The organism is Paeniglutamicibacter terrestris, assembly GCF_012271785.1.
In the GTDB taxonomy this organism is placed as follows: domain Bacteria; phylum Actinomycetota; class Actinomycetes; order Actinomycetales; family Micrococcaceae; genus Paeniglutamicibacter; species Paeniglutamicibacter terrestris.
Map to the genome: position 1 here is coordinate 114,235 of NZ_JAAWVT010000007.1, position 115,343 is coordinate 229,577.

Sequence of the window (115,343 nt, forward strand, 5' to 3'; positions counted from 1 at the left end):
AGGTCAACCGACGCATGTGGCGATGGAATGCCGACCGGTTTTGACGACTGCCAAGCGTGGAGATGTCGTACGACGATTTGGTGGGGCACTCGCGCTCAGAGTGACGCCATGAAGATTCACCCAAACATCAAGGAAGGCCAATCATGTCCAACGACGCAGTCGTGGGATCCGCAGCGGTCCGCACCAATGAACTCGGCATCCAGGAAATCGTCCGCCGACTCAACTCTGGACTGGGACCGACCCTGGTTGCCGGGCTGGCCGGCAGCAAGGATCGTCGAATCTCTCACAAGTGGGCCAAGGAAGACGGCCCGGAGCCCAATCAGGCGGCAGTCCGACGCCTCATGGCAGCAATCCGCCTGTGGACCGAGCTGTCCGAGGCGCACGGGGAACACGTGGCCCGGCTATGGTTCATCGGCTCGAACCCCTGGTTGGAGGAGGACTCCCCCGTGGAGGCCATCATGGAAGATCGATACAAGGAGACTCGGGCAGCGGCCAACGCCATGCTCACTGGAGGATTCTCGGGGTAAGCACGCACATCATCCAAAAGACAGGCCTGCCCTCTTTGGCGGTCTTGTTCTCTGGTCCTGGTCCGCCAATGCCAGCAACGGGGCGTTGAGCCCGAGAGGCGTGATGTTCAAGGGTCCAAGGGGCGTATGCAGTCGCTGAACATCACGATGAGCGGTTGGTAGTTCTGCTCTTCGCGGGCGATCTGGCTGGCTTCGTTAAGTTGTTTTCCATGCACTTTGCCCCAGTCGATGTACCATCCGGCATCTTCGGCCACCCTGGTCCAGAATTCCCGCTGGGTCCGACCATTACCTTCCCGAAAGGGGTGGATGTAGTTGAAACTGTCGTAGTAGAAGGACAGTTTTTCCACGAATTCCCGTCGCTCCAGACCTTGGAGGTGGTTGTCCTCAGCGAGTTCGCGGGAAATAGTCGCCGCTGCCCGCTCGATCAGATTTACGGGGCAAAAAGGCTCGTTGTGGGGACGCGCCAAATCAATCGTCCGGAGGTGTCCGGCCCATGCAAAAATGTCGCCAAAAAGTTGCCGGTGGATTGCCTGGAACTCTTGAAGGTCCCGGCTCGGCTCGATATGCGCGCTGTCACGCAACTGGATCACACGAGCAGCCACGAGGTCAGCTTCTGCTGCCGCAAGCTCTTTACTAGTGGTCGCTCCGACGAGGTTCCTGAGAATACCTGTTGACGGATCTAGATAGGGATCGGGAGCTGAACTATCGAAATCAGTCGAGCCCAAACCGTGCACGTGCTTTTCTTACCAGTTCGTCTGATGTCACTTTTCCCGTGACATACTCTTCAGATTCCGCACGGTATTCGTCACTGACTTCAAGACCCTCGAGACTCATGCTGTGGGCGGCCTCGTTGACCCACTTGGATCGCTGCTCTGTCATGGTCATGCCGTTTCCTTCCCACGCCTCTTTGTCGCCACATCCACCAGAGGTTCCGCCGAACTCGTAAGTGCAGGAACAGCCGGAAACTACCTGATGGACTAGTGAATCAATTCTACTCGCGATCGGCCATGAAATTGTGTGCCACACAGAAGAGCCCAGCCACCTCGTGAGGCAATCACAAGCGCCACAGCCATCGTTGCAGTTCGTTGCCTGCTCCGGTGCCCTCGGAGACAGACCACCACGAGTCATTGCTCCGAACCCCGTGACGGGCCGGTTACCCCAAGCGCGGGCCTTCGGATTCCGGGCCGGTAACGGGGCCATCGTGCCGCCGGGCCCTGCGCGCCTTCGGTAGGTTCGGATCCTGCAGCCGTGCAAGCCGCTCCCGCAAAGTTCGGCGCCCATCCTCTTCGTCATCGGGCTGCGGACGCGCAGGCATGGCCTCTTTTCCCGCGTCCTGCTCCATGAACGTCACAGGATCCGGTTGCCTCTTCCCGGCGCGGCGTCGACGCAGTTCGGCAATGGCCTCCTCGGCCGCCGTCGGTGCGGTGCCGGGGGCCGCCAGTTCGGCCTCGAGGCGATCGATTGTCCGTTCCTCCTGGTTCAAGGGCGGCTTCGTGGTGAGGCTGCTGTGCTTGTGCAGGGAGGTTGCCCGGGCTTTGAGGTCTAGGGCGATCGGGTTGTTGCGGTGGTCTTTAGGGACCATTAGCGGTTCGCTGTCGGGGATGTTGTAGGTGTGGCGGTAGGCGAGAATTTCGGCCGCGAGATCACACCAGTCCCGGTGCCGGTCACCTCGGCGAGGCACCGGCCCCAGATCGGTGAGCCAGGCCGGCGGGTTCTCGGCCAGTTCGGCACCCACCCGAGTGAACTCGCGTTTCGCCACGGTGCGGTATTGCTGGATTTGCGTGGCCCAAACCTCCGGGGTTTCGGGTTTCCAGAGGTGTTCGGTGGGGGCAAACCATTCGGGCAGATCCCTCTGAGTTTCGTGTTCGCGCTCATCCAAGAGGGAACGCACTTCCAGTTCGTCGTTGAGTCGTTCCACGATGGTGTCGGCGCCGCGGATTCGGCTGGTGCGTGCACGTTCAAAGGTCTCAGCCCGGTACACGTCCTCAGACATAGTGCCCCGTAGTGCTCGTTCCTGGCGAAGTGCATCCACTTCCCAGGTCAGCTCTTGGGTCTTGTTCTGCGGGTCGGACGGGATCTGCCGGTCCCGTTCTTCCTCGCACCGCCCGATACGTGCGGTGAGTTCGTCATCTCCCAGATGACCGTAGAGGCGGCGGCGCCAGGGCTTGATTCCGCGTGTTTCGACGGCGATGGGTTCATCGATGATGCCGTGGTGACGTTCTCTGGCGAGGACGGACAGCCGCTGAAGGTGCTCGGTGGGGACGACCTTCAGGGGGCGGTGGGACTCGGATATTAGCTGTTCGAGGTTTGCCATGAGTCGCTCCACTCTCCAGGCCAGCACGGCCGATCGGTCCTGCGCCGAGTCAATTTCCCGCTCGTTCACGGCGTCCTGGACGAGCCGATGTATCTCGAGTCCCTGGTCTTCCGCGTTTCCTAGGTGGTGGACGAGGGCTCCCCAGGCCGGGGCACGGAAATACAGGTTGGCGGCCTCGTCGCCCACCTGAGCTGCCAGGATGGCTAGTAGGCGTTGTTCGCGGGCCTGTTCAACCAGGTCGCGGTGGATGGCGCCTAGGTGTTCGATGCCGCGGGAGAGGGCTCGTTCGGCCGTTGAGGTGTCGTGCGCGCTGAGGTTCCCCTCGGTATTTCCGGCAATCCGCGCCAACACCTCCGGGGCGTCCTCCCCCGTTTCTAGGGCCACATAGATCTTGTTGTCGTACCGTCCGCGGCTGGTGGCCACATAGGCCTGCGCCCGGTCCAACCCGGCGGCCAGTAAGGCGTGGGAACTGTCGTAGGTCATGCCTTGGGCGCGGTGGATGGTCGAGGCGTAGCCGAGCTCCACATGGGTCTGCACATATTCGGCGGGCAGGGTGGAGGTGCCGCGGTGGTCACGGTGCTGCACATCCAGCGCCCCATCGGCCCGGATGCCGGTGATAATCCAGACGTCGTTGTTTTTCACGAAGTCGTGCCCGCGGTTCACGACTAGGCGGCGGTCGTTGCGTCGGGTCACCACCACATCCCCTACATAGGCCCGGGCACCGGGTTGCAGAACCGCACTGGTATCTGTGGGCAGCTCGCCAAGTTCGATGCGGTAAGCCTGCGCACGGTCGTTCAGCGCACCGACCAGGGCGTTGTTGGGGGCGATCATCAGCGCGTGGTGCCCTGCATTTTGGTCTTTTTGCCATCCGGCAAAGACGTGGTGTTCCATCAATTCGGTGTCCCCGGCCATGATCCGGTGATGATCCCAGTAGAACGCCCACGGGTCATCGGTGCCGAGCAAGGGTGCTTGGCGCAGGACCAGGCTGGCGGCGGCTTCTTCCTCGTGTGGCGTTCCGTCCGGGTGGCGGAAGCGGTGCACGGTTTCCAGACGCACCGCTGGTTCGTCTTCATCGATCATCCGCAGGGCGCCCCCGCAGCCGATGGCTCCGAGTTGGCGGTCATCGCCGATGGCCCGAATGAGAGCCCCGTGCTTGGCTGCCAGGCTCACGGCTTGGGCGAAGAGCCCGGTGCCAACCATGCCCGCCTCATCGAGCAAGAGCATGTCCCCTGGTTTGAGGGGGACAAAGTGTTCGGAGGGTTCATTGGCGCCCAGGACAAAGGCGTCCAGGGTCATCGCTTCGGTGCCAATTTCTTGTCCCAGCAAGGTGGCAGCTGCTGCGGTCGGTGCCACGGCTAGAACCCTGCCGCCGGCAGCTTGGGTGGTGTCCGCGACGAGCCGCATGGCCGTGGTTTTACCGGTTCCGGCCGGGCCGATGCCGATTTTCAGCAGCCGGTCACTGCAGGTGAATTCTTCGGCCAGGCTCCGTTGTCCCTCATCAAGCCATCCTTCTACTTCGCCTAGGATGCGGGTGAAATGATCGTGGGTAGCCACGGGGATAACCACGCGCTGTGCGGCACCCAAAAGATCACTTTCGGCCGCCAGGACCGTGGGTGAGGTGTAGAGCTGACGCTTGGCTTTCTGGTATTTGTGCACCGCTGTCATCGCCCCAGCCACCGGCGCGGGGACCGGGAGATCCGCGGTTAGGCACAAGCAGTGATGTTCCAGAACGGTGTGGGTGAGGGCGAATACGAGAGCGTCGGGCAGTTTCCGGGGTCCGGCGATAGCACCGAGTTGGCGGGTGGCTTCGGCCTGCACGTGGTGTTCACCCCAGACGGCACGCTCGGATTCGAGCCGCTGCACCACGCTCACGGCGACGCTCTGCAACTCCAGCCCAGAGAGCTCGAAGGGGCTCGATGATGCACCAATTCCCAGAGCCTTTCGAGCCTTCTGGGCCCGTAGAAGTGCGGCTTCTCCGACTGGCAGGTGCAGGGAGCTGCCGAACTTCTGCTGCCACCCTTCCACCAATTCCGCCAGCGGTTTGCCGTGTTTCTTGTCCGCCCTGGTAGTGAGGGTTGCTTGCTGGCTCAGGTGGATCATTTGTTTGCGATTCGGTTCGTAGCCGTGCTCGGACCGGAACGTATCCACCAGTATCCTCAGTGCCGATTGGATCTGTCCGCGGCGGGAGGATGCGGCCTCGATGGCGGCCACATCGATGCCAGCGATCTCCGTGACTGGACGCTTCCCCGGCACCGGCCGCATCGTGGTGGCCACACCGAGGGATTCGCAGACGTTCTCCATGACGTGGCGGTTGTAGTGCTCACTGGCTGCCACATTGAACTGATACAGCAACGCACCATCCAGGGTCCCCCATCTCTCGTCGGTACCCAATACCTTGTTGGAGACCACGACATGGTCATGCAATTGTGGATCCCCGTCACGGGAATCGTAGTGACGGAAGCGCGTGTAGATGAGCCCGCCAGCGACGTCTTGCTGCCGCACCCCGTTCTTTCCCCGCCGCGTATAGACGGCGGTATCCTCGAGGTAGGCCATGGTCGATTCCACGGCCTGAAGGTGCGCCTGCTCGATGGCCACGCGCACTTTGTCGCCACCTACGCCCCACAGGTAAGACACGGATTTGGGTGGGGAAAAGACGAGGTCGAATCCGGCGACGGCCTGGGCTGCGGGGCGCATGTGCTGGGCAATGAAGCGGCCCAGTTCCTCCTTGGAGGCCGGGTTGCGGCCGTGTAGTTCGCGGAAGTACTGGGCGCCGACCTTTGACCTCAGGCGTCGACGTTCATCCACATCAGGGGCCCGGTGCTGCAGACGCTCAAAATCGCCCAGCACGGTTGTGATGCGCTTCTGCAGGACATTCTCTCTCTGGGAAAAGCGTTTGTAGCGTTGTCCCAGGTCCTTCTCGAACGGTTCCCCGCTGAGTTCGCTGCTCTCACCAAAGCGGGGGTGAAGACCTTCTCCATAGAGCAGTTGCATCTGTTTCTCGGTGACTGTTCCTGCGACTTCGAGGTTTTCGGCCCCTCGCCCACCCCACTGCCCCGGTGGGTAGCCGGAGAGGTGGTAGTACTCCCCTAGCTCGCGGTCTTTGGCCCGTAGTTCATCACCGCTAGCGACTTCACGGGTGTAGTACGTGTAGCCGTCGCCCGCACTGAGTTTGTGCACGGTCATCACACCCCCAGTGTGACCCCGCCCCCCTCATTTATCAAGGATGCATGAGGTGTGACAAAACATGGTGGTTTGACGAGTCCGACGAAGGAGCAGAAGTCTCGGCGAACCAGTAGCGATGCTGTTCATCCGAGGGACGAGAAATGCGTGAACAGCATCGTGCCAGGCTTGGCCATCAACGGTGTTGATGCGGTTGTGCACACGCGAATGCGCGGTGGGTAACACTCTTTTCGTTATCCACGGTGCGTTCAACTGTGTGCAACCGAGGCGCGGAGGCAGGATTTTCCACAGGCCACCGCTGGTTTTCCACGCGCGGACGGTGTACCGATCTGCAGGAACGGAGCACCGGACGGGATGCCGGTGCCAGGCATTTCGGCTGGCCCGGGTTGCCGGTGCCGCCTCGGGCGATCTGGGACCGGCTGCCCTGTTCCGCGGGCATCAACGGGTTTATTCTGTGGTGACCGTTAGGTTTCGATTCAGGAGTGCTCATGGCCAAGGAACGGAAATCGGCGGCGGCGTTGGCCGCCCGCCAGAAGGCGCGGACCAAGGCACAGGAAATGACCCAACGCCACGAGCTGTTGCTCGAGAAGGCGGCCGAATACTTCGTGCTGGAGGACCAATCCGCCGCACGCATGGAGTCGGCCCAAGAGCAGGCACGGCAGATCCTGGATCAGGCCAAAGAGTCGCTCGATGCCGATCGCATCCAGCGCGGACGCATCGTGGTGTCGATGGTGGCCACCGGGGAATCCAAGGTTTTGGTGGCCCAACGGTTGGGCATTTCCTCCGGAGAGCTGCGCTCCCTGCTCGAGGCAGCCAGCCCCACAGCAGAAGATCGACCGTGAAACCTGGTGTCGGGTCCATTTCGGGGCGGGTACTCGGTGTCCGATTCAGAATAGGGTGGGGTCATCGACGCGCGAGCCGGTGTTGATCGCATGGATGCGTTGGGCATCCCATCCGTGGGCCAACAGGTCTGCGCGCAGGGCGCGGGAGCGGGCGGCCATGGCCGCCCGCGGCAGTCCCCGGAAGCGCAAGCCCGACCCGTTGGCGGAGCGCAGCTTGCGTTGCCGATCGACCATATTGGACTGCCGGTCCCCCAGCCCCAGGTGCCGGGGATTCACACACAGGGGAACATCGCATTCGTGCATCAGCTCGGGCAGCTGATCGTGGGCCAGTCCCAGGTCCAGAGCGAGGCTGTAGCGGTGCGGGCGCACCGAGGTCCCGTCCAGGTAGAAGCGTCCGTAGCCGTCATCGGCGATGGCCCCGACCCAGATCCAGCACTGTTCCGGGCGCGGACCGCGGATGACCTTGGACCAAAAACGGTGCTCCTCGCTCCCTCTCGCCCTCTGTAGCCCGAGGTCTTTCGCTTCCCCCGTAATCTCGGTGATCCGGATTCGGGTTCCGTCCGGCCGCCACACGCGGGGACTCATGCGTGGGATCCTTGGCCGCGTGCATGGCGGGGAACCGTACCGAAGATCTGGGACTGAATGCACCGGCGCAAGGTTTGATTCCGCCTGTGTCGATTCCGCCTGCTGGTCGCGTGGTTGGCTGCCATCAGGCCACCTGGCGTGAGAGCTTGTTGGTGCACCACAGCAGGAACACCGCGGGCAGGATCCATCCGGCGGCTTCGAGGTAGTCATGGTTCCAGAACCGGCCCAGGGCGGTGAGCAGCAGGATGAGGCCGACCACCGTGCAGAGCATCCGACCGAGGGCCAGCATGCTCTGGAGGGGATGAAGCACCAGTTTCAGGAGCAGGGCGAGGCACAGGAGTCCCGCGGCGAGAAGGAGGGTCATCGTTTGCTCCGCCGTGTTCCTGCGGGGCTTGTGCCGCTTGTGTGTCGTGCCTGGCGGTGGGGTTGGTGCTGCACGCCGGGACTCGTCATGGTGCCTCCGCTCTAAACCGGGACGTGGGAGATGTCCCGTTGGTGCGAAGATAGCGGAAACCACCGACACTTGGGAAACGTCACACTTTGGAAAACGCCCGCCGTCCGCGGGGGTCTTGCGGGATCCGACCCTGTCGCCAGTCGAGCAGGTTGGAACTCGCATGGGTTCCGGTACCCGTGGATTTCTGCGCCGCGGTAGGTCGTTCTTCCGGCGTGCCGGTGTGCGGTTCGGGCCGTGCCGGCTTTCGTCCCCGGCATGGGTTCGCGTGGCGATTACCGGTCCCGGGGCGCGTCGGGGGAATCCCGGGGGTCCTGCGTCGCCGGTGGCGTGCGGTGGACGCATCGGCGCATGAATCCGAGCACCAGGTCCCGCTGGGTCTTGCCGTTCAGGGCGGCGTAGGCCTTGAACTCGCGGGCGAGGTCCTCGGGGACGTCGAAGTTCAACCGTTTCTGCGGGGTTCCGTCCGCCGTGGGTTTGGCGCTCATCCTGCCACATCCTGCCGGGCGAACGTGATGGCCCGGGCGATGTTGGCCGGATCCAGTCCCGACCAGTGGAACTGGTCATCCACGACGACGACCGGTGCCTGGGAGTATCCAAGCTCCTCGGTGACGTACTCGAGGGCGGCCGGCTCCATGGTGAGGTCGACCTCCGTGAAGGCCACGTGCGCCGCGGTGAATTTTTCGGTCGTCTTGCGGCATCCGAAGCATCCCGGCTTGGTGTAGATGGTGATGGACATTGCCCTTCCTCCCATCCTTTCGCTATGCACCAAATCTACCCTCATTTAAGGGTACAAGCCATTGCTTTATCCTGATTTTTCAAGGTTTTTGGACCCTACGGGTACGCAACATGTTCCGGGTGGTAGGGGTCAATGGGAGCGTGGTGAAGGCACCTCGGCTATGGAGCCTTCCACGGCACCGGGACGGGCCACGACCAAGGAACCGGCTCCCTGCGAATGCCGTGCCATGCCTTTTTTGGTCGTCTGTTGGACCCGATTCGGCAACTTCCATGATGGTGCACCTGAACGATTCGGTCCGTTCAGGACGGGGCTTCGGGCTCAAGGCCGGTGTCCTGGCAGGAATGTTGCGGCAGATGGTTCGTTTGCGGCAACGAGACACCCTTGGCTTCGGTCTCGCTGTGGTGGTGGGCGGACCGGTGCGGGTTCGCCCGTGCGTGCGGGGTGGGGCGCGCAGCGCCTTGGGTGCGGCGGCCGGGGGAGCTTGCGGAGGAGGCCGCCGCCGAAATCGGTGAGCCCGGGACGTTATGCGACCGAAGCGGTCCTGCGCGGTCACCGGGATGAAACAGCCACGCCGATACACTGACGCGGCCCGGTGGGCACTGTGCCGTGGACACAAGGAGCGGGATGGGGCGAGGTTTTCTCGCTCCATCCCGATCGGTTTGGTGGGTGCTCTTGGGTGCTTTCCTGCCGATGGCTCAGTGCTTGGTGGTTGCGGATTCGGGCAGTTGGCCGCTGGCAATCAGTCGGGTCAGCAGCTTGGTGAGACGGTGCCCGGGGTCGGCGGTGCGGGCAAGGTCCAAAAAGGCCATGGCTTCGCTTCCCTTTCCTTCGATCCAGCGCGTCCAGCCCAGCCCGGCCAGCAGGTCGGTGCGGTGCTCCGGGGGAATGTATTCCAGGGCCGTGTAGATGGCATCGGCTCCGTTCCTGAAGTGATCCCAGCTGTCCGGGGGAACTTCTCCCATGAGCGCGGCACCCATGATCTCCGGGTCCAACGTGGCAACGGCCAGCGAGGCGAAGACCAGATCACGGATGCCCTTGTTCGTGCAGGTTCCGGCCAGCCATGCCGCCTGCGCAGGGGTCACTGCTCCGGTCTCCCGGTACCCGGTCGTCATGCCGACCAAGGTGTAAAGCACCTTGATGCGGGTGGGCTGGTCCTGCTCATGGAGCGGGCGGGCTTCCTCTGCGAAGCGGCGCACGTGCGCCGCCGCATCCTTGGTGGTGCAGTGCGGGATGTCGGCGGCGAGCTTCGGGTAGCTCTCGGTGCCAAGCATGAGCGCCAGTGCCGCATTCGAGGTGGCGACCGTGTCGCAGGGAACCTTCTCCGGGTTCCGGTGCTCGTAGTCGGTGAGGTATCCGTCGCGAATCAGCAGGGCGTGGCGGATGGGGCGTCCGGTCCGGGCGAGGATGGTGTCCAGGGCCCGGTACTGTGCCGGGGTCATCGCCCGGTCATTTTCGAAGCTGAGCAGCAGCACCCCGGTGACCTTTGCGAGGCGGTCGACGTAGTGGGTGACTTCGGCGGCCCAGAATCCCGCGGGGGCTTCGGGGCGTGCGTCGAGGCGCAGGGTGGCTGCCACGGTGCGGTGTTCCAGCAGCATCAGCACCACCGAGGAGGTGGGGGTGAAGCCGAGGGAGTGGATGGCGACCGCGACGGTGTCGGCCATCGTGGTGGCGGTGATCTTGTCCATGATCTTGTCCTCGTTCCAAGGTTTCGGGGGCCGCGGTGCCAGCCCCGCGCTTTGGATCTCTCCCCCCATGTTTTTTGTTTGCTGGCGCAATGAAATGAGCAGGGCCGGGACCAGGCACAGCAACCCGAAGGGCGGGGGCGGGAAAAGTTTGTGGCCGAAATAAGCGACGCAGGAGCGCGGCCACCAAGTTTTCCCGTCACCGGCCCGGAGCGACGAAGGAGCGTAGTGGCTTGTGTGCTTGGGCCCGGCCCATATACTCCGAAGGTCAGCAAACAAAAAAGAAAAAGCGGCCTTTAGGCCGCAGCCTGATTCGCCGGAACGGTGAATCAGGCCAACAGTCGGCCGCGGAGCGGACGTCCGGTTTCTTGGGTGCGAGCGAGCGAGTACCCAAGAGGTCCTGAAACCGGCAGCCACATATGCACGATGAGTTGCACCTGCCGTGGTCGATGGGTCGACTTGTGGAGAAGCAGAAGGTGTTGGCCCAGGAAGTCAGCGACCTGCTGGCCGAGGCCAAGACCGTGGATGCCACCGAGGACGCGAAGTTCGGGCCGAGCAGGCTCGGGGACGGGTTGCCGGTGGAGCTGGCCGACCGGCGGGCGCGGGCCTCCCTTGAGGAGGAAGCCGCCGGGAAGGCGCGGGCCGAGGCCGAGGAGAAGGCCCGGGACCGCGGAGACGACGACATCACCGCCGCCGGGGACAAGGCCGCCAAGGCCGCGGTGCCGAAGCCCAAGGCGCAGCGGAACTTCACTGACCTCGATGCCTGGACCATGAAGCGGGCGGACGGCTCTTTTTCGTATTGCTACAAAGGGCAGGCCGTGGTGGACGAATACCGGCAGGTCATCGTGGCGGCGGAGTATGGCACCGAGTTCTTCATTTCCACCGGCCGGAAGAAGCACGCCACCCCGATCCCGAAGGCACCGAGGGGCCGGATCCCGGCCAATGCCACCGTGGGCGAGCGGATGGCCCGGAAGCTGAAGACCACGGCGGGGAAGGGGTCTGTTCCCGGCGCAAGGCCATCGTCGAGCCGGTGTTCGGCAGATCCACACCCGGCAGGGCAAGCACCTGTTGCTCCGCGGGTTGTGGAAGGCTGCCCTGGAGAGGAAGCTGCTGGCCTGCCTGCCACAACCAAGAAGCTCCACAGCTACCGGGAAGAATCGCCGGCATAGCGGGAGGTGCGGTGGGGGCCTGCCCTGCGCGCAGACCCCGTTGGGACCCGATCATGGGGCTTGGTGCGGCATCTGACAGGTTCCCATGGTGTCTGGCCGGCGGTATCGCCCGGTAAGTGGTTTTTGGTCCAGCTTCCCTGTAACTTGCTGCGGATCGTCAAACCTCTACTGACCCACGCACCCAGGCCGTGGCCTTGTTGATGAACGCCTCGAAGTCGATGGCATCGGCCTCGAGCCGCGAACCTCATTCGCGAGCATTAATTATGAGTCAACGCGACCTGGCGGTGGTGTGCACGCGGTCGGTGGGGTCCCGGCGTCCACATGTGTGCGGGAAAAGACCGAAGGAAACATCTTTTGCCGTGCCCATGTGGTCGCGGGGCTAGCCACGGACTTAAGGGACAGCCCCCACGGACGCACACCTTGGGGGAAAGCGCGGACGCGGGGGCTGGTTATCCCGCCCGGTGGCCTCTTGGGGGACGGCACTTCCGGGCGAACGCCCTACATTATGCACTCGCCCGAGCGAGTGCAAAAGTCGCGTTCGCGCAGGCCTGCATTCGGCGGTACGTCGTGGAGGTACGACTCCCGGGATTGGAAGCGGTCCCGCGCGCGGGGAACCGTCAGGGGGTTCGTAGGTCACTCGGTGGCGGAAGGCCCCTGGACGCGCCGCCTTGGTTCGGGAGCGGTGCCGGAGTGGAGGCGTTCCTCCAGTCCGGCCAGGAGGATGGTGATGCCTTGGTCGAGTTCCTCGGCGCCGTCGTAGTCGGCCAGGGCGGAGGTGAGGCTGCGCAGCTGGGGGAACTCTTCTGCCGGAAGCCGGTGCAGGCCCAGCCGCAGGATGGCCTCGTTCTCCTCCGGGTCGACAATGAGTTCCTGGAGTTCGTTCAGGATGTGGCCGTAGATGTAACGGAAGGCCCCTCTACGCCAGAGGGGCCTTCAACGAATGGGGTGGTCTGTCTCGGTTTGGGTTTAGCTTAACGGCGACGTATTCCTCCCCTCTTGGCTTGTGAAAGCCATCAACGGATTCAAGTAGAAATAGGCTAATAATGGGTGCCGCGCCCTGTCAAACCCAATCCTGGGCACTCGTTCCGTGGCTGAATATGGCGGGTGTCAAGAGGATCTTCCCTGGCGGAACCCTCGTGTACCGTGACCGAAGATTGATCCTTTCAAGACACCTCCGACGGCTCAGCAGGGACGGGCCGTCGGGTCCCAGAGCTGCGGATCACAGCGGATTGGCACCCTTGATGAACTCCGTGGCATGCTTGAGGGCCTTCTTGAAGGCGTCATTGCGCAGCCTGATGTCCTCCAGCTGTCCGGAGTCGAGATAGCCGGTGGGCCCGGGACGCAGCAACCAGATGTCCCCGGCCGGGGGCAGGTAGAACATGGCGAAGGTCCGGTGGGCCTCATCTTCCGTCCAGACCGGGACCACCGCCAGCGCGGCGCCGGTATCGATGTTGATCCACTGGGCCCGAGGCATGGGTTGCTCGAGGACTTCCGGGTCCAAAAACGGTGCGCTGCCCTTCCCCCAACGCTCCTCGAAGCGTTCGTGGAAGGTCGGCAGCAGCGGTGAATCGTAGCGTCGCCATGCATTCATTTAGATGCTCCTCCTAGTCGGGGGATCCCACCGCAGTGGGGAAACACTCAAGGATTCTCCGCCACCCGGCCTCGAACCCGGGGATGAGGCCGGACGGAAGGGGGCAGCGGAAGGCTGAGGGATCGGGGGAAGCACCGGGTGGGGGTGGTGTTCCCTGTCGTAGCGGGCACGCCGGATTGGATCGGCCAGGACCGCATGGGCCTCCATGGCTCGTTGAAGCAGAACGGCATGCTGGTTTGCGTCCTCCACCGATTCCGGTCGATAGCGGGTGTCGGGGTGGTGGCGGCGCAACAGGGACCGGTAAGCCCGAGCAATGGCCCCGGGGGAGGCTTGGGGATCCAGACCCAACCCCGAATAGTAATCAGGAAATCCGCCCACCGTACGTTGCACTTCCATTCCGGCACTTCAGGCTCCGGCGGTGCCGGGCACTGCCTTGGTGGCCACTAGTGAAAGCCGCTGGCCCGGGCGCCATGGCCCGGGACCAACGGTGCCGAAAACATTCTGTGAGGGCCGTCCTTGATCGCGCCTTCGGGCGCAATGGCGGGCCACAACGGCTCACGCCCATTTTCCCAACAGGTGGGCGGCCGCCGGACGCTTCCGGCGTTGCGGGGGACACCAAAGGCATCTCCCGCTTCCCGGTCGCCTAGGCGTCTAGCGCCTGGCGATCGGTGTCTGTGGAGGTGATTTCGATCTTGCGCGGCTTGGCCCTCTCGGCCACCGGAATCCGCAGGCGCAGCACCCCGGTGTCGTAGCTGGCCTCGATGTTCTCCGTATCCAGGTTCTCGCCCAGGACAAGCTGTCGGCTGAACACACCCCGGGGCCGCTCGGCGGCAAGCATCTCCAGGTCCTTGTCCAAGGCCGGACGCTCCGCCTTGACGGTGACCACGTTGCGTTCCACATCCAGATTGATCGAATCCGGGCTGATGCCGGGCAAATCGAATTCGACTTCAAAGGTATCGCCGTCGCGCCAGGCGTCCATGGTCATGGCCGCCGGACGGGTCGGGGTCCCAAAAACCTGCTGGGCGATCCGGTCGAGATCACGGAAAGGGTCGGTGCTCATCAACATGGCTGTTGCACTCCTTCGCAGTGTCATGAGTTGTCATCTTCGGTTGTGCATACCTGCCACGATCTATAGTGGCAGGTATAGCTTTTTTATAGCATGAGGCACACAAGGCGTGCAAGCAATATTTTTCTGAAGCGCCCAGGCAACGGAAAGGGTGGATGTGGGATCCAACGATCCACGGGAGCACGGGGTGTATGCGATCTCGGTCGCCGCCGAATTGGTGGGGATGGGCCAGCAAAATCTGCGGCTCTATGAGCGCAAAGGGCTTCTGCAGCCCCAACGCACCGAGAAAGGCACCCGACGCTACAGCGAGGCGGACCTGACCAGGTTGCGTCGGATCTCAGAACTCTTGGGGTTGGGGCTGAACCTGTCCGGAATCCGACTTGTCCTCCTATTGGAGGCCGACAACCAGGCCCTGCGCCATGAGCTCTCGGGGCGACGCCTCGCTTCAGGGTCCGGCCAGCAGAGACGAACACCGCTTCCCGGTGCCTGAGCCTTCGACCCGGGATGCGCACGCACCGCATTTGACCCGCCACGGAAACTGGATAGAAGTCATCCGGCCAGGTATGGGCACACCCCCCGGAAAGGCATGTCAGTGTCCATAAGCCGATCGGCGGATTCTGGCGGTCATTGCAACAGGAGGCTTCCGATCATCTCGATCGGCTTCCTGAACTCTAGCCGCTTGCGTGGCCGGTCGTTGAGTTCGGCGGCAACCCAGTCGAGGTCTTCGGCGCTGTGGATGCCCAGGTCCGTGCCCTTGGGGAAGTACTGTCGCAACAGCCCGTTGGTGTTCTCGTTGATGCCTCGCTGCCAAGGCGAATGCGGGTCGCAGAAGTAGATCTCCATGCCGGTGTCCATCTTGACGCTCTTCCAGGACTGCATTTCGATGCCCTGGTCCCAGGTCAGGGAATGGCGCAGCGATTCGGGCAGGGTCTTGATCTTTGCGGTCAGCGCCTGACGCATCTGTTCGGCCTTGTATCCCTGGGGCAGGTGGACGAGCATCGTGTAGTTGGTGTTGCGCTCCACCAGGGTCCCGATGGCGCTCTGGTTGCCCTTGCCGATGATGAGGTCGCCCTCCCAGTGCCCCGGGACGGCGCGGTCTTCCACTTCTGCGGGGCGTTCGGAAATGTTGATCATTCCCGGGATCCGGTTCTTGCGCTGGCCGGCCTTGCGGCACGGCTTGCGCACGGCCCTGCCGGTACGTAAACACGCGGCCAGATCGCGGTTCACGGCGCCGCGCGACTGGACGTAGAGGGACTGGTAGATCGTCTCCGGGGACACCCGCATCTCCTGTTGGTCGGGGAACCGCAGGCGCAACCGCCCCGCTATTTGTTCCGGTGAATACTTCTTGGCAAGGTCCTCCTCGACTATTCCACGCAACACCAGATTCGTGTGAAGCTTGGCGGGTTTGGGACGGGAGGCCCGCTCGTAGGCCAGCACGTGGGCCGAGGTCGCCCGATACTCATTCCCCGCTTTAGTGTTGCGGCGCAGCTCCCGGGACACCGTCGAGGCGGAGCATCCGATCGCTGCTCCGATCTTCCGCAGGGACTGGCCTTGGGCACGCAGGATGGCGATCTCCTCACGCTTTTCAAAGGTCAGGCAGCGGCCCTTGAGGTTCCTGCCTCGGCGGGGACGGACACCGCCGGCGGCGGCCAGGACGGTGCGCCCGGTGCGTCTGCTGGTGTTCAGGGGAATGACGGCGTCGGTGATGAAATCACCTGCCTGCATTCCTGCCCAAAAGACCTGCAGAAGATCTGGTCGGTAAAGGATTGAATATTTTCCCATGTCAACACTCATTCACTAAGTGTTGCAATCACCGCGCGAACCCAAGGAACGTCTTACGGGTCAGAATCAATCCTTCGTGCGCTAATATGAGTGCATAAGTTCGCACCTATGCACTTGATTGGTTGTTGTGATGCTGTCTGTTCTGAAAAATACGACGTATCGGCGGCTTTTTTCTGCCCAGGTGGTGGCCTTGTTGGGCACGGGAATGTTGACTGTGGCGCTGGGTCTGTTGGCCTTTGATCTGGCGGGCAAGGATGCGGGTGCGGTGATGGGTACGGCGTTGACGGTGAAGATGGCCGCCTACGTCGGGTTTGCCCCGGTCATTAATGCATTGGTGGCTAGGCTGCCGAAAAAACCGGTGTTGATCGGTGCGGATCTGCTGCGCGCTGGCATGGCATTGTGTCTGCCGTTCATTACCGAAACGTGGCAGATTTACGTGTTGATCTTCGTGTTGCAGTCGGCTTCGGCCACGTTTACTCCGGCGTTTCAGTCGTTGATTCCGCAGGTGTTGAAGGACGAGCGTGATTACACGCGGGCGTTGTCGCTGTCGCGGCTGGCTTATGACATGGAAGCGCTGGTCAGTCCGGCGCTGGCGGCCTTGCTGTTGACGGTGCTCAGCTACAGCAACCTGTTCCTGGGGACGGCGGTTGGGTTCTTGTTCTCGGCCCTGATGGTCATGTTCACCAGGCTGCCAAGCACGGAACAAACAACCGGGATCCAGGCCTCGCTGTGGCATCGAACCACGCTGGGGACGCGCATCTTCTGGCACAACCGGCGTCTGCGATCCCTACTGGCACTAAACCTCGTGGTTGCAGCCCCCACCGCCTTGGTGCTGGTCAACACGGTCGTCTACGTGCGTGAAGTCCTGCACCGTCCCGCGACCGATCTTGCCCTGGCACTGGCATGTTTCGGCATCGGCTCGATGATTGTCGCACTCTGCGCCCCCAAGTTCTTGGATAGCTTCGGAGACCGGGCGGTCATGCTCACTGGTGCCGCCGTGCTGCCGCTTGTCCTGGTCGGGGCAACCGTCATGACTTTCTTGCCCCCCGGACCGGAACAGTGGGGGTGGATACTGGGACTGTGGTTCCTGCTCGGTGCAGGTAACTCCACCATCCTGACGCCTTCCTCCCGGCTCTTGCGCAATGCCTCCACTGAGGAAACCGCCCCCTATGTTTTCACGGCCCAGTTTTCCCTGTCCCACGCCTGCTACATCATCACTTACCCGCTGGCCGGGTGGGTAGGCGCTGCGGCGGGATTGGGGCCGGCTGCGCTGGCACTGACATTTATTGCGATGATAGGTAGTGCAGGTGCATTCCTGTCCTGGCCCCGCCACTCCCTGACGGAGGTCCCAGCCGCAGAAACCGAGGAAGCGAACTTTGAGCAGTCAACCGGAGAGCATGTTGAGCGCGGCCACTGAACCGCCGTCGCTCGTCCATGAAGTCGAGCCCGGCCCCGAACTCCTGGACGCCGCTGCAGCAACATTGCGGATGCTGGCCGAACCCACCCGCCTGCATCTGCTCTGGCAGCTCGCCAACGGACCCAAGACAGTTTCCGAACTAACCGCTGCGGCCGGTGTTCCCCGGACTGTGGCCAGCCAGCACCTCGCCAAACTCCGCCACAGTGGCCTGGTCGATACCCGCAAAGACGGCCGCAACGTGATCTACTCCCTGCGTGATGGTCACTTGGTTCGGCTGATCCGCGAAACAATCAACCACGCCGACCACCAAATGACCGGCGAACCCACCCACAGCTAATACCCGCCGCCAACCGGCACAGGCGCATGGGTAGACGTGCCAGCGCGACTCCCCGGCTGTGCCGGCCAGTGAATAAGGGAACACACAGTTCTCGCGGTTTCAGGATAGCTGTTGTGACTGTTCCGTAAGACGGTCGACCAGCGGTGCTTGTGCAGAGGACCTTGGACGACTTCGAAATGTCAGTTTCCGAAGTCGTCAGCACTTCTGTCCACAGTCCGCCTCATTGCGCCGCACCGTCCGCAAGCGGAACCTCTACCGGGACTGCAAAGCGTGCAAGTACGGTCCCTCGGTGTCACTAAGCAGGATCTCACCGCGGGGTGATTCCTCCATGGCACCGAGAATTTCCAGAGACAGGTAGAAATCGTGGCTTGTACCGGCGCTGGTGTGAAGATCGGTGATCAGGAGACGCATCTTGGTCTCCAGCGTGGATTGCGTTGATTCGGTCCATTCCGGAATTACCCACGCCCCCCAAAGTAGCCCCCCACCAGAAGTAGCAACGACTTGCTGCAAACCATCAGCGGAGAAGACGAGGGTTTGCAGCTGCATGTTGTTGACATAGGTGCACAAGAGCTGGGGTTCTGACTGGCGGACTTCTGTTTCGGTCCAATCAGGCCAATCAAAATTGATCTCAGGCATTTTGTATCCCCCTAGATTGCGCATACGGATATGCTACTTGGCTGCCCACGTCCCGCCGTGCCTGCCATCGCAGCGCTAGTGGACCGCGCAACCTGCCCCCTTTGCCAAATAGGGAACGGTTTGCGGTTATGGCGTAATTGTTCCGTGGTGGGCGAATTTGTCGGGGCCGTCTTCATAATCACGGTTCGAGCATTGGGCTTGGCGGCAACGGCGTTTCCTCTCCGGTGGGCTCCTGCCCGTGCAGCCGGCACATTCCGATTACGCCTCCATAGTTGTATTCGACCCAGACCACTGCCTGGCGTCCATTCCTGTTGGCTTCCGCCCAGGCAAGGACGTCTTCCACGCACGCTGCGTTCTCGATCCGGTGCTCGCTGCTGTCGCAGTTTTCATTCCAGAAGTCCACGCGGTACACCGGAGTGAGGTCTTCTTCGCTGACATAGCGCGGATCAACGGGGGATATCTTCATGCTTTCCACACCCATGGTGACAATCTATCCCGATCGGGTGAATCATGCAGGAATCCTCTCACCGACCCGCAAGCCGGTCGTTCCATAGCGCAGGTGTCTTTCCTCAGAAGTCTCGGATGTGAAAGACAGATTTGAGGTTCAGCTGCCGCCGCGGCTGGCCCTCCTTAAGGTTGTCAATGAGAACCGACGCTCCGATCCACGTGGCTCCGGTTTCCTCCACAAGTCGTTGCAGAGCCAGAAGCTGCCCGCCGGTGTCAATCAGATCGTCCACCGCAAGAACCCGGTCCCCGGCACGGATAAGGCCTTTGGGCAGACCCAGCTCAAGGTGGCGGTCTTTGTAATCAGGCGGGCTGGTGACCTTGACCCACGGATCGCTGTCGAAGGACGGTTCCGGATCTTTACGGACGGGGCAAAAACCAACACCGAGACTGGCTGCCGCAAGAACCCCGGTCAGGTGTCCACTGGCCGAAGGACCGATAACAACGGTCGGAGAATCGAGGCGGAACGGCTCGCTAAGCAGGGCTCCGAGACCCGCCACAACGTCCGGTTCCCGCCACCAAGCAAAGAGATTGTAGTAGCGCCGGCCGGTCTCTGGACTGGTCTTCCACTCGAATAGTTCCGTCATACGGTGTCGGAGTTGTCTCGTATCAGCGGCGGTCATGAGTCGAAGTCTATTTCACTCGTCATTTTCCTCTAAGGCGGCTGCACTGACTGTCCAAACTCCTATGCGTTGCGATTATGCGTTCGCAGGAGGAACCAGGTAGAGCGCCTCTTTTACTACCGAATCAATGGCGTCGTCCCATTAGGGGTCTGTCCGGATTGACAATTTGAACCGTCCCGATAGGGGGTCCGCTATCGGAACGCACCTGGGCCTGACCTGAATGTTCGAGTCTTCTTGGATTCACAGGAAAGTCGAGTGTTCCGTAAGCCCCGTCCGGTGAAACGTCCGGTGATGGGGCCCTATGCGGGGCACGATTTGAATCATTCCGAAGCCCTTCTCCGGGGGGATAGTGTCGACTGGGTTTGAGCGGGAGCAATGTGTCGGATCTGGGGGTTCCGGATACTCCAGCGCGTTTCCATTCCAGTGACTGAGTGGCCGGAGGCGACCTGGGGTATCCAGCCGTCTGTGATTTTTTGGCCACCTTCACCAGGAACGTTTCTGGATGAGGGGAGGAGCCGATACGCCTCCAATTGAGAGTAAGCGATGGCGGAGGCGAGCATGACCATGGACGGATAGAGCACCGCAGCTAATTATGCTTGGACGTTTCCCTGTTGGGGGAGTGCCCGTGCTGGATGATGAGGCTCTTGAGGTGACGCGAGGCCGTGGTGATTTTCGGACAGTCACGGACGCTGAACTGATCACCTGAACCGGCTGTTCTCTCGCCCATCCAGAGTGCATATGCCGGGCCGAACAGGCGTTCGTGGGTTGTGTGGAAATCAACGTAGTTACCGGCGCCTTCGGCCAGCGTGCAGCGGTGACATGCCGGAGTGAGGGTGGTGCGTTTTGGGAGACCGAATAGTTTTCTCGAAACCCAGTCTCGGGGTGTCGGCCGGCCAATTGCGCCATCGCCAGCATGAGGACGTCTGGTTCCGTTTGTGTTCATTCGGAGAGGTTGCATGTCCATGGACGCGCCGGGAATACCTGAGAGCTATCATCAGTTCGCCGTGGCGAAGCAGGTTCGCGGCGCTGACACGGCAAACGAACGAACGCGTAGTTTCATTCTGGAAATGGCGCAGAGGAATCGGCAGCGGACGACAGACTCCACCCTGTGACATTGGCCCGGCGAACAAAGTAGTCCGGAACGTTCTACGCCTAGGGGAGCGGCACCGGAAGCTTGATCTTGAACGGCTGGGACGATATCCCCGTGACGGTGGCATAGAAGTGCCAGACGTTTCAGGTGGATTCTTTCTGACCAAGATTCAAAGCCGACACGCCGCCCGATGGAAGCGCGTCAAGAGAGGACTGCGATGTTTCGATGGTCCTTGTGGGCAGCAACGTGGCGAATCGGCTGTGAGTACTCGGAGTCTGTCGCCTATCAAAGTGCCATGAGGTCGTTGGTTGTGACGGAGGAAATCCGCTCGCTGAAGATCAGGGAGCCGACTGGCTACTTGGGCCCGGGCTCAACGTCGTGTGCCAACAACGCCCGCCCCATGGCAATCAGTGCCATGAGTAAACTCCCAGTTGTTTCGGGTGCATTTGTCTCATCGCACCCGAAACAACTGGGAGTAGAGAGATTTCCTCGTCTGTAATGAGGCAAGACAAATGGCGGGCAGCCTGGGGTTGGTTGAGGAGGGGTCCCAAAACGCTACTTGACATAATGTAGATTATCGGCGAACCGTATACATATCTAAAAGTGGTGATTTTCGGGTTTTTCCAGATTGATCCTAAGCTCAAGTTTTCATGTTCCAACGGATGGTTTTGCCGTGATTTCGGGGCGTTGCAGCTCTGGAGCTCGAGCGCACCCGAAATTTTCCGTCACGCGTCAGCTGGCCGACCGAGCAGCGAACGCTGGTTCTGGATTCTCGCGGCGCAGGAGATTGATGGGCTGGCACGATAGATAGGCTCGAAATTACGAAGTAACTCTGGGAAATCCTGTCTCCCACCCGGCTGGCCGCCAGATAAGAATGACCTGACATAACTACTTTGCACCAAGTTTTGGCACTTGCATAGTTATTCAGGGAAACTCGATGTATGTCATCACCCAAACCGTTCAACTGGAAATCAACTCTCCAGGCAACGAGCCGACAGCAAGGCGACGAAATGCTGTGCGCCATCTCGGCCCAAGCAGCATCCGATGCTCTGGATCTCGATGCTAGCCAGCTTGAAACGATTGACTTGCTGGTCGGTAGCGCTCTCGGTCATCTTGATCCCGTGCATGGCTCCCCAACCAAAAACAACGTTTATCTCTGGGGGCCGCCAGGGCGGGGTAAAACTTGGCTCCTTGGCGCATTTTTTGAGGCACTGCCGATCGAAAGCAAGCTGCGCGTTCACTTTCACGACTTCTTCAGAGACCTCCATGCCACAGCCCACAAGGCCACAGCAGACGCCATGAAAGAGATCGAAATCTCGGACACTGTGGGCGTAAAACGCGGAAATCCCGATCGTGTTGCTGCACGCACCAGCGCCATAGAACGATCCATCCACAGCATCCTGGGCAACGTGGAGGTACTGTGCTTCGACGAGTTCCATTGCAACGATCCCGGCGACGCCATGTTGCTAGCCCGCACGGTGAAGTACATTGTTGAGCGCGGCATTTTGCTGATTACCACCTCAAATTACCCACCGGAGGAACTGCTCGCCGACGAGTATTATCACCACCTGGTGATGCCGACGATTACCATGATCCGCAGCGAAATGACGGTTCATGAACTCGATGCACAACGCGACTACCGAACCCTTGATCGTGCCGAGGATGACCGTGTGGGTTTCAGCAGGGGAAACGTGCTGCATTCCTGGGATAAGGAGATTCTTGCAACCCGCGGCCTGGTGCAACCGGAGACCAACGATGCAACATTCCTGACACCAACAAGCCACCAGATCAGGGTGCTACGCATTACCGGCCGGCAAATCTGGTTCGACTTTTCGGATCTGTGCGAGGCGTTAACCTCAACGCTTGACTACCTGAAACTCGCTCAAGACTATGACCACTGGATCATCTCCGATGTACCGAGTGCGGAGCGCATGACACCCTTTGGGCTACGCCGGATGGCCAACGCCATTGACGTCCTTTACGACCAGCAGATCCGCCTCGATCTGATAACTGCGGAAAACTTCACCGATTCCTTTACCCAGCTGCCTGAACTCGAGGCCTCCCGGTTGCACAGCCGTATCAACGCCTTGAATCCCGCCGATGATCAAGCGCTCACCACCATCACCACCCTGGAAGGATCCGCAGTATGAACCAGCACCACGAAGCAGCCGTTTCCGAGGTCTACTCCCCCGAACTGATTCGTTCGGAGGTCATTCGACTGGTAGAGCTCCATGAATCGGGCGTGCTTCCGCCGATCGTTCAGCTGGGCCACCCCGTACTGCGCATGGCTGCTACACCCTTCACCGACCAACTGGAACCAGAATTACTGCGGATGCTGCTGGACATCATGCGGATGGTCATGATCGATGCCCCGGGTGTTGGCCTAGCCGCTCCTCAAATTGGCATCCCGCTGCGCCTGGCGGTGCTGGAAGATCTTTATGAGACCGACCCAGAGGTTGCTGCGGCCAGAGAGCGCGAGCCCTTGGAGTACCTCGAAATCATCAATCCACACTACGTTCAGCTCGGTGATCCCATGGCGGCGTTCTACGAAGGTTGCCTCTCCTTTAACGGCTACCAGGCCGTGGTAGAGCGTCCCGCGGAGATCGCCACCACCTTTACCGACGCCAACGGAATCGCACACACGCGAAACTTCTCCGGTTGGCAGGCACGAATCTTCCAGCACGAGACCGACCACCTCGACGGCACCGTATACATCGACAAGGCACTGACCAGGTCACTATGCGCTAATCACGAGTACCCACGTTGGGCGAACCCCAGCATCGACGAGGCACGCACGGGACTAAACTTCTAGGCTCACCGAGGTGGTTTCCGCAGCCGTGGAAACCGGCAGGAAACGAGCAAACCAGGCAAGAATTTCCTCAAAGCGCTGCCGCCGATGCCAGGGTGTACCAGCACGACTCAGTCCGTGGCTTTCCCCCGGGAATAGCACAAACTCCGTGGTGACCCCGAGCTGTTTCAATCCCACGTAGTAACGCTGCGCCTGTTCCAGCGGGCAACGGTAATCACCCTCTGAATGCATGATCAGGGTGGGAGTACGCACGTTTTTTAAGGCGGCCATCGGCGACTGAGCAGCGATGGCCGCCGGATCAGATCCGGTGTAGGCGTCGGCAAAGAACCAGCCAATGTCGCTGGTGCCGACAAAGGACGCCGGATCAAGGAAGCCACGCTCCACCATGGCCGCGGCGAAACGATGCTCATGGGCGATGGTGAACGCCGTCAGATAACCACCGTAGGAACCGCCCAAGATTCCCACACGATCCGCATCCAATGCCGGATCTGCGGCACACGCGCCATCAAGGAATGCCAGCACGTCGTCCTTGTCTAGCGTTCCCATGGCTTGCCGGATGGCCAGTCCGTGGTCACGTCCGTAGCTGGCGCTACCTCGGGGATTGCATTGCAGGACCGCATAGCCTGCCGCGGTGTAGACCTGTGTCTCATCAAAGTAGCTGGGGCCGTACTGCGAAAACGGCCCACCATGAATATTGAGCAGCACCGGATGCGGTCCGGGACCTTGCGGCAAGTGAATCCACCCGTGGACCGGATATCCGTCAGGTGCGTTGAATGTCGCCTCCTGCGGTGCGCTAAACGCCGTTTCACGGTTCAGCTCGGCCGCGAAGTCGGTTAGCTGTCGCAGGTGTTCACCCTCCACGATTGAGCACTCCCCCGGTGAGGAGACCAAAGAATGCGAGACCAGCACAACATCGGCTCGGGCTGCCGCCGCGTGGATGAAGATCTGCCCCTGCACCAGGACCGAGTTGTTGCCGGTTTTGGTAATGAGATGCAGTTCTCCGGTCCCGCGTACCCGGGCCAGCGCCAATACACCGGTGGGTCCGTGAGGCACCAACGCGTCACATTCCGTGTAGTCGACAGCTTCTATATTGGTGTGCACCAGAGCCTCGGATTGGGCAACGGCCTGGGCCGCAACGGAGCAGACCGCTGTCTGCTTGGCCAAGAAATCGACACCGGAGGACCCCACATGCTGACCGAGCACAAAAAGTGTGGATCCGTCGTTGCTGAAGCGCGGCGCACGGTAGGTCCACGTAGAGTCCGCGGTACCCAGCACACTTTCGGGTTCAGCGTCGGCTTCTCCATGGCTAGGCACCCGGTAAATCTGAGTTCTCAAATCTCCGTCTTGGCCGGGGTGAAGGGCTGCGGCAAAGTAGATCCAAGCGCCATCTGGGCTGAAGCACTGATCGTTGACGTCGTTTTGTGCTGTGGCGCGTTTGGTGAGCGTGGGTAACCCATCCGGCGCTGTTCCCTCTTTTTCTGCGGCTCGTCCACGCGGTGCGATAAAGGGCTCGCCACCGAGTTTCGGAACGCTCAACGTGAAGAGCTCCTGGATTTTGTCGTGGGTGAAACCCACCCCATCTCCGCGGTAATTCAGCGTGGAAATGTGTCGCGGTGCCTCGGCCCCGGGTCCAACTCCCTGGGTCGAACCGTAGCGCCCTGGCTCCGGTGTGCGGGAAATGAGGGCGATTTCCGTGCCATCTGGTGCCCAGCTGAAGGACCCTACGCCCAAGAGCCGATCGGTCAGGAGCATTGGTTCGCCGCCTGACGCCTCCACGATGGCCAGTTGAGAGACACCCTTGGCATCCGCTCGCAGGAAGGCGATGGTGCTTCCGTCGGGTGAATATTGCGGTTGGCTATCTGCCTCACCGCGCGTCAGTCGCCGCGGTGGCCGTGACTGGTCAAGTTCGACTTGCCACAGCTGTCCGGTGTAGGAATCGGTGCCGAAGTTCGGACGTGAGGCCGACACAACGGCACGTGTGCCGTCGGGCGAGATGCTTGGCGCCGATACAGTAGTCAGTAGTTCTAGTTGCTCTGGTTTCACAGCGCTAGCCTATCGAAGTCACCTGAGACAAAGGACACACGTGCAGCAGCAATCGACTCTCGACCAGGGACTTCGTTGCCCCATCTGCGTTCTGGCGCTGCACCTGCATTCCGAGCCGGGGGCTGGTGCACGACTGGCCTGTGCGAATGGCCATCGATTTGATGCGGCCAAACAGGGCTACTTCAACCTGTTAACCGGCAAGGGTACGAACTTTAAGGAAGACGGTGCGGACATGGTGGCGGCCAGAGCATCTTTCCTAGACGCCGGTCACTACGAATCCCTCGCCGAGGCGCTGGGACACAGAGTGCGTACCGCCCTGCGACATGAGGAGAACCCGCGGATCCTCGATGCTGGCGCCGGTACCGGCTACTACCTCAGGCAGGTGCTTGCCGCACTTCCGAGCACCCAAGAGGCCACGGCCGTCGCCCTCGACATCTCCCGCTACGCCATGCGGCGGGCGGCCAAGGTTCCTGACACTCTAGCTTTGGTCTGGGACTTATGGCGCGATCTGCCGATCGACGACGAGAGCTTTGACCTGCTTCTGAACATCTTCTCCCCACACAACGGCACCGAATTCGCCCGAGTACTCCGCCCCGGGGGTACCGCCCTCGTTGTCACGCCGCTTCCCGAGCACCTCGCCGAGGGGGCCGAACTTTTGGGACTGCTGGGCATCGCCGAAGACAAAGCAGCAGGCGTCGTGAGCTCCATGGGTGAAGGATTCACGCTTCGGGCCACCGAAGAGGTGCTCATCCCCCTAGTACTGGGTGAAACGCCAGCCTTCGAGCTGGCCATGATGGGTCCGGCCGGTCATCACCTCAATGCCCAAGTACTGCGTGACAAGCTGTCCGGTGAGAACACACCGGTGCTTCTTACCGCAGCCTTCCGGATCCAAGAATTCCGCCGGAACGACTAACGCTTCCCTGATCTCTAACAAGCAGTTCAAGGATGGAGGGAGGCGCTGATATCACCGACAATGTCCTCCAATGTGCTGACGCGTTTTCAACCACCCATCAGGCATGATGGAGTACACGAGGTTGGTGTGGATCCAACGCATCCGGACTTGAGGGGTAAAAATGTATGACTGGCTCATAACCAACGCTTGGGTGGTTTGGTTGGCGCTGTTCCTCTTGTTGGCCATCATCGAAATGATCTCCCTGGACCTGTACTTCATCATGTTGGGTGTCGGGGCATTAGGCGGTGTGACCGTCGCTTTGCTGGGTGGGGAATTCTGGTTGCAGGTAGTGGTCTTCTCCGTTGTGTCACTTCTGATGATCATGCTGGTGAGACCCATTGCCCTGCGGCACTTGCGCAAGGATCCCGAGGGGCTGCGCACCAACATGGACCGACTCATCGGCGAAGATGCTCTGGTGCTCGAGCCCACGTCAAGGATGAACGGACGAGCCAAGATTGGCGGCGAAACGTGGTCGGCTCGCACCGACGACGAGGTTGCCCTGCAGCCCGGGACCTACGGGTCCGTGATTCGTATTGATGGCGCAACTGCCTACATCACCCTGCGCACAACGATGCCCGAGCTGGACTAAAGCACTTCACCACAAGTTTTCGGCGTCGTCACAGATGGCGCCCCAACGAAAGAGAGAGAAGAGATGCAATCTTCGGGTCTTGGCCTAACGGTCGTCCTGGTGGTCCTGGCAATCTTCGTGATCATCGTGCTCTTGCGCTCCGTGCGCATCGTGCCACAGGCACGAGCAGGGATCGTGGAGCGTTTGGGTAAGTACAACCGCACGCTACTTCCGGGACTAACCATCCTGATTCCATTTGTTGATCGCCTGTTGCCCATGCTGGATCTGCGCGAACAAGTTGTGAGCTTCCCCCCGCAGCCGGTAATCACCGAGGACAACCTGGTGGTCTCCATTGACACCGTGGTCTACTTCCAGATCACCGAGCCGCGTGCGGCAACCTACGAAATCGCCAACTACATCATGGCGGTTGAGCAGCTGACCACCACCACGCTGCGTAACGTTGTTGGTGGGTTGAACCTCGAAGAGGCACTCACCAGCCGTGACCAGATCAATGGTCAGTTGCGTGGGGTTCTTGATGAGGCCACCGGCAAGTGGGGCATTCGTGTTTCCCGTGTTGAGCTCAAGGCCATCGATCCACCACTGTCGATCCAGGACTCCATGGAGAAGCAGATGCGTGCCGAGCGTGATCGCCGTGCAGCGATCCTGACGGCCGAGGGCACCAAGCAGTCGGCAATTCTTACCGCCGAGGGCCAGCGTCAGGCATCCATCCTGAATGCCGAGGGTGATGCCAAGGCGTCCATCCTTCGTGCCGACGGTGAAGCTCAAGCAATTCAAAAGGTCTTTGATGCAATCCACGCAGGTAAGCCGGACCAGAAGCTTCTCGCTTACCAGTACCTGCAGACCTTGCCGAAGATCGCCGAGGGGTCCGCTAACAAGCTCTGGATCATCCCGAGCGAAGTTGGCGAGGCGCTGAAGGGAATTGGCGGCGCATTGGGTAACCTCACCGAATCATCGGGTGAAGATAAGCCTGAAGGAACCAGCAATACGCTGATGTAACAACCGGCTTTGTGCGAAGCAAATCGGGCGGGTGACCTCTTTGGTGAGGCCACCCGCCCGAATTCGCGTCTAGGCCGTATAATAGAAACTTCGAGACTTGCGCCCCGCGGGAATTTTACGGTGAACCGGGACGTTGAAATCGGTAGCCGAACCCGTATGTAATCGCAGTAGGGAGACAACATGAGCGATCGCAGCCTGCGAGGAATGCGCCTTGGCGCACAAAGCATGGAAACTGAGGCTGGCGTAGAGCCAGCAGCGCGTCAGCGCGTTGAATATCGTTGCGAAGATGGCGAGCAGGTGTTCGTGATTTTTGCCGCTGAGGCAGACATCCCGGCCACTTGGATGTCCAAGACCGGCAAGATTGCCAAGTTGGTCAACGGTGACGTCGCGGAAGAAGAGAGCAACGAGAAGCCGGTGCGTACCCACTGGGACATGCTGCTCGAACGTCGTTCCATCGATGAATTGGAAACGATTCTCAAGGATCGCTTGGATAAGCTGCGTACCACCCGTGGTGCAGCCCAGGCAGCGCTCAAGGGTTAATACTCCCCCAGTAGCAAATAGTAGGGGCCCGAATGGAATATTCCATTCGGGCCCCTACTATTTGCGCAACGCCACTGCTGGGCAGCGAGAAGCTACTTGCGGTTGGTGAGCTTCTTCCAGCGGGCGCTCAGACCCCACTTGGTCACGTTGAGCATGGCTTCAATCACGATGTTCCCGCTCATCTTCGAAACGCCAAGTTCACGCTCGACGAAGGTGATCGGAACCTCAACGATGTTTTTGCCCAGCTGAGCCACGCGGAAGGTCATATCGACCTGGAAGCCGTAGCCCACCGAATCGATAGCGTCAAAGTCCATGGCTTCGAGGGTCTCGCGACGGAAGGCACGGAAGCCGGCGGTGATATCACGCAGGTTCACACCCAGCATGGTGCGTGAGTAGAAGCTACCCATACGCGAAATCATCTTGCGGTGCAGCGGCCAGTTCACCACAGATCCGCCCTTTACCCAGCGAGAACCAATGACGAGATCGGCACCCTTAGGGATTTCGGCTAGCAGCAGCGGAAGCTGTTCTGGCTTATGCGAACCGTCGGCGTCCATTTCCACCAGCACATCGTAACCGGCTTCTAGGGCCCAAGTGAATCCGGCGAGGTACGCTGCGCCTAGTCCGGCCTTGCCGGTACGGTGCAGTACGTGGATGGCCGAGTCTTCGGCGGCCATTTTGTCGGCCAATTCGCCGGTGCCATCGGGTGAGTTGTCATCAACGATCAAGACATCCGAATCGGGCACTGCAGCACGCAGGCGGCCCAGGGTGATGGGCAGTGATTCAAGCTCGTTGTAAGTCGGAATGATCGTGACTACGCGCACGCGGCAGTCCCTTTCTGCTGATGGATTGATCCGCGGAAGAGGGCCGCTTGAGGCCGATTACCAACGTGCCGCTGAGCAGTAACCCGCTGCGACTGGTTTCAGGGATCGGGTGGGTCAGTGCTCAATTATACGCAACCCGTGTTCAAATGCCCGGATGCTCGCCGTGTGATGCGTAAGACGATCGAGATGTGCCGCAGGGCACAAATCAACCCCGCAGGCTTCGGTCCGTCCCGTTGCGCCGCAGACCGACGCGCAGGGTGTTATCTAGTGCCTACGGGGTTAATTTGTTATCTTGCACTGTCGTGCCGATAAGCCAGATCAATCGATCCGGCATTGCCTCCAGCCTACCGTCCAGTTTTTAACTGTCAACCGTTTGCGGACCACCGGCGACATGAATCTTCTCAAGTCAAACGATAGATCGGCGGTTCAAGTAATTTGAGGAAAAAATAATCCCAGTAATTGGTCATATCTCCCCCAACCCCTTGCCGAATCATCATTTTCCTGATTCGTTAAGGAAACAACTCCGGGATCTAGGCCACGCCAAGCGCGTCAAAAAGCACTTCACCCGCACGCACGGTACGCAAGCAATTGGGTACTTCATCTTCGAGCACCGGCAACATCGGAGTACCGGCTCGTGCATCGGTACTCCACGAAGAAACTCGCAGATCCGGAGTCTGGACCGAAAGTTCGGCCGCATCCCAAATCGCGAAGGTTGCCTCCGCGCCGGTGACCAGCTGACCGGCGAGGGGATTTGGAACTCCCAGGGCCCGGAACCCCGACCGAGTATGAGCCATAAAAGCAGCTCGGGCCGAAATACGAGCGCTCGGATCGCTCAGTTCCAAGCAAGCCTTGACGGCAGCCCAGGGATTTACCTTGGTGACTGGGGCATCGGAACCGATGACCACCGGCACGCCGGCGGAGAGGAATTGTCCGATGCCGTTCATGGAGGCAGCCCGATTGGCGCCAAGTCGCTGCTCGTAGAGGCCGCCGGTCGAGCCCCAGGCCGCATCGAAAGCGGGTTGCATGGAGGCAGTCAGTGCGAATCGCAGCATTTGTTCGCGGGCTGCGTCATCAACCATTTCCACGTGTTCCAGACGATGCCGTCCGGCCTGCACCTTCGCGAGGCCAACTTCTTCTGCTGCTTTGGCAAAGCCGGCCAGCGCGAGATCTAGCCCGGCATCGCCGATGACATGGAAGGAAGTTTGAATTCCTGCCAAAGAACACGCAGCGATGTGCGCAGAAATCTGTTCGACGCTCAGGTAGCTGGTGCCGCGCTCCCCAACCGCGTCGGAGTAATCGGCGCGGAGCAGCGCGGTGCGTGAACCTATCGACCCATCGATATTCAAATCTCCACCCAGGCCAACAACGGCGTGGGAATTGAATGACGTCAGCATCTCCCGCGCCGCTGATTCACTGGCGACGGCCTCGGCCCAAAACGCGAAGACCTCGGGTGTACTGGCTTTCTGGGCTTCACTTCGAGCCAAGAGTGCCTCGAGGTCGCTGCGGCCCGAGATGCCCGGGGATGCCATCTCAACGACCGTGGCATAGCCATTTGCTGCTAAATGGCTGAGTGCTAGATCGCTATTCTCGGCACCTGTTTGCTGGGCTTCGGAAAAGATCGCGGTACGAACCTGCGTGTGGATTCTTCCCTTGACCAGAGCATCGGTGTACTCGGGGCTCTCGTTGAGGCCCAGCCGCTGCGCGAGCTTCGCACTGATGAGCGCGGAATGTACATCCACACGGGAAAGATAAATCTCTCGGTCCGGCGCCGCGGCCTGAAGCTCAGCGGCAGTGGGTAGCGCGCCGCCAGCAAACCTCGACTCGTCCCATCCGGTGCCAACGATCAATCCCGTTGTTGCCCCGGCGGCCGCTGCCACCGCGTCGAGTAACGCCGTGGCGCTGGTGCTCTCGCTGAGATCTAGCCCCTTAAGGGTGGCCCCCAAGGAACCCAAATGTACATGTGAGTCGACAAAAGCAGGGGTCATGAGTGCACCCTGCAAATCGATCTCGGTCATTCGAGCATCCAGTAATGCGCCGGCTGCAGCTTCGGTGCCGATCCATGCGACCGTGCCATTTTCTACCAACATGGCCGTCGCGAACGGATCGGCAGGTGAGTAGACGGATCCATTGCGATACAGCTCAAGAGACATGATTAACTTTCGTGTTTAGAAGGGCACCATTTGCTGTTGCGCCCATCGGTCCTTCTGATCGTTCTCGTGACACCTTGGGGGTGTTAGTCGACAACGTTTGAATAAGCGACAACACCACGGCGAATTCGATCCACCGCACGGTTGCACGAGCGAGCCATTCCGGAATTAAGATCCGGGATTTTGGCCAGCTGGTCGAGTACATCGATGACCTGCTTGGCCCAGCGAACAAAGTCTCCGGCGGCAAGGTCGGTGCCGCGCAAGCATTCGCGCAGATCCGATCCCCTGGCCCACTTATAGATCGGCCAAATCAGACCCGAGTCCGGTGCGATGGTTTCGGGCAGGCTCGCGGTGGCCTCGGCGTCTGAAAGCCGTGACCACAGCTTGACCGATGTTTCCCAAGCGACCTGGATCTTGGCCGTGGGCATTCGTGGATCGGGTCCGTGATCATCTCGTCGGGCCTGGAAGACCAACGCGGAGACGAATCCTGCCAGTTCCTCCGCCGTCATCTCGTTCATGACGCCGGTTTCCATCACGAGGGAAGTCAAAAGGTCGCGTTCGCCATAGATTCTGCGCAACCGTTGACCGGCATCGGTGATTTGTTCCAGGGTCTTGTTGTCCGAGGTGGGCACGAGATAGTCGAAGTCCTCCAGCACCCGAGCAACGCGGTCAAAGGTCTTTGAGATGGTGTTGGTACGGCCGCTGATCTGAGAGCGTAGCTTGTTCGTGTCACGCAGGAGTCGGGCATAGCGCTCACCCCAACGCGCATGATCCTCGCGTTCCGGGCAGCCATGGCAGGGATGCGCTCGAAGAGCACTACGCAATTCGGTGATGCGTGATTCTTGCTCGTTGCTGCCGGTGAATTCAAAGGCCGGGGCGTCGTGCCGCGGCGGCCGAGATTCGGCCAGTGCACTGCGCAAAGAAGCGGCTAGGTCCTTGCGGTCCTTGGGAGTTTTCCCCGTAAATCCCTTGGGAACACGAATTTGAGAGATCACGTCGAGCGGACCTTCAAGATCCTGAGCGCTGATGCGACGGATGTGCTTGTCTTCGGTCAGAACCGTGTGCCGGGGTTCGTTCCATGCGGTGTCCAGTTCAATGATCACGCAACGTCCAAGCCTGCGTGCACCCTGAATTTCGACCACGTCACCGATTTGCAGTGAATCCAACGATTCGGCGGCGGCGGCCCGGCGCAATCTAGTGATAGTTCGAGAGGCTTCTTTTTCGACGTCCGAGAGTTCCGAGCGAAGGGCCACATATTCGGTGAAATCGCCGAGATGACAGGTCATCGATTTGGCGTAACCCGCCAATGATTCCTCGCGGGAGCGAACTTGACGTGCCATGCCAACAACCGAGCGGTCGGCCTGGAACTGTGCGAAGGACGTTTCCAAGATGCCGCGGGCTCGTTCGCGTCCGAATTGCGCCGTCAGGTTCAGTGACATGTTGTAAGTCGGTCGGAAGCTCGAATTGAGCGGGTACGTCCGCTTAGAGGCAAGCCCGGCAACAGCGGCAGGATCGGTGTCCTGCTGCCACAACACCACGGCGTGACCCTCAACATCGATTCCACGACGTCCGGCGCGGCCAGTGAGCTGGGTGTACTCCCCCGCGGTAATGGCAACGTGCGATTCCCCGTTGAATTTTTCCAGTTTCTCCATGACTACCGAACGCGCCGGCATGTTCACACCCAAGGCAAGCGTTTCGGTGGCGAAGACGGCCTTGACTAGTCCGCGGAGGAATAGATCTTCAACTACTTCCTTGAAAATCGGTAGTAGTCCGGCGTGGTGGGCAGCAAAACCACGCATGAGTCCCTCGCGCCATGGCCAGAAACCAAGTACCTCAAGGTCGTCCTCGGGCAATCTGCTGGCCACGTGGTCGATGGTCCGCTCGATTTCGGTTGCCTCGGCCGTGGTGGTCAAGGCAAGTCCCGAGCGGACGCACTGCGCGACAGCACCGTCGCAGCCATTGCGGGAGAAGATGAACACCAATGAGGGTAGTAGACCGGCTCGATCTAGAGCCATGATCATGTCGGGTCGTGAGACGCGCGTGCTGATGGGCTCGCTCTTCTCGGCCCAGGATCCCCCACCGCCTCGGCGACCACGTGCACGTGGGCCTCGCGAACGGGATCCAGCCGTGGCACGGTGGGCCAACTTGGTGAGTTCTGGGTTCACCGCGATTTCGCGTTCGGGGGCCTCGGCCACCTGGTCGAAGGAGACTTCCTCGGCGAAGAGGTCAAGTAAGCGTCCCCCGGCCATGACGTGTTGGAAGAGCGGTATGGGGCGATGCTCGGAAACGATGATTCGAGTATCACCTCGCACCGCGTCCAGCCAGCCGCCAAATTCTTCGGCGTTAGAAACGGTGGCCGAAAGCGAGATGACTTGGACGTCCTCGCGCAGGTGGATGATGACTTCTTCCCACACTGCGCCACGGAACTTATCGGCCAAGTAGTGGACCTCGTCCATCACCACGTAGCCCAGCGAGTCCAAGGTGTCGGAGTCCGCGTACAGCATGTTGCGCAGGACCTCGGTGGTCATCACCACGATCTCAGCGTCACCATTGATCGTCATGTCACCGGTGAGCAGCCCAACGCGTTCGGGCCCATAAGTGGCGACCAAATCGGAGAACTTTTGGTTGCTCAGAGCTTTGATGGGAGTCGTGTAGAAAGCCTTCTTGCCGGAACGCAGGGCTTGGAAGATCGCAAACTCTCCCACGACGGTTTTTCCTGCCCCAGTGGGGGCCGCTACCAAGACTCCGGAGCCGGAGGCAACTGCTCGGCAGGCTTCTTCTTGGAAGGGGTCAAGATCGAATCCGATGGAGGCGCGGAACTCTTGCAGCCCCGTATCAGTTTCCTCGTTCGATTCCGTGATTTCTGCGTACTGTTCGGCCGGCGTGCTCACGCAACGACCCCTTTCAGGACATTAGAAAATGTTCCCGTGCCCAGATGTGGGCACGGGAACATTTAGGGAAGATCGGGTGTCTCGGGAAGATGTGAACCTTCACCAGCGCTTGCGGCTGTTTCGGCCTCAAGCTTGGCTCGCTTCTTATCTCGCTTGCGATCATTGAAGAAGCAAATTAGCGTCGCCGTAGCGAACGTGACAAATAGCGGACCGCCGAGGGCAAACATGGTGATGGCGTCGCCACCTGGTGCTGCCATTGCTGCCACCAAGGCAATCAAAAACACGGTGATGCGCCAGTGCTTCAGGATCATTTTGGCTTTGAGGATTCCAACCATGTTCAAGCCGACCATTAGGACCGGTGCCAACATGGCGAGACCGAAGGCAATGAGCAGACGGAAAACGAACGGAAGGTACGTGTCCGTCGTCAGCCATGACTGAGCGTTTTCCGGCGTCAAAGAAATGAAGAACTTCAACGCATGGGGCAGAACCCAGTAGGCCATGCCAACACCAAAGAGGAACAGTGGCACAGCAGCGGAGGCAAACGCCAAAGCCGTGTTGCGTTCTTTCTTCTTCAACCCCGGGACAATAAATGCCCACAACTGGTAGATCCAGATGGGCGCGGAGAAGACCAAACCCAAGAGTAAAGAAGTCTTGAGCATGATATCGAACGGTGCCATGACGGAGGCATAGTTGACTTCGCCGCCGTTTTCAATCACGGGAGCCATGATCAATCGGAGGACATCGTCATAGAGGAAGAAGCCTCCGACGGTGCCTAGAACGAGGGCGATCAGCGAAATGAAAAGGCGATTCCTGGCTTCAACCAGGTGTGCCTTCAGGGCCATGCGCCCCTCAGGGTCCTTCTTTCGCCCTTTTTTCGGAGTGGTCTCTTGTTCGCTCACGAAAGGCTAGGCGTTGTTCTCACGACGGTCGGGATCAACAATCTTGCCTTCAACGGTCTCTTCGGCCGCCTCAGGATTCTTGTCGTCATCCTTCATCTGTCGAACCTCGGACTTGAAGATACGCAGGGACTGGCCAACGGAACGAGCCAAGCCTGGAAGCTTCGGGGCACCGAACAGCAAAAGTGCCAAAATTACGATGATGACCAGATGCCATCCTTGGATTCCACCCATGAGGAACCTACCTTTCAATCACTTTAAGTCTACAGTCAGAACAGCTCGAGGTCGGCCACACGTTGGGGTTGACCTCGTCGAGTCTTTCGCTGAACACGAGCATCTCGACGTGCCGTTGAACGTCTGAGCTTCCCCGCCTCGCGAGCCTCGCTGGCGTCCTCGGGATCCTGGAACAAGGCTGCGACTCCCGAGGGTGTGCGATCTACTGGTTCGGGATACGCGTACGTTTCACCTGGGGGTTCCATTGCCACCCCGATGCTCTCCATTGCCTCTCCCACGTCAGCGACGAGGCGCATGGAACCGCGAAACAACCGAATTGCGGCTAATACGAGGAATAGCACCGTACCCAACACCAAAACGACCCACAGAAGGATCCAGAACCACCAGGGCAACATAACTATTTAACTTCCTTGTTCTCGACTGCCTTACGCAGCCAGGCTTGAACCTCGGTGCGCAAGAGTTCTGGTGCGATGACCCGCAGATCACCGCCGTGAAAAGCGACCATTCCAGCGATGCTGGAGAGTGAGGTCATTCGGATCTGGGCGATCGTTTCGTCTTCGCCACGGGCCCACTGCTCCGGAGAATATTCATCTACCAGCGAAGACAGACGCGACCCAAAACCAAGCACCACGAGTTCGTCGGTAGGGCCGGGCGTGAAGTAGATGTCCTCATTGTCTTCATGGCGCTCGATATCCCACTCGAAGGTCTTCGCTGTGGGGTTCACGGTTTGGATCCTGTCGATGCGGAAACTCCGGATCTCTCCGTTGGGAACGGAATAGGCGCGTAGGTACTGTCTACCCGCATGCTCCAGGATTCGGATCGGTTCCACTTCCCGAACCCCCACGGCGTCACTCGACGCACTGTAGTAATTCAAGTCAACAACCCGTCGTGTGCGGATAGCCGAAACTAAGGTGGCATAGTTTTCGTTTTCCTCGCTGGACCGCAAGGCAATGGAGAGCACGGATTCCAGACCCTCAAAGCCCACCGCGGCAGACTGTAACTTTGCGTAGGCGGAATCGATAGCCGAGGCATGTTCAAAGTGGGGTAGGCCGCGCAGTGAGGCCAGACCGGCGAGCATCGTCGCGGCTTCCGTCAAACTCAGCTTGATGGGTGCGTTCAGGGCCTCGGCATTATTGATGCTGATCGCGCCGGTCTCCCATTCAACATCGATGAGCTCATCGGGTAGGCCGTTGGGTACTCCGCACATCATGATGGTTTGCAGATGCGCCAGTAGCTGCTTCTCACTCAGCCCGAAATGAGTGGCCGTCTGTTCAACGGTCGGAGAGCCGTACTTCGCCACATAGGAGATGATGTCGAGGTTCAGCGCAACGGCCTCGGTCGACGGTGGGCGACCGGCATTACGCCGTTTGCTCAGTTTGTAGTCGGGGACAGCCTTGAGCTGAGCCTCTAGGGCCCGGTCAAGTTTATTCTGAACTTCGGTAACCAAGTGCGGGGGTTCGAGCACTCGTGCGGCGGCACCGAGCTTGGCAATATCCGCAGCCAAGCCCATCATGTCGTGGAATTGAAGTGTCACGTCGTCGTCCTGAGAACCGGGAATTACCGATTCCGCCTTGGACCGAAGTACCCAACCGGCCTCCTTGGCCACGGTGATACGTGCAGTCTGACCGGCAATGTCCGGATCGAGGGCTGCCAGAGATTCTGACATATTAAATCCTGGCGGTCGCGAGGAATGGGCTTGGCCGGTGCGAATACCACTCAGAATGCGGGTGAGGCGGAAAATCCGGACTGCCTCACGGTCATGATCAAAGCCGGCGAGGTACCAGTTGCCGAAGCGTTGGCCGATCCCCCACGCGTCGAGGGTTCGTTGAGTGGAGCGCCCCTGGGAATCGAGATAATCAAAGCTCAACACCTGACGAGCCCAGACCGCTTCGAGGCAGGCGCCGAAGGCCGGTCCAGCGGCCTGTAGTCGAGGAACATACTCGGTGAAGCTGACTCCGCGCCCGGAATCTTCAAGTCCGGCCGACAACCGGCCGTTGGCACGGGTGGCCGAAGACTCAAAATCGGTGTCTTTCCAGAGCTGCGCGGCAAGGCCCAAGGCAGCTGCTTCTTCGGTGGTGAAACTAACCTCTGGAAGTCGGTAGCTCTCCGGGGTGATCAAGTAACGTTCCTCGGCATCAGTTCCGAGGGTCTTCACCGGAACCCCCATCTCACGCAGGTCCTTCTTGTCCCTATCGAACTTCCTGTCGAAGGCCGCGTCACCGAGACCCTTGTAATCATCGACAATTTTTCGAAGTTCACGCTTGGAATATCCATGCGGAGTATTGATGAGCGCATAGGTGAGACTGACGAGTTTCTCGGCACGAGATGGAACGCCTGAGTTATTTTGAGCCACGTTCGCAAGATTACCCCGATGTCCTGAACGTGGGCCAATGCCACACCGCGTTAACGACCTTTGGCCGTCTTCTCCCGGTTTAACTTGGGAAAATACGGCCAAAGGCGTAAAGCGGGGTGCTTAGCGCACAGACACCAGGTCCACCACGAAGATGAGTGCTTCGTTGGGGCCGATGGCTCCACCTGCGCCGCGAGATCCATAGGCCATCTCGGACGGAATCTCCAGACGGCGACGTCCACCGACCTTCATCCCGATCAGACCCTGGTCCCAGCCCTGGATAACCTGGCCGACTCCGGCACGGAAGTCCAGCGGTGCGCCGCGGCCCCAGGACGCGTCAAACTCTTCGCCGGTGGACCATGCCACGCCGACGTAGTGAGCGGAGATGTTTGAGCCCGGCACAACTTCGGCGCCGTCGCCGGGGATCAAATCCACGATCTTCAGCTCGGTAGGAGCATCGGTACCCGGAAAATCGATCTCCGGCTTGGTGCGGTCGTATTCACGCTGTCCAAAAGACATAGTGGAATCCTTTCGGTTGATGACTGGAAGTGTCTAAGTTACTTTACTTCTTTGATCTCTACGAAGAAGACCAAATTACCCGCTGGGGCACCGGCTGCTCCGGCATAGGCGAGATCCGTCGGGATGCTCAGCATGACCTGGGTGCCGGCCTTCAGACCCGTGAGGCCTTGGGTCCAGCCCTTGATGACCTGGGTGAGGCCAAATTCGGACGGTTCTCCGCGGTCATAGCTGGAGTCGAACTGCTTTCCGTCGCTCCAGGTGACGCCCGTGTAGTTGGCGCTCACCGTTGAAGTCTCGGTGGCCACCTTGCCGGTGCCCTCCTTGATGACATCAACTACGAGGCCAGCTGGCGCTTCCTTGCCCTTGGGGATGGTGATGACGGGCTTGCCGTCCTTCATCTCGGCGGTCGGCAGTGCGCCTTCGTCCTTCAACTTCTTAACCTCGTCCGCACCGAGCTTCTTGGAGGCCTCCGGGATCGCCTCGGTGGACAAAACCTTCAAAACGACGACGGTTTCGGCGGCGGCAGCAGCGCTTGGGCTGGCCGAGGGGGCAGCGGATTCGCTGGACGAGGCCGCTGCTTCAGCAACCGGCTCAACCATGGCAACCCACGAGCCGACCTTGGCCTGCATCAGCGTTTCGTAGAGTGCAGGCAGCTGGGTCTTGAATTCATCGTTGATTGGCAGTGTCACCGGTTCACCGGAGAAACCCGAACCAACCAGGCTGCCATCCTTGGCGTTGTAGGCGATCGACTTGAACTTGATGTTCTGGTTTTCTTCGATCTTGTCGCCCTTGCCCTTAACGATGACCTGAGCACCGGTTTCGGTGGCGACCAGCGGGGAATCAAAAGTGACGGTGGGATCCGAGGCGTCATCGGCCCCCGGGGTGACTTTAACGGAAGAAAGGGGGGCAGTATTGCCACTGGATGCCATCTCGGTTGAACCGCAGGCCGTCACTAGCAGCAATGAAGCCGTTGCAACGAGTGCCATAACTTTGCGCACGAAATCAACTTTCAGTAGGGGAATTTGGAGACTGCAGACACCCACACTGAATGGTGAGTTAAAAAACAGACTTAAGCCAGCTTAAAGGGTGAAACTGTGAATCACCTTATTATCCGCGGCATTTTGGCCCTAAACAGGGCCGCTCAAGGAGCTGATGAGGGCATCAACTCGCGGATCTTGGTTGGCGAATGGGTCTTTACACAAGACCGTCTGCCCGGGGTGGTCATTAAGCTTCAGGTGCACCCAATCCACGGTGAAATCGCGTTCGGCATTTTTTGCCGCACGCACAAAATCCCCACGCATTTTTGCCCGGGTACTCTGTGGCGGATGATCCACGGCAAAGTCGATATCATCCTGATCAACCACGGCTTTTGCCCGCCCACGGGCGGCCAACAAATGGAAGAGCCCGCGCCGGGTATCAATGTCGTGATAAGTCAGATCAAGCTGGGCCAGGCGCTGCGCCCCGAGGTCCAATTGGTGACGGTTAGCGTAGGCGGAGATCAGCTTGTGCTTGATCGCCCAATCAATTTCTGTGTCAATGGAGGAAAAATTGCCCGACTCCACGGCATCAAGGGTGCGGGTCCACAGATCAAGCACCGCTGGCACCTGATCGTGATGTGCTCCCTCGGTAGCAACAAAATCGGTGGCAAGAGCCAGGAAACGGCGCTGGAGTTCTAGAGCCGTCAGTTGCTTACCGGTCGCCAGACGAATAACAGTTTTGCCATTGAAGTCGTGCGATATTTCACGGATTGAACGGATCGGGTTTTCCAACCGCAGATCGTCCATGACTTTTCCCGATTCGATGATGCGCAGCATCAGGTCGGTGGCGCCGAGCTTCAGTAATTGGGTGGTCTCGGACATGTTCGAGTCCCCCACAATCACGTGGAGCCGACGGAAGTATTCTGCATCCGCATGCGGTTCATCGCGAGTGTTAATGATGGGCCGTGAGCGGGTGGTCGCCGAGGAGACGCCCTCCCACACGTGATCGGCGCGCTGCGAAAATGAGTACAGCGGCACCCCCTCCACGTTCACGATCTTTCCGGCACCGGCGATCAGCTGCCGAGTGACCAAGAACGGAATCAGGATCTCGGCCAGGCGGGCAAATTCGAGCTTGCGTGGAATTAGGAAGTTCTCATGGCAGCCATAGGAATTGCCGGCGGTGTCGGTGTTGTTCTTAAAGAGGTACAGCTTGCCGTTGAACCCATCGGCGGCCATGCGTTCTTCCGCGCTGGCTACCAGATCATTGAGGATCGACTCCCCCGCCCGATCATGAGCGATCAGCTGCCTCAGCCCATCACATTCGGCCGTGGCGTACTCGGGGTGCGAACCCACATCGAGGTATAGCCGCGAACCGTTGGTCAGGAACACGTTCGAGCTCCGGCCCCAGGCAACGACCCGACGGAAAAGGTATCGGGCGGATTCCTCTGGGGTCAACGGACGGCCCGTGGGGTCCGAATAATTGATTCCGTACTCGGTCTCGATGCCCATGATTCTGCGGTCCATGTGTCTACTTCCTTGAACCCAAAATGCGGGCAATGGTGGGGGTGTCGAGTCGGCGGAAATGGCGATGCGAGCCGGTGGAGGTCACGCGCTCCAACATGGCGACTTCCAAGAGGCGTGCGTCTTCGGGGCTTTCTCCCACGCCAGGAAGCACGTGGGCTGCGGCGCGAATGACCTCATCGATGCCGGCCGCGTTGAGGTCCTTGCCCGACCAGTAGCCGTTCCAGGATTCGCGGAGGGCCGGGGTGTCGCCACCCATGATGATGTGTCCGGGTTGTTCGGCGATGGACCCATCAAAATTCAGTGAGAACAGGGTGTCATCTTCCGGGGATTCCCCGATTTCCAGTACCGCGAGTTCCACCTCAAAGGGTTTGGCCTCTGCGGTGAATACTGCGCCCAAGGACTGGGCGTAGACACTGGCAAGACCCCTGCCGGTCACGTCGAAGCGCGAGTAGGAGTACCCGCGGGTGTCCGCATACCGCACTCCGGCCTGACGCAGGGACTCAAACTCGTTGTACTTGCCCACCGCGGCGAAAGCGATCCGGTCGTAGATCTCACCGATCTTGTGGAGCGAACCCGAAGGGTTCTCGGCGATCAGCGCGATCCCGTCGGCGCAGGAGGCCACAATGACCGCACGTCCACGGGCGATCCCCTTCCGGGCGAAGTCAGCCCGGTCCTTCATGAGTTGTTCGGGCGAAACGTAATATTGCGCGCTCATCTAAGCTTCCTTCCCGCTCGCGGTACGTTCGGCGATGATCTCACGTGCCATATCGGACAAGATCGGTTCTTCCACACGATGAGCTCCGGTGGCATCTACGGTGTAAACCACTGGCCACAGCCCGCGCACCGGGTCCGGTCCGCCGGTGGCCGAATCATCATCTGCCGCGTCGTAGAGTGCCTCCACCGCAATTTTCACCGCGGCGGTGGCACCCAGACCGGGTTCCCAGAGTTTCTTCAGGGCACCGCGGGCATAGGGAGAACCCGAGCCGATGCAATGGTGTTCTACCTCTTCATAGAGGCCACCGGTGATATCGAAGGAGAAAATCCGCCCCGACCCAGCAAATGTATCGAAACCAGCGAAAAGCGGGACCACGCTCATACCTTGCATGGCCATCTGCAAATTGGAGCGAATCATCGAAGCTAGCCGATTGGCCTTGCCATCAAGGGAGAGTCGGGTGCCCTCGATCTTTTCGTAGTGCTCCAGCTCCACGCGAAAGAGCTTGGCAATGTCGATGGCTATCCCGGCGGTGCCCGCAATGCCCAGAACGGAATAGTGGTCGGTCTCGAAGACCTTCTCAATGCGCCGGCTGGCGATAACGTTGCCCATGGTCGCGCGGCGGTCCCCCGCCATCACGATTCCATCCGCGTAGCTCAGCGCCACGATGGTGGTGCCATGCGGTGCCTTGATAGTTGCCTCCCCTAGCGGCACGGTACTGGTGGCTGGCAACAGATCTGGCCGGTCCCGGGTGAGGTGCTCAAAAAATGAGGGCCCGGGACCGAGCTCAATCACTGACCACCCTTTTGCACAAAGCCGCGCACAAATTCTTCGGCGTTTCGTTCCAGGACGCCGTCAATTTCATCGAGCAGGTCATCTACTCCGGCGTCCTGACCCGCGGCAACATTAAGATCTTCGGTGGTCTCTTGCGCTTGGGTTTCTTCACGGCGCTGGGCCGAGTGCTGTTCCTGAGTCATGATGTGCCGCACTTTCTGTAACTTTTCGGGGATCAGCCGCAGCCATGCACTAGCTGTGGTGGAGGTTCATTCCATTTCCGCCTTTGATGATTCCATCTTGCCACTGGGTAGGGTCTTTAGCTCCTCAGCGCGGCGATGAACTCGTGGATCTCCAATTCTCGATCCAGGAGCTCCCCCACCAGGGCGCGCGTGCCACGCAACGGCTCAAGGGTGGAGACGCGTTCAAGGCGTCGGGCACCGGGCACCGTGAAGGACACCGAATCCCAACTCGCGGCAACCACAAATTCCGGGTACTGGTTTAAGACTCGTCCCCGGAAGTAGGCGCGGGTGTCCTCCGGCGGATGAGCAGCCGCGTGGGCGATCTGTTCGCCCGAGTAGAGCACCTCCATCATGCCGCGGGCGGCCAAGCGATGGTACAGGCCTTTTTCCGGGCGGATATCTGCCCATTGCAGGTCCATCAGCGCGATCCGCGAATCACTGAAATCCACTCCGTGGCGTTGAGCGTAGGCACTCATCAGCTTGTACTTGGCCACCCAATCCACGGTGCTAGCCGCGGAGAAGATGTCGGTTTCCAGTTGCTGCAGGGTTTCTTCCCAACGGCGCTGGACTTCCACCGTGGCCTCATCCAGCGCATCGGAGGTGGCGCTGTGTTCGGCCGCGGCAGCCGCGTAGATTCTTTGGATCTGCAGGGCGGTAAGCCGGCGCCCGTCCACCAATTCGACGGTGGTTGATAGCGACGGATCGTGGCTGATGGCCTGCAAGGCGGCGACGGGGTCACGAAGTTCGATGTGCGGGGCGGTGCCAGCCTCAATCATCGAGAGCACGAGGGCGGTGGTGCCGGTGCGCAGCAGTGTGGAGATTTGCCCGAGGTTCGCATCCCCGATGATCACGTGCAGCCGACGGTACTTTTCCCAGTGCGCGTGCGGCTCATCACGGGTATTGATGATGGGGCGACGAATCGTGGTCTCCAGGCCGATCTGTGCCTCAAAGAAGTCGGCGCGGGCAGAGATCTGGAAACCGGGGTATTGCCCCAGCATGCCGCGGCCCACACGGCCGGAGCCGCAGATGATTTGGCGGGTGACAAAAAACGGGATGAGTCCGGCCGCGATGTTCTCGAAGGGCACCGAGCGTGGCATCAGATAGTTTTCGTGCGCCCCATAGGACACCGACTTGTTATCGGTGTTGTTTTTGTACAGGTGGATATCCGGAACACCGGCCAGCGATTCGATCCGGCGCATGGCTGCCAACGCGACGTGATCCCCTGCCTGATCCCAGAGCACCGCCGCAAAGGGATTGGAGGTTTCCGGGGAGGAATATTCCGGGTGCGCGTGATCCACATACAGCCGGGCTCCGTTGCCCAGCACCATGTTCATCAACACCTCGTGGCCGGCCTCGGCCTCCTCATACAGGGTGGAGCCAATCCTCGTATCCCCGCCGGCCAGCGCGACGGCCTCGGCGTCGAGTTCCGGCTCCTGATCGGTGAGCTGGGAGGGATCGGCGGAGGCACGATCGATGCTGAAGCCGCGCGCATCATTCAGCGGAGTCTCATCGGTGTAGTCCCAATGCGTACCCGCGATGGCTCCGCGCCCCGCACGCACCAGTGCGGCATAGGAGTTGATGACCTGGGCGGAGAGCATCGTGGCATTGGCCCCGGGCATCGAGGGCGCCAACACGCCGTACTCGGTCTCCAGACCCATGACCCGATGCACGCTCACAGGTACTGTCCCGTCTCCGGTACACCGGGGGTCGACAGGGATTTGCCGCGGCCATTTTTATCGGCCACGATGGTGCGAATGAAGGTGATGCGTTCACCCTTGCGCCCGGAAATTCGGGCCCAGTCATCGGGATTGGTGGTATTGGGCATGTCCTCGTGCTCGTGGAATTCTTCCACCACCGCGTCCAGCAGGTGTTCCATGCGCAAGCCGCGGGCGCCGCCGGTGAGCAGCGCCTTAATGGCCGACTTTTTCGCCCGATCCACCACGTTGCGGATCACCGCGCCGGAGGAGAAGTCCTTAAAGTAGAGGATTTCGGTCTCGGTATTGGCGTAGGTGACTTCGAGGAACTGATTCTGTTCCCCGGTGGAGTACATGGCATCAACCGTGGCGCCGATCATCGCGCGCACGCAGGCGGCATGATCTCCGCCGTGCTCCGCCAGATCATCGGGGTGCAGCGGCAGATCACCGGTGAGGTACTTGGCGAAGATCTCCGCGGCACCCTGAGCATCGGGGCGCCGAATCTTGATCTTCACATCCAGCCGTCCGGGGCGCAGGATGGCCGGGTCGATCATGTCCTCGCGGTTGGAAGCACCGATGACGATGACGTTATCTAATCGCTCCACCCCGTCGATCTCGGCCAGCAGCTGCGGGACGATCGTCGTTTCCACATCGGAGGAGATGCCGGTGCCGCGGGTGCGGAAGAGCGAGTCCATTTCGTCGAAGAACACCACGACCGGGTTGCCGCTGGCCGCCTTTTCGCGGGCGCGGGCAAAGATCAGCCGAATGTGGCGCTCGGTTTCCCCGACGTACTTATCCAGCAGTTCGGGGCCCTTGATGTTCAGGAAGTAGCTCTTGGCGGTGCCGGTGTCCCCGTTGCGCTCATTGGTGCGTTCGGCCAGCGAGTGTGCCACGGCCTTGGCGATGAGCGTTTTGCCGCAGCCCGGAGGCCCGTAGAGCAGGATGCCCTTGGGCGCGCTCAGCCCGTGTTCGCGGTACAGATCCGGGTGCAGGAAGGGCAGTTCCACCGCGTCGCGGATGGCCTCGATTTGATCACTGAGTCCACCGATGTCGGCGTAGGAGATGTTCGGGACCTCCTCGAGCACCAGGGATTGCATGTCCGAAAGGTGTACCTTTTCCAGGCCCAGACCGGTGCGGGAATCAAGGGTCAGCACGTCGCCCACGCGCACGGTGTCCTTGATCAGGGGGGCGGCCAGGCGGATCACGCGTTGGTCATCTGCCCGTCCCATGGCCACCACGCGGTGATCCTCCAGGACTTCTTTAACCGTGACGAGTTCTCCGGACTTTTCGTAACCGAGCCCCGCGACGATGACCAGAGATTCATTCAGCAGCACGTCCTGGCCGATGGCCAGCTTCTCGAAGTCGAGCAGCGGGGAAATTCCGACGCGCAGTTTGCGTCCGCCCTGGACGATGTCTGCCGACTGCACTCCGGTGGAGGCGATGGCGATACCGGATTCGGGGTGGGAGCGCTGATGTAGTTCGGTGATGGTGCCGTGGCTGAAGGGGGTGTCCCCATCTTTTTCCAGGCCGGACTTGAGGTTCAGGATTTCCGCACGCGTGCGCTCCAGCATGGAGACCAAGCGGGTGTTGTTGGATCCGGCGGAGGCTAGCTGCCGATCGAGTTGACGGTTCTTCTCCCGCACGACGTTCAGTGCCCGTGTTGCCGCTGCTATCTGGCCTTGAAGTACGGTGCGATCTGTCTCTTCGCCCATTATCCACTCGTTTCGCAGTATCGTTCGTGCTCGCATCCCGAAGCTGCTCCGGTACACGTCATCTAGAGTTCCATCCTATGCACCGGATCACCCGTGCGGCAGATATATGACTTTCGGCGCCCGTTTCTCCCCCGCTGACCATGAAGATGGCAGGGGATGAATCGGACGCCGAAGCCTCGGTAGTGCGCGGTGGCGCTGGTGTTACTTGTCCTCGGTCGACTCATCCGTGATAGCCGGCTCGCCCGACTCTGCGGGTTCGACCGGCGCAGCGGCCTCGGTCGCGCGGGGTGCCGAGCCACGCTGGGTCATCGATTTGGCGTCCTTAGCGGCGCGGCGCAGCTTACGAGCAGAGGTGCCACGCTCCCCCAGAGCCTCATGGTTCCAATCCTCCGGAGAATCCGAGCGGGTCCAGGTGGCAAGATCGGCGGCGGAGTAAGTGTGCTCCTTCACGCGCTTGGCACCCGGGATGCCCACCGCTCCATCGGCCAGCCGGCGGCAGGTGATCAGGAAGGCGGTGTGGGCCACCATGCGGTGATCCGGGCGCACTGCCAGACCCTCAACGTGCCAGCCGCGGACCATGGTCTCGAAGGATTCCGGCTCGGTGTACAGGCCGGTGGCGCGGATGGCCTCAACGGTGCGTGACATCTGCGTCACGGTGGCCACGTAGTTAACCCAGACTCCGCCGGGCGCCAGCACGGTAGATACGGCATCAACACATTCCCAGGGCGAGAGCATGTCCAGCACCACGCGGTCCACGGAGCCGGGCTCCTCGGTTTCCAGCACCTTTTCCTGGAAGTCGCCGATGGAGATCTGCCAGGCCGGGTGCGGGCCACCAAAAACGGTGTCCACGTTGCCGCGGGCGATCTCGGCAAATTCTTCACGGCGTTCGAAGGAGTGCAGGTAGCCGGCGTCCCCTACGGCGCGCAGCAGCGACATCGACAGGGCTCCGGAGCCAACGCCGGCTTCCACGACGCGGGCGCCGGGGAAGATGTCACCCATCTGAATGATCTGGGCAGCGTCCTTCGGGTAGACCACGGTGGCGCCGCGCGGCATCGAGAGCACAAAGTCCTTCAGCAGCGGGCGCAATGCCTGGTAACGCACCTCGGCGGTGTTTTGAACGATGCAGCCCTCGGTGGCACCGATCAGCGCATCGTGGTGCAGCACACCCTTATGCGTGTGGAATTCTCCACCTTCGGTCAGCGTGATGGTGGAGATGCGGCGCTTTTCGTCCGTGAGCTGGACCCGGTCTCCGGGGCGGAAGGGGCCGCGGCGGTTGGTGGCACCGTGCGGTGCTGCTGGTGTTTCGCTCATAACTAGGTATTTTCCTTCGTGTTCACGGTGGGGATGTACTCGTGGGAGTGCGTTGATGGGGCCCGGTGGTGCCGGGATTTGTTAGTTAGCCGAGTTCTTCTCGGGCTTGCCGGTGATGGCCGCGACGATGCGGGACTGGGCCAGCAGCCCGATCACCCGATGCGACTCGTCGATGACCGCATATTCGCTGCCCGGCAGGGTAGCGAGGTAGCCGATAAGCGCGCGGCCATCGGCGTTGGCGCTGACCACCGCTCCGGAGCCCAGCGCGCGGGCGGCAGAAAGTGCCGGGGAGGAAACGAGCAGCTCGGGGTGAACCCCGGCCAGCACCGCCTCATCGATCACGCCCACCGGGTTGCCCGACTCATCGATGAGGATGACGCGTCCGCCACGTGAGCCGATCCGCTCGCTCACCTGGGCCAGCGTCGCTTCCTGACGCAGTGCGGTGGCCGGGGTCATCAGCGCACGCACCGAGACCAATGGCAGGCGCAGGCGCAGCTTGGCATGGTTAATGCCCTGGGTGGCACCTGCCCACATAAATCCGCCGACCAGGATCGCGACGATGAGCACCTGGAAGTCCAGCGGTTGATTGTTCACCAGTGGGGTGATGACGAAGTAGCCGACCACCAAAATCACGATGACCCGTCCGGCCCAGCCGGCGGCCACGGTGCCGCGATCCTGACTGCCGGTATAACGCCAGACCGCCGATTCCACCAGACGCCCACCATCAAGGGGTAGGCCCGGGAGCACGTTGAAGATCGCGACCAGCAGGTTGGCCCAAATCAGGATGTCCCAGAGCAGAAGGACCACACCCTGGGGATCCACCGCGTGCAAGAGGAGGTAGCCAAGCCCGGCGATCACAAAGTTGGCGGCGGGACCGGCCATGGCCACGGCCAGCGAGCGGCCGGGGGTGGCGTTAAAGGAGGAGAACTGGGTGTGTCCACCCCAGAGGTTCAGCGTGATGCTGGCCCCGGGCCAGCCGAAGGACTTGGCGGTCAGGGCGTGGGCCAGTTCGTGAATGAGCACCGAGACGGCCAGCAGTACCGCGTAGGTGAAGGCCACCAAATAGGCGGAATAGCCCAATTCTGGCAACGCTCTACCCACCGTGGGTCCGAAGACCAGCACGATGAAGCCGGTAATGATGAACCAAGACCAGGCCAGGGATACCGGCACTCCGAAGATGGAGCCCAGCGGGATTCCACTGCGTTTAGCTGTTGTATCGCTCATGCGCGGCTCGTGACGGTAAGCAGGGATTCAAGGGTGCGCAGGTTCAGCGAGCTCAATGAGTCCACGCGGTGCCAGGCGTCTGAACTCGGCACCTCTGACAGGTGTGGCACCAAAACGGCGGTGATGCCGCTGGCCGCGGCCGAGCTGATTCCGGGAGCCGAGTCCTCCAGCCCGATCACGCGCGTGGCCTCCAGGTCCGGCACATATCCAGCGAGCATTTTCAGGCCCAGCAGATACGGCTCGGGATGCGGTTTGCCTTGAGCGACCATGTCCCCGGTGACGCGGAAGTCGAAGTATTTTTCCGGCAGCTGATCCAGCACCAATTTGGCCAGGGGTTCTTCGGACATGGTGACCAGTCCGCAGGGAATACCCGCGGCGTGAAGTTCGGCCAGCAGTTCTAGGGCGCCGGGGCGCCAGCTGACGTGTTCGGCGACCCCGACTGCGACCTCGTCGATGAGTCGGTTGATGATTTCGCGGGTGGGAAGCTTCACCCCGGCTGCCTGTAGTGCCGCCGCGGAATCGGGCAACGCCTTGCCCACCAGTTCTAGGCCCTGTTCGTGGCTCCAGCGGCCACCAAATTCGGCCACCAAATTCGCTTCGGCGGCCATCCAGTGGGGTTCGGTGTCAAGCAGGGTTCCGTCCATGTCCCACAGCACGCCCTGGATCACGGTGACCTGGGGGCGTACGGGCAAGGGCTCGTAATTCTGGGTTGGCATGAGCCAATTCTAGTGTGTGTGCCGTTGCGCCGACGACCGATGAGCGCGCTAGGGTGAGGATGTGAGCGAAGATATGAATGATCCGGTGACACTTTCATCCCTGGTTTCCGCCTCCACGACGCCACAAGGCGTGCGTCCGGCCATCATGGTGGTCGCTTTCGAGGGCTGGAACGATGCAGGAGATGCCGCGAGCTCGGCCCTGAAACACCTGAAGTCTGCCACCTCGGCGCGCCGACTCGAAGGCATCGGGGACGATGACTACTACGACTACCAATTCTCCCGTCCGCACGTGCGACGCAACGCCAGCGGCAAGCGCGTGGTGAAATGGCCAACAACTCGCATCTACCGCGCGGCGCTGCCACATACAGAGCTTGATCTGTTGCTGGTGCGCGGTGTGGAGCCGACGTATCGATGGAAGGCCTTCATCGCCGAGCTGCTGATGCGCGCAGAGGTGGAGAATGTTCAGGGCGTGATGGCTCTGGGGGCGCTGCTGGCCGATGTTCCGCACACCCGCCCCATTCAGGCCTCCATTTCCAGCGATGATCCGGTGGTCCGCGAGGCGCTGGGCGCCAGCGAATCTACGTATGAGGGTCCGACGGGGATTCTGGGGGTGCTGGCCCAATTTGCTGAGGCTGCGGGTCTGCCCACGGTTTCCATCTGGTCGGCGGTACCGCATTACGTGGCTCAGCCTCCATCGCCGAAGGCAGAACTTGCCATCCTGCATCGCATCGAGGAACTCTTGCCCGTGGGGCTGGACCTGCATGAACTCACCGAGGATGCCCTCGCCTGGGAGCGCGGAGTTAACGCGCTGGCCACGGGAGATGCGGATATTGCCGCCTACGTGCAGCAGCTGGAGCAGGCCCAGGATGAGACTGAGTTGCCCGAGGCCAGCGGTGAGGCCATCGCCAGGGAATTTGAGCGCTATCTTAAACGCCGGCATCGCCCGGGTCCCGCGACCGGGACTTCGGATGCTTCGGCCGTCGAGGGACCCCAGGCTCCCCCGGAATCTCCGCGTTCACCCGATACGCCCGATACGCCCGACACACCCGGCACACCGGAATAGTTCGCCCGCACTTAACGAAAAACGCGTCCCCCAGGAAACTCTGGGGGACGCGTTTTTTATGCGGTGTGCCGCGTATTAGACGATCTTCAGACCCAGCAGGGAGTCAAGTGCGTCGGTGAGCAGCTGGGCACCGGTGCCGCGTGCGGCAAGATCATCGGTAGGTTCCTGCGCGCTGAAGGCGTCCAGCACGGCCAAGGCGCCGGGGGCATTTAGATCGTTGGCCAACCTGGCACGGATCCGAGTGACGGTGGCTGTGGCCTCGGCGAGTGTCGCGTTGGGGATGCTTTTGCGCCAATTGGCCAGACGGTCCTGGGCGGCGGAGAGCAATTCGTCGGTCCAGAACCAGTCGCTGCGGTAGTGCTGTCCCAGCAGTACCGTGCGGATGGCCACCGGCTCAACACCGGCGGCGCGCAAACGTGAGACCAGCACCAGGTTACCCAGGGACTTGCTCATCTTTTCGCCGTCGAGGCCCACCATGCCGGTGTGTACGTAGGCTTCGGCCAGCGCCTTGCCATCAAGGGCTGCGGCATGACCGGCGGAGAATTCGTGGTGCGGGAAGATCAGGTCCGATCCGCCGCCCTGGACGGTGAAGGGTGCGGGCAGGAAGCGTCGGGCAATGACCGAACATTCAATGTGCCAGCCCGGACGGCCCTCACCCAGGGTGCCACCGTCCCAGCGTGGTTCACCGGTACGGGCTACGCGCCAGAGCAGCGGGTCCAATTCATCACGCTTGCCCGGACGCTGTGGATCCCCTCCACGTTCGGAGAAGAAGCCAAGCATGGTTTCGCGGTCGTAGCCGCTGACGGTACCCAGTTCCCAGGACTCGTTGGCGGCTGCCACGGCGTCGAAGTAGATATCACCGTCGGGCTCACCATTTTCACCGGGAACCGCGTAGGCCAGATCCTTGGCCACCAGTTCCTCAATGAGCGGGACGAGCCAAGTGATGGACTCAACGGCACCGATGTAGTGCTCGGGTGGGATGACGTTGAGCGCTTCCATATCGGCACGGAAGAGGTTGGTCTGCTCTACGGCAAGATCCTGCCAGTCGACACCGGTGGCGGTGGCCCGCTCAAGCAGCGGGTCATCGATATCGGTGACGTTCTGGACGTAGGTCACTGCCCGTCCGGCGTCGCGCCAGGTGCGCTGCAGTAGGTCAAAGGTCACGTAGGTGGCTGCGTGGCCCATGTGCGTCGCGTCGTAGGGAGTAATTCCGCAGACGTACATGCTCGCAGCGGCGTCAGATTTTTCTGCCGGTGCGGTGTCTTTCACTCGTCCCGTGGAAGTGTCATGCACTTCGAGGATTGGTGCGTTTCCCGGGACATGGGGAATGGTGGGCGCGGACCATGCGAGCACGGAGCGTCCTTTCTCTTAGATGTTTGCTCGGCCACGGCCGGAACAAAAAAAGCTGATGCTTACTTGGAACAAGTCCAACGGGGCCACACTTATTCCATGTCCGGCCCCGGAATTTTGATTTAGGCGTTGATGACGCCGAAGCCAAGCAGCAGGTAAAGGGCAAGGCCCAGGGCCACGCGGTACCAGACAAAAATGCGGTAGCTGTGCGTGGAAACGTATTTGAGGAACCATCCGACGATGACGAATCCGACGATGAAGGCCACCAAGGTGGCAAGTCCTGTCTGCGGCAGCGAGTACACACCGGGCTCGTCAAAGGACTTGGCCAGTTTGTACAGACCAGAGGAGAAGACCGCGGGGATGGCCAAGAGGAAGGAATAGCGTGCCGCCGCACCACGGGTGTAGCCCATGAACAGTCCGGCGGTGATGGTGCCACCGGAGCGCGAGACGCCCGGGATCAGCGCAAGTGCCTGGGCGAAGCCGAAGAGAATGCCGTGTTTGGGGCTCAGTGTATTCAGTTCCCGATCCTGTTTACCGTAGTAGTCGGCGACGGCAAGGATCAGGCCAAAGACCACCAGCGTGGTCGCAACGATCCATAGGGAGCGCAGGGAGGTGTCGATCTGGTCTTCAAAGAGCAGGCCAAGCACGGCGATGGGCAGGGAGCCGATGATGATCAGCCAGCCCATCTTGGCATCCGGATCGCTATGCGGGACTCGGCCGCGCAGAGCGTTAAACCATGCGCCAATGATCCGCACGATGTCTTTCCAGAAGAAGACCACCACGGCGGTTTCGGTGCCCAGCTGCGTGATCGCAGTGAACGCCGCCCCCGGATCAGCCGCATTGGGCAATAGCTCTCCCACGATGCGCAGATGGGCGCTCGAGGAGATGGGGAGAAATTCTGTCAGACCCTGGATCAGCCCTAAGAAGGCCGCTTCAAACCAATTCACGGTTCGACACTACTGCACCGCAGCATCTCAATACCCATTGGCGCTCCCGACGGAGGTGAACTTCATACCAAGGTATTAGAGCCTCGACATGGAGTTATTGCCGCTTAGGGTTGATCCTCAGCGAGTCTTCACGCTAGTCGGATTTGGACTCATGCTCCTCGTCATAGGGATCATCGTCGTCGTCCTCATCGGTAATGGTGAGCGGCAGAAACTCCTCGTACGCCTCGTATAACGAGTCCTCGTATTCCTCAAAGGCGTCGGCCACGGCCAGGAATGCGGCACTGATGGACGCGTCTTGGGCGCCACGTTTCCCCGACACAGCCGAAAGGTGTTCTTCGAGACAGCTGATCAATACACTGAGGGCTACACGCGGATCTGTACTCATGTGATTGACGTTACAGGCACAAGCCACACTATGGACAGGGTCATGATCGAAAAGAAGATAGCTATCCCCCACCCCGTAGATCAAATGCCCGGGGACCCCGAACACCGTTATGAATACCTCATCATCACCGCTCGCCCCGGCGAGCATCGCTCGGTCGCCCGAGCGGCATTGCGTGAGCATTCGGAATACGGGAAGTGGGAACTGATACGCACCTGCCTCTATGAGGGCGGCGGGCAGAAGTACTGGTTACGCCGGCGAGTCATGCGCGTGAAACCGACGCTGAATATCCGGGCCTGAGACCTCTCACAGCACCGACGATCGGGTGCCCTGGACCGCTAGCCGCGCGGTGGACCGAGCAGCCAGGACGCCACGGTTGAATGTGCCGATTCGGCATCCGAGGGGTGATACAGGCTGGCCAGGGCATCACGGTAGAGCCGTTCGAGCTCCGAGCCGCGGAAGTATTGCCCGCCGCCGGAAACCTTAGCGGCGATGTCCATGCACGAACGTGCAGCGTCTCCCGCTTGGGTGCGCAGCGTGACCAACCGCGGGAACCAGGACGGGCCATGATCAACCAGGTCATCTAGATCCCGTGTGGTCAGTCGCAGCATGGCGTCAAGTTTGAGAATTTCCATCCCCGCGTTGGCCACCTGCCAGCGAATATCCGGATCCTGGTCATAACTGCGTCCGGCGTTTTTCAGCGAGGTGCGCCGGGCCGGATTGGCTGCGGCCAACTGCATGCCGCGTTCGGCCAGACCCACATATACGGATGCGGTCAGCGAAAGAAATGCGGCGAAAATGCCGAAGATCAGCGGATCTGCCACCGGGCCCATCGGCAGGATGCTGTGGATGTCTTCGGCTTTTACGCGCGCATTGCTCAGAATGGTGGTGTTCGACTGCGTGGCACGCATGCCCAACGTGTTCCAGTTATCCGGAATTTCAATCCCGGAAGCATCTCGGTGCAAAAAGCCGTGGACTAGCGTCGGCTCCTCGGTGCTTGAATCCTTGCCAAAGACTCCTAGCCGCGTCCATACCGGTGCCAAGGAGGTGAAGACCTTCACGCCACTGAACGCATAGGATCCGTCGGGCGCCGGCACCGCGCGCGTCACCGAGTCGAAGAGGACCTCGTCGTTCCCGGCCTCCGAGACTCCAAAGGCCATCACCTCGCCGTCGGCCACCCAATCGAGGACCTTTTCCAGGCGTTGATCTCCCCGTGCGCCCAGTAGAGCCGCCACCCCGGTCCAGACCAGATGCATGTTCACGGCCAGGGCGGTGGCCGGGGCGTAGGACCCAAGCAGGCGTTGAGCGCTGGTCATCTGCTCCATGCCCCAGCCAAGGCCACCGCGGGCCACCGGCAGCATGGCCTTGAGATACCCCACCTCAGTGAGCTCCTCGAAATCGTCAACGCAGAAGGTGTTCTCCGCGTCGTAGCCAGCTGCCCGAGAGCGGAAACGCTCGAGCATCGCGGTATCAAGGACCTCGTGGATGGATTTCACGTGTGTCTTCACTTCCTGTCCCCCCGGCCTGCGCCAGGGGACGCCCACGAGGGGGGTGTGATAGTTAGTAGTTGGTCAGTAGATCGCGCAGCACCCGGGTGCCGAACTTCAGCGAGTCCACCGGGACTCGCTCATCAACACCATGGAACATGCCGGTGAAGTCCAATTCGGCAGGCAGCCGCAGCGGGGCGAATCCATAGCCCGTCACACCCAATCGAGCCAGAGACTTGTTGTCGGTTCCGCCGGAGAGCATGTAGGGAAGTACTACTGCCTCGGGGTCCTCACGGTTGAGCGAAGCGACCATGGAATCAACGAGGTTTCCAGCGAAGGGCACCTCGAGGGCTCGGTCCAGGTGCAGGGCACTGAGTTCAACGTCGGGGCCGGCGAGCCGGCGCAGGGTCTCCATGACCGCATCGTGCTGTCCGGGCAAGGTACGGACGTCAAGCAGGGCCTCGGCGGCACCGGGAATGACATTGTGCTTGTATCCGGCGGACAGCACCGTGGGGTTGGCCGTGTTTTGCAGGGTGGCACCTACAAAGCGAGCAACATTGCCCAGCTCGGCCAGCAACACCTGTGGGTTATCGTCGGTGAATTCGATCCCGGTCATGTTCGAGACACCCTCGAGGAAGCCGCGCGTGGTGTCGGTGTAAGAAATCGGCCAATCGTGTTCGCCGATGCGGGTAATGGCTGCCGCCAATCGCGTGACGGCATTTTCCTCATTGATCTGGGAGCCGTGGCCGGCGCGGCCTGCGGCGGTGAGCTGAAGCCAGGCGATGCCCTTTTCGGCGGTCTGGAGCAAATAGGCGCGCTTGCCCGCGATGGTGGCGGAGAACCCGCCCACCTCGCTGATGGCCTCGGTGGCACCGTCAAAGAGTTCGGGGTGGTTCTCCACCATCCAGCGTGCTCCGTAGTCGCCTCCGGCCTCTTCATCGGCGAAGAACGCAAAGATCAGGTCGCGACGCGGGCGGGTGCCGGTTCGCTGCATTTCCCGCATGACCGCAAGAATCATCGCGTCCATGTCTTTCATGTCTACGGCGCCACGGCCCCAAATCATGCCGTCCTTGATCTCGGCACCAAAGGGATCGACCGACCATTCATCTTTAAGGGCCGGAACCACGTCCAGGTGGCCATGGACAATCAGGGCCGGCAATGACTTGTCGGTTCCCTCGATGCGCGTAACGACGTTGGCGCGTCCCTGAGCTGATTCCAGGACCGTGGCTTCAAGGCCGGCCTCCGAGATCAGTCCGGCAACATACTCCGCTGCCTTGCGCTCCCCCGCGCCTTCGTTGTTGCCGTAGTTAGTGGAATCAATGCGGATGAGGGCCTGGCAGATGTCTGCGACCTCATCCTCGGCGATGAGCGTGTCCGGGGTTTTCTGCGCTGCTGACATGGGGCATCCTTCGGCGGAGGGTTCGTAGGTGACGTTCTCCCCCACCCTATCGAGGTTCCCTAGTGCAGCGCGAGGCCCGGGACGTGGAACGTCACCGGCCACCGCAAACTCAACGCGAGAGCATTGCCTCGCAAACATAGAAAAACCCCCGACCAGACTTTCGTCTGGTCGGGGGTCTCATCTGTGCGAAGGAGGGGACTTGAACCCCCACCCACTTACGTGGACTAGCACCTCAAGCTAGCGCGTCTACCATTCCGCCACCCTCGCTGGTCGCCGCTACTCCGGTGAAGTTCGTGAAGAACTTTGTTTCCGTTGTCCGCGGCGAGATAAGACTCTAGCACGGGTTTGGCGCACAGTTCAATTCGAGGGGTACTTTGGGCGAAAACCTCCTATTTACAAGGGTATTTGCGGTTTTTGAGGGTCAAAATCGGGTGTTTACACAAAATCTGTGACCAGCGTCATATTCACAGTGTGAAAAGTGCTGTTCTCCAGCCTCTGGAGATCCTCGCGACTCCCGGGTGCAGCTACGTAGGATGGTGGTGTTGGCCCACACCGTGATCACTTATAGGTGCTGTGGCATCAACGCCATATCCACCCTTGCTCTCATTTGTAGGCGGCCAGAAACTCCCCATGTCTGAATCTTCAGCACTCCCCCAGCGCATCGCGATGATCTCCCTACATACTTCCCCCTTGGAACAACCCGGATCCGGGGATGCGGGCGGAATGAACGTCTACATCCGACATTTGGCTCTAGCCCTCGCCGCACGCGGTGTCCACGTAGATATCTTCGTTCGTGGGGCGAGCACCAGCACTGCCACCAGCATCGGTGACGGCGTCACCTGCCATGAGGTTCAGGCAGGCCCACTAGGAAAACTCAGCAAGGAGCACCTTGCCGAGCATCTTCCCGCCGTAGCACTGGCGATCCAGCACTACGCCGCCAACTTCGCCCCCTACGACGTCATTCATTCGCACTATTGGCTCTCCGGGGTTGTTGGGCTGAAGCTGAGCGAGGCATGGAACGTGCCGCTAGTGCACACCATGCACACCATGGGAAAGGTCAAGAAGCTCACGGCCGACACCGAGGAGTCGAGTGCTCGGATTCGTGGCGAAATGCTGATCTGTGCCGAGGCCGAGCGGCTCACCGCAAATACGCCGGCCGAGATCCAGGAGCTTGTTGAGCTATACGGGGCCGAGCTGCACAACGTTGACATCGTTGAACCCGGCGTTGATCTAGCGACGTTCCACCCCGGGGTATGTGCGGCCCGACAGGCCGTCCCGAATTCGCTGCGCGTTGTTTTTGCCGGACGCATCCAGAAGCTCAAGGGACCGCAAATCCTGGTCCGCGCCCTGGGGATTCTGTCCCGGGAACGAGAGGAACTCGACGTGAAACTTTCGGTGATTGGCGCACGCTCGGGATCAAAGGAATTGAATCTGCAGAAACTGGTGGAGGCCGAGGGTGTTGAGCACCTGGTGCGTTTCTCCCTGCCGATGCCAGCAGCACACCTGGCCAAGGCATTCCGTGGCGCAGATGTTGTTGCGGTGCCCTCCTACAGCGAGTCCTTTGGCCTGGTGGCGTTGGAAGCACAGGCCTGTGGCACTCCGGTGCTGGCCCGCCGCGTCGGTGGCCTGCCGCACGCTGTGCGAGAGGGACAGACGGGGATCTTGGTTGATGAGGCCGATCCCATTACCTGGGCCAAGGCCCTGGCCTTGCTGGCCACCGATGAGCCACTACGCACCATGCTGGGTCGAAACGCGGCGGAATTTGCTGCGGATCATGGTTGGGAAAAGACTGCCGCCGCGGCCATCAACTCCTATGTTCGAGCCATCGAGGGCACCTAGCCCACGGTCAGTGGCGAAGCCGTGCTCATCATTGGCTCGGATGATGATGAGCACGGCTCAGGTGGTCCGCCCGATTTTCTGCGGGCGGACCACCTGTAGGTGCCACTGAGTGCTCACTTATTGATGCAGGTGAGCACTCAGGCCAATGGCGTCACTGTTCCGCTGAAATGCGGTTTGCCGCTACGTGATCCCCACCCGCTGAACTCAGTTTTGTCGAGCGCGGACGTGATGGCGATATCAACCGTGGAAGGCAGGAATACCGGGGTGGCAAAGCTGATCTCCCACGCGTAGCCAGTCCCGTGCGGCGCGGCGCCGGCAAGCGCCCGACCGGCCAGGTACATGCCGTGCGCAATGGCGCTCTTCATGCCCAACACCTTGGCGGATGGTGCCGAAAGATGGATCGGGTTGTAGTCCCCCAAAACGGCCGCGTATTCACGTCCCGTTGCGGCACCCAACCGCCATGAGGCGGTACGCGTTGGATGGGTGAACTCCTGGTGTGGCCGAGCTTCTTCACTCGGCCGCTCGCCCAGGAACACGCCCCGCGCCAAATAGGTTGAGACCGAGCGCCACACCAGTTCGGTACCGGCACTGACCTCCACCAGAAGATCAACCTGAGTTCCCGCGCGATGGCCGCGCAAGTTCTCTGCGTGTGCCACCGCCGTTAGCACCGCAGACGGAGCAATCGGCGCGAGGTGCGTGACCGCGTTGCTCAGGTGCACCATGCCCAACAGTGGCAGCGGGAAGTCATCGCGCACCAGCACCGACATGGCCAGCGGGAAAACGATCCCGTGCACAAACACGCTGGGCAGTTCATCACGTACGGTGTCCCCCATCAACCGCTGGTAGTCGACCAACTTCTGCCGATTGATGGGCAGGCTCTCCAGCCGATGCTCCACCTGGGGCACCGTACGGGCCGCGGGTTTGCTACCGGGCAGCAGCCCACGCAATTTTCCCGCCGCCGCTGTGGCATAGAGCGAACCCAAGGATGGAGCTGCCGGCAAGATCAGGGTGCTGAGCTCACTCATGCGCCCACCAACGACTGTCCGCACACCCGCAGGGTACGCCCGTTGATACCAGCGGCTGCGTCGGAGGCGAGGAACCCGATGGCCTCGGCAACATCAATGGGCAAGCCGCCCTGCATGAGCGAGGGCATGAGCATCCGCGCGACGGTGCGCGTGGCGACCGGGATCTTTGCTGTCATCTCCGTTTCGATGAATCCGGGGGCAACGGCATTGATGCTGCCGCCGGCCTCGGCGAAGGCAGCGGCCGAGGCGCGCACCATGCCGATGACCCCGCCCTTGGATGCGGCGTAGTTTGACTGACCGCGATTCCCGGCGATCCCGGAGGTTGAAGCGAGTGAAACAACACGCAGGCCCGAAAGCTTGGCGGCCAGAAACGCCTCATTCATGGCCAATTGGGAGGAGATGTTCACGGCGATCACCGAGTCCCAGCGTGCTGCGTCCATATTGGCGAGCAACTTATCCCGGGTGATCCCGGCATTGTGGATCACGATGTCCAGCGAGCCGTGCCGAGAGATCGCATGCTCAATGATCTTCGCCCCGGCATCCGCGCGAGTGATGTCCAATTGCAGTGCGGTGCCCGAAATCTTATTGGCGACCTTGGCCAGGGCATCGCCTGCTGCTGGGACGTCAACCACTACCACCGTGGCACCGTCGCGGTGCAGCGTGTTCGCAATGGCCGCACCAATACCGCGAGCGGCTCCCGTGACCACGGCGACCTTGCCGGCCAGCGGTGCTCCCTGCTGCTCGGGCGCCACCCCCGCATCGGTGCTGATCGTCAGGAACTGTCCATCAACGTAGGCGCTGCGCCCGGAGAGCAAAAAGCGCAGGGCGGCCAGGGCGGAGGGAACTACCGGTGACAGATCATCGGTGAGCACAATGCCGTTGGCGGTGGCACCACCGCGCAACTCGCGGCCCACCGATCGAATCGTTCCGTCGATGCCCTGACGCACCGCGGCAAGGGCCGGCGCATCGGTGGCAAGAGCCGGACGAGAGAAGGACACCACGCGACCGCCCGGTACCAACCCGCGCAGTGCGGAGCCGGCCAAGAGCATCGGTGCGGAGAGTTCCGCGGGGCAACTGAGCTCATCGAGGAGCAAGATGATGGCACCGAGGCGTTCCTGCCCGGCACTGTGTCGGCGAACCTCCAGCCCCCAGCCCAGCAAGACATCGGCTAGCGCTTGCGCGCCGGAAGATTCTCCGAGCAGCAGCACCACACCGGGCACCAACGGTGCTCCTGGCACATGCCGACGCAAGACCGCCGGTCGCGGCAGGCCAAGGGTGGCGGCGAGCTTCTTGGTGAAGCCGGAATTCACGAGTTCTAGGTACTTATCGGCCATGATTAGCGCGCCTCAAGAATCGCGACGATGCCTTGTCCGCCAGCGGCACAGACGGATATGAGCCCGCGGCCCGAACCCTTTTCGTGGAGCATTTTTGCCAGCGTGGCAACCAGTCGGCCACCGGTAGCGGCGAAGGGGTGGCCGGCTGCCAGCGAGGAGCCGTTCACGTTGAGCTTGGTGCGATCGATCGCGCCCAGTGGTGCATCAAGTCCCAGCTTGTTCTTGCAGAAGTCGGCATCTTCCCAGGCGGCCAGGGTGGAAAGTACGGTGCCGGCGAAGGCCTCGTGGATTTCGTAGAAGTCAAAATCCTGCAGGGTGAGGTTGTTGCGCTCCAGGATGCGGGCGACGGCATAGGCCGGGGCCATCAGCAGGCCCTCGGCGCCATGGACGAAGTCCACCGCTGCCGCCTCGAAGTCAACAAAGTTGGCTAGCATCGGTAGCTCGTGCTGCCGGGCGAAGTCTTCGGAGCCCAATAGGACCACGGAGGCACCATCGGTGAGCGGGGTGGAGTTTCCCGCGGTCATGGTGGCCTCGGCCCCCAGATTCTTGCCAAAGGCGGGCTTGAGGCTGGCCAGCTTTTCCAGCGTTGAATCGCCCCGCAGGTTGGTGTCCTTGGTGACGCCGGCGAAGGGCGTGATCAGGTCATCAAAGAAGTTGCGCTCGTAGGCGGCGGCCAGGTTCTTGTGGCTGGCCAAGGCCAATTCGTCCTGGGCGACACGAGTGATGTTCCAGGCCTTGGTGGTGATCGACTGGTGATCACCCATGGACATTCCGGTGCGTGGCTCGCCGGTACCCGGTGCATTGGGTGCCAAATCGCGGGGGCGGAACTTGGACAGTGCCTTCAGCTTCGCGCTGGTTGACCGTGCCCGAGAAAGCTCCAGAAGTACCTGACGCAAACCCTCCGAGACGGCGATGGGCGCATCCGAGGTGGTATCAACGCCGCCGCCGATGCCCGACTCCAGCTGGCCCAGCTTGATCTTGTTGGCCAGCGAACCGATGGCTTCCATGCCGGTGGCGCAGGCCATTTGCACGTCGTAGGCGGGAGTGTCGGCGGATAGTGAGGTGCCCAGCACGGATTCGCGCATCAGGTTAAAGTCCTTGGAATGCTTCAGTACCGCACCACCTGAGACGGCGCCGATGCGCTGGCCCTGCAGTCCGAAGCGTGCCACGAGGCCATCAAGCGCTGCGGTCAACATGTCCTGGTTGCTCGCGTGGGAATACGCACCGTTGGACCGGGCGAACGGGATGCGGTTTCCGCCGATGACGACGGCGGGACGGATGCTCTGTGCTGCTTGCGACATGCTCTATTGCTCCTAGGGGCAGATGTGAGATGGATTACTGATACCCAGCGTACCTGATACGCTGGGTATCGTGAACAACCTGCAAGCCTCAAACGCCCCAGCTTCCACACCGGATTCACCCGGTGATGGTCGCTCTGCCCGCTGGGACAGCCACCGCGCCGCCCGGCGCCTTGAGCTGATCAAGCTGGCGCGGCGCACCATCCACCTGCTGGGCCCCGGCGCGTCGATGGAAGACATTGCCGCCGCGGCCAACACCTCGAAGTCCGTTTTTTACCGCTATTTCGGCGACAAAGAGGGAATGCGTGCGGCCCTGGGCGAATACGTCATCACCAACTTCCGCGCCCAGGTCATCGCCGCCGGGCGCAGCTCATCGGGGGAAAGCGAAGCACTGCACGCCATGGTGCTCGCCTACCTGCAGATGGCTTCCACCTCACCGAACATCTACTTTTTTGTCACCGCGGTCCCCTCCGCCGACATCCTGACCAACCCCAGTGCCGAGCTAGAACCCGATACCGGGGCGAGTGCACTGAACAACTTCTTTGATGAGCTCACCGCCATGATGCGCACCCGCATGCATTCCTATATGGGAATCCCGGAGGGCCACACGGCATCCGCGGCACTGGAACTCTGGCCACGCGCGTCCATCGGCATGGTCAGGGCCGCCGGTGAACTTTGGCTCCGGGCACCGGAGGGCAGCCAGCGTCCGTCCATCGAGGAATTGGCCACCGCCATCACCGCGTGGTTAACCCACGGAGTAACCCACCAACCGCCCGGGTAATGTCCTGGCCCCACGATTTTTGTTTGTCCCCTTCGTTGATCCATCCCCGCAGCACTTCCCGATCGAAAGGCAGAAACGCCAGTGAGCACCGAACAACTTTCCGCAGAAACAACCAACGTGAGCATCGATGTTGCAGCCCTCGGCGAGCAACTGCTGGGCAACTGGGCAGCGATCCGCAAAGAAGCCCGCGCACTGGCCGGATCCGAAGCCCTGCGCGGCACCCCGGGACTGAGCATGGACGATCACCGCGAACGCGTTTTTGCCCAGCTCCACGAGCTAGTCAACGCCAAGTCCGTCCACCGCGCCTTCCCCAAGCACCTCGGCGGGGAAGATAACCACGGTGGATCCATCGCCAGCTTTGAAGAACTTGTCACCGCAGATCCCTCCCTGCAGATCAAGGCCGGCGTGCAGTGGGGTCTCTTCGGCTGCGCGGTGCTCCACCTGGGAACCGAAGAGCACCACAATAAGTGGCTGCCTGGCATCATGTCCCTGGAAATCCCTGGTGCCTTCGCCATGACAGAGATCGGTCACGGATCCGATGTAGCCTCCATCGGCACCACCGCTACCTACGATGTGGCAACGCAGGAATTTGTCATCAACACGCCGTTCAAGGCCGCATGGAAGGAATACTTGGGCAATGCCGGTGTGCACGGCAAGGCGGCTGTGGTCTTCGCCCAACTGATCACCAACGGAGTTAATCACGGCGTCCACGCCTTCTACACGGACATTCGTGATGATAACGGATTCCTGCCCGGTGTTGGTGGCCTCGACGACGGTCTAAAGGGCGGACTCAACGGCATCGACAACGGTCGGTTGCACTTCGACAATGTCCGCATCCCGCGCACCCATTTGCTCAACCGCTACGGAAACGTCACCGAGGACGGCACCTACTCCTCCCCCATTCACTCCCCGGGTCGGCGCTTCTTCACCATGCTCGGCACCCTGGTCCAGGGCCGTGTATCGCTGGACGGCGCAGCCACCGCCGCCTCGAAGATCGCCCTACAGATTGCCGTGACCTACGGTAACCAGCGCCGCCAGTTCAACGCCTCCTCGGACACCCATGAGGAAACGATCATGGACTACCAGCGCCACCAGCGCCGATTGCTCCCCCGACTGGCTCGCACCTACGCGGCGTCATTCGCCCACGAGGAGCTGCTGGAGAAGTTTGACGGCGTGTTCTCCGGAGCCACCGACACCGACGCCGATCGCCAGGATCTTGAGACCCTGGCCGCGGCACTGAAGCCGCTGAGCACCTGGGACGCGCTTGACACCCTGCAGGAAGCCCGCGAGGCCTGCGGCGGTTCCGGCTTCATTGCAGAAAACCGTTTCACCGCCCTGCGCGCGGACCTAGATATCTACGTCACCTTCGAGGGTGATAACAACATCCTGCTGCAGCTGGTGGGCAAACGCCTGCTGACCGACTACGGCCAGGAGTTCCGCCAGCTGAACGCCGGCGTCCTGGCCCGCTACGTGGTGAAGCAGGCAGAAAACGTGGCACTGCACCGCACCGGGCTGCGCTCGGTCGGCCAGTTCATCGCCGATACCGGCAACGAGCGCAAGAGCGCGAACTTCTTCAAGGACGAGGCCAACCAGCGCGCGCTGCTCACCGACCGGATCAACACCATGGTCGCCGAGATCGCCGATGCTCTGCGCGGGGTTAACCCCAAGGACCGTGCCGCCTCGGCTGCTGCCTTCAACGAAAAGCAGGACGCGCTCATCGCTGCAGCCCGCGCACACGGCGAACTGCTGCGCTGGGAGGCCTTCACTCGCGCCCTGGCCAAGACTCCCGATGCCGGCACTCGTACCGTGCTGACGTGGCTGCGTGATATCTACGCGCTGTCGCTGATCGAGGAGAACCTCGGCTGGTACCTGATGAACGGTCGCCTCTCGATGCAGCGTGCTCGTACGCTGAGCGGCTACATCAATATCCTGCTGGCTCGGGTGCGCCCGCACGCCCAAGATCTGGTGGACGCCTTCGGTTACGGCCCGGAGCACCTGCGGGCCACCATCGCCAACGGTGGCGAAGCCGAGCGCCAGGACGAGGCTCAGGAGTACTACCGCAAGCTGCGTGCCAGCGCGGACGCTCCGCTGGATGAAAAGGTGCTGATCGCCCGCGAAAAGGCCGCCAAGAAGATGGCACATCAGGCGACTGCCAAGAAGTAGTCACACCGTCGCACCAAGAGCTGGGGGCGCCGCGGTTCAGTGGGTTAAAACCTGCCGAACCGCGTCGCCCCCAGCTTCATCTTTTTAAGGAGATCGAGCTGCTCATCACCGATTGATCTGGTCACCGAAGCTCGCGGCGCCGGGCCCGGTCAGTGGATTTCGCGTATCAACACGCCCAGAGACCGCCAGAAGTAAGCTGAGCGCGGAGCCACGGACCTCCGGTCCGCTCCCGTGCACAAGATCGGTGTCAGTGGCCGCCAGCGTGAACCCCTGTGCCAGTTCCCTGCCTCCGCCGAGCTTGGCGCTGGTCGCCAGCTGATAGCGCAGTGCCGTGGCCACATGTTCAACCGGGTAATCTCGAACGATGCCCAACGGCACACGGATATCTTCCCCATGGACAAATGCCTCAACCAATCTGGTGGCGAGGTGTGCCGGCGGGGTGCGGGTGAAATCGAGAATCTCCCCGAAGGCGCTCAGAGTCGCTGCCGGATTCTCTTCTCGTTCCTTGGATACTCCACGAGCGTTGTCCTCATCAAAATCGAATCTAGCTAGGGCCATTCGCCGCACGAAGCCCCACCGAGTGGTCTTGGCACTGTCAATCAGGTGCGCCACGACGTCGTGCACGTCCCAGCCCTCACACAGCGAGGTGACGCGCCAGCCTTCTGCGGGTAGCGATCGAAGATCGTGGAGTAGCGCTCGGCGTTCGGCGTGGACGACCGGCCAAATCACGGAGTTAGACGGGGAATCCATAGACCCTACCCAAGCATCTCGTGGGCAGTGGAGCAAGAAATTAGGTGTTCATGCGGTGCCCAACATCCCGCAATAGGTTCGCCATGCGGCTCATGTCGCATAGAATTGTTGCAAACCGGCTGATGAAAGGGCCTTACTCCCTCATGACGAAGAACTCTATTTTTTCCCGCCTTTTCCGCATTGGAAAGTCCAACGCCAATGCGGCATTGGATGCCTTGGAAGATCCGCAGAAGATGCTGGATCAGCAGGTTCGCGACTACAGCAACAACATCGCAGAAGCCGAAACCGCCGTCGCTCAGACGATTGGTAACCTGCGCATGATGGAGGAAGACCACACCATCGCCCTGACCGAGGCCAAGGAGTGGGGCGCCAAGGCGCTGGCCGCATCCAATAAGGCGGAGGAATTTGCGGCATCGGGTGACGGTGCTAACGCCGAGAAGTTTAACAAGTTGGCGACGTTGGCCATTCAGCGTCAGATGGCTAGCGAAAAGAAGGCGTCTTCCACCGCGCCGAGCATCGAGTCGCAGCGCAAGATTGTTGAGCAGCTCAAGACCGGTCTGAGCACCATGTCGACCAAGCGCCAGGAACTGGTCTCCAAGCGTGATGAGTTAGTAGCTCGTGCCCGCAACGCCAAGACTCAGGGCCAAATGATGGATGCCGTGAAGGCTCTAGACATGAGTGATCCGACATCGGAGATCGGACGCTTCGAGTCCAAGATTCGTTCGGATGAAGCCCGCGTGCGTGGTGCTGCCGAACTGGCGTCGTCCACTCTCGATGCCCAGTTCGCCTCCCTCGAGGATTTGGGTGAGAGCACCGAGGTTGAGGCGCGTTTGGCCTTGATGAAGGGACAGAAGAACGTGCTGGAAGAAGCACCCGCCGCAGACGCACTCGAAGAGGCACCGCAGCCTTCGGAGATCGAGGCTCGGCTGGCAGCACTGAAGGCCAAAAATCAGTAAGACTGTGAAATAGCGGTTGCCCTAAGCGGGATACCACTGGTGGCGGATACGAGTATCTCGTATCCGCCACTGCTGTCTTTCGGGGGTGCCATTCGAGAGCAAAATCTTCCCCGGCACCCCGCCGGCTCTTTAGTAGTAGGTCTTCATGGCCTTTCTGACTTCTTCTAGGGTCTGCTCGGCGACGGCATTGGCTCGTTGATTGCCGACCCGCAGGACATCACGGAGGTAACCCGGGTCTTTGGCCAGCTCGATCCGCCGCGCCCTGATGGGCGCCAGATGCTCGTTAACAGCGTCGATGACCAGAGATTTCAGGGCGCCCGAACCGGCGGAGCCGAGCTCATCTCCAACCTCGTATGGGTCTTTGTTCTGGCACAGCGCGGCGAGCAAAACAAGGCTGGAGACTTCCGGCCGGTGCTCGGGGTCGTAGGATATCTGCCGAAACGAATCCGTTTTAGCGCCGCGTATCAGGCGAGCAGTTGTATCGGCATCATCCGCCAACGCCACCGCGTTATTGCGGCTCTTGCTCATCTTTCCGCCGTCGGTGCCCAACAGCAATGGAGCGGCGGAGAGTAAGGCGGTAGGTTCGGCGAAGATACTCTTTTCCGGGGCATAACGGGTGTTGAACCGTCGCGCGATGGTGCGCGTGAGTTCGAGGTGCGGCAGTTGATCTTTGCCGACCGGCACCACGTTTGCCTTACAGAACAAGATGTCGGCTGCCTGATGTACCGGATAGGTGAACATCAGACCACTGACCGAGGACTGCTTCGAATGCGTTATCTCGTCCTTAACGGTGGGATTGCGCTCTAATTCCGCGACCGAAACTAGGGAGAGGAACGGGAGGAGTAATTGGTTCAGGGCAGCGATGGCACTGTGCGTGAAGATGGTGGTGCGTAGCGGATCGATTCCCACCGCCAAGTAATCCAGAACCAAGCCGTGGACGGCCAGCTCGAGATTGTTGGCCACGTCCCGGTCTGTCAGTACTTGGTAGTCGGCAATGAGGACAAAGGACTCGACTCCGAGGTTTTGTAGTCGGACGCGATTCTGTAGCGTGCCGAAATAGTGGCCGAGGTGCAATGACCCCGTCGGTCGATCGCCGGTGAGTACCCTGAATCGGTCGGGATTGACCCGTAGCTGGTCTTCGAGCGATGAGTCCTGCTCCACAGCGGGATCCGTGCCGAGCATTGATGATGGTGGGGATAGCTGGTGATCGTGCATGTGGTGCTCCTAGTGGCTTGAGGATGACACCGTCCGCGTGGAATGGCACCATACCCCTTGCTTTGGAGCACAAAAAAGACCGTCCATGCGAACGGCCTGATTTCTAACACGAAATGCGGCGGTTCCTAGTTGGAACGCCACCAAGCAAAACTCCGTGAATTGATCATGGACTCATGCTACAACTTTTCCCATGGCCAATCTTGCGCCTCGCAGTGGCCTTGTCATGGCTACGAAGTGTGGTTGATCCCATGCACCCCAGCCGTAGCGTGCCCCCGGGGCACGCCCGGTAGACTTGATGGCGACATGACTGAGAATTTTCCTGAGGCCGATCTGGTCAACAACGACGATCTTTTCACCGCTGCCGAGCTCGAGGCCGCCATCAAGGTGCTGGGTTTGGTTCACCGGCTAGAACCGGAAGACGAGCGTCACATCGCCGTGCGCCGAGCCACCGGAAAGATGTTTAAGTCCGCGAAGCGGCACCGCAAGAACGAAAAGCGCTCGGCCATCAACGCCGCCGATCGCGCGGTTGTAGAGCGGACCGCCACCGGCTCCCCCCAACGCCTGGATGATGAGACATTGGGACTGGATCTAAGCACCCCGACCGATGAGCACACGGCCGGTGAGTACATCAAGCCGCGTGGTTGCTACATCTGTAAAAAGCGCTACACCACGGTGGATGCCTTCCACCACTACCTATGCCCCGAGTGTGCTGCAGCCGGCCGCGAACGCCGTGACGCCCGCGCCGACTTGAGTGGCAAGCGTGCCCTGCTCACCGGTGGCCGAGCCAAGATTGGCATGCACATCGCCCTGCGCTTGCTGCGCGATGGTGCCCACACCACCATCACCACGCGCTTCCCGCGCGATGCTGCTAGGCGTTTTGCCGCGTTGGAAGACTCCTCCGATTGGATTCACCGCCTGCGCATCGTCGGCATCGATTTGCGTGATCCCTCCCAAGTCATTTCCCTCGCCGATCGCATTGCGGCCGAGGGGCCACTGGACATCCTGATCAACAACGCGGCGCAGACCGTGCGACGCACCTCGAACTCGTATCTGCACCTGGTCGAGTCGGAAACCCAGCCGCTTCCGGCCGAACTCGAATTTGTTGCAGGTGGCCCCGAGGTGTGGGGCGAGGCCAATCCCCCATCCGAACACCCGCGCGCACTGGCCAGTGCCTTCCGCTTGGAAGACTCCGCCCTGCTGGTTCCTGCGACGTCCACGAACTACGACGCTCAAGCGGTGGCCGATCTGGCGATGACTGCCGGCTCCGCCACGCTGGAGCGCATCGCGGCGGGAACCGCCATCGATGCCGGCGGTTTGGTGCCCGACGTGGTCACCGAGAACTCCTGGACGCAGATCTTGGGAGATGTCGACGCGCTGGAAATGCTGGAGGTGCAGCTGTGCAACGTCACCGCCCCGTTCCTGCTGGCCTCGCGTCTGCGCCCGGCGTTGGCGGCAAGCGATGCGCACCGCAAGTACATCGTGAACGTCTCGGCCATGGAGGGCCAGTTCTCCCGCCGCTACAAGGGTGCCGGCCATCCGCACACCAACATGGCCAAGGCCTCGCTGAACATGCTCACTCGCACCAGTGCCGAGGAAATGCTGCAGACCGATCGGATCTTGATGTCCGCGGTGGATACCGGCTGGATCACCGATGAGCGGCCACACGATTCCAAGGTCCGCATGGTGGCCGAGGGCTGGCATGCGCCGCTGGACTTGATTGACGGGGCGGCGCGGGTTTACCAGCCCATCGTTGATGGCGAACGCGGCATTGACCTTTACGGTTGCTTCCTGAAGGACTACGAGCCCTCCCCCTGGTAGACAGCTCCGCAGCATCAGCAAAGGCCCCGATCGAAGCGCAAATATCCTGTTGACCATCACAGGACAGCGGCACGACGGGGCCTTTGCTGTACCCCGGGCCGGCCGCCATCTGGCTGCCAACGTTGGATGCCACCAACTGGCCGAGGTGATCCGAGCACTGACTCTATTTGCACCGAATGCAACATTGCACTTAGTGTAAGTGGGTGAGTCCATCAACACCGGCCGTGGATCGACGTGCCGACATCAAGAACAGACACCGTCGCGCCATTCTCGATGCAGCGGCAGCCATCATGCGCGAACGTGAATCCAGTGTGTTCTCCGTTGACGAACTCGCTGCCCGAGCGAACGTGTCACGCCGAACCGTCTTTAACCACTTTGCCTCCATTGACGACGTGGTGATCGCCGTGTTCGGCATCGAACTTGGCGCCGTCGTGGAGCGGCTTGCCACGATCCCGGAGGGTCCCGGATCCTCTATGTTCGACGATCTGGCCGAAACTGTGCGCTCCACCGATCTGGTGCCGCCCATGGTCTACCTGACCCGCGTGCTGGGCGGCGATGAACCCGAGCCGACCCCCAAGCAGGCACTACTGGCCGCCCGAACGTTCACCGAAATCAGTACGGGCCTCGCTGCTGAGATGCAAAGGCGCCATCCGGGAGCCACAGCGCTTCGGGTCAACCTGTTGGTCGGATCGCTGACCAGCGGCCTGCTGGTGATCTATCAGCAATGGTTCACCGAGTGCGGAGCTTTTGACACCGTGCAGACCCGCAGTCACTGGACCGAGCTCGTCGAGACTCTCCTCGAATCCCTAAGAACCGGTTTCGGAGCACGCTAACGCGTCCCCTTTTTTCTCCCGCTTGACCAATTTGAAGGACATCATGGCCGAATTTCTCTATCGTCTGGGACGCGGATCAGCGCACCACGCACGAAAAATCATTGCCGCATGGATCGCGATCCTGGTCTTGGCAGCGGTGGCATTTTCCATCGGCGGAGGCACCCTATCGAGCAGCATGTCGATCCCCGGAACCCCCACCGCCGAGGTGACCGACAGGCTGGCCGCAGAGTTCCCCTCCGCCTCCGGTGGAACCGGAAACATTATCGCGCAAAGCACTGACGGCCAACCGTTCACCGATGCCCAGCAGAAAGCCATCGGAACCCTCACGGCCGACGCTGCCACCATCGACGGTGTAGAGAGAGTCATCGATCCGTTCACCACCGAAGCGCAGCGCGCCGACTCGGCACGAGCGATCACGGACGGTAGCTCAAAGATGGCCGACGCCAGGGAGCAGCTCGACGCCGGCGACACCGAGCTGAAGACATCCCAGGCGCAATTGGCCGCTGGCCAAAAGCGACTTGATGCCGCCATTGCCCAGGCGCGTGCGGCAGGGATGTACGAGCAGGCCAAGGACGAGCTCGAGCGCCAGCAAGCGCAACTTGACGCCGCCACCAAGAAGCTGGATGCCGGGGCTGCCACGCTCCAAGAGAACCGCTCGAAACTGGATCAGGAAGCCACCAAGCTCGAACAGGGCGAATCGATGCTGAACATGGCCGCCGAAATTCGCACGGTTTCGCAGGACGGCGGCGCGGCCATCACCATGGTGGTCTTCACCGCCGCCCAGATGGACATCACGCAGGAAACCAAGGATGCCTTGGTGGCGCTCTTTGAAAACGCCGACGTGGACGGAGTCCAATTCGATTTCTCCTCCGAGATCACTCAGGGCGTCCCGAGCGTTTTCGGGCCCGGTGAGGCCATCGGGCTGGTTGTGGCCGGCATCGTGCTGGTGCTCATGCTGGGCACCTTCATCGGCGCCGGGTTACCCCTGCTCACCGCGCTGGTGGGTGTGGGTATCGGCGCCCTCGGTGCCCTTTCGCTCTCCAGTGTGTTGGAGATGTCCTCGGTGACCCCGATGCTGGGGCTGATGCTCGGCCTGGCCGTGGGCATCGACTACTCGCTGTTCATCATCAACCGCCACCGGCACCAGCTCAAGGACGGCTACGAGGTCCGCGAGTCCATCGCGCTGGCCAACGGCACCTCCGGCAACGCCGTGGTCTTCGCCGGGGCCACGGTCTTCATCGCCTTGCTGGCGCTGAACGTCACTCGCATCCCGTTCCTCGGGCTCATGGGCTCCGTCGGCGCGGCCAGCGTGCTGATCGCGGTGCTGGTGGCCATCACGCTGACCCCGGCACTGCTCTCGCTGGTGGGGAGAAAAATCCTCAGCCGCTCAGAACGTGCTGCTCTGGCAACCGGCACCGCACCAAAAAATGCTTCTGCGGCACCAGCCCCCAAGACCCGCGTTCGTCCGATGTCCACCGCTGGCGCGATCCTCACCGCGATCGCTTCCGTCGCGGTGCTGCTGGTGGTAGCCACCCCCGCCCTGGACCTGCGGCTGAACCTACCCGACGGATCCTCCGAGTCTCACGAAAGCACCCAGTACCGGGCCTACTCCGCGATCTCCGAACGCTTCGGTGAGGGCCAAAACGGTGCGCTGCTCATCGTGGCTGACCTGCCCGGATCCCCCACCGAGGAGGAGTCTCAAGCCCACCAAACACGTATCGCCGAGACGTTATTCGCCCAAGACGACGTCATCGCCGTCGCACCCGCCGGCACCTCCGCGGACCGAACCGTGGCAGCGTTCCAGCTCATCCCCGCCCAGGGCCCCACCAGCGTCTCAACCGAGGAGCTGGTGCATTCATTGCGCGACCTCTCCCCGCTGGATGGAACCTACCCGATCGGGGTGGCCGGCTCGGCCAGCGGCAACGTAGATATCTCGCAAAAACTTTCCGATGCACTGCCGTTCTACTTGTTGGTGGTCATCGGGCTTTCGATGCTGATCCTGCTGTTGGTCTTCCGCTCCATCGTGGTCCCCATCATCGCCACCCTCGGCTTCATCCTGTCCTACTACGCCGCACTGGGCGGCGTCGTGGCGATCTATCAGTGGGGCTGGCTGCCGGCGATCTTCGGCGTGGACACCCCGGGGCCCATCCTCAGCTTCCTGCCCACACTCCTGGTCGGGATCCTGTTCGGACTGGCGATGGACTACCAGCTCTTTTTGGGCACCGGCATGCGCGAGGCCTTTGTGCACGGCGCCCCGGCACGCCTAGCGGTCGTGAAGGGTGTCCGGGCCGGACGTGCCGTGGTCTCGGCCGCGGCCATCATCATGATCTCGGTCTTCGGCGGATTCATCTTCGCCGAAAGCGCGATGATCCGACCGATCGGCTTTGCGCTGGCCTTCGGCGTGCTGCTGGACGCCTTTGTGGTGCGCATGCTGCTGATCCCGGCCCTGATGCATCTGGCCGGCGACAAGGCCTGGTGGCTGCCGCGCTGGTTGGAGAAAATCCTGCCGGACATCGACGTGGAGGGTGCCAAGCTTGAACGCCGACACCCACATTCCGAGGCCGCCGAGAGTGCCGAGGCACCTGCCGCACACAACTGATAGAGCGCCCATGTACGGGCAGTGACGGGGGTGGGTTCCACGCATAAATGGAACCCACCCCTTGGTGTCTGGCCGAGGTCGGGTGCGTCATCGACTCCCCGGCATGTGTAAAGCGCTCGTTTCATGTTTCAATGGTCTGGTGGATCACATGCAGAGAATCTCCGGCCCGAACGAAAACCTTTCCCGCGACGCGGCAGCGTGGCGAAAGCAGAACATCAGCGTTCTCGCCTATGAGATCGAGCTTGATCTCTCCCACGCCCAGGATCCAAGCGTGAAGACCTACCGCTCTAAGACCACCATGCGCCTGCGTGCCCACGGCAGCAGCGAAACATTCCTCGACTTCATTCATGACTCCATCGAGTCAATTACCCTCAATGGAAAGAGTATTGACCCCGCCACGGCCGTGCACGGATCACGCATTTACCTGCATGATCTCATTCAGGGTGCCGATGCCCTCAATACGCTCACCATCGACGGACAGGCGTTGTACTCGCGCAGCGGCGAGGGCCTGCACCGCTACGTGGATCCCGCCGACGGGGCCACCTACTGCTACACCCAATTTGAGCCGGCGGACGCTCGACGCGTGTACGCCAACTTTGAACAACCGGATCTGAAGGCGGCCTTCACCTTCATCGTGCGTGCACCACAAGACTGGCACGTGGCCTCCAACCAGTCCCCCGTCCGGGTGGACAACCACGGCGACGGGAGCGCCACCACGCATTTCGCTCCAACGCTGCCCATCTCCACCTACATCACCGCGGTACTCGCCGGACCCTACTTCGTGGCCGCCGATACCTACACCTACACCCGGGACGATGGCAGCGAACTGCTCATCCCGCTGAACGCCACCTGCCGCGCCTCACTCGCCGAACACTTTGACGCGGAACAAATCCTGAAGCTGACCCGCGCCGGGCTGGACTTCTTCCACGAGCTCTTTGACTACCCTTACCCCTGGGGCAAGTACGACTCCGCTTTTGTGCCCGAATACAACCTCGGCGCCATGGAAAACCCCGGGTTGGTCACCTTCACGGAGTCCTACGTGTTCACCTCCCGGGCCACCGAGGCGCAGTACGAGGCCCGCGCCAACACCATCATGCACGAGATGGTACACATGTGGTTCGGGGATCTGGTCACCATGGCCTGGTGGGATGATCTCTGGCTAAAGGAGTCATTCGCCGACTACATTGGCACGCTGGCCAACGCCGAAGCCACGGAATTTACTACCGCTTGGGTAGCGTTTGCCAATCGCCGCAAGGCCTGGGCCTACGTGGCGGATCAGCTGCCATCCACGCACCCGATTGTTGCCGACATTACCGATCTTGAGGCTGCCAAACAGAATTTCGACGGCATCACCTACGCCAAGGGGGCCTCGGTACTCAAACAACTCGCCGCCTATGTGGGGGCCGATGCCTTCCGTGAAGCTGCACGCTCCTACTTCCGCGCTCACGAATTCGCCAACACCTCATTACGCGACTTCCTCTTGGCCCTCGAAGCAGCATCGGGCCGCGACATGTCTACCTGGGCGGATGCCTGGCTCAAGAGCGCAGGCGTGCCGCGGCTACACGTCGAGCTGGAAGAAGCGGGTGGAGTCATCACCGCGGCGGCCCTGCACCAATCCGGCACCGACCCGATCACCGGGACCCCGATCGCTCACCCACATGTGCTGAATATTGGCGAGTTTAATGTCATCAACGGCGTCCTGCAGCGCACCGAAAGCCATCGGGTGGAGCTGAAATCGGGAAGTATTGAGCTCCCGTTTTTGCTGGGGCGCCCGCGCGCGGATTTGCTGCTGCCCAACGATGGTGATGACACCTACGCAATGCTCGACTTCGATCCGCGTTCCCTCGCCACGCTGCTGACGCATCTGGGCTCGCTGGATGATCCGTTGGCTCGCGCCACCGTCTGGGCAGCGCTGTGGAACATGGTCAGGGACGCAACACTGCCCGCCACGGCGTTTTTGGCGGCGGTGCGTGCCCACGCCGAATCGATCACCGAGGTTGCCGTCCTGGCCCAGCTACTCACCCAGTGCGTCACGGCGATCACCCACTACCTGCCGGCCGAACATCGAGCCGCCGAACGTCTTGCGCTCAGTGAAGCTGTCACGACCTGGCTGACGCGCGCGGCTCCGGGCAGCGATGCTCAGGTGGCCACGGCACGCGCCCTGGCCACGCTGGCTCGCGGTTCGGTGGCCAACGACATTGTTGATGGTTTGCTGTCCGGGGAGCTGAGCTACCCGGGTCTGGACTTGGATGAACATTTGCGTTGGGCCCTGTGGCAGGCCAAGGCAGCCTCCGGGACTCTTGATGAGGCGGCCTGTGCCCGCCTTGAAGCCGACGCCGCGGCACACCCGTCGGCTGTCGCCAGCTCGGGTCGGCTCTTGGCTCTTGCCGCCCGACCGGAGGCGAACAGCAAGGCAGCTGCCTTTAATCAGGCGCTCAGTGGAAATGCGGCCGATGGCTCACCGCTGTCTAACGAAGCGATCTCCGCCATCGCCGCCGGCTTCCAGCTGGGCACTCATGAGTTGCTTGATGGTTACTACGATGCCTACTGGTCGGCGCTGGAGGAGATCTGGTCTTCCAGGAGCATCGGCATGGCTACTCGCGTCATTCGAGGGCTTTTCCCCGCCGCCCAGGATCTGGCGACCGAGGGGGTTCACCCGGTCATGGAAAAGCTAAATATCTGGCTTGATTCCCATGAGCAGGCACCGCGCGCGCTGCGCCGGATCCTGTTAGAGGAACGCGATTACCTCACCCGTTCCTTCGCCGCGCAGCAGCTGGTTGCCGACTCACACTAAAGACGGTCCCACGCGGCGGGGCGCCCTTAGTGGGTCCTCCGCCGCGGCTGATCATTCGTGCGTGCGAGCTCAGCGAATGCAGAATTCGTTGCCCTCGGGATCCGCCAAGGTGTACCAAGTAAAGGGGCCCTGCATCGCCTCATGGAGGAAGCTCGCCCCGCGGTCAAGCAACATGGAACGCACCTCGTCCTTGTCTCCCAGATCCAGATCAAGATGCAGACGATTTTTCACCGTCTTGGGTTCGTGCACCAGCTGAAAAAGAATGCGCTGCCGCGGTAGTTTGCCCAGCTGGTCCAGAGGGCAGATCGCTGCCCCAACCTTCCACGCAATTTCACCGTCAAAAATCAGGGTTTCATCCTCGCTGGCGTGGCCCTCATCAATCATTTTTTGAATGAAATCAGGATCACTGGGCTCCACCGTCCATCCGAGGGTTTCTGCCCACCACACCGCCTGCTGGTGGGGATTGGCACTGTCAATAGTGATTTGCAGTTTTGGGTCCATGGCCACACGTTATGCCGCGATGCACCCCGTACACAAGGGAATCGGCGCAATACGGGAACCGTCCTCGATTTCCAGCTGATCTAACAGATACACCGCGACCGGCCACGGCACGGCCCAGCGGCCTTCGAGGAACAAACCGATGAACCGGCGCTGCAGAGCTCCAGGACCCGCCCCTCATCGTCGAGGACGAAACGCTCCCACTCGTGCCGCATCGGTTCCTCGGCCTAGCATCCAAAGGCTTCACCTGCTTTTCAGTCGGAGATCTTACGGACCTGAAGTGACAATAGCTGCGCCGCTGGTGATCCGAGTCCTTCCTCCTCAAATCTGGACAAAACTCCGCGGATCCCGGATCACCAGTTCTAAACGAACTTGATCATGTGCTTCGCCCCAACGGCCATCTCGCAGATCCCTTCAACCGGTGACGGCCAACCCACGCACGCATCGCGACTGCGCAACGCGGCCGAAAATGGCCACCAGTAAGTCCAAGGAAATGCCGGCAGTCAACGAACCCTGAGAAAACCCGCAATCCTGAGCCATAGCCCATCTTCCGCGCAATTTTACGGGTGCCGAAACTGCAGAACCGGGACATGGGATTAACAAACATCCATCTTCTGCCGGAACGATGTGTCCAGTCAAGATGGCAAGTACACGACTCTTGGCGGTTTTTCTTGGAATGTCGAGAGCTGGACGACTTCGAAAACCGACCCCTAACCTAAACGTGCAAGTTTCCAGTGTTCTCCACGAACATGGATCCGGTTACCAATTGGCGGTCCGTGCATGACCCAAAACTGATCCTGCCTCATGGGTTGACGCAACGTGGACGCGACGGCCGTTGAATAACTATTTCAGGAGGGAATCATGAACGTCTTGTACCCGGACGCCGATGGATCAGTACCCCAGCCGCTTCGCATACGCCTTGATGGAAAATCCGAGCCAATTCTCCTTCCCCCGCGCTCGCGGCCTTCATGCGATGTCTGCCAAACGGATGAATACTTGGTGTTCGAGAAAGTCGCCCCCGTCTGCGACCCCGGAACTTCCCGTCCCGTTGCGTGGGACGTCGACTGCTGGTGCGGAAAGTGCGAATCATTTTACGGCTTTCGGGCACCCGCAGATTCCCATGGCCAGCACATGGTGTAACCCAACTCCCCGGAGTGCTTCTTGCACCCCGGTGAATCCATAGATCAGCGGATCATCTCGATAACGGAAAGACGTGGAGGCGACTCATGCGTAGTTTTGGTGTGGAGGAAGAATTCTTTCTGCTAGATAGTTTTACTGGCCTGCCGACGGCACCAACCGCTTCGACCCGGGCCGAGCTACTCTCGCTGACTGTCGAGGGCAGCACCACCGAGGGCGAGTTTCTCGCCTGCCAGATCGAAAGCAACAGCCCCGTCCTGAAAACTGGAAAGGACGCTTTTCACACGGTTCAGGCCTACCGCAGCGCGCTTTCCCTGCTCGCTCGGGACGCGGGACTCATGGCGGTGGCGCTGGGTACACCGCCTTTGATCTCCGGCACACCGGCAGTGATCAGTCCTTCGGCCAGGTATCGAACCATCAATGACTTCTGCGGGAGAATCACCGCCGAGCATTACCTCTCGGGACTGCATATTCATGTGGGCGTCGAGGATCCCACGGCCGCAGTCACTGCTCTGAATGAAGTACGCCGCTGGCTTCCCCTACTGACAGCGATTGGCTCCAATTCGCCGTATTGGAAGGGAGCCGATTCAGGGTTCGCGTCCTGGCGCAGCATCCACTACCGCCGCTGGTCGGTGCAGGGCATCCCTCCGCGCTTCCTTGACGCCACGGACTACGAGCGGAGGATACAGCTCATGATGGATGCCGACGCGGTACTGGATTCGGGCCATGTTAGCTGGGCTGCACGACTCTCCACCCGCTATCCCACCCTGGAAATCCGCGCGGCAGACTCCCAGATGAACGCATCAAACACCGTCCTGCTCGCCTTGATCGCCAGATCCTTGATCGATGCGAGCCTCAACGGTGCCGCCACCGGCTTCGACCCCCTCCCAGAAGCCCTAGATTTGGCGCAATGGCAGGCAGCAAAATTCGGATTACGTGGAAACCACATCAATCCCGTCAATGGGAAGAGTGCCTCCGCCGCACAGATGCTGTCATCGATGATGGATTTCATTCTCCCGGCGCTCAGGAAAAACGGCGATGACCAGTACGTGATCGCAGGACTCGCCCGCATCATGGAACAAGGCACCGGTGCGGGGCTGCAGCGGCAGCACTTCCATGACGGCGGATTCAAGGCAGTACTGACCCGGGCTCAGGAGCTCATCACCGATTAGTATCCGAGGGACCCACCCAGAGCAGTGTGCGGCGACCCACCAGAAAGCCTCCTGATGCGATGCTGCAGGAGCTGGGCACAATGGGAGCGAACTCTCTTTCAACTGCACTGGCTCCAAGTTCCCAATCTGCGCAGCAATGTGTCAGCCGAGCTGAACGAGGGAGAAGCTTAAAAAATCATTGCTCGAGCTATTTTCTTCAATCGCCTTGGAGAGATCCGTGACCGGTCTGTCGAACAGCAGTGCTACCGGGCTTCAGCACGAAATTGCCTCCCCGCGGCCATCCTTTTCTGGAACATGTTCTAAGGAGAGCGCACCATCACCACCTTGAATCTGGAGGGCACCACTACAGACCACTAACTGCTAGGGTTCCTCTCACCCCTGGGACGAGAACGCGTCAACCTCACCAGCGGTTACACCGGACGGCGCACTAACCACATCACTGCCGGCAAGGACAGACCACGACGGCAGCCGAGAAAACCGAATCGCTGGAGGTTGCACTTTTTCACAAGCCGCCCTAGTAGGCTCCCTGCCGCGAGGTGAATACGACATGGGGTCCTAACCGGCAGTGCGTTTAAGATTGCGACTTAACCCTGCAGAATTAGCGCTAGTTGGAGTTAAGACCACACTCGATGACTTTTTGGGTCATTCCTAGCGGAGGGTCTTGGCTGACGGCCTGGCTGTTTCTAACCTGCAGGTACTGTGAGCGGTCAGCTATCTGTCAAAGGAGCGGAAGTGGCTTCAGCTGGAGAAACGGCAGAGCTTTGCCCGCATCGAGGACACCGTTATCGAAGGCAGCATGGACCGATTAATCCGTAACCTCGATGACCCGCGGTCGCGGGTTCTGACACTTACTGGCCTGGGGATGCGCATGGAGTTCATGAAGGAAAACCACATAAATGATAGCGACGACTCGCCCGAGCTAAATTCATGCTCAACACCAATGTGAGGGCGCGAACCTGACCGGAAAGCGGGGCTCCGACCAGGGTCGCGAGTGAGACTGCTCGATCGAGCGAATCGCAGAACCTGGTCGCCGCGGCGATACGGGAGAGCTGCATGTAGCCTCCCCGGCGAATACTGCACCAACCGCAAACCGGGTACCAAGTCATCGGCCAAGGTGCCTACTCGACAAACGTGTCGGCTCACGACACCCTCAGCTGTGCACGACCTTCAACGACAGCATCAACGTGACCGAAAGAAAGAAAACCGGCACGGTCATTCACCAGCAAGATGCTGTTGAGGCAATCTTGAAAATGGCGAAGTTAACCGTCTGGATTACTACAGGTGTTCCCATTCGAGCTGGCACCGGTAATAATTCCATACACGTACGGGACCAACGAATGATCGCCAGGCGACAAGCACAGCAACGTGCTACCCCCGCCCAGACCCGGAGGAGCACCAGGGGCGATGATGGAGGTCACATGGACCCAAACATTTTCTCCCGTGGTGCTGCAATGGTTATATTGCGCCAAGATACCGCTCATGTAGAACCCGCAGGTGGTGTTGGCTGCGGCTTCAGCTGGCGCGGCACTGACCTCTGAAACGGCGCTTGCTTGAGCCGGTGCGACGCCAAGACCGACCGGAATTAAGAGAGCCAAAGCTCCAATTAAGCCGAGGGTTTTTCTACGTGATGGGCGCTCCGTGAATAATGACTTCATGCTCGTTTCCTCTCGTTGAGAAGCTGACGTGTCGTGTTATCAATATGTTTTCAACGTATCAGGTTTGAACTTCATCTGGATCACGAAGATGCAGAAGGCAGTCATCGCAGCAGTCGCGAGGCCGTGTCCCAAAATTCTGAGATGCTGGCGCAACCGTCCATCAGACATCGGTCCGGATGGGCATTTCAGACCGTCCAGTCAGCGGCCCTGACGACCGGTGGACCCGCGGTTGGCGCCTAGCGAGTGGTCGGTGTCCCGGGCTGCGGTTCATCTGGGGGCTACGACTCTTCACTCCTTGGTACCGCAACGACCAATGGCCTCTGACGGATCAGGCGTTTGGGCGTTGAACGGCCGATCACGGGTTGTTTTTCATGTCTCAGGGTCTCTAGGAGCTCGCCACACGCGGCTTTGAGGCCTCGGCTGTTGAACCTCCTTGCTCGGTCTAAGCTGAGTTAATGAGTTGGCGCGAGCGGGCAACACCGCTTGGTCAACATCTCAAGGAGAGCGTCATGTCACGGTTACGGGTCCACAATTTCAGTGTTTCGATCGACGGCTTCGGCGCTGGCCTCAACCAGAGCCTTGAAATTCCACTCGGAGTTGGCGGCGAAGATCTGCACCGGTGGATTTTTGCCACCGAATTCTGGCACGCACGCACCGAGGAACACGGTGGTAGCCGTGGGGTTGATAATGCCTGGCTACAGGCAGGTGAGGTGGGCATCGGCGCCACCATCATGGGCCGGAACATGTTTGGGCCCATCCGAGGTCCGTGGGACGCCGATGAAAAAGCGGCGAGCTGGCGCGGCTGGTGGGGCGAGAACCCACCGTTTGGTCACGACGTTTTTGTCCTGACCCATCATGCGCGCGATCCCTTAGTCATGGAGGGAGGCACCACCTTCCACTTCGTCACCGCTGGTCTGGAAACCGCCCTTGAATTGGCCCAAAGCGCCGCCCACGGGCAGGACGTCCGTTTGGGTGGTGGTGTTGCCACCATTCGCGAGGCAGTTTCCACCGGGCTGGTGGACGAGCTGCATCTTGCGCGGGTTCCCATTCTGTTAGGAGCTGGGGAGTCCCTAGCCATGGACAACTTAGTCGGTGCTGGCTACCGAGTGGATTCAACCGAACTGGGCGAAGGCGCCATGCATGTTCGTTTGGTTCGTGTCTGAGCGGTGCGAATCAGCGCTAGGATCCCTGAACCCGCGGCGCAGACGCAGCCCCTGAGCGCATGTAGCCTCCAGCTACCGCGTAGCTGATGGTACTTTGGTGTCCATGGAGCTGGAGAACATTGTTTTTGATGCGCTTGACCCGCGACTACTCGGCATGTTTTGGCAGGACCTGCTCGGCTGTACACAGCTGAGCGATAGTGCGGAGGGATTCGAAACCAGACTCGGTGTTGCCAGTGGGCCCACGCTGGACCTATGTTTTCAACCCGTTGGGCACCCCCCGGCCGAGCACCAAAGGCTTCGACTTCGACTTAACGGCGGTTCCATCCCAGAACGAGTCATGACCACCGCCCTGGACCTCGGCGCCTCGCACCCGGTTAACGGGCAGAGCATCGAGCCGGGGCTGGACCTGAGCGATCCGCAAGGAAATGCCTTCAGCATCAACGAAGGATCACCCGATCAGCACACCAGCGGAGCGGTCGCCGCCATCACTATCGAGTCGGCCTCCCCCGCCCGAGATGTAGAATTCTGGGCCTGGCTCAGCGGATGGGACCAGGTGAAATCCGAGACGTCACCGACATTGCTGCATCCATCGGGGCGCGGGCCCCGTATGGAATTCATCAAGCAGCGGTCACCCAAGACGGCATCAAAAAACCGGATACACCTTGACGTGCGACTCTCACGCGGCGATGACCCCGACCGGGTGGCCGCGGACATCACCACGCGCGGCGGGGTGGAAATACACCCGGACTGGGGCACACTTCCTTGGCGCGTTTATCAGGATCCCTCGGGCAACGAATTTTGTGTGTTGCCAGCGCACTCACGGAGCAACGATTAAGCGGAAGCTAACCTGTTCCTGACCTGAGGGAGGCGTCGGCCCGGACTACGTCTTCGGAACCCAGCCCAACAACGGCCCCAGGGTGGTAGCGATGTCAGTGAGGATTTGGACGTAGTCCTCATGATCGAAGCTAAAGGGAAGTGCGAACGCTACCTCGTCGACTTCTTGGAAACCGAGGTGGGCCTGGAGCTGCTCGGCGATCTGCGCACTGGTTCCAATCAGGTCCGGGGCAAAGAGCATCGACTTGGGCCCCTGCGGAGCACGAGTGCGCGGCAAGCGTTCGTCCACATAACGCTGGTACTTCTCACGTTGAGATCTGCTCGCCGAATCCGTGGGGATGACCACTAGCCCCTGGGACACCCGTGCCTGGCCGCTCGCCGTGAGCGATACCGCCGCAGCCTCGCGGTAGGCCCGGATTTGCGCTTGCTGGATTGCGGCGAATGAGGGTTCCTGCCCGGGTTCCGGAAAGATCACGCTACTGGTGAGCAGGTTAAAGCCGCTCTCCCCCGCCCACCGAGCCGAGCGCATACTTGCCGCCCCATACCAAAGTCGTTCACGCAGCCCAGCAGAATAAGGTTCAACGCGGCGTGAGAACTCCTCAACCACTCCGTGTTTACCCTCAAACTCACGCACTGGCTCACCGGCAATCATTCGGGCGAGCCGTTCCACCCGGGAATAACCGAAATCCTCCGACTGCGCCGTGTCTGGATAGAGCTCACCTTTAACCGTGTCAAAGTTCATCGGCACTCCCACGCTCAGGCCCGGATTGATGCGCCCGCCGGAGAGTAGATCAACCGTCGCGAGGTCCTCGGCCAAACGTAACGGATTCTCCCATCCCATCGGGGTGACGGCCGTTCCAAGTTCGATGCGTGAGGTCCGTTGACTGGCAGCTGCCATGACGGCGATCGGTGATGAGATGCCGAATTGCAGATGCCGGTGGCGCAGCCAGGCGCTATCAAATCCCAGATGTTCGCCCAACTCGATGATTGACAGGGTGGATTCATGGCCCGGTGCAGGGTTCTGCGGATCAAAGAGACCGATGGTGAGGAATCCCAAGCGACGCAGCGGGCGTGGCGATGTGGGCATAGGCATAGGTCCCCTTCAAATTTGTGCGGTGCTTCACAGGCTACCAAGGCGTTGGGCGCAGAGGCTGTGCCCGCGCATGATCCGCGCCTTAGTCCTTAATATGGGTGGCTTACTCGTCCTGATTTGAGCGTTGGTACAAGGCCCTGATCTGGCTCTTCTCCCACGTGTGGCGGGCACCACTGAGATCCCGCAGTGCCGTGACTGTGATCCAAGATCCACCGAACCCACCCTAGGCATACCCATCCAAAGCGGCTGTGGCTCCGAATGACTCATGTTGCTGCCCTGCGCTTCATCGCTTGGCGGCCCGGAAACGTGACGACAATACTAGGAGATAAACCATGCAGAAGTCAGTGATGCACCTCGCCAAAATCGCCGCCGTGACGGCCGTCGCGCTCAGCGGATTCGCGGTGACCGCGGCCCCAGCCACTGCCGCAGCGCCAGCCCCTGTGGCTGCAAGTCATACCGGATCCCCAGCATCCACCTCACTTCTTGGCGGAAACTTCCTGAACGGTTCCCTCATTTCGGCTCCACTGGTCAACGGTCCGCTGATCAACGGACCACTGGTCTCTATCCCCTTCGGACCGGTACAGCTCGGTCAGTTCCAGTAGCCAGGGCAACTCTCCTGCACTAGCCGCCCGGCACCGGAAACACCCGCTGGATCACTCCAGAATCGGGCCCGGCACTCTGCGCCGCGCGGCATTCATCCCCGTGCCCAGCTTCTGGCTGGGCGTAGCTCTCCGTGAGAAGGACCATGCCCCAGCACGCCTATTCCCAATTTTCAGTCCACACCGGATCACGTCGTGACCTGACGGCAGCACAACGGGGCATCTGGTACGCCCAGGAACTTGACCCCGAAAACCCGATGTACCAAATCGCCCAGTATGTCGAGATTCACGGCGAGCTGGATTCGGATGTACTGGCCGAGGCCGCGCAGGCGGCCGTTGCGCAAACGGACGCCCTGAATGTGCGATTCGCCGAGGACGACGATGGCCCGCACCAGATCCTGCATCCATCGCGCGTACAGCTTAACCTCACAGATCTGCGGGACTCCCAGCAGGCCACAAACGGCCGATCCCATGAAGGCGGAGCACTGGAGCGTGCCCGTGTGTTGATGGATGAGGACCTGGCCACGCCACGCACCATGGCCAGCGACGAGTTGCTCCGCTTGGAGCTCTTTCACATCGAAGACGCCCGGTACCTTTTTTATCAGCGCGTCCACCATGTGATGCTTGACGGTTATTCCGCGGTGCTGGTGCTGCGGCGCATTGCCGCGCTTTACCGCCAACTGCTGGCCTCCACGGCGGAGCAGTCTTCACCATCTGTGACCGAGCCAGAAAAGCTCACCCGGTTCCCCTCACTTGATGTGTTGCTCAGTGAGGAAACCACCTACCTCAATTCGCCTCATGCCGCTTCGGACCAGGCCTTCTGGGAGGATAGCTTGTCCCATCACGGGCCCGCGGTGGGACTAGCCGCACGCCCCACCGGCCAGGCCAACAGGCTGATTCGGCTCTCTAAGCAGTTACCCGAAGACATCGTTGACAACCTAAGAAACGGCGCATCAACGGCCCCGGCGACGATCCTCGCCTCCGTGGCGATCTACCTGCACAAGATGACCGCCGAGCGAGATATTGGACTGTCACTACCTGTTACTGCCCGCCGGGGCGCTCTTGCCAAATCGGTGCCGTCCATGATGTCCAACGTTGTTCCGGTACGCATGAAAGTGTCCCCGGAGGCCACGGTGCAAAATACCGTCGCCAATGCCGCGGCCGCGTTGCGCAATTCCCTGATCCACCAGCAGTTCCGGCTGGAAAGTCTCCACTCCCGCACGTCCTACAGCGGACCATCGGTCAATATCCTGCCAGTGATTGAAAAGATCGCCTTTGGATCCGCGAGCGGCTCCATGAACATTCTCTCCACGGGGCCCATCGACGATCTGTCAATTGTCATCCATGGGCTGCAGCCGAGCACCGACACCCCCGGCTCGGACACCGGGATCATCACCATGCAGTTTGAGGCCAACGCAGAGCTGTACAGTCGCGATGCCGTTGAGGACCACTTACAGCGCCTGCTCGACCTGCTCAGGAAAATCACGGCGTCCCCGGAGTCAACGATTGCGGCGCTGACGCTCACCACGCCCGCAGAGGAACAAGAGCTGTTGGAATTGGGCGGTGCGACACTCCTGAACCTGCCGGCACACACCGTCGCGGAGGAATTTGAAGCCCACGCCGCGGCCACGCCGTCGGCGCGCGCACTTGTGGCCGCCGACGGTGAACTGACCTTTTCCGAACTTGACCGCAGGTCCAACCAGTTGGCCCACTACCTGCGCAGCAGGGGTGCTCGCGCCGGCACCTCGATTGCCGTGCGCTTGGGACGACACACACGGCTAGCCGTGGCGATCTTGGGGATTCTCAAATCCGGAGCCGCGTACGTCCCCATCGATCCGGAGTACCCCAGCGGTCGGGTAGAAGGCATGCTCGAAGATGCCAACCCGTTGTTGTTGCTCACCAGCAGTCAGTTCACCGAACCGCATACCACGCACCAGATGACCAGCCCCGTTCCCGAAGTCCTGCTCGACGCCGAGCTCCTGGCGGCAACTCTCGACGAATTTCCCGTCGTCCGGCCGGAAATATCTGCCGCGGGCCAACACGATCTGGCCTACATCATCTTCACCTCGGGCTCCACCGGGCGGCCCAAGGCGGTCGGAGTTGAACACCGGGCACTGCTGAACCTCTATATTGCCCACCGCGAAGATATCTTCCGCCCTGCCGAAGCGCGACTGGGCCGCACCTTGAAGGTCGCCCACACGGCGGGCCTGTCCTTTGATGCGTCGTGGGATCCGATCCTGTGGCTTCTGGCCGGGCATGAACTGCACCTGGTAGATGACCTCACCAGGAGGGACCCCCAAGCGCTGGCTCAGTACCTGAGCGAACAACGGATCGACAGCATCGAGACGACCCCCTCCTTCGCCAAGGTGCTCATTGCCGAAGGGCTCTTCGAGGGTGCCATTCACCCCTCGGTTGTGGCCCTGGGTGGCGAAGCCGTCGACCCCTCACTGTGGGGAATTTTGGCTCAGATCGAGGGACTCACGGCCTACAACTTCTACGGTCCGACCGAAACCACCGTGGACAGCATGACGGCGATCATGGAGCCCGGAAGCGCCCCACATTTGGGTTCTTCGGTGGCCAACAGCCGCCATTACATCCTCGACTCGGGCCTGAACCCGGTGCCGGGAAACGCCATCGGCGAGCTCTACGTGGCCGGGCATAATGTGGCGCGCGGCTACCTTGACCAGCCCCAGCTCAGCTCCGAGAGATTCATTGCCGATCCTTTTGCTTCGGATGGTTCGCGCATGTACCGCACTGGCGACGTGGTCCGCCGACGCGATGATGCGGCGGTTGAATTTCTGGGTCGCGTTGACCAGCAAGTCAAAATCCGGGGCTTCAGAATTGAACTCTCGGAAATTGAGGAAGTACTGCGCGGTGCGCCAGGGGTGGTCCATGCAGCCGTCGTGGTGAACAAGAATCGGGCTGGATTCGACCGGCTGCTGGCCTACGTCACCAGTGATGAGGATGTGGACACCAGCGCAGTGCGCGAAGCCACCCGCCGGCTTCTCCCGGACTACATGGTGCCCTCCGCGATCGTCCAAGTACCGCTGATCCCGCTGACCCCAAACGGAAAACTGGACACCAAGGCGCTGCCTGAACCCGAAAGCGTCAGCACGTCGGCAGCTCCCAGGAACGAAGCCGAACGCGTGGTGGCCACGGCGTTCGAAGAGGTGTTGGGGATCGATGACGTCGGACGAGATGACGACTTCTTTGAGCTCGGTGGACACTCGCTGCTTGCCACGCGCATGGTGGCGGTGCTGCGTTCCATGCACGGTGCCGCCCCGACACTACGCACCGTCTTTGAATTTCCCACCGTTGCCGGCATCGCCCAGTCGCTGGGCGCGCCCACGGCTGAATCCCATCCGTTGCGGCGCCACCTGCGCCCCACGCCGCTGCCTCTTTCTTACGCTCAGCGCCGACTCTGGTTCCTCAACCGCTTCGACACCGCATCCGGGGCCTACAACATTCCCATCGTGCTTCGACTTTCCGGCCAGCTGGACGTCGCCGCCCTCGCACTGGCGATCAACGACGTCGTGGCCCGGCATGAAAGCCTACGCACCGTATTCCCCGTTGACGCTGGTGAACCAGCACAACTCATTCTCGGCGCAGATAGCGCCAAGGTGCCACTTGCCGCCGTGCAGACCACCAGCGCGAACCTGCAGAAAGTTCTTCACGCCGAATCCGCACGCGGCTTCGACGTCACCGCCGAGCTTCCGCTACGCGCCGCACTGCTTCAGCTGGACGCGCGGAACCACGTGCTGCTGCTGACCCTGCATCACATCGCCGCCGACGGCTGGTCGCTGGCTCCGCTGGCGCGCGACTTATCCACTGCCTACACCGCGCGCACCGAACGCACAGCACCGCAATTCACCGAATTGCCCGTGCAATACGCCGACTACACGCTCTGGCAGCGAGAGGAATTGGGCAGTGAGGAAGACGAAAAGAGCCCGATTTCTCGGCAGCTCGCCTTCTGGAAGAACGAGCTGGAGGGTTCAGCTGAGGAACTTGCCCTCCCGTTCGATCACGCCCGCGGAAAACGCCCCGGCTCCTGGGGCCCGGCAACTGTGCCGGTACGGATCAGCCCCACGACCCACGAAAGCCTCGCGGCGCTGGCCAGGGCACATAACGCCAGCCTGTTCATGGTGCTCCAAGCAGCATTCGCGGCCTTGCTGAACAAGCTCGGGGCCGGAACAGACATTCCCATTGGCACCCCCGTGGCTGGCCGCCCGGACACGGCCCTGGACAACCTCGTCGGCTTCTTCGTTAATACCGTGGTGTTGCGCACCGATACCTCGAATAATCCCACGGCCGGTGAATTGATTGACGCCGTGCGATTCACGAATTTACGGGCCTACGCCAACCAGGATGCGCCCTTCGAACGCGTCGTGGAAGAACTTAACCCCGTACGCTCGCAGAATCGACACCCGTTGTTCCAGGTCATGCTCACGCTGAGCAGCGGAGCACTGGAAGAGCTGAGCATGCCGGGCCTTAAGGCGGAAGCGGACCATACCGCAGAACCCGGCGGCGCAAAATTCGACCTGCTGCTCGACCTCGCCGAGCAGGGCCCCGGCGCCGGAATCAGCGGGTCCCTGGGTTTCGACGCGGCACTCTTTGACGCCGCCACCGCCACCCAGATCGCCGCCTTCTTCGAGCACGTAGTGGAACAGTTTGCTACCAACCCACGGACCCCGTTGTCCAGACTTGAGCTGATGACCCCGCAGGAAACCGCACTCGTCTTAGCCCAGGGGCACGGACCCGCGACGGAGAACGAAAACGCCACAGTACTGGACGAATTCGCTGCCACGGTGGCCCGAAATCCCACCCGTATTGCCGTCAGCGATGCGACAGGATGCCTCTCCTTTGCCGCCTTGGCCGAGGTGGTCGAGGAACTCGCCGCAGGACTCATCACCGCCGGGGTGAATCCCGGAGACCGGGTCGCCGTCGCGCTCCCCCGGACAAACGACGTGGCGTGTGCCGCCCTGGCAGTCCTAAGAGCCGGAGGCGTGTATGTTCCCGTGGACCTGGCCTACCCGAAGGAACGGATCGGGTTGATTCTGGATGACAGCGCTCCGAAATTGATCATCGCCGAGGGGAATCTTGCCGAACTGCGGCTGGCCGGGCACGGCACATCGGCCCGGGCGGCCTTGTCCGCGGTGACACTGGGCCCACTGGATCCTGCCTACCTGATCTACACCTCCGGATCCACCGGTACCCCCAAGGGGGTGTGCGTCAACCATGGAGCCCTGGCCAACCTCTACGTCCAACATCGAACCACCATCTTTGCGCAGACATTCGGCAACGATGAGGCAGGGACCGCCTCCGTGGCGCATATTGCCGGGCTGGGCTTTGATGCCGCGTGGGATCCGATGTTGTGGCTCATCGCCGGTGCCACCATGCACATGGTCAGCGACGAGATCCGGACCAATGCGCAATTGCTGGTGGAATTTTGCGCCGTGAACGACATCACCGTTCTGGAAAGCACACCCTCATATGTCAGTGCGTTGCTACTGTCCGGTCTGTTGCAAACACCACGTCGCACGCCGCTGACGCTCGCCGTGGGTGGTGAAAGCGTATCCGAGCAACTCTGGCAGCAACTGGCAGAGCACGATGGGGTGGTGGCCTACAACTTTTACGGGCCCACCGAGTTCGCCGTTGATTCGGTACTCACCCGTATCAGCGGCAGCGTGCCGAACATCGGGCACACTATCAACAACGTCACCAGCTATGTCCTCGACGAATACCTCGCCGCAGTTCCTCCCGATGTCACCGGCGAGCTGTACTTGGCCGGTGCCGGAATGGCAACCGGTTATGCCAATCGCACCGCCGAAACGGCCAGTCGATTCGTGGCCAACCCGCATGGCGATGGCTCACGCATGTACCGCACCGGTGATCTGGTGCGGTACCTCCCCGAGGGAGAACTGCAATTCGTGGCACGCGCCGATGACCAACTTAAGATCCGTGGCTTCAGGGTAGAACCGGGCGAGATTGAAAGCGTGATCGCTGGCCACGAGAACGTGGACCGCGTCGCGGTGGTAGTTGAGAGCAGTGCGGCGGAGCGAATCATTGGATACTACGTGGGCACCGCAGCCCCCGAGGAATTGTTAAGCTTCGCCGCCCGCCGATTGCCCACCTACATGATGCCCGCCGTCCTCGTCGCGGTGGCCGAGATCCCGCTGACCTCGCACGGCAAGTTGGACAAACGGGCACTTCCCGCACCGGCTGCTCCCGGCTCCGGATCCAAGGCGCCCCAAACCGTCCAGGAACTCAAGGTCTGTGCTGCCTTTGGCACCGTGCTGGGCGCCACCGAGGTGGGCCTAGATGATGACTTCTTTGAACTTGGCGGTCATTCGCTGTTGGCTGTCTCGCTCATAGCGGCGCTCCGCGAGGCCTTCGGCAGAGAACTGCCGCTGCGGGCGGTCTTCGAGTCCCCCACCCCGGCGGCATTGTTGGCCAAACTTGAAGTCATTGTGTCCGAGCATAGCGAGAACTCGCCAGCACGTTCCGCTGGAACGTCGGTGCAGCAATGGGCCAAACAGCACAAGGATCATCAAGCGGGACGGATCCCGCTCTCCTACGCACAGTCACGGTTGTGGTTCCTCAACCAGCTTGACCCCGGGTCCGCCGACTACAACATTGCCTTGGCCGTGCGGCTCACCGGAGAGCTCAACGTGGAAGCCCTCGCGCAGGCCATCGACGACTTGGTGGCCCGTCATGAGGTACTGCGAACCAGCTACCCCTCCCACCAGGAAACGGCCGAGCAACTGATCCATCATCCTGCCGATGCCACCGGCATGATGACTCGCGCCAAGGCCACGTCCCCCGATCAAGTGCGGCGAATGCTCGCGCAAGCCGCAGCAACCGGCTTTGAGCTCTCGAGCGAACTGCCGCTGCGCGCCCTGCTGATCGAGGTTGATCACGATCAATGGGTGCTGCAGCTGGTCATCCACCACATCGCCAGCGACGGGGCCTCCCTGGCACCCCTGGCCAGAGACATCTCTACCGCCTATTCCGCCCGTTGCAGTGGAGCGAGCCCCATGCAGCGTGCACTGGGCCTTCAGTACAAAGACTTTGCCGTGTGGCAGCGCCAGCTGCTCGAAGCAGAGGATGAGAGCGCGGAACCGGTGCTGGAAGCCAAGCTGCGCAGCTGGAAGGAATCTCTTGCCGGCGCCCCGCCGGAGCTGGCATTGCCCGCCGACGGTCCACGCGCGCCGGGGGCTCGTCAACCCGGCGGCCAGCAATCCTTCACCCTCGATCCGAGGACAACAGCCAGCCTCTCCCGGCTGGCCGGGGCACAAAGCGCCAGTCTCTTCATGGCCTTGCACGCTGCACTGGGCGGTTTCCTTGTGCGCAGTGGCGCCGGGACAGATCTGGTGATTGGTTCGCCTACGGCAGGGCGCTCCGATCCTGCCCTAGCCGAGCTCATCGGCTTCTTCGTCAATACCGTCCCGATACGGATGGACGCCTCCGCGAACCCCACCTTCCGTCAGCTACTGGATGTCGCCCGACGAAGCGTGCTTAATGCCTTCGACCATGACGATGTTCCCTTTGAGCGTCTGGTCGAGACCATCAATCCGCCACGCGAACTGGGACGCCACCCGGTGTTCCAAACCATGCTGACCGTGGAAACCACGGACCGTGCCGAAGTCATACTTCCCGGAGTTCATGCCGTGGCCGAACCGGAGACCGGCACCGGGGATGCGAAGTTTGATCTGTCCTTCACGTTCCGTGAATTTGGTTCAGGCCAACACCTGGCCGCCACGTTGGACTACAACGCGGCGATGTTCAGCGGGGTCGCGGTCAACACGCTGCTGCGTCGATTCGTAGCCTTTGTCCAATTGGCAGTGCAGGAGCCGGACCGCCCCCTATCGACCCTTGAGTTACTCTCACCGGAGGAAATTGGTTCGCTGCTTGCCTCCACCACGGGAGCTCTCAGTGCTGGCACCACCCCGAACGTCTTGGAGGTCTTTGCCGACACTGTTGCTCGGCAGGGTGCCGATACCGCAGCGGTGTGCGGTGCCGAATCGTTGTCGTTTGCTGAATTAGATCAGGCCGCATCGGAGGTGGCCAGTGCCTTGCATGCGGCCGGGATCAGGGCAGGAGACCTGGTTTCGGTGTACTTGCCCAGATCATTGGATACCATAGCGGCCACCTTGGGAGTGCTGAAGGCAGGCGCTGTCTATAATCCGATGGATACCGACTACCCAGCAGAACGGCTGAGCGCGATCCTCGAGGATTCCGGGGCAGGCGCAGTCATCAGCACCAAAGGATTGGAACGGGAACTGGCCGGGCATCTGGCTTCGGCAAAAATGTCCCACACTCCGGTACTGAGTATGGAGGATCTAACGGGCACAGAAACAACGAAGCAACAGCAGCCCACGCACCCGGCGCCTGGCGGAGCGAGCCCCACCGGGCTGGCCTATGTCATGTTCACATCCGGCTCCACGGGCAGGCCCAAGGGCGTGGAGATCAGTCACGACGCCCTAGCCAACTTGCTTGCGTCACATCGTGGAAATCTGTTCCCCGACGACCGGGACCGCAATAAACAAGGACCCGTTCGTGTGGCACACAGCACGGGTGTCGGCTTCGATGCCTCCTGGGATCCGATGTTGTGGATGATCGACGGTCATGAACTACACATGATCACCGACGACGTCCGACTGGATCCACAGGCCCTAGCAGCGTACTTCGCCGATCACGGCATCGGGGCGTGGGAGACCACTCCGGGCTATGTGCGACAGCTGTTGGCCGAACCGGATTTCACGGCGATGCTCGATGAACGTAAGCGCGCGGGACTGCCGGCTCTACGGCTCGCCCTGGGCGGAGAGGCATTCGACTCGGCCCTGTGGAGAGAGCTTTCCACTAACGATTCGGTGCGGGTCTGGAACCTCTATGGTCCCACCGAGGCCACGGTTGACTCCCTCATTGCCGAGGTGCCGCGCATCGCGGAGTCGGCCACGGCCAACGGATCTCCGATTCCGGTACTTGGTTCACCCACCCTGGACTCGAGGGTCTATGTCCTAGACGAACATCTTCAACATGTGCCAGCGGACATCCGCGGCGAACTCTATCTTTCCGGCCCGCAACTTGCCCGCGGGTACCGGGGTCGATCCGACCTGACCTCCGAAAGGTTTGTGGCTGACCCCTTCGGAAAACCGGGCGACCGCATGTATCGCACCGGGGATCTGGTCACTAGGAACACCGACGGAACACTGGTCTTCGCCGGACGAAACGACCAGCAGGTCAAGATTCGCGGCTTCAGGGTGGAACTGGGCGAAGTCGAACGCGCGCTGCGGGAGGTTCCCGGAATCGGCGCTGCGGCAGCAGTGGTCCGTAGGGAAGGAACAGTGAACCTCAGTGAGGCTCTTGGCGCCCCGAGACTGCTCGCCTACGTTGTGCCAGAGACGGCCCGAGGCAGCAAGCTTGCTCCCTCCGAGGCACTAGTGCTGGCTGACCTAGCTCAATCCCGGCTGCGCTCGACGCTGCCCGGTTACATGGTCCCCGCAGCCGTCGTTGTGCTCGAGCACATCCCGCTGACGCCAAATGGAAAGGTGGACACCGCTGCCCTGCCGGATCCTGCCGAACAGGACCGCCGGGCAGGGTTGCCACCGCGAACTCCGCGGGAGCACGTCGTGGCAGGGATCTTCCAAGAGGTCCTGTCCTTGGCTCGCGTGGGGATCGATGAGTCCTTCTTTGAACTCGGCGGACATTCGTTCCTCGCCCAACCGCTCATCTCCCGGGTGAATAAGGCTCTGGGAACCGATTTGCCGGTCCAGTCACTGTTCCGCTGTCCCACGGTGGAACAACTGGTGCTCGAAGCAACAAAGGGCACGACGGAAAACGTTGCCGACAGCCTGCGCCAGCTGCTTGACTTGCGCACCACCGGAGCCAAGGCGCCGCTGTTTGCCGTTCATCCTGCCAGCGGAGTCAGCTGGGGCTACTCCGCGATGCTGAGTCGTCTGGATAAGGAACGGCCGCTCATCGGGTTGCAGATGCCAGGGATGCTGCCGCAAAGCGATCAGGGACTTCGGTCGAGCACGCTCACCGAGCTGGCCGATGACTACATTGCCCGGATCCGTGAGGTCCAAGCGGAGGGGCCCTACCATCTGATCGGTTGGTCCTTCGGCGGGAATCTGGTGCACCGGTTGGCCACTAGGCTGCAGGAATTGGGGCACGAGGTGGCTTTCCTGGGTATTCTTGACGCTTTTCCCACGGCACAGGAACGCAACAGCGACATCGGGACGGGGCCCGAGCTGTGGCAGAACTACCTGAACGCCGTCGGCTTCTCCGTGCCGGCAGATCAGGTAGCGAGCTTAGATGGGCAGCGGGTGTTGGAAATCCTTCGGGAGAACCACAATCCGCTAGGCAGCATCCCGATCGATTCCCTGAACGCCATGGTGGAAAACTTCCAGGTGCTGGCCCGGATGATCCGGAATTCCGAGGTGCAGGTGTTCGACGGCGAGCTGTATGTCTTCCGTGCAACCCAGAACGTTCCGGAGGGCAGCGCGTCAACGCCGGCGTGGGAGCCGTTCGTGAGCGGTCGGATCATCGATACACCCGTCGAGGCGAGCCACTCGCAAATGCTGGGTGGTAGTGCGCTCGATCACATCATGCCGGTGTTGGCAATCCAGCTGGGTGAGGGCCCCGAATAACTCTTAGTGGTGGGGGCCCGGTGCCGTTGCCTCGGCAACGTATCGGGCCCTTCCCTTGTCAGCAGCAATCCAGCAAGGAACCTGAGGGAATTTATATGACGAATCCATTTGACGACACAAACGCTACCTTCCGCGTACTGGTTAATGACCTTCAACAGCACTCACTCTGGCCCTCCTTTGCCGATGTTCCCAACGGTTGGATGGTGATGTATGGCCCCGGCGGCCGCCAGGAATGCCTTGACTTCGTTTCACGTAGCTGGACCGATATGACTCCGCGCACGGTGGCCGAACTCGCGGCGTCCTAGTGATCCGGGTACAGGGACTTTACAAAAATTTCGGAAGCTTCCGCGCTCTGGACGACTTAAACCTAGAGGTGGAACCCGGTCAAGTCCTGGGACTTCTGGGACCCAATGGAGCGGGCAAAACAACCACCGTGCGGGTACTGACCACCTTGCTCTCACCTGATTCGGGAGAAGTGACGGTCGCAGGCCACAACGTTAAGAAGGATCCCGACAGTGTGCGCCGCTCGATCGGGCTGTCCGGTCAGTATGCGGCAGTAGACGAGAAACTCACCGGATTCGAGAATCTGGTGATGGTGGCCCGGCTCTACGGAATGAATCGTAAGTCCTCGGCGGCGCGTGCCAACGAACTGTTGGACGAGTTCAGGCTCAGTGACGTGGCCGGAAAGCGTGCGGGCGCCTATTCGGGGGGCATGCGACGCCGGTTGGATCTGGCCGGAGCCATTGTCGCCCGGCCGGAGGTCGTGATCCTTGATGAGCCAACCACCGGGCTGGACCCGCGAGGTCGCTTGGACACCTGGGCCGTCATCTCCTCACTGGTAGGCAACGGGACCACGGTGCTGTTGACCACTCAATATTTGGAAGAGGCTGACCAGTTGGCGGACAACATCGCGGTGATCGATGCGGGCCGCGTCATCGCCGAAGGTACTGCCAACGAGCTCAAGTCCCGCATCGGCTCCGAACGGATCGACATCGTGACTGCGCTACCGGAAAATCTGGAGCGTGCCGGTGCCATCCTGGCCGGGATCGCTTCGAGAGCCCCGGAGATCGACAGCCAGACACGCACCATCAGCGTTGCTGCTCCCGACGGGCACCACATGCTGGTGCGGGCACTGGAAGAACTTGAATTTGCGGACGTCAAGGTCCTTGAAGCCGCACTCCGCCGCCCCACCCTCGACGATGTCTTTCTCCAGTTGACGGGCCAGCGGGCCGAAACCCAGCCCTCAGGTGATGAATCGTCGCTCCACGCCGCAGAGAATCAGGAGGCACTCCAAGCATGAGCACCTTCAAAAGCGCGATCCGAGACAGTTCGGTTATTGCCGGACGAAACCTCCGCAACGTCGTCCGCACCCCCGGCGCCATGGTGACAAGCGTGGCCCAGCCCGTCATGTTCGTCCTGCTGCTGGCCTTCGTATTCGGCGGCACCCTAGGGGGTGCCGACTACCGAACCTTTCTGATCGGCGGCATCCTGGCCCAAACGCTCACCTTCAACGCCTCGTTCACGGCCGTCTACCTCGCCAAAGACCTCCAGCTCGGGCTCATTGACAGATTTAGGTCATTGCCGATGTCTCGAGCCGCCGTCATTTTGGGCCGCTCCTCGGCAGATCTGGTGACGAGCCTGCTCTCCATTGGCGTGACGCTATTGTGCGGGCTGGCGATCGGATGGCGGATTACTAACGGCTTGGGCCCGGCGTTGTTAGCCCTGGGCTTGTTACTCTTGTTCACTTTTGCCGTGTCATGGATAGGCGCCGTGATTGCCCTGACGGCACGCAGCGTGGAGGTGGCCCAAAGCCTCGGACTGATCTGGCTCTTTCCCGTGACGTTCATTTCCGGGGCTTTCGTCTCGGTACAGTCCATGCCCGGGCCCTTGCGCGCCTTCGCCGAATGGAATCCCGTGACGGCGGTGGCCACTGCGGTAAGAAATCTGTTTGGCAACCCAGCTCCATCGGGCTTTGCCTCCCCCAGCGGCTGGCCAACGGACAACGCGTTGCTCTACGCCGTCATGTGTTGCGCCGCCATCATTATGCTCTTCGCCCCGCTAGCCATTTCGCAATATGTGCGGATCAGCAAACGATGAGGAGCCCCGAGCAGTCCGGATCTATTCACTACGTCATCGCCTCCGCGGCCAAGATCCTCTCCGCAGCAGCCGGCCTTGGTGGTGGGCAGAGCATGCTCAGCCAGGCGGAACTGGCTAAGGCCGCACGGTTCAGGGATACCCGGGACACCGACGGCTATGTCGCGGCGCACGTTTTGTTCCGGGTCATGGCTGCACGCTCCTTGGGTCTGACTCCCGATCAAGGACGCAACTTGGAGCCGCGCTTACATTGTCAGCACTGTGCCGGTCCCCATGGGAAGCCGAGCATTGAGGGCACCAACCTCAGCCTCTCTCGGGTCAGAGACGTCGTCATGGTCGCCTCGGCATCCGCCGGTGCGCCGATTGGGGCGGACCATGAAGCAATCCCGCGGGAACTGCCCGAGGATTTCGATGACTTTGCGCTGTCTCCCGCGGAAGGCAGGCAGCTCGCATCCGGCGACGTCGAAGCGCGACTTCGCGTGTGGGTCGCCAAGGAAGCGGCACTCAAGGCGACGGGCCATGGCCTGCTCATCGCGCCGAGCAAGTTGCACCTCGGACAGCGCGGCCCACATCCATCCGCCAAACCCCTGCCGGAATGGAGCGCAACTATCGAGTCCCCCGGGCTGCGCGAAGCGCACGGATTACAGATCGCCTGGGTGCCGGCACCGAGCGGCCACACGGCAGCACTTGCCGCATTCGGACGCCCGAGTATCAGCAGACTGGACGTCAGGTCGGCCTTCGAAGGGCCCTAGAAACTGGGCGTCAGCTACCGTCACGGCAAAAACGCTGGCAGTGCTGACGTCAACGAGCCACCCCCACAGCGGAACTCAACTCTCACCCCGGTACCGATTCGACTCTCCCACCCATCGCCAGCGTCAAGTTGGCCATGGGTGGGATCGATGAAATACGGTTGCCGGTAACCACATATCCTCGACTCAAGGAGTATCAGCATGAGTATCTACGCCGTCACCAACCCAGCCTCCGGCATCGTCGAAGCCACGTACCCGACCGCCACAGACGCCGAGATCCAGGACGCTCTGGGCCGCGCCCACCAGGCCTTCGGCGATTGGAACACCTCGCAGATCACCGAACGCGCCGCCCTTCTGAACCGCGTCGCTGACCTCTATGAGGAACGCCGCGACGAGCTCTCGGCCATCATCACCCGTGAAATGGGCAAGCCGATCTTCCAATCCGGCAAGGAAATCGACATCACCGCCTCGATCTACAGGTACTACGCCGCACATGGAGCACAGTTCCTTCAGGACGAGGCGTTGGAGGTCGCCTCCGGAGGCACCGCAGTGATCCGCAAGGAAGGCATTGGCGCGCTGCTGGGCATCATGCCGTGGAACTTCCCGTACTACCAGGTGGCCCGCTTCGCCGCGCCGAACCTGATGAACGGCAATACCATCGTGCTCAAGCACGCCCCGCAGTGCCCCGAATCCGCGTTGGCCATGGAACAGATCTTTGCCGATGCCGGTGCCCCCGCCGGCGCCTACGTCAACATCTTCGCCACCAACGACCAGATCGCCGACGTAATCGCCGATCCCCGCGTCCAGGGCGTTTCACTCACCGGCTCCGAACGTGCGGGATCGGCCGTGGCCGAGATCGCCGGGCGCAACCTGAAGAAGGTCGTGCTGGAGCTCGGCGGCTCTGACCCGTTCTTGGTGCTGGAGGACGCCAACGTGAAGCGTGCGGCCAAGCAGGCCATGATGGGCCGCTTCGGCAACACCGGCCAGGCCTGCAACGCCGCCAAGCGCATCATCATCGACGCATCGGTCTACGACGAGTTTGTCGAGAACTTCACCGATGCCGTGTCGGGCATGACGGTGGGGGACCCGGCGCAGCCGGAGACCTTCGTGGGCCCCATGTCCTCGGCCGCGGCCCGAGACGGCCTAGCCGCCCAGGTGCAGGATGCCATCAACAAGGGTGCCACGGTGCTCACCGGAGGCGCAGCCCTGGAGGGCGAGGGATCATTCTTCGCCCCCACGGTGTTGGCCGATGTCACCGAAGACATGCGCGCCTACACCGAAGAGCTTTTCGGTCCGGTTGCGGTGCTCTACAAGGTCGCCGGCGATCAGGAGGCTGTTGCCCTGGCCAACGGCTCGGTCTACGGACTGGGCGCCTCGATCCAGACCGAAGACATGGACCGTGCTCACTTGATGGCCCGGCAGCTGGAGGTCGGCATGGTTTCGATCAACCAGACCAGCGGGACCGCCGCTGAGCTTCCCTTCGGCGGGGTTAAGCGTTCGGGTGTCGGCCGCGAGCTGGGCAAGTACGGCATGGAGGAGTTCGTGAACCGCAAGCTGGTCACCTTCCGCGGCTAATAACTGATCCCGGGGCGGGGTTCAAGTAGTCCCACCCCGGGTGCTTTCGGTCACCGTACCGGAGCCATCACCGAGCAATCGGCGCCTGCCGCGAAGCCATGCCGCAGGCGCCGGGCAGCACTCGCCCGATAGAATTAGAGGAGCAAGAACCGGGCCGCCAGCTGGCCCCGCGTTCCAACCCCTGCAGGAAAGCAGCATCATGAACCCTGAACGCATGAACGTAGAGTCCTTTAACCTCGATCACCGCACCGTCGCCGCACCCTATGTGCGTGTCGCGGATCGTAAGGTCCTCCCCCAGGGCGACGTCATTACCAAGTATGACGTGCGCTTCACCCAGCCGAATGTTGCCCACCTGGAGATGAAAGCCATCCACTCCCTGGAGCACCTTTTTGCCGAGGCCTCGCGAAATCACTCCGGCGCGGTCATCGACTTCTCCCCCATGGGCTGCCAGACCGGCTACTACCTGATCCTGCAGGGTGAACCCGACGTCGCTGCCGCGGCAGCGCTCATTGAGGCGACCCTCTCCGATGTTCTGCTGGCCACCGAGGTTCCGGCAGCCAACGACGTCCAGTGCGGCTGGGGCGCGAACCACTCACTCGAAGATGCCCAGGCAGCTGCCCGCGCTTTCTTGGCTCAGCGCGCCGTCTGGGAACAGGTCACCGCATGAGCCCCATTGATGTAGTGATCATCACCGCCATGGAGGAAGAGACTCTTCCCTTCCTGGAGCGCGCCACGATGCTCAGCGAACCCGAACACGTCGGCAATTCCATCCAGCGCAGCGGTGTGATCAACGACCTGAACATCCTTTTTGTCCATGGTGGCATCGGCCTGGTCAACGCCTCCAGTGCCGCCACCGCGGCGCTACTGCGCGCCAAAACCATGGATCCGCACGCTCCGCTTCCCCTGGTCATCAGCGCCGGTAGTGCTGGTGGACTTGGGGACTCGGTCCGCGTGGGAGATGTGGTGATTGGTGATACCTACATCAACGCCGATGCCGATGCGCGCGCCTTCGGCTACGTCTTGGGGCAGGTGCCGGGCATGCCCGCCTCCTATTCAACCCCCGAGGCCCTGGCCAAGATCAGCCAGGTGCCAACGGCTCCAACGGATCTCGTGAGCACGGTGCATCACGGACTTCTGGTGTCCAGCTATTCCTTTGTTGGTCATGACCGCGCGCCGATCATCAAGGAGCAGTACACCGGGGTACTGGCCACGGACATGGAATCCTCGGCCATCGCCCAGACCTGCGCCTCCTTCGGCGCCTCGTTCCTGGCCATCCGTGGGATTTCGGACCTCTGCGGTCCGGCGTCTGACGCCGACTTCTTGGTGCATGTTGATGATGCCGCCGAACGCTCCACCGAGATCACTCTGGCGGTTCTGCGCGCCTGGAGCAGCGCCGGGACACCGCGCGCGGCCAGCGCCACGGTGTCCGCCTAAACCCTAGGGCCCGAACCTGGGGCCGGACCGCATAGCTTTAGGGGACGCGTGCGGTCCAGGCCTCGGTGGCAAATTTGGAAGCGGCAAGTTCACGCGCTGCGGTGCGCGTGGCCTCATCCAGCTCACCGCTGACGGCGCCGTAGCGCCGGGTGAAGGTGTTCATCATGACCTCGATGATTTCGGCACGGGTTACCGAGGATTGTGTCTTGAGCGGATCAACGCGTTTAACGGCCGAGGTGATGCCCTTGTCGGAAATCTTTTCACGTCCAATGCGCAGCACCTGCAGCATCTTCTCCGCGTCAATGTCATAGCTCATGGTCACGTGGTGCAGCACCCCGCCACCGGCCAGGCGCTTTTGTGCGGCCCCGCCAATCTTTCCCACATCGGTGGCGATGTCATTCAGCGGCTTGTAATGCGCCTTGATGCCCAATTCGGCCAGTGCCTCCATGACCCAGGCATCCAAGAACGGGTAGGAATCGGCAAAGCTCATCCCGTCAACCAACGACGCCGGAATGTAGAGCGAGTAGGTAATGCAGTTCCCCGCCTCCATAAACATCGCCCCGCCACCGCTGATGCGCCGCACCACCTGGATGCCGTGTTCGGCGGCCGCTTGAGCATCCACCTCATTGCGCACCGATTGGAAGGAGCCGATGATGACGGCCGAATCGTCCCAATCCCAGAAGCGCAGCGTGGGTGTGCGGGTTCCCGCTGCCACCTGACGGGTGAGCACCTCATCGAGGGCCACCTGCTCGGTCACCGCAATGACCGAGGGGCCGATGATCTGCCAGGAATGATCTGCCCACGAGGTGGCGTGGCCCAAGGCCCGACGAACCACCCGAGCCACGGCATCGGCATCAAAGCCGAACATGACTGCGCCGGCACGGAGGCTTGCGTTGACCGCATCACGCACCGCGGCGTGCTCAACATTGTGCGGCAGACCCACCAACGCGGCGTTGATGTCGAAGAGCGCCTCATCGGGCTCGAGGAAAAAGTCCCCGTTAACGGAGGCGGAGGTGATCAGTCCGTCGCTGAGCACCAGGTCAACGACCACGAGTTTGCCGCCAATAACCTTGTATTCACCGTGGTGTGTGTAGCCGATAGTCATACTCTCTATCCTAATCTTCACGGTGAACTCGCTGGTGCAGGCAGGTCTCGGGTGTCGGGCCTGGCGCCATCACCAGCGGCGCGCCGACGAGAATTCGCGGATCTGCGAACGCGGGGTTAAACAGCAATGGGACCCTGCGCGTGAGCGCAGAATCCCATCACAGGGTGCAAAGGCGAAGAATTACTTCTTGGCGCCGAAGCCCTTGAAGCGAGCGTTGAAGCGCTCGACACGGCCGGCCGAGTCCATGATGCGCTGCTTACCCGTGTAGAAAGGGTGCGAAGCGGCGGAGATTTCGACGTCGATGACCGGGTAGGTGGTGCCGTCTTCCCACTCGATGGTCTTGTTGCTCGTAGCGGTGGAGCGCGTCAGGAACTTCTCGCCCGAGGCGAGGTCGTTGAACACGATCGTGTTGTACTGCGGGTGGGTATTAGCCTTCATGGGGTAACCTTTGCTCGCGTCACTGGATTTTGCCAGCGACCAAAACGTATAAAACCGGCACGTGGGATCACGAAGCCGACGGTCCAGTCTAGCCGAACACCCGCTTGTTTGGAGAATTCAATGGGTTGCGTTGTACTGCGTGGGGAAATCAGCGTGCTCGCAGCTCCCAAAAGGCCACCGCACAGGCGGCGGCAACGTTTAGCGAATCAACGCCAGGACGCATCGGAATCATGACATGCAGATCGGCGGCCGCTAGCACCGCGGCGGAGACACCGGCACCCTCGGTACCTAAAACCAGGGCCAGTTTCTCGCTGCGGGCAGCTCCCAACTCATCGATGCTCAGTGCCGAAGCGGTTAACTCCATGGCCGCGATATCAAACCCGGCCGCGGAAATGGCCGCTAGATCATCGGGCCAGGCGCTGAGTCGCGCCCACGGCACCTGGAAGACGGCGCCCATGCTCACCCGAATGGAGCGTCGATACAGTGGATCGGCGCAGCGTGGGGTGATCAGTACGGCATCGATGCCCAGTGCCGCGGCGGAACGGAAGATGGCTCCTAGGTTGGTGTGATCAACGATGTCCTCGAGGATCGCAATGCGTTTTGCCCCGCTCAGCACCTCATCAAGGGTCAGGGGTGTTGGCCGATTCATCGCCGCAAACGCTCCGCGGTGCAGGTGGAAGCCGGTGATCTCCTCCAGTACGGCATCACTTCCCACAAAAATTGGTGCCTCGGGATGGGCCGCCAGAACATCGGCGAGGGCATCGATCCATTTCGGTGCCATGAAAAAGGAGCGCGGGGTGTGCCCCGCGGCAAGTGCCCGACGCATGACCTTGGAGCTTTCGGCGATATAGCGACCGTTGGCTGGGTCCTGGTGCTGGCGCAGGGCCGCATCTGAGAGCGCCATATAGTCGGCCACGCGGGCATCATCGGCAGAATCGAGGACGATCAGCCGGTCCCCGTAGACCGTGAGCGCTCGGGTCAAGGCATCGTCGGCGGCCGGAACGGCGCCGGACATCAGGCACCCACCACGAGCTTGGCCACCATATTCACCAGGGCCACCAGCCCCAAAATCACGATGACGCCGCGTAGCCAGCCCGGGGAGAGCTTGCGTCCCACCTTGGCGCCGATGAATCCACCGATGAGTGAGCCCACGGCGATCAGTGCCACCACGGGCCAGTGGATACGCTCGGGGGCGAAGATCAGGTAGGAGATGGCGGCAATAAGATTCACCACTAGGGAGAGCACCACCTTGATGGCGTTGGACTGCTGCAGTGATGCGTGCAGGAAGATCCCGAAGACGGCCATCAGCAAGATGCCCTGAGCGGCGGTGAAATACCCGCCGTACACCCCAATCAGGAAGACCAGGAAGTACAGCAGTGGAGAGATGCGAGATTTGTCGGCGTCATCGGGATTCACCGAGACACTTTTGGCCTGCCGCGTTTTGGCCCACACCGAAAGTTTGGGCTGGAAAATCACCAAGATTAGAGCCAGCACGATCAGTACCGGAGCAACGTAACTGAAGACGCTCTCCGGTAGGTGAAGCAGGAGGAAGGCTCCGATGAGGCCGCCGGCCAGGGAGACGGGGACCAGCTTCAGCAGGGTGCGTCTAACACTCGCCGCTTCGCGCCGATACCCCCAGGCGCCGGAGAATCCTCCGGCGACCAGACCCATGGCGTTGGACACCACCGCGTTAACAGGGGCGAAGCCCAGTGCGACGAGCACGGGAAATGTCACCAGTGAGCCGGAGCCGACGATCGTATTGATCGTTCCGGCCCAGAGGCCCGCGAAAAAGATGATGATGTCGCGCCACAGATCCACTCCGGATGCGCCTCCCCTAGTTCTTGATGATGACTGAAAAGTACTCCACCGCTAGTTGCGCTGGAGTCCATAAACGAATCTGCCGGTGTGCCCCGATCCAGGGATCGGGGCACACCGGCAGGAAAAAGCGTTACCGGTCAGTGCTTGGCAACGGCGCTGAAACGCCCACCCTCGGAGCGCAAGCTCAGCGGGGTGTTAAAGGTTTCCGAGAGGTTCTCTTCGGTTAATGTTTCGGCGATGGGGCCAGCGGCAACCACTTCGCCCTCACGCAGCAGCAGAGCGTGGGTGAATCCTGGCGGCACTTCTTCCAGGTGGTGGGTGACCAGCACCATGGCGGGCGCGTCTTCGTCGGCTGCCAATTCGCTCAGGCGCGCCACCAAGTCTTCACGGCCGGCAAGATCAAGTCCCGCTCCCGGCTCGTCAAGAAGCAAGAGTTCCGGGTCGGTCATCAGTGCACGGGCGATCTGTACGCGCTTGCGTTCACCTTCGGAGAGGGTGACAAACGGGCGGTTGATCATGGTGGACATGCCCCAGGCGTGCAGCAAGGCAAAGGCTCGACGTTCGTCAAGCTTCTCGTAGGCCTCGCGCCAGCGACCGGTCATCCCGTAGGACGCCGTGAGCACCACGTTGAGCACATTCTCGTGCTCCGGGATGTTGCTGGCCAGTGCGGCGGAGGACAGCCCAATCCGGGGGCGAAGTTCAAAGACGTCAACTGCGCCCAGGACCTCACCGAGCACACCGGCGACACCGCGAGTGGGGTGAATACGCGCACCAGCGATTTGCAGCAGGGTGGTTTTTCCGGCGCCGTTGGGTCCTAAAACAACCCAACGTTCGCCCTCCTTTACCTGCCAATTGATGTCCGTTAATAGATCCTTGCGTCCGCGTACCACGCAGACGCCGGCAAGTCCCAGCACTTCATTCATGGATAAAACATTAGGCCAGTGACCCGCCTTTGGCCCAACCGGACGCGGCAAACGCACGGTGTTTGCCAGCACTACAGCATCATTTAGACGCCTGACTCAGAAGATTGGGCCCGCCGAACGGCCTCACAGCAGGCGGATAGGGGAACCAATGGTGCCCTTCCGCGCAATAAAAGGCACACCGTTTTGTGGCAGTGGCGTGCTACACGCGAGAATATAGCAATGCAACCCACCGCTTTCATAGTGTTCTATTCCGCAGTATCCCCTTGTATCGAACCTGCTTCGCTGCGCCAGACCCTGGCCGCGGCAGGCCACGAGGTACTCAGCGAGCAGGAGTTCGCTGGTCCGGGGCGCAGCGGATCACGCTGGGAAGTCACCGGGTCTGTCCGTCAGCTGCGCGCGCTGGTTAATCCACTGGATGCCATTTATGCGCGCTCCGAAGACCCAGTATTACGCGGCACATCGCTGACCGTAGTTCCGGCGGAATTAGTCCGGGCCAAGAAGATGCTTCTGGTGATGGACGTCGATTCGACGCTGATCAAGCAGGAAGTCATTGAGCTTCTGGCCGCTCACGCGGGACGCGAAGCCGAGGTTGCCGCCGTCACCGAATCCGCCATGCGTGGCGAATTGGATTTTGCTGCCTCTCTGCACGCCCGGGTTGCCACCCTTGCCGGACTTGATGCGCACGTCATCGATGCCGTCCGAGCTCGCCTGGAACTGAGTGACGGTGCTGCGGATTTGGTGAAGTCCTTCAAGGAGGCAGGTCACCACGTCGCAGTGGTCTCCGGCGGTTTCGCCCAGATCCTTGACCCGTTGGCCGCCGATCTTGGGCTGGACCGTGCGCGGGCTAATGATCTGGTGATTCTCGACGGGCAGCTGACCGGAAAGGTCAACGGGGAGGTTGTGGACCGCGCGTGCAAGGAAGTGATGTTGCGCACCTGGGCCCGCGAGCTCGGAGTCGAGATGGAGCACACCATCGCCGCCGGTGATGGTGCCAATGATCTGGACATGGTCGGCGCCGCCGGGCTGGGCGTGGCGTTTAATGCCAAGCCGTTATTGCGCGATGCGGCCGATGCCCGCATCGATTTGCCGAGGTTGGACATCATCGCCAACCTCGTAGGGCTCTTATAACAATTGGACCATTAACGCCTGTTATTTACTCCGTCGAATTGGCGCACGGGTAGGATGCAGAAGGCGGTAGGGGCTCAGAGCAGCTCGTCCGGCACCCAAATCAAGGTACTCCGCAGTGCCCCCGATGGAAGAGAACTAGTCGTTTTGCACAGTGAAAAAGTGTCCCGCAGGCAGCGCGGACCGAAGCAGAAGTCACGTCGGGGTTGGATCATTGGCGGTTCGGTGGCGGTGGTGGCCTGCGCCCTCTACGGAGGAGCTGCGGCATATGCCGGCTCACAAATTCCGGCTAATACTACGGTTCATGGAATCGAGGTTGGATCCCTGACGCCCGAAGCCGCCAATGATGTGCTGCGCGAAAAGTTGGCACCGTTGGCCAGCCAGAAGATTTCGGTGCTCGTTAACAACAAGGAAGCCACGCTTGACCCGGCTTCCGCTGGACTGAGTATTGACTACGACAAGACGCTGAACGGGCTCACCGGTTTTGACCTCAACCCCGTCACCATTTTTGAGCGCTTTACCGGACAACAGCACCGTGACCCGGTGAGTGTCATTGACGAGGCCAAGCTCCTTGCGTCATTGGACGAACTGGCGCCCAAGGTTGCGGTCAAGACTACCGAAGGCAAGCTGGCCTTTGATGGTTCGACCCCGGTACTCACCAAGCCCATCACCGGGGTTTCGTTGAATGTTAAAGACGCAGTCAACGTTGTTAGCACGGGCTGGTTCGACGCACCAAAGGCATTAGAGCTTCCCTCGAGCCTGCAGGAGCCTAAGACGTCCTTGGCGACGCTTGAGACGGCGCTGAAGGATCAGGCCAAGCCGTTAGTTTCCGGACCGATCAAGCTCACTGACGGCACCACGACTGCGAGTCTCACCCCGGGGCAACTGGCTGCGACTGCATCGTTTAAGATCTCAGACAATAAAGTTGAGATGACCCTGGACACCGAGAAACTGGTGAAGGCGGCAAGTGCCGACTCCAGTGGATTTAAGTCCACCGCTAAGGAAGCAAAGATCGTGCTTTCCGGAGGCAAGCCGAAGATCATTCCCTCGCAAAACGGCACGGTGATCGAATCCAAGGATCTCGATCAGCTGGTTCTTGCCGCTAGTAAGGACGATGCACGGTCGGCCAAGGTCACGTTGACCACCACCGAACCCGAATTGACCACCGAAAAGGCCAAGAAGTTGGGAGTGAAGAACGAGATCGTCCATTTCTCGACTCCCTACCCGGCGTCCGATACGGTTCGCACCAAGAACCTTTATGCCGGAACTGCACGACTCAACGGAGTCGTGGTCATGCCAGGTGAAACCTTCTCACTGGAGAAGGCCCTCGGGGCCATCACCACGGCTAACGGCTACTACGGCTCCGGCGTGGTGGTAAACGGCTTCGCCACCGAGGCAGTTGGCGGTGGACTTTCACAGGTCTCCACCCAGTTGTACAACGTAGGCTTCCTGGCCGGTTATGACGACATCACGCACAAGCCCCACAGCCGCTGGTTCGAGCGATACCCGGCAGGCCGTGAGGCTACCCTCTGGGAGGGTCAGGTAGATATGGCGTGGAAGAACAACACACCGTACGCCGTGATGATCCAGGCATGGGTTGGTGGTGGCGAGGTACATACTCGTTTGTGGAGCACCAAGTACTGGACCGTGGGTTCGGACTCATCGGCTAAGTACAACATCACCAAACCCGGTGTCGAGTACAACCCGGCAGAGAACTGCAAGCCCGAATCAGGTGGCAAGCAGGGCTTCTCGATCGATGTGACGCGTACGCGCTCCTCCGCCAAGGAAACGCTGCCGGCCGAAACTAAATCGTGGACTTACCAGCCGTGGAACAAAGTCATCTGCGGCACCAAGCCCTAACACGGCCCCGCAGCAGCATCACTGAGGCGCCCTCACCGTTCATTCGGTGAGGGCGCCTCAGTGCTTCTCGGGAGTTTTTTCGTGGTTTGAGGATGCACATATCGACACTCAATTTTTTGCGACGCAGCCTGCTTCCAGCTCCCAAACGAACCCCTCCTACATGTCGATACCTCTGCAGGCTTTTGCCTCAAGCTGACAGTGGGACTCCACAGCAGACACAGCTACACGCGCACGTGATCACCGCCCTGTACCCTGGGGGCACCATCGCACCACTGGAGATACATTGCGAGCCCTGCTCACCCCAGATCTTTCGTCCTACAGATCAGCCGCCCAATCCTCAATGGCTATAAACCACACGGAGTGACAGGCACTGCTGCGGTGTTCATGGAAGCGGTCCGGCCTTCTAAGGTTCTAAGAACCGACGCGCTGATGCCGCTCAGACCACACGGCTCAGCTGCTGCTGGGCGAAGTTGCCCACGACCACCTAGGTGAAGCCCGAGACCGAGCAAACAATCGACGACGCCCGGGTGACCTTGGCGCAGTTCCTCGCCTCAGAAATGATGTCCGTGACCCATTAGGACGCGAGCCTTCCCCAGCCGCTAGGGAGATGAACTGTCGCTGAAATCGAAAACCCGTGCTGTATGGGCTGGTGCGGGCATTAGCACGAAACCACTCGAAATGGTCATGGAGTCGGGTCCCATGGAGTGCCTAGCCCCCTTTCATATCACCGGCGAACCGGATTCGTGAGTCCCGGCCCGAGACAGACCCGATCATGCTCGAAGCTTTTTGACCTGCACCAGATGATCGAGGATTCCCTCAACTCGTCCGCCGTCAGATTTTTCGACTTGTACTAGGCGGCACGTGCCGAATTACCGTGGAGTATTTACCTGTGGCATCACGCAAGGTAACGTGAGTCACAGATCGCTAGAGAGGCTAGCTAAATTATCTTGTCCCGGTGGTCGTTTTGGAGCTGATGGAGAGTGGTTAGAGTGGAAAACTTTGATTCCCAGGTGCGTTCGCCCCAGGAAGACCTAAAAATCGATGACTGGTCCGATCTTGGCCAACAACTTTGGTCTTATCTGACGGGGCGTGGAGCGGCGGTCAACTACACGTTGGTCGACATGACTGTTGAGGTTCCTCGTGATATTGGACCCGACGCACCGCGCGCGATATGGAAATTCGACGGTACATTGCGCGTCACGACGAGTGATGATGCATCTGCGGGCTCCGATCCCTACCGCCAGTAGTCGGGGCAGGCCATGCGTTTCGACATCGATCTAGCGTTCGCCGTGAAATTGCCAGGCGCTGATGACACCGTTCATGAAGACATTCGTGGAACGATTGAAGCCCACGGCAAGTCGATCACCATTAAAGCCGACTCACTGTCGGTATTTCCGTCGGCAAGGTCTGTCGATCGTGACGCCTTGAACAGCTTTGCGGTAAAGCTCAAAAATGCGGGCATAACAGTTGTCATTGACGGGCCAAATGGAACCATCATGAGCCTCGGCAATGTCAAACCCAATCTAGCTGCCCTCATTGGAACCAATTCGACCGCAGTGAGACTCGGTAAACGCGAGGCCTTCAAGTCACTGATGGGACGTGGGCGCAGCCGTAGCGCTATCGAACCCATGACAATACCTGCGACTTTGTTTCCGCTTCTGCCTACGTTTCTCAAGAATTATCATCGCCGACCCACCACGACCCACTATGCCCGCGGTGGGGGCAGGCCACGGATCATTTTCGTCAAAGATAGTGATTCGTGGGATGGCAAGGCGCCTAAAGTTCTCAACGTCGTCGATGAGGTGATGGAGATCGGTAGTTCGCCCGATGGTGGACTCGTGCTAGCGGGCCTGGACCCGGTACACGCGAGAATCGTTCACAATGAACTGGATGATTATGTTCTAGTTGCCGTGGGCCCGGTGGGTGGAAGTGTTGGCTTGAAGCCGGGAGGCGAACATACTCTGCGTAGCGGTGCCAGAATAGAACTAGGTGACTGGAGACTCGTGTTCTTCCGTGAAGAGTATGCCGATCACGGGAGGCCGTTTGGAGGACGCAACGGCGGCGAGCTAGCTTTCCAGAGAGCTCAGTTCAATCCGCGCACCGGACTCATCGAACGTGATTCAAACGAGTAAGGGGATTCTGGCAGCCAGGGACGTGCATCGGGTTTGGGAAGAGACGTTCCCAAACCCGGCGTCGTCTGCTGCACCGCCAACGGTGTAACCGCCGAAATTCTGATGGGACGCATCAATCTAAAACTATGTTCACGTTCTTCGAAAGAGATTCCTGGCGGATGCAGCATGAAAATGACACGAGGTTTTGTGCTCATCCTTGATGCGTTTCTTCGGCCAGAGAACGGATCTGTGGCACCAGATTTAGGATCCGTGGCACGACGGCTCAGTAGCTGAGCTTAACGATGACAGCATGGAGGACTTTCGCTAATAAGCCCCTGACGCTGCACCCATCGCACGGAGGCCAGTGAAGAGGCTCTCGCCCAGTATTCGGACGTTGTGCGATGGCGCTCATGGTGCAACCGCCATGGAGCGGACAAGCTCACGGGTGGATTGCTCCGTCTGTGCGTTCACTTCGGTATCGGTGCCACCCGCCCGGCCGGAAATCAACGGGGTTCCGCAGTCAAGCATGATCCTGACGTCCGCCGCTTTTCAGCTGATGACCCCGCCGCTGCAGATACATCGATCCCCGCACCTCCTCGGTGGTGGTGCGGGGATCGATGTATCTGCTGAATCTTGTGGACTACTTGGTGCGGAAGTCTCCGGCGCCACCGACGTATTCGGTGTGTCCGGTGGCCACATCAGCGGTCACCATCGCTGCAACCTCTGCGCCGAACTCCACGACGGAGTAGAGCTTGCCAGCTGCGGCACGGCGGGCCTCGATGGCGCCCGGCTCCGCACGGTCCAGGAGCGTCGCGGTGATGGTGCCCTCGATCATGTCACCGGAAACCACTACGAAGGTGATGCCCTTGGCCTCGAGCGCCGGGATAAATTCACGCAGAGCAAGCTCACCAGCACGCTTGGAACGGGCGACCGGCTCGTAAGCGTCCATGGTTTCGACCTGGTCGATGAAGTGTGCCTGGTGGCTGGTCACGAAGACCACCCGGGAGCCCGGCGCCATCTTAGCGGTAGCCGCCTGGAGCATCGCTACCTGAGCATCACGGTTCAGGCGCAACGCGTAGTCCTCGCCCAGACCCGATTCCATGCCGCCAGAGGCGTTGAGCACGAGCACATCAAGGGAGCCGAAGTTCTCGATGGCCGCATCAACCAAGGCAGTTGGACCCTCGGGAGCGGTCAGGTCGGAACCAACAGCAACCGCGCGGCCGCCGGCCTCTACGATGCCCGCAACGATCTTGTTGGCACGTGGTGCCTTCTGACGGTAGTTGATGACAACCCCCGCACCCTGTGCGGCGAGGACCTTGGCTACTTCGGCACCGATGCCTCGGGAGGATCCGGTGACGATGGCGCCCTTGGCTGAAAGATCGTTCAATGCTGCTCCTAAAGTGGTTGCCGGGCCCGGCGCTGCGGCGCATACGTGCTTCGGCACATCTTGGTGGTAAGGAAAGTCTTTGGCTAGTACGCACAACCAGTGCGTACCTCTTCTCAATCCTGCCAGTACGCGAGGGCGCGCACCGTTGTAGGAATCCTCCAAACAAGTCTAGTTCAGCACTGCCCCGGTCGGGGTGCCGCGCTTTGCCGCCGTGTCGCAGCAAGGCTGTGGGCTCGGCACCTGGGGCGCATGCCCCAGGAACCAAGACAGCGTGGCGGAATAAGGCGCATTAGAACCGGAAGATTCACACCACGCTGGTGCGCTTAGGCTAATTCTGCGCGAACCATTCCGCTCAGTGCTTTGCCGTCAAAGCGTCCGGCTACTTGCTCGGAGACCTGCTTCATGACGGTGCCCATCTGACGCATCCCTAGCTCGGCACCCTCGGCGCGCAAAGATGCGACAACCCCAGCAACGATGGCAGCAGCCTCGTCCTGACTCAGGGCTGCCGGGAGGTATGCCTCGATGATGGCAGCTTCCTGGGATTCTGCTGCGGCGCGATCTTCCGCACCGGCCTCTGTGTACGTAAGGGCTGTTTCGCGCCGGCGCGCGGCTTCCTTCTGGAGCAATGAAATTACTGCAGCGTCATCAAGTACCAGCGGAGTCTTGCCACCTTTTTCGCGGGTGTTGATTTCACCGAGCATGTTCCGCACCGTAGTGAGTTCCACCTTGTTCCCGGCCTTAAGGTGCGAGGTCATATCCGCACGAAGGCGGTCCTTGAGGGTTTCCATGATGGATTCTTCTTCCCGTCTTATCCGACAGTTTTGGTGTGCGGCTGCACCCATTCTGTTGCCGGTGTCGCCCCTAGTTTATTGCGTTCGGCGAACTCGCGCCGCATCCAAGGGAAACTTCCCCACGTGTGTTCGCTGTCTGGTGAGGCAATTTCTACGATAAGTAGGTCCGCACTCCCCTAGTTGCGCAGCACGATCGACAAATGAAACGGGTCTGTTCCTGGCTGGTTTGAATAGTTGAGTCGAATGGCTGACCCAGCCAGCCCTAAAAGTTGACTAAGTCAAAAATTTATCTAGGTGTTATAACTAGCTATGGTTTTCAACATATTTGAGCATGGACGCCCTTTGACTCACGGGCCCACCGATTGACAACGCAAAAGTGCGACCACCGCCTATCTCCGGTGGTCGCACTTTTGCGCCAGCTCCACTTCAGAAAGAAGGGAAGCGATTCAGCGTACGTTCTTAGTGCCCCATGCCCAATCCACCGTCAACGGGAATAACGGCACCGGAGATATATGCCGCCTCATCGCTGGCGATCCAGCGAACAACGTTGGCCACTTCCTCGGGCTCAGCAAAGCGGTTCGCCGGGATGGACGAGAGATAATCCTTCTGCGTGGCTTCGGGCAATGCGGCGGTCATATCGGTATTGATGAAACCGGGTGCCACCACGTTGGCGGTGATGCCGCGTGAACCGAGCTCGCGGGTCAACGAGCGGGCGATACCTACTAGGCCGGCCTTTGAGGCGGCGTAATTGATCTGACCGGGTGACCCATAGAGGCCTACAACGGAGGAAATCAGCACCACTCGACCCTTGCGCTTCTTGATCATTCCCTTTGAGGCACGCTTGATCACCCGGAAGGCTCCGGTGAGGTTGGTGTCGATCACCGAAGTGAAATCATCCTCATTCATCCGTAACAGCAGCATGTCGCGGGTAACTCCGGCGTTGGCCACTAGTACCTCAACGGGGCCGTGAGCCGCCTCAACCTCGGTAAAGGCGGCATCGATGGAAGCGGTGTCGGTCACGTCGGCTTTCACGCCCAATAAGCCGTCGGGGACATCACCGCTGCGGTACGTTATGGCGACCTTGTCGCCGTTCGCCACGAACGCGCGGGCGATGGCCAGGCCGATGCCGCGGTTGCCTCCGGTAACCAGCACACTACGGCCGGTGGTGTTTTCGGACAAGGGTCCTCCAAAAGACGATGTCAAGGGGTTGGATTGCTGCGGAACCAATTCTAGCCCGACTGGTGCCCGACAGCTCGCGTCCTACTACGCTGCACACTCGGGCTTCCGGTGTGAACGCTGGGAGCCCGACCAATGTTCGCTCAACGCCTTGGCCTCAAATTCGTATGCCGGCTTGGGTCGGTGAGACAATAGGAAGCATCGGATCCACGGAAGAATCATGAGCTCACCCAACAACAGCCACAGTCACGATCCGGGCACACCCGTGCACCGGATTACCGAGGCGCAGGAATCCCACACAGTGGAGAAACGATCCCGCGTTCTCAAGTACACCATCTCCATGTCCATACGCATGGCGTGCTTTATTGCTGCTTTTTTTGTGCATGGTTGGTTGCAGTGGGTTCTACTGGGTGCAGCCGTAGTCCTTCCCTACATTGCCGTAGTGGTTGCCAATGGCGGTGCAGATCTCACCAAGCGGGAACCCCCAGCAGAATTCTTCGCGGGAGATGACCCCCGATTGCTCACTGCCGGTCCGCAGCCCACCACAGCTGAGCCACAGACCGCCTCTTCCGCCACGTCAACACCGAGGGAAGAGACGAACGACGACGAATTCTTGGGCGAAGATGGACAACTGATCACCGATCCGCCTGTTAATTCCCACTCAGACTCCCCCGCCGTGGCTCATAACGACGATAGCTACCCGGCGGAAGCACCGACCACCATCGATGGCAGTTTTGTTGATGAACCCGATGCTCCCAACCGAGCTAAAGCGCCCGAAGGAACCCCATGAATCTCTTGGACTCATTAGGCGACAGCAACGCCGTCCCTGGTCCCTCCGGGCCGCCAAAATGCTCGCGCAAGGGCTGTCGAGCCAATGCCAGCGTCGCACTCGCCTGGAACAACCCCAAGATTCACACGCCCGAACGGCGCAAAACCTGGCTGGCATGCTCCGAGCATGCCGACTGGCTAGAAAACTACCTTTCCGAGCGCTTGCTCTTCAAGGAGCGCATGCCGCTTCCTGACGCGGCGACCGACTCGAGTTCCCTAGGAGAATAAACAAGCGTGTACCGATTCCTGGCCAGCACCCGCTGGATTGGCTGGTTGCTTCTGGTCTCCCTCTTTGCCGTCGTTTTCGCATTTCTCGGCCATTGGCAAATGGACCGTCGTGAAGGCGTTCTGACCGAGATCTCTCATGTGAAGCAAAACTACGATGCTCGACCGGTATCGTTCGACGAGGCCGCTGGTCTCTTTGAAGCGTTGCCTCAGGAGGCCAAATGGACGCCTGTCGCCCTGCACGGCACCTATCTGAGTGATGACACGACCATCGTGCGTAACCGTATTTCCGGTTCACGACCCGGCTACGAGGTGCTTGTTCCTTTCCGAACCAAGGAGGGAACCATTGTCATTATCAACCGTGGGTTCCTGCCCATCGGCAATGACAGTGCCGGTAAGCCCGACGCAGTTCCGGCTCCCCCGAGCGGGACGGTTGAGGTGGATGTTCGTCTGAAGGGCGGTGAACCGACTCTTGACCGTGGAGCACCCCAGGGCCAGCTGGCCTCCATCGATTTGCCGGCCTATGAGAAATTACTGGGCTATGACGTGGCCACGGGCAGCTATGGATTGATGTTCGCGGAAGATCCAGCCCCGAGCTCAGCTCCGACTCAACTCATCCGACCCGATGAGGATGAGGGCCCGCACCTTTCATATTCTTTCCAGTGGTATGCCTTTGGAGTGCTGGTGTTTGTTGGCTTCGGTTATGCGGCCAAGCAGCAGAAGCGCATCAACAAGGAAGATAAGGAAGAACGCGCCGCGGCAGCGCTGCGCGGCGAGGAACCGGTCCTGCATCAGGCGCACCGCCTGCGCAATCGGCCCAAGAAGTTGGTCCGTCGCGACGGTAGCCCTACCGATGAAGCCACAGAGGATGCCTACCTCGATGAGCTGGAGCGCAAAGCACCGGACAACCTGAAGGTGGAAGTTCCCGGCTCGAACTGACCCCGAGTTTCGCGGCCTCACGTTGTGCGGCCGCGAAACTGCCCGTCGGACGAACATTCGGCTGGCGGAGGGCACGGGCGTTAGCTGTCCCACACTTGGTGCCGGTCGATTGGCTGCCGAAGCCAAAAACCCGCGCGACATGTGCCGGGGAACCCAACAGTGCAATCGTGATGCCGCGACGCCGGGTGGTCGGATCAACTCCGAGCGCCTAGAGGCACTCCTCCGGATCCCTGACGCTGCGGTTCATCAGCATCCAAAACAGCACGTGAGCCACTGGCCTCTCCCCCGCCCTAACTAACACCACGTCATGGCCCAACCCGACCAAAAGCATGTGAGCGCAGCTCGGGGATCCCGGATATCGACGAGCCGACGAGCCGACGAGCCGACGAGCCGACGACGAGATACGAAGCCACGCTAGCTCGTCCCGCGAGGTTGATCTCCCAAATAGTCCCACGTAACAGGGACGCAAGAAAATACCCTGAGCTGCTGCCACCCACCGAGACCGCGCCCAAGGCGCCAGGATCCGAACCCTGCTCAACGCACGAAAAAGCCCGCCTTCCCGCTACTTGCCATGGGCAGGGAGCGGGAAGGCGGGCCGAATTCGAACTAGGCCAGAGACACGAGTTCCAGGTAGGCATCGTTCCAGAGGTCCTCGTCGCCATCGGGCAACAGCACCACACGGTCCGGGTTCAGGGCAGAAACTGCTCCCTCATCGTGCGAGACC

Annotated in this window: 94 protein-coding genes, 1 tRNA gene and 4 pseudogenes (1 of these 99 running past the window's edge); 42 read left to right on the top strand and 57 right to left on the bottom strand. The window is 60.9% G+C overall.

Translation table 11 applies throughout. The annotated features are described in order from the left end of the window. Window positions 1-143: 143 nt before the first annotated feature. Complete coding sequence (locus HED64_RS14255; RefSeq protein WP_168152681.1) at window positions 144-527, top strand: hypothetical protein; 384 nt, start codon at window positions 144-146, stop codon at window positions 525-527. Between the two features lie 107 nt (window positions 528-634). Here HED64_RS14255 and HED64_RS14260 read toward each other — a convergent pair whose 3' ends face one another. The 3 genes from HED64_RS14260 to mobF all read right to left on the bottom strand — a co-directional run bounded on the left by HED64_RS14260 (window position 635) and on the right by mobF (window position 6,024). After that, the gene (locus HED64_RS14260) at window positions 635-1,261 is read right to left on the bottom strand and encodes a Fic/DOC family protein (RefSeq protein ID WP_342590734.1); all 627 of its coding nucleotides are present in this window, start codon (window positions 1,259-1,261) and stop codon (window positions 635-637) included. Beyond that, window positions 1,239-1,412, bottom strand: coding sequence for an antitoxin VbhA family protein (locus HED64_RS14265; protein ID WP_168152682.1), 174 nt, complete (start codon window positions 1,410-1,412; stop codon window positions 1,239-1,241). Before HED64_RS14265 ends, HED64_RS14260 begins: the two co-directional genes overlap by 23 nt. Window positions 1,413-1,680: 268 nt before the next feature. After that, a complete protein-coding gene (gene mobF, locus HED64_RS14270) occupies window positions 1,681-6,024 on the bottom strand; it encodes a MobF family relaxase (protein WP_168152683.1) in 4,344 nt (1,447 codons plus the stop codon). 485 nt (window positions 6,025-6,509) lie between these two features. On the opposite strand from mobF, the gene HED64_RS14275 reads away from it, so the two are divergent. Continuing rightward, complete coding sequence (locus HED64_RS14275; protein ID WP_168152684.1) at window positions 6,510-6,863, top strand: hypothetical protein; 354 nt, start codon at window positions 6,510-6,512, stop codon at window positions 6,861-6,863. 45 nt (window positions 6,864-6,908) lie between these two features. Here the strand turns inward: HED64_RS14275 and HED64_RS14280 are convergent, their stop codons facing one another. The 5 genes from HED64_RS14280 to HED64_RS14300 form a co-directional block, all read right to left on the bottom strand. Next, window positions 6,909-7,448 (bottom strand): hypothetical protein, encoded by a 540-nt coding sequence (locus HED64_RS14280; protein WP_168152685.1) that lies wholly within the window; start codon window positions 7,446-7,448, stop codon window positions 6,909-6,911. A gap of 124 nt (window positions 7,449-7,572) precedes the next feature. Beyond that, a complete protein-coding gene (locus HED64_RS14285) occupies window positions 7,573-7,812 on the bottom strand; it encodes a hypothetical protein (RefSeq protein ID WP_132365124.1) in 240 nt (79 codons plus the stop codon). Window positions 7,813-8,174: 362 nt separating this feature from the next. After that, window positions 8,175-8,387, bottom strand: coding sequence for a hypothetical protein (locus HED64_RS14290; protein WP_132365125.1), 213 nt, complete (start codon window positions 8,385-8,387; stop codon window positions 8,175-8,177). Next, a complete protein-coding gene (locus tag HED64_RS14295; RefSeq protein ID WP_132365126.1) occupies window positions 8,384-8,638 on the bottom strand; it encodes a glutaredoxin family protein in 255 nt (84 codons plus the stop codon). Before HED64_RS14295 ends, HED64_RS14290 begins: the two co-directional genes overlap by 4 nt. A 695-nt stretch (window positions 8,639-9,333) precedes the next feature. Then, window positions 9,334-10,323, bottom strand: a complete 990-nt coding sequence (locus HED64_RS14300) for a DUF4192 family protein (RefSeq protein ID WP_168152686.1) — start codon at window positions 10,321-10,323, stop codon at window positions 9,334-9,336. Window positions 10,324-10,934: 611 nt separating this feature from the next. On the opposite strand from HED64_RS14300, the pseudogene HED64_RS14305 reads away from it, so the two are divergent. Then, window positions 10,935-11,436, top strand: a pseudogene (locus HED64_RS14305) (transposase); the annotation flags it as partial. 686 nt (window positions 11,437-12,122) lie between these two features. On the opposite strand, the pseudogene HED64_RS19925 reads toward HED64_RS14305, so the two are convergent. From HED64_RS19925 to HED64_RS14320, 4 genes and pseudogenes are all read right to left on the bottom strand, one after another. Then, window positions 12,123-12,389: pseudogene (locus HED64_RS19925) on the bottom strand (hypothetical protein); the annotation flags it as partial. Between the two features lie 319 nt (window positions 12,390-12,708). Next, window positions 12,709-13,080, bottom strand: a complete 372-nt coding sequence (locus HED64_RS14310; protein ID WP_168152688.1) for a hypothetical protein — start codon at window positions 13,078-13,080, stop codon at window positions 12,709-12,711. Continuing rightward, a complete protein-coding gene (locus HED64_RS14315; RefSeq protein ID WP_132365131.1) occupies window positions 13,081-13,476 on the bottom strand; it encodes a J domain-containing protein in 396 nt (131 codons plus the stop codon). Window positions 13,477-13,723: 247 nt separating this feature from the next. Beyond that, window positions 13,724-14,146, bottom strand: coding sequence for an Hsp20/alpha crystallin family protein (locus tag HED64_RS14320; protein WP_132365132.1), 423 nt, complete (start codon window positions 14,144-14,146; stop codon window positions 13,724-13,726). Between the two features lie 157 nt (window positions 14,147-14,303). Between HED64_RS14320 and HED64_RS14325 the strand changes: the two genes are divergently transcribed. Next, window positions 14,304-14,636: a MerR family transcriptional regulator gene (locus HED64_RS14325; RefSeq protein ID WP_342590735.1), complete on the top strand. Its 333-nt coding sequence runs from the start codon at window positions 14,304-14,306 to the stop codon at window positions 14,634-14,636. A 134-nt stretch (window positions 14,637-14,770) separates the two neighbouring features. On the opposite strand, the gene HED64_RS14330 is transcribed toward HED64_RS14325, so the two are convergent. After that, a complete protein-coding gene (locus tag HED64_RS14330; RefSeq protein WP_425351803.1) occupies window positions 14,771-15,940 on the bottom strand; it encodes an IS30 family transposase in 1,170 nt (389 codons plus the stop codon). Between the two features lie 118 nt (window positions 15,941-16,058). On the opposite strand from HED64_RS14330, the gene HED64_RS14335 reads away from it, so the two are divergent. Both HED64_RS14335 and HED64_RS14340 read left to right on the top strand, forming a co-directional pair. Further along, window positions 16,059-17,345, top strand: a complete 1,287-nt coding sequence (locus HED64_RS14335) for an MFS transporter (protein WP_168152689.1) — start codon at window positions 16,059-16,061, stop codon at window positions 17,343-17,345. Then, window positions 17,305-17,682: an ArsR/SmtB family transcription factor gene (locus tag HED64_RS14340; protein WP_425351804.1), complete on the top strand. Its 378-nt coding sequence runs from the start codon at window positions 17,305-17,307 to the stop codon at window positions 17,680-17,682. The genes HED64_RS14335 and HED64_RS14340 overlap by 41 nt, the downstream gene beginning before the upstream one ends. A 252-nt stretch (window positions 17,683-17,934) precedes the next feature. On the opposite strand, the gene HED64_RS14345 is transcribed toward HED64_RS14340, so the two are convergent. The 3 genes from HED64_RS14345 to HED64_RS14355 all read right to left on the bottom strand — a co-directional run bounded on the left by HED64_RS14345 (window position 17,935) and on the right by HED64_RS14355 (window position 19,409). Next, window positions 17,935-18,318, bottom strand: a complete 384-nt coding sequence (locus HED64_RS14345) for a hypothetical protein (protein WP_168152690.1) — start codon at window positions 18,316-18,318, stop codon at window positions 17,935-17,937. A gap of 178 nt (window positions 18,319-18,496) precedes the next feature. Further along, window positions 18,497-18,784, bottom strand: coding sequence for a hypothetical protein (locus HED64_RS14350; RefSeq protein WP_245326011.1), 288 nt, complete (start codon window positions 18,782-18,784; stop codon window positions 18,497-18,499). A 103-nt stretch (window positions 18,785-18,887) separates the two neighbouring features. Next, complete coding sequence (locus HED64_RS14355; protein WP_168152692.1) at window positions 18,888-19,409, bottom strand: phosphoribosyltransferase family protein; 522 nt, start codon at window positions 19,407-19,409, stop codon at window positions 18,888-18,890. A 2,136-nt stretch (window positions 19,410-21,545) separates the two neighbouring features. Between HED64_RS14355 and zapE the strand changes: the two genes are divergently transcribed. Then, entirely contained in the window at window positions 21,546-22,685 is a 1,140-nt protein-coding gene (zapE, locus tag HED64_RS14360) for a cell division protein ZapE (RefSeq protein WP_245326020.1), read from the top strand. Next, window positions 22,682-23,347 carry a peptide deformylase gene (locus HED64_RS14365; protein ID WP_168152694.1) on the top strand — a complete coding sequence of 222 codons (666 nt, stop codon included), beginning with the start codon at window positions 22,682-22,684 and terminating at the stop codon, window positions 23,345-23,347. The genes zapE and HED64_RS14365 overlap by 4 nt, the downstream gene beginning before the upstream one ends. Here HED64_RS14365 and HED64_RS14370 read toward each other — a convergent pair. Continuing rightward, entirely contained in the window at window positions 23,336-25,387 is a 2,052-nt protein-coding gene (locus HED64_RS14370) for a prolyl oligopeptidase family serine peptidase (RefSeq protein ID WP_168152695.1), read from the bottom strand. The two genes, HED64_RS14365 and HED64_RS14370, sit on opposite strands and share 12 nt — an antisense overlap. A 40-nt stretch (window positions 25,388-25,427) precedes the next feature. On the opposite strand from HED64_RS14370, the gene HED64_RS14375 reads away from it, so the two are divergent. The 4 genes from HED64_RS14375 (at window position 25,428) to HED64_RS14390 (ending at window position 28,464) form a co-directional block, all read left to right on the top strand. Further along, complete coding sequence (locus HED64_RS14375; RefSeq protein WP_168152696.1) at window positions 25,428-26,300, top strand: putative RNA methyltransferase; 873 nt, start codon at window positions 25,428-25,430, stop codon at window positions 26,298-26,300. A 160-nt stretch (window positions 26,301-26,460) separates the two neighbouring features. Beyond that, complete coding sequence (locus HED64_RS14380; protein WP_168152697.1) at window positions 26,461-26,928, top strand: NfeD family protein; 468 nt, start codon at window positions 26,461-26,463, stop codon at window positions 26,926-26,928. 63 nt (window positions 26,929-26,991) lie between these two features. After that, window positions 26,992-27,924: an SPFH domain-containing protein gene (locus HED64_RS14385; RefSeq protein WP_168152698.1), complete on the top strand. Its 933-nt coding sequence runs from the start codon at window positions 26,992-26,994 to the stop codon at window positions 27,922-27,924. Between the two features lie 180 nt (window positions 27,925-28,104). Beyond that, entirely contained in the window at window positions 28,105-28,464 is a 360-nt protein-coding gene (locus HED64_RS14390; RefSeq protein ID WP_132357680.1) for an RNA polymerase-binding protein RbpA, read from the top strand. Between the two features lie 92 nt (window positions 28,465-28,556). Here the strand turns inward: HED64_RS14390 and HED64_RS14395 are convergent, their stop codons facing one another. From HED64_RS14395 to HED64_RS14475, 17 genes and pseudogenes are all read right to left on the bottom strand, one after another. Then, window positions 28,557-29,285 (bottom strand): polyprenol monophosphomannose synthase, encoded by a 729-nt coding sequence (locus HED64_RS14395; protein ID WP_168152699.1) that lies wholly within the window; start codon window positions 29,283-29,285, stop codon window positions 28,557-28,559. Window positions 29,286-29,815: 530 nt separating this feature from the next. Further along, window positions 29,816-31,435 (bottom strand): amidohydrolase, encoded by a 1,620-nt coding sequence (locus HED64_RS14400; RefSeq protein WP_168152700.1) that lies wholly within the window; start codon window positions 31,433-31,435, stop codon window positions 29,816-29,818. Between the two features lie 83 nt (window positions 31,436-31,518). After that, the gene (locus tag HED64_RS14405) at window positions 31,519-34,323 is read right to left on the bottom strand and encodes a DEAD/DEAH box helicase (protein WP_168152701.1); all 2,805 of its coding nucleotides are present in this window, start codon (window positions 34,321-34,323) and stop codon (window positions 31,519-31,521) included. A 62-nt stretch (window positions 34,324-34,385) separates the two neighbouring features. Next, window positions 34,386-35,165, bottom strand: a complete 780-nt coding sequence (gene tatC / locus HED64_RS14410) for a twin-arginine translocase subunit TatC (protein ID WP_132360953.1) — start codon at window positions 35,163-35,165, stop codon at window positions 34,386-34,388. 63 nt (window positions 35,166-35,228) lie between these two features. Then, window positions 35,229-35,453, bottom strand: a complete 225-nt coding sequence (gene tatA / locus HED64_RS14415; protein WP_168152702.1) for a Sec-independent protein translocase subunit TatA — start codon at window positions 35,451-35,453, stop codon at window positions 35,229-35,231. Between the two features lie 397 nt (window positions 35,454-35,850). Then, window positions 35,851-37,806: a WYL domain-containing protein gene (locus HED64_RS14420; RefSeq protein WP_168152703.1), complete on the bottom strand. Its 1,956-nt coding sequence runs from the start codon at window positions 37,804-37,806 to the stop codon at window positions 35,851-35,853. A 120-nt stretch (window positions 37,807-37,926) separates the two neighbouring features. Continuing rightward, the gene (locus tag HED64_RS14425) at window positions 37,927-38,322 is read right to left on the bottom strand and encodes an FKBP-type peptidyl-prolyl cis-trans isomerase (protein WP_132357693.1); all 396 of its coding nucleotides are present in this window, start codon (window positions 38,320-38,322) and stop codon (window positions 37,927-37,929) included. Window positions 38,323-38,360: 38 nt separating this feature from the next. Then, on the bottom strand, window positions 38,361-39,308 hold the full coding sequence (locus HED64_RS14430; protein WP_168152704.1) for an FKBP-type peptidyl-prolyl cis-trans isomerase: 948 nt from the start codon (window positions 39,306-39,308) through the stop codon (window positions 38,361-38,363). 141 nt (window positions 39,309-39,449) lie between these two features. Next, a complete protein-coding gene (gene pafA / locus HED64_RS14435; protein WP_168152705.1) occupies window positions 39,450-40,823 on the bottom strand; it encodes a Pup--protein ligase in 1,374 nt (457 codons plus the stop codon). Window positions 40,824-40,827: 4 nt separating this feature from the next. After that, window positions 40,828-41,538, bottom strand: a complete 711-nt coding sequence (prcA, locus tag HED64_RS14440) for a proteasome subunit alpha (RefSeq protein ID WP_168152706.1) — start codon at window positions 41,536-41,538, stop codon at window positions 40,828-40,830. Continuing rightward, entirely contained in the window at window positions 41,539-42,330 is a 792-nt protein-coding gene (prcB, locus tag HED64_RS14445; protein WP_168152707.1) for a proteasome subunit beta, read from the bottom strand. Then, on the bottom strand, window positions 42,327-42,512 hold the full coding sequence (locus tag HED64_RS14450) for a ubiquitin-like protein Pup (protein ID WP_168152708.1): 186 nt from the start codon (window positions 42,510-42,512) through the stop codon (window positions 42,327-42,329). Before HED64_RS14450 ends, prcB begins: the two co-directional genes overlap by 4 nt. Before the next feature lie 116 nt (window positions 42,513-42,628). Then, entirely contained in the window at window positions 42,629-44,209 is a 1,581-nt protein-coding gene (dop, locus tag HED64_RS14455) for a depupylase/deamidase Dop (protein ID WP_168152774.1), read from the bottom strand. A gap of 14 nt (window positions 44,210-44,223) precedes the next feature. Continuing rightward, window positions 44,224-45,964, bottom strand: a pseudogene (arc, locus tag HED64_RS14460) (proteasome ATPase). Between the two features lie 194 nt (window positions 45,965-46,158). Continuing rightward, entirely contained in the window at window positions 46,159-47,268 is a 1,110-nt protein-coding gene (locus HED64_RS14465; RefSeq protein WP_168152710.1) for a tRNA (adenine-N1)-methyltransferase, read from the bottom strand. 81 nt (window positions 47,269-47,349) lie between these two features. After that, window positions 47,350-48,492: a site-2 protease family protein gene (locus HED64_RS14470; RefSeq protein WP_168152711.1), complete on the bottom strand. Its 1,143-nt coding sequence runs from the start codon at window positions 48,490-48,492 to the stop codon at window positions 47,350-47,352. Continuing rightward, the gene (locus tag HED64_RS14475; RefSeq protein ID WP_168152712.1) at window positions 48,489-49,208 is read right to left on the bottom strand and encodes an HAD family hydrolase; all 720 of its coding nucleotides are present in this window, start codon (window positions 49,206-49,208) and stop codon (window positions 48,489-48,491) included. Before HED64_RS14475 ends, HED64_RS14470 begins: the two co-directional genes overlap by 4 nt. A gap of 73 nt (window positions 49,209-49,281) precedes the next feature. Here HED64_RS14475 and HED64_RS14480 point away from each other — a divergent pair, with 73 nt between their 5' ends. Further along, entirely contained in the window at window positions 49,282-50,271 is a 990-nt protein-coding gene (locus HED64_RS14480; protein WP_168152775.1) for a PAC2 family protein, read from the top strand. 75 nt (window positions 50,272-50,346) lie between these two features. On the opposite strand, the gene mshC is transcribed toward HED64_RS14480, so the two are convergent. The 3 genes from mshC to HED64_RS14495 form a co-directional block, all read right to left on the bottom strand. Next, window positions 50,347-51,624 (bottom strand): cysteine--1-D-myo-inosityl 2-amino-2-deoxy-alpha-D-glucopyranoside ligase, encoded by a 1,278-nt coding sequence (gene mshC, locus HED64_RS14485; RefSeq protein ID WP_168152713.1) that lies wholly within the window; start codon window positions 51,622-51,624, stop codon window positions 50,347-50,349. A 119-nt stretch (window positions 51,625-51,743) separates the two neighbouring features. Next, complete coding sequence (locus HED64_RS14490) at window positions 51,744-52,568, bottom strand: undecaprenyl-diphosphate phosphatase (protein ID WP_168152714.1); 825 nt, start codon at window positions 52,566-52,568, stop codon at window positions 51,744-51,746. A gap of 133 nt (window positions 52,569-52,701) precedes the next feature. Further along, complete coding sequence (locus tag HED64_RS14495) at window positions 52,702-52,887, bottom strand: hypothetical protein (protein ID WP_342590736.1); 186 nt, start codon at window positions 52,885-52,887, stop codon at window positions 52,702-52,704. 108 nt (window positions 52,888-52,995) lie between these two features. Here HED64_RS14495 and HED64_RS14500 point away from each other — a divergent pair, with 108 nt between their 5' ends. Further along, window positions 52,996-53,250 (top strand): DUF5703 family protein, encoded by a 255-nt coding sequence (locus tag HED64_RS14500; RefSeq protein ID WP_425351806.1) that lies wholly within the window; start codon window positions 52,996-52,998, stop codon window positions 53,248-53,250. A gap of 38 nt (window positions 53,251-53,288) precedes the next feature. Here the strand turns inward: HED64_RS14500 and HED64_RS14505 are convergent, their stop codons facing one another. From HED64_RS14505 to HED64_RS14515, 3 genes are all read right to left on the bottom strand, one after another. Next, window positions 53,289-54,413, bottom strand: coding sequence for an acyl-CoA dehydrogenase family protein (locus HED64_RS14505; RefSeq protein ID WP_168152777.1), 1,125 nt, complete (start codon window positions 54,411-54,413; stop codon window positions 53,289-53,291). Window positions 54,414-54,510: 97 nt separating this feature from the next. Further along, window positions 54,511-55,836, bottom strand: coding sequence for a M20/M25/M40 family metallo-hydrolase (locus HED64_RS14510; RefSeq protein WP_168152716.1), 1,326 nt, complete (start codon window positions 55,834-55,836; stop codon window positions 54,511-54,513). Between the two features lie 184 nt (window positions 55,837-56,020). After that, a tRNA-Leu gene (locus HED64_RS14515) sits at window positions 56,021-56,103 on the bottom strand. Window positions 56,104-56,466: 363 nt separating this feature from the next. On the opposite strand from HED64_RS14515, the gene HED64_RS14520 reads away from it, so the two are divergent. Further along, complete coding sequence (locus HED64_RS14520; RefSeq protein WP_168152717.1) at window positions 56,467-57,675, top strand: glycosyltransferase; 1,209 nt, start codon at window positions 56,467-56,469, stop codon at window positions 57,673-57,675. A 137-nt stretch (window positions 57,676-57,812) separates the two neighbouring features. On the opposite strand, the gene HED64_RS14525 is transcribed toward HED64_RS14520, so the two are convergent. Genes HED64_RS14525 through HED64_RS14535 form a run of 3 tightly spaced genes read right to left on the bottom strand, consistent with a single transcriptional unit; the run spans window position 57,813 to window position 61,335 of the window. Beyond that, window positions 57,813-58,700: a MaoC family dehydratase gene (locus HED64_RS14525; RefSeq protein WP_168152718.1), complete on the bottom strand. Its 888-nt coding sequence runs from the start codon at window positions 58,698-58,700 to the stop codon at window positions 57,813-57,815. Further along, window positions 58,697-60,034 carry a 3-oxoacyl-ACP reductase gene (locus HED64_RS14530; RefSeq protein ID WP_168152719.1) on the bottom strand — a complete coding sequence of 446 codons (1,338 nt, stop codon included), beginning with the start codon at window positions 60,032-60,034 and terminating at the stop codon, window positions 58,697-58,699. The genes HED64_RS14525 and HED64_RS14530 overlap by 4 nt, the downstream gene beginning before the upstream one ends. Before the next feature lie 2 nt (window positions 60,035-60,036). Beyond that, on the bottom strand, window positions 60,037-61,335 hold the full coding sequence (locus tag HED64_RS14535) for an acetyl-CoA C-acetyltransferase (RefSeq protein WP_168152720.1): 1,299 nt from the start codon (window positions 61,333-61,335) through the stop codon (window positions 60,037-60,039). A gap of 70 nt (window positions 61,336-61,405) precedes the next feature. On the opposite strand from HED64_RS14535, the gene HED64_RS14540 reads away from it, so the two are divergent. Next, entirely contained in the window at window positions 61,406-62,113 is a 708-nt protein-coding gene (locus HED64_RS14540; RefSeq protein WP_342590737.1) for a TetR/AcrR family transcriptional regulator, read from the top strand. Window positions 62,114-62,194: 81 nt separating this feature from the next. Continuing rightward, on the top strand, window positions 62,195-64,276 hold the full coding sequence (locus HED64_RS14545; protein ID WP_168152721.1) for an acyl-CoA dehydrogenase family protein: 2,082 nt from the start codon (window positions 62,195-62,197) through the stop codon (window positions 64,274-64,276). 105 nt (window positions 64,277-64,381) lie between these two features. Here HED64_RS14545 and HED64_RS14550 read toward each other — a convergent pair whose 3' ends face one another. Then, entirely contained in the window at window positions 64,382-65,026 is a 645-nt protein-coding gene (locus HED64_RS14550; RefSeq protein WP_168152722.1) for a maleylpyruvate isomerase family mycothiol-dependent enzyme, read from the bottom strand. A gap of 143 nt (window positions 65,027-65,169) precedes the next feature. Between HED64_RS14550 and HED64_RS14555 the strand changes: the two genes are divergently transcribed. Next, window positions 65,170-65,982, top strand: a complete 813-nt coding sequence (locus HED64_RS14555) for a PspA/IM30 family protein (protein WP_168152723.1) — start codon at window positions 65,170-65,172, stop codon at window positions 65,980-65,982. A gap of 129 nt (window positions 65,983-66,111) precedes the next feature. Here the strand turns inward: HED64_RS14555 and trpS are convergent, their stop codons facing one another. Next, on the bottom strand, window positions 66,112-67,197 hold the full coding sequence (gene trpS, locus HED64_RS14560; protein ID WP_425351807.1) for a tryptophan--tRNA ligase: 1,086 nt from the start codon (window positions 67,195-67,197) through the stop codon (window positions 66,112-66,114). Between the two features lie 303 nt (window positions 67,198-67,500). Between trpS and HED64_RS14565 the strand changes: the two genes are divergently transcribed. From HED64_RS14565 to pepN, 4 genes are all read left to right on the top strand, one after another. Further along, the gene (locus HED64_RS14565; RefSeq protein ID WP_168152724.1) at window positions 67,501-69,015 is read left to right on the top strand and encodes an SDR family NAD(P)-dependent oxidoreductase; all 1,515 of its coding nucleotides are present in this window, start codon (window positions 67,501-67,503) and stop codon (window positions 69,013-69,015) included. 203 nt (window positions 69,016-69,218) lie between these two features. Continuing rightward, window positions 69,219-69,848 carry a TetR family transcriptional regulator gene (locus HED64_RS14570; protein ID WP_168152725.1) on the top strand — a complete coding sequence of 210 codons (630 nt, stop codon included), beginning with the start codon at window positions 69,219-69,221 and terminating at the stop codon, window positions 69,846-69,848. Between the two features lie 43 nt (window positions 69,849-69,891). Then, window positions 69,892-72,447, top strand: a complete 2,556-nt coding sequence (locus HED64_RS14575) for an MMPL family transporter (protein ID WP_168152726.1) — start codon at window positions 69,892-69,894, stop codon at window positions 72,445-72,447. 148 nt (window positions 72,448-72,595) lie between these two features. After that, window positions 72,596-75,241 carry an aminopeptidase N gene (gene pepN / locus HED64_RS14580; protein WP_168152727.1) on the top strand — a complete coding sequence of 882 codons (2,646 nt, stop codon included), beginning with the start codon at window positions 72,596-72,598 and terminating at the stop codon, window positions 75,239-75,241. A gap of 69 nt (window positions 75,242-75,310) precedes the next feature. Here the strand turns inward: pepN and HED64_RS14585 are convergent, their stop codons facing one another. Further along, entirely contained in the window at window positions 75,311-75,742 is a 432-nt protein-coding gene (locus HED64_RS14585) for a VOC family protein (protein WP_168152728.1), read from the bottom strand. 1,223 nt (window positions 75,743-76,965) lie between these two features. Here HED64_RS14585 and HED64_RS14590 point away from each other — a divergent pair. Then, window positions 76,966-78,048 (top strand): carboxylate-amine ligase, encoded by a 1,083-nt coding sequence (locus HED64_RS14590; RefSeq protein ID WP_168152729.1) that lies wholly within the window; start codon window positions 76,966-76,968, stop codon window positions 78,046-78,048. 81 nt (window positions 78,049-78,129) lie between these two features. After that, window positions 78,130-78,528 (top strand): annotated as a pseudogene (locus HED64_RS19930) (Tn3 family transposase); the annotation flags it as partial. A gap of 779 nt (window positions 78,529-79,307) precedes the next feature. On the opposite strand, the gene HED64_RS14600 reads toward HED64_RS19930, so the two are convergent. Then, on the bottom strand, window positions 79,308-79,703 hold the full coding sequence (locus tag HED64_RS14600; protein WP_168152730.1) for a DUF6355 family natural product biosynthesis protein: 396 nt from the start codon (window positions 79,701-79,703) through the stop codon (window positions 79,308-79,310). 509 nt (window positions 79,704-80,212) lie between these two features. Between HED64_RS14600 and HED64_RS14605 the strand changes: the two genes are divergently transcribed. Both HED64_RS14605 and HED64_RS14610 read left to right on the top strand, forming a co-directional pair. Further along, complete coding sequence (locus HED64_RS14605) at window positions 80,213-80,866, top strand: dihydrofolate reductase family protein (RefSeq protein ID WP_168152731.1); 654 nt, start codon at window positions 80,213-80,215, stop codon at window positions 80,864-80,866. Between the two features lie 103 nt (window positions 80,867-80,969). Next, entirely contained in the window at window positions 80,970-81,701 is a 732-nt protein-coding gene (locus HED64_RS14610; RefSeq protein ID WP_168152732.1) for a VOC family protein, read from the top strand. 45 nt (window positions 81,702-81,746) lie between these two features. Here the strand turns inward: HED64_RS14610 and HED64_RS14615 are convergent, their stop codons facing one another. Next, window positions 81,747-82,787: an LLM class flavin-dependent oxidoreductase gene (locus tag HED64_RS14615; protein ID WP_168152733.1), complete on the bottom strand. Its 1,041-nt coding sequence runs from the start codon at window positions 82,785-82,787 to the stop codon at window positions 81,747-81,749. Window positions 82,788-83,125: 338 nt separating this feature from the next. Here HED64_RS14615 and HED64_RS14620 point away from each other — a divergent pair, with 338 nt between their 5' ends. From HED64_RS14620 to mtnN, 9 genes are all read left to right on the top strand, one after another. Then, a complete protein-coding gene (locus tag HED64_RS14620) occupies window positions 83,126-83,395 on the top strand; it encodes a hypothetical protein (RefSeq protein ID WP_168152734.1) in 270 nt (89 codons plus the stop codon). A 143-nt stretch (window positions 83,396-83,538) separates the two neighbouring features. Beyond that, on the top strand, window positions 83,539-94,041 hold the full coding sequence (locus HED64_RS14625) for a non-ribosomal peptide synthetase (RefSeq protein WP_168152735.1): 10,503 nt from the start codon (window positions 83,539-83,541) through the stop codon (window positions 94,039-94,041). A 95-nt stretch (window positions 94,042-94,136) separates the two neighbouring features. Further along, complete coding sequence (locus HED64_RS14630) at window positions 94,137-94,346, top strand: MbtH family protein (protein ID WP_168152736.1); 210 nt, start codon at window positions 94,137-94,139, stop codon at window positions 94,344-94,346. Then, window positions 94,346-95,341, top strand: a complete 996-nt coding sequence (locus tag HED64_RS14635) for an ATP-binding cassette domain-containing protein (RefSeq protein ID WP_168152737.1) — start codon at window positions 94,346-94,348, stop codon at window positions 95,339-95,341. The genes HED64_RS14630 and HED64_RS14635 overlap by 1 nt, the downstream gene beginning before the upstream one ends. Then, a complete protein-coding gene (locus HED64_RS14640) occupies window positions 95,338-96,138 on the top strand; it encodes an ABC transporter permease (RefSeq protein WP_168152738.1) in 801 nt (266 codons plus the stop codon). Before HED64_RS14635 ends, HED64_RS14640 begins: the two co-directional genes overlap by 4 nt. Further along, window positions 96,135-96,887, top strand: a complete 753-nt coding sequence (locus HED64_RS14645; RefSeq protein WP_168152739.1) for a 4'-phosphopantetheinyl transferase family protein — start codon at window positions 96,135-96,137, stop codon at window positions 96,885-96,887. Before HED64_RS14640 ends, HED64_RS14645 begins: the two co-directional genes overlap by 4 nt. A 198-nt stretch (window positions 96,888-97,085) precedes the next feature. Beyond that, window positions 97,086-98,459 carry an NAD-dependent succinate-semialdehyde dehydrogenase gene (locus HED64_RS14650; protein ID WP_168152740.1) on the top strand — a complete coding sequence of 458 codons (1,374 nt, stop codon included), beginning with the start codon at window positions 97,086-97,088 and terminating at the stop codon, window positions 98,457-98,459. A gap of 199 nt (window positions 98,460-98,658) precedes the next feature. Beyond that, window positions 98,659-99,126 carry an S-ribosylhomocysteine lyase gene (locus HED64_RS14655; protein ID WP_168152741.1) on the top strand — a complete coding sequence of 156 codons (468 nt, stop codon included), beginning with the start codon at window positions 98,659-98,661 and terminating at the stop codon, window positions 99,124-99,126. After that, complete coding sequence (mtnN, locus tag HED64_RS14660; RefSeq protein ID WP_168152742.1) at window positions 99,123-99,893, top strand: 5'-methylthioadenosine/S-adenosylhomocysteine nucleosidase; 771 nt, start codon at window positions 99,123-99,125, stop codon at window positions 99,891-99,893. The genes HED64_RS14655 and mtnN overlap by 4 nt, the downstream gene beginning before the upstream one ends. 37 nt (window positions 99,894-99,930) lie before the next feature. On the opposite strand, the gene lplAB is transcribed toward mtnN, so the two are convergent. From lplAB to HED64_RS14685, 5 genes are all read right to left on the bottom strand, one after another. Continuing rightward, window positions 99,931-100,998, bottom strand: a complete 1,068-nt coding sequence (gene lplAB / locus HED64_RS14665) for a lipoate-protein ligase LplAB (protein WP_168152743.1) — start codon at window positions 100,996-100,998, stop codon at window positions 99,931-99,933. A 180-nt stretch (window positions 100,999-101,178) separates the two neighbouring features. Next, window positions 101,179-101,436 (bottom strand): type B 50S ribosomal protein L31, encoded by a 258-nt coding sequence (locus tag HED64_RS14670; RefSeq protein ID WP_132357758.1) that lies wholly within the window; start codon window positions 101,434-101,436, stop codon window positions 101,179-101,181. Between the two features lie 148 nt (window positions 101,437-101,584). Beyond that, the gene (locus tag HED64_RS14675) at window positions 101,585-102,340 is read right to left on the bottom strand and encodes a TrmH family RNA methyltransferase (protein WP_245326025.1); all 756 of its coding nucleotides are present in this window, start codon (window positions 102,338-102,340) and stop codon (window positions 101,585-101,587) included. Between the two features lie 110 nt (window positions 102,341-102,450). After that, window positions 102,451-103,254, bottom strand: coding sequence for a sulfite exporter TauE/SafE family protein (locus HED64_RS14680; RefSeq protein ID WP_168152745.1), 804 nt, complete (start codon window positions 103,252-103,254; stop codon window positions 102,451-102,453). Between the two features lie 137 nt (window positions 103,255-103,391). Next, window positions 103,392-104,177, bottom strand: a complete 786-nt coding sequence (locus tag HED64_RS14685) for an ABC transporter ATP-binding protein (protein WP_168152746.1) — start codon at window positions 104,175-104,177, stop codon at window positions 103,392-103,394. Window positions 104,178-104,396: 219 nt separating this feature from the next. On the opposite strand from HED64_RS14685, the gene serB reads away from it, so the two are divergent. The 4 genes from serB (at window position 104,397) to HED64_RS14705 (ending at window position 109,294) form a co-directional block, all read left to right on the top strand. Further along, window positions 104,397-105,305, top strand: a complete 909-nt coding sequence (serB, locus tag HED64_RS14690) for a phosphoserine phosphatase SerB (protein WP_168152747.1) — start codon at window positions 104,397-104,399, stop codon at window positions 105,303-105,305. A 159-nt stretch (window positions 105,306-105,464) separates the two neighbouring features. Then, window positions 105,465-107,162: a VanW family protein gene (locus HED64_RS14695; protein WP_168152748.1), complete on the top strand. Its 1,698-nt coding sequence runs from the start codon at window positions 105,465-105,467 to the stop codon at window positions 107,160-107,162. A 989-nt stretch (window positions 107,163-108,151) separates the two neighbouring features. After that, the gene (locus HED64_RS14700; RefSeq protein WP_168152749.1) at window positions 108,152-108,409 is read left to right on the top strand and encodes a hypothetical protein; all 258 of its coding nucleotides are present in this window, start codon (window positions 108,152-108,154) and stop codon (window positions 108,407-108,409) included. A gap of 12 nt (window positions 108,410-108,421) precedes the next feature. Beyond that, a complete protein-coding gene (locus HED64_RS14705) occupies window positions 108,422-109,294 on the top strand; it encodes an FHA domain-containing protein (RefSeq protein ID WP_168152750.1) in 873 nt (290 codons plus the stop codon). A 619-nt stretch (window positions 109,295-109,913) separates the two neighbouring features. Here the strand turns inward: HED64_RS14705 and HED64_RS14710 are convergent. The 3 genes from HED64_RS14710 to fabG all read right to left on the bottom strand — a co-directional run bounded on the left by HED64_RS14710 (window position 109,914) and on the right by fabG (window position 112,630). Then, entirely contained in the window at window positions 109,914-110,660 is a 747-nt protein-coding gene (locus HED64_RS14710) for an SDR family oxidoreductase (RefSeq protein ID WP_168152751.1), read from the bottom strand. 323 nt (window positions 110,661-110,983) lie between these two features. Beyond that, on the bottom strand, window positions 110,984-111,448 hold the full coding sequence (locus tag HED64_RS14715) for a GatB/YqeY domain-containing protein (protein ID WP_168152752.1): 465 nt from the start codon (window positions 111,446-111,448) through the stop codon (window positions 110,984-110,986). A 462-nt stretch (window positions 111,449-111,910) separates the two neighbouring features. Further along, window positions 111,911-112,630, bottom strand: coding sequence for a beta-ketoacyl-ACP reductase (gene fabG / locus HED64_RS14720; RefSeq protein WP_168152753.1), 720 nt, complete (start codon window positions 112,628-112,630; stop codon window positions 111,911-111,913). Window positions 112,631-112,847: 217 nt separating this feature from the next. Here fabG and HED64_RS14725 point away from each other — a divergent pair, with 217 nt between their 5' ends. From HED64_RS14725 to HED64_RS14735, 3 genes are read left to right on the top strand one after another with little or no spacing between them, the layout of a single operon-like run. After that, window positions 112,848-113,417, top strand: coding sequence for a DUF3099 domain-containing protein (locus tag HED64_RS14725; RefSeq protein ID WP_168152754.1), 570 nt, complete (start codon window positions 112,848-112,850; stop codon window positions 113,415-113,417). Then, on the top strand, window positions 113,414-113,683 hold the full coding sequence (locus HED64_RS14730; protein WP_132357782.1) for an acetone carboxylase: 270 nt from the start codon (window positions 113,414-113,416) through the stop codon (window positions 113,681-113,683). Before HED64_RS14725 ends, HED64_RS14730 begins: the two co-directional genes overlap by 4 nt. A gap of 6 nt (window positions 113,684-113,689) precedes the next feature. Then, window positions 113,690-114,619 (top strand): SURF1 family cytochrome oxidase biogenesis protein, encoded by a 930-nt coding sequence (locus tag HED64_RS14735; protein WP_168152755.1) that lies wholly within the window; start codon window positions 113,690-113,692, stop codon window positions 114,617-114,619. A 606-nt stretch (window positions 114,620-115,225) separates the two neighbouring features. Here the strand turns inward: HED64_RS14735 and HED64_RS14740 are convergent. Then, window positions 115,226-115,343, bottom strand: partial view of an ABC-F family ATP-binding cassette domain-containing protein gene (locus tag HED64_RS14740; protein ID WP_132357786.1) — the 3' portion only. 1,484 nt of this gene lie beyond the right edge of the window; only the last 118 of its 1,602 coding nucleotides appear in the window; the start codon falls outside the window, past its right edge; its stop codon occupies window positions 115,226-115,228.

Excerpts from the sequence above, each read along its gene's own strand:
- HED64_RS14255 (WP_168152681.1), top strand. The coding sequence starts at position 144 with ATGTCCAACGACGCAGTCGTGGGATCCGCAGCGGTCCGCACCAATGAA.
- HED64_RS14265 (WP_168152682.1), bottom strand. The coding sequence starts at position 1,412 with ATGACCATGACAGAGCAGCGATCCAAGTGGGTCAACGAGGCCGCCCAC.
- mobF (WP_168152683.1), bottom strand. The coding sequence starts at position 6,024 with ATGACCGTGCACAAACTCAGTGCGGGCGACGGCTACACGTACTACACC.
- HED64_RS14275 (WP_168152684.1), top strand. The coding sequence starts at position 6,510 with ATGGCCAAGGAACGGAAATCGGCGGCGGCGTTGGCCGCCCGCCAGAAG.
- HED64_RS14280 (WP_168152685.1), bottom strand. The coding sequence starts at position 7,448 with ATGAGTCCCCGCGTGTGGCGGCCGGACGGAACCCGAATCCGGATCACC.
- HED64_RS14285 (WP_132365124.1), bottom strand. The coding sequence starts at position 7,812 with ATGACCCTCCTTCTCGCCGCGGGACTCCTGTGCCTCGCCCTGCTCCTG.
- HED64_RS14290 (WP_132365125.1), bottom strand. The coding sequence starts at position 8,387 with ATGAGCGCCAAACCCACGGCGGACGGAACCCCGCAGAAACGGTTGAAC.
- HED64_RS14295 (WP_132365126.1), bottom strand. The coding sequence starts at position 8,638 with ATGTCCATCACCATCTACACCAAGCCGGGATGCTTCGGATGCCGCAAG.
- HED64_RS14300 (WP_168152686.1), bottom strand. The coding sequence starts at position 10,323 with ATGGACAAGATCACCGCCACCACGATGGCCGACACCGTCGCGGTCGCC.
- HED64_RS14310 (WP_168152688.1), bottom strand. The coding sequence starts at position 13,080 with ATGAATGCATGGCGACGCTACGATTCACCGCTGCTGCCGACCTTCCAC.
- HED64_RS14315 (WP_132365131.1), bottom strand. The coding sequence starts at position 13,476 with ATGGAAGTGCAACGTACGGTGGGCGGATTTCCTGATTACTATTCGGGG.
- HED64_RS14320 (WP_132365132.1), bottom strand. The coding sequence starts at position 14,146 with ATGTTGATGAGCACCGACCCTTTCCGTGATCTCGACCGGATCGCCCAG.
- HED64_RS14330 (WP_425351803.1), bottom strand. The coding sequence starts at position 15,940 with ATGAGTGTTGACATGGGAAAATATTCAATCCTTTACCGACCAGATCTT.
- HED64_RS14335 (WP_168152689.1), top strand. The coding sequence starts at position 16,059 with ATGCTGTCTGTTCTGAAAAATACGACGTATCGGCGGCTTTTTTCTGCC.
- HED64_RS14345 (WP_168152690.1), bottom strand. The coding sequence starts at position 18,318 with ATGCCTGAGATCAATTTTGATTGGCCTGATTGGACCGAAACAGAAGTC.
- HED64_RS14350 (WP_245326011.1), bottom strand. The coding sequence starts at position 18,784 with ATGAAGATATCCCCCGTTGATCCGCGCTATGTCAGCGAAGAAGACCTC.
- HED64_RS14355 (WP_168152692.1), bottom strand. The coding sequence starts at position 19,409 with ATGACGGAACTATTCGAGTGGAAGACCAGTCCAGAGACCGGCCGGCGC.
- zapE (WP_245326020.1), top strand. The coding sequence starts at position 21,546 with ATGCTGTGCGCCATCTCGGCCCAAGCAGCATCCGATGCTCTGGATCTC.
- HED64_RS14365 (WP_168152694.1), top strand. The coding sequence starts at position 22,682 with ATGAACCAGCACCACGAAGCAGCCGTTTCCGAGGTCTACTCCCCCGAA.
- HED64_RS14380 (WP_168152697.1), top strand. The coding sequence starts at position 26,461 with ATGTATGACTGGCTCATAACCAACGCTTGGGTGGTTTGGTTGGCGCTG.
- HED64_RS14385 (WP_168152698.1), top strand. The coding sequence starts at position 26,992 with ATGCAATCTTCGGGTCTTGGCCTAACGGTCGTCCTGGTGGTCCTGGCA.
- HED64_RS14390 (WP_132357680.1), top strand. The coding sequence starts at position 28,105 with ATGAGCGATCGCAGCCTGCGAGGAATGCGCCTTGGCGCACAAAGCATG.
- HED64_RS14400 (WP_168152700.1), bottom strand. The coding sequence starts at position 31,435 with ATGTCTCTTGAGCTGTATCGCAATGGATCCGTCTACTCACCTGCCGAT.
- tatC (WP_132360953.1), bottom strand. The coding sequence starts at position 35,165 with ATGGCCCTGAAGGCACACCTGGTTGAAGCCAGGAATCGCCTTTTCATT.
- tatA (WP_168152702.1), bottom strand. The coding sequence starts at position 35,453 with ATGGGTGGAATCCAAGGATGGCATCTGGTCATCATCGTAATTTTGGCA.
- HED64_RS14425 (WP_132357693.1), bottom strand. The coding sequence starts at position 38,322 with ATGTCTTTTGGACAGCGTGAATACGACCGCACCAAGCCGGAGATCGAT.
- HED64_RS14430 (WP_168152704.1), bottom strand. The coding sequence starts at position 39,308 with ATGGCACTCGTTGCAACGGCTTCATTGCTGCTAGTGACGGCCTGCGGT.
- pafA (WP_168152705.1), bottom strand. The coding sequence starts at position 40,823 with ATGGACCGCAGAATCATGGGCATCGAGACCGAGTACGGAATCAATTAT.
- prcA (WP_168152706.1), bottom strand. The coding sequence starts at position 41,538 with ATGAGCGCGCAATATTACGTTTCGCCCGAACAACTCATGAAGGACCGG.
- HED64_RS14450 (WP_168152708.1), bottom strand. The coding sequence starts at position 42,512 with ATGACTCAGGAACAGCACTCGGCCCAGCGCCGTGAAGAAACCCAAGCG.
- dop (WP_168152774.1), bottom strand. The coding sequence starts at position 44,209 with ATGGGTCTGGAGACCGAGTACGGCGTGTTGGCGCCCTCGATGCCCGGG.
- HED64_RS14465 (WP_168152710.1), bottom strand. The coding sequence starts at position 47,268 with ATGAGCGAAACACCAGCAGCACCGCACGGTGCCACCAACCGCCGCGGC.
- HED64_RS14470 (WP_168152711.1), bottom strand. The coding sequence starts at position 48,492 with ATGAGCGATACAACAGCTAAACGCAGTGGAATCCCGCTGGGCTCCATC.
- HED64_RS14475 (WP_168152712.1), bottom strand. The coding sequence starts at position 49,208 with ATGCCAACCCAGAATTACGAGCCCTTGCCCGTACGCCCCCAGGTCACC.
- HED64_RS14480 (WP_168152775.1), top strand. The coding sequence starts at position 49,282 with ATGAATGATCCGGTGACACTTTCATCCCTGGTTTCCGCCTCCACGACG.
- HED64_RS14500 (WP_425351806.1), top strand. The coding sequence starts at position 52,996 with ATGATCGAAAAGAAGATAGCTATCCCCCACCCCGTAGATCAAATGCCC.
- HED64_RS14505 (WP_168152777.1), bottom strand. The coding sequence starts at position 54,413 with ATGCTCGAGCGTTTCCGCTCTCGGGCAGCTGGCTACGACGCGGAGAAC.
- HED64_RS14510 (WP_168152716.1), bottom strand. The coding sequence starts at position 55,836 with ATGTCAGCAGCGCAGAAAACCCCGGACACGCTCATCGCCGAGGATGAG.
- HED64_RS14520 (WP_168152717.1), top strand. The coding sequence starts at position 56,467 with ATGTCTGAATCTTCAGCACTCCCCCAGCGCATCGCGATGATCTCCCTA.
- HED64_RS14525 (WP_168152718.1), bottom strand. The coding sequence starts at position 58,700 with ATGAGTGAGCTCAGCACCCTGATCTTGCCGGCAGCTCCATCCTTGGGT.
- HED64_RS14530 (WP_168152719.1), bottom strand. The coding sequence starts at position 60,034 with ATGGCCGATAAGTACCTAGAACTCGTGAATTCCGGCTTCACCAAGAAG.
- HED64_RS14535 (WP_168152720.1), bottom strand. The coding sequence starts at position 61,335 with ATGTCGCAAGCAGCACAGAGCATCCGTCCCGCCGTCGTCATCGGCGGA.
- HED64_RS14550 (WP_168152722.1), bottom strand. The coding sequence starts at position 65,026 with ATGGATTCCCCGTCTAACTCCGTGATTTGGCCGGTCGTCCACGCCGAA.
- HED64_RS14555 (WP_168152723.1), top strand. The coding sequence starts at position 65,170 with ATGACGAAGAACTCTATTTTTTCCCGCCTTTTCCGCATTGGAAAGTCC.
- trpS (WP_425351807.1), bottom strand. The coding sequence starts at position 67,197 with ATGCACGATCACCAGCTATCCCCACCATCATCAATGCTCGGCACGGAT.
- HED64_RS14565 (WP_168152724.1), top strand. The coding sequence starts at position 67,501 with ATGACTGAGAATTTTCCTGAGGCCGATCTGGTCAACAACGACGATCTT.
- HED64_RS14575 (WP_168152726.1), top strand. The coding sequence starts at position 69,892 with ATGGCCGAATTTCTCTATCGTCTGGGACGCGGATCAGCGCACCACGCA.
- pepN (WP_168152727.1), top strand. The coding sequence starts at position 72,596 with ATGCAGAGAATCTCCGGCCCGAACGAAAACCTTTCCCGCGACGCGGCA.
- HED64_RS14585 (WP_168152728.1), bottom strand. The coding sequence starts at position 75,742 with ATGGACCCAAAACTGCAAATCACTATTGACAGTGCCAATCCCCACCAG.
- HED64_RS14590 (WP_168152729.1), top strand. The coding sequence starts at position 76,966 with ATGCGTAGTTTTGGTGTGGAGGAAGAATTCTTTCTGCTAGATAGTTTT.
- HED64_RS14600 (WP_168152730.1), bottom strand. The coding sequence starts at position 79,703 with ATGAAGTCATTATTCACGGAGCGCCCATCACGTAGAAAAACCCTCGGC.
- HED64_RS14605 (WP_168152731.1), top strand. The coding sequence starts at position 80,213 with ATGTCACGGTTACGGGTCCACAATTTCAGTGTTTCGATCGACGGCTTC.
- HED64_RS14610 (WP_168152732.1), top strand. The coding sequence starts at position 80,970 with ATGGAGCTGGAGAACATTGTTTTTGATGCGCTTGACCCGCGACTACTC.
- HED64_RS14615 (WP_168152733.1), bottom strand. The coding sequence starts at position 82,787 with ATGCCCACATCGCCACGCCCGCTGCGTCGCTTGGGATTCCTCACCATC.
- HED64_RS14620 (WP_168152734.1), top strand. The coding sequence starts at position 83,126 with ATGCAGAAGTCAGTGATGCACCTCGCCAAAATCGCCGCCGTGACGGCC.
- HED64_RS14625 (WP_168152735.1), top strand. The coding sequence starts at position 83,539 with ATGCCCCAGCACGCCTATTCCCAATTTTCAGTCCACACCGGATCACGT.
- HED64_RS14630 (WP_168152736.1), top strand. The coding sequence starts at position 94,137 with ATGACGAATCCATTTGACGACACAAACGCTACCTTCCGCGTACTGGTT.
- HED64_RS14640 (WP_168152738.1), top strand. The coding sequence starts at position 95,338 with ATGAGCACCTTCAAAAGCGCGATCCGAGACAGTTCGGTTATTGCCGGA.
- HED64_RS14645 (WP_168152739.1), top strand. The coding sequence starts at position 96,135 with ATGAGGAGCCCCGAGCAGTCCGGATCTATTCACTACGTCATCGCCTCC.
- HED64_RS14650 (WP_168152740.1), top strand. The coding sequence starts at position 97,086 with ATGAGTATCTACGCCGTCACCAACCCAGCCTCCGGCATCGTCGAAGCC.
- HED64_RS14655 (WP_168152741.1), top strand. The coding sequence starts at position 98,659 with ATGAACCCTGAACGCATGAACGTAGAGTCCTTTAACCTCGATCACCGC.
- mtnN (WP_168152742.1), top strand. The coding sequence starts at position 99,123 with ATGAGCCCCATTGATGTAGTGATCATCACCGCCATGGAGGAAGAGACT.
- lplAB (WP_168152743.1), bottom strand. The coding sequence starts at position 100,998 with ATGACTATCGGCTACACACACCACGGTGAATACAAGGTTATTGGCGGC.
- HED64_RS14670 (WP_132357758.1), bottom strand. The coding sequence starts at position 101,436 with ATGAAGGCTAATACCCACCCGCAGTACAACACGATCGTGTTCAACGAC.
- HED64_RS14675 (WP_245326025.1), bottom strand. The coding sequence starts at position 102,340 with ATGGCGCTCTCAGATGCGGCCCTGCGCCAGCACCAGGACCCAGCCAAC.
- HED64_RS14685 (WP_168152746.1), bottom strand. The coding sequence starts at position 104,177 with ATGAATGAAGTGCTGGGACTTGCCGGCGTCTGCGTGGTACGCGGACGC.
- serB (WP_168152747.1), top strand. The coding sequence starts at position 104,397 with ATGCAACCCACCGCTTTCATAGTGTTCTATTCCGCAGTATCCCCTTGT.
- HED64_RS14705 (WP_168152750.1), top strand. The coding sequence starts at position 108,422 with ATGCGTTTCGACATCGATCTAGCGTTCGCCGTGAAATTGCCAGGCGCT.
- HED64_RS14715 (WP_168152752.1), bottom strand. The coding sequence starts at position 111,448 with ATGGAAACCCTCAAGGACCGCCTTCGTGCGGATATGACCTCGCACCTT.
- HED64_RS14725 (WP_168152754.1), top strand. The coding sequence starts at position 112,848 with ATGAGCTCACCCAACAACAGCCACAGTCACGATCCGGGCACACCCGTG.
- HED64_RS14730 (WP_132357782.1), top strand. The coding sequence starts at position 113,414 with ATGAATCTCTTGGACTCATTAGGCGACAGCAACGCCGTCCCTGGTCCC.